The organism is Pseudarthrobacter sp. IC2-21 (genome assembly GCF_034048115.1).
In the GTDB taxonomy this organism is placed as follows: Bacteria; Actinomycetota; Actinomycetes; order Actinomycetales; family Micrococcaceae; genus Arthrobacter; species Arthrobacter naphthalenicus.
Genome location: NZ_CP139145.1, coordinates 3,592,920 through 3,705,079, shown reverse-complemented (window position 1 = coordinate 3,705,079; position 112,160 = coordinate 3,592,920). Strand labels below are relative to the sequence as shown.

The following is a 112,160-nucleotide window of genomic DNA, read 5'->3' as shown; positions in this document are numbered from 1 at the left end:
AAGTTTGGGATGAGATCCGTCGGAAATCCGACGAATACCTGTCATGGCGGGAGAGCGATTCCGTCGAGACGCATCAAAGAAGGATGGAACGCGTCGAATCCCTAGTGGTACGCGGACATGCCAAGCCAGTTCAGGATGCAGTCAGCTATCTGTTCGAACCGATGGGCGTTATGGGGGCGCTTGCCGGCCGACAAGGCCGGATGCAGAAGGCTCGATACTTCGACCGCTACTTTCAAGTGGGACTTGCCGACGATGACGTGAGTGAACGAAAAACGCAGAATGCGCTGAGAGAACTCTCCAACGGAATTGGTGGTACTCCGGAAATTGCAGCTCTGAAGGCCATTATCCTCGGACAGGATGTAGAGCGGTCGGCACTCGCGCTAGAGGTCGCTGGCAACCTGCGTAGCGCCAGTCTTACGACCTCGCTCGCCATTCTCGACTACGTGGAGGATATTTGCTCAAATCTTAAATTGAGCGGGAAGTTGCACCCCTTCCGCCTCTCAACGGCAGAACGCTGGCTAGCCAAGGAGATTTTTCTCGCGCTCGACACAAAGCTCATGTCGGCGGGGAAAGTGATCGCACGATTTGGCTACCAGTTTCTCACCGATAGCGCGTACGCCATTAAACGGTCTGGTGGTCACGACCATGCTCAGATTAAGAATCTGTACGCCGATGTCGCGCGACATTGGGTCGCCGAGGTGCGCTACGAGCCGTTAGCGTCAACTCTCGTCAGGCCCGAATTAATCTTGATGACGTCCTTCTGCGTTTGGATCCGTGATCTCGAGGACCACATAGGCTTCTTATCGGAACGCATAGTTGACGGAAGAAAGCTCATTGATGCCGCTACCGGATACGTATCTTTCGACGAATGGGTTGGGGCCGACGTTACGTATGATGTTGTCTTTCGAGAACAAGAGTTTCGGTTTGCCGTAGGTGAGGCCCTGAGAGAGTCAGTTCTGGCCGAGATTTCTCCCGTGGGTGGAGTTCCCGATTACGCCGTATCAGACCTGGCTAGCAGGGAGCAGACGGAGGCACAACGGCGAGATTTCGCCATCCGCAGTGTTCTCGCGCTGGATACTCGTGAGCCTCCTGGATAATCGACACAGACGTCAAGCCGGAGAATTTGCCGCGCCCGCCACCCCCGTCGTAGTACACGGACACACAGCGCAACCTTCCAGCCCCCAGACGTAACCTGTTTAGATGCCTCGGTTTGCGCTTGATATTGAGTCCGTGCCCCGCCCCGTCCGGGCCCAGAAACTCCTGGACTCGGTGAACCACCGGGTCGTCATTGCCGATGGGGCGATGGGCACCATGCTGCAGGGCCGCGAGCTTTCGCTCGAGGACGACTTCCTGGGGCTGGAAGGCTGCAACGAGATCCTCAACCACACGCGCCCGGATGTCCTCGCGGACATCCACGACGCGTACTTCGCCGTGGGCGTCGACGCGGTCGAGACGAACACTTTCGGCGCGAACTGGTCCAACCTCTCCGACTACGGCATCGACGACCGGATCGAAGAGCTCGCCCGCAAGGGCGCGGAGATCGCCCGCGAGCGTGCCGAAGCGGCAGCGAAAACGGATGGCCGCATGCGCTGGGTCCTGGGCTCCATGGGCCCGGGCACCAAGCTCCCCAGCCTCGGCCACACCACCTACGACTACCTCAAGCAGACCTTCGCCCTGCAGGCCGAGGGCCTCATCGACGGCGGCGCGGACGCCTTCCTCATCGAAACCAGCCAGGACCTCCTGCAGACCAAAGCTGCGGTCAACGGCTGCAAGCAGGCCATCGTCACCCGCGGCATCCGGCTCCCCATCTTCGTGGAAGTGACCGTCGAAACCACCGGAACCATGCTCATGGGATCCGAAATCGGCGCGGCACTCACCGCCCTCGAGCCGCTCGGCGTCGACGCCATCGGCCTGAACTGCGCCACCGGGCCGGACGAGATGAGCGAGCACCTCCGCCACCTCTCCAAGCAGTCCTCCGTGGCCATCGCCTGCATGCCCAACGCCGGCCTGCCCGTCCTCGGCCCCAACGGCGCGCACTACCCGCTCTCACCCACCGAACTCGCCACCGCGCACGAGCAGTTCGTGCGCGAATTCGGCCTGGGCCTGGTGGGCGGCTGCTGCGGTACGACGCCGGAACACATGGCCGCCGTCGTCGAACGTCTGTCACCCTTCCGCACCGAAGCCGCGGTCACCAGCGGCGGGCGCGGCGCCGACGGCAGCCGCGTCCCCACCGAGCGTGAAGCCGGCATCGCATCCCTCTACCACCACGTGAACTTCGACCAGGAACTGGCGTACCTCGCCATTGGCGAGCGCACCAACGCGAACGGTTCCAAGGCGTTCCGCCAGGCCATGCTGGAGGAGCGCTGGGACGACTGCGTGGACATCGCCCGCGAGCAGGTCCGCGTCGGCGCGCACCTGCTGGATGTCTGCATCGACTATGTAGGGCGCGACGGCGTGGCCGACATCAAGGAGATCGTCTCCCGTTTCGCGTCTGCCTCCACCCTCCCACTCGTCATCGACTCCACCGAACCGCCCGTGCTGCGGGCCGGGCTCGAACTCATCGGCGGCCGCCCCGTGGTCAACTCCGTCAACTACGAGGACGGTGACGGCCCGGACAGCCGCTTCGCCCGCATCATGCCGCTCGTGAAGGAACACGGCACCGCCGTGATCGCCCTGACCATCGACGAACAGGGCCAGGCCCGCACCACCGAAGGCAAGGTGGCCATCGCCTCCCGCCTCGTCGACGCCCTGGTGGGCGAATGGGGGATGCGCGTCGAGGACATCATCGTGGACGCCCTGACCTTCCCCATCGCCACCGGCCAGGAGGAAACCCGCCGGGACGGCATCGAAACCATCGAGGCCATCCGCCAGATCACCGCCAAGTACCCCGGCATCAACACCACCCTCGGCGTCTCCAACGTGTCCTTCGGCCTGAACCCGGCAGCGCGCATGGCCCTGAACTCGGTGTTCCTGCACGAGGCCGTGCAGGCTGGCCTGACCAGCGGCATCATCGACGCCGCCAAGATCGTCCCGCTCGCCTCACTGCCTGAGGAGCAGCGCAAGGTGGCCCTGGACCTCGTCTATGACCGCCGCGAATACGACGCCGACGGCAACGTCACGTACGACCCCCTGAACATCATGCTGGACATGTTCGCCGGCGTCGACACCGCAGCGCTCAAGGACCAGCGCGCTGCGGAACTCGCGGCGCTGCCCACCGGCGAACGCCTGCAGCGGCGCATCATCGACGGCGAAGGCAAGGGCCTCGAAGAGGACCTCGACCTCGCCCGCAGCGAGGGCATGTCACCGCTCGGCATCATCAACGACCAGCTGCTCGAAGGCATGAAGGTCGTCGGTGAGCGCTTCGGCGCCGGCGAGATGCAGCTGCCGTTCGTGCTGCAGTCCGCCGAGGTGATGAAGAACGCCGTGGCCCTGCTCGAGCCGCACATGGAGAAGTCGGATGCCTCGGGCAAGGGCACCATGGTGATCGCCACCGTCCGCGGCGACGTGCACGACATCGGCAAGAACCTGGTGGACATCATCCTCACCAACAACGGCTACAAGGTCATCAACATCGGCATCAAGCAGGGCATCGCCGAGATCATGGCCGCAGCCGAGGAACACAACGCCGACGTGATCGGCATGTCCGGGCTTCTGGTGAAGTCCACCGTGGTGATGAAGGAAAACCTCGCCGAACTCCAGTCCCGGGGCCTGGCGAAGAAGTGGCCCATCATCCTCGGCGGCGCAGCCCTGACCCGCGCCTACGTGGAGCAGGACCTGGCGGAGCAGTTCGACGGCGTGGTCCGGTACGCCAAGGACGCCTTCGAGGGCCTTTCCCTCATGGAGCCGCTGGTCCGCGTGGCCCGAGGCGAATCGCCGGACGACGTCGGCCTTCTGCCTTTGAAGAAGCGCATCCACAAGGGCGGCGCGAAGTTCACGGTGACCGAGCCGGAAGCGATGCCCGGCCGGTCCGACGTCGCCACTGACAACCCGGTGCCCGCCCCGCCGTTCTGGGGTACGCGCATCGTCCGCGGCGTTTCACTCCACGACTACTCGGCGTTCCTCGACGAGCGCGCCACGTTCATGGGCCAGTGGGGGCTCAAGCCCGGCCGTGGCGAGGACGGCGCCTCCTACGAGGAGCTGGTGGAACGCGAGGGCCGGCCGCGCCTGCGCTACTGGCTGGACCGCATCCTCGGCGAAGGCATGCTGGACGCGTCCGTCGCCTACGGCTACTTCCCGGTGGTTTCCGAAGGGGAGCAGGTGGTGGTGCTGCACCATGGGGAGGATCGCGACGGCGTCCTGGGCACTGCGGGGCTCCTCGCCCCGGACGGTGGTTCAGGCGGTCCGATCGGCACCGACCGGCTGAGCTTCAACTTCCCGCGCCAGCGCCGCGACCGGCACCTGTGCCTGGCCGACTTCGTGAAGTCCCGCGAATCCGGACAGGTGGACGTCCTGCCGGTGCAGCTGGTCACCGCCGGCTCGAAGATCGAGGAGTTCACGTCCAAGATGTTCGCCGCCAACCAGTACCGCGACTACTACGAGCTCAACGGCCTGGTCATGCAGCTTACCGAGGCGCTGGCGGAGTTCTGGCACGCGCGGATCCGCAAGGAACTGGGCTTCGCGGCCGAGGAGCCGAAGGACACGGCAGGGTATTTCAAGCTCGACTACCGCGGTGCCCGGTTCTCGCTCGGCTACCCCGCCTGCCCGGACATGGAGGACCGCCGCAAGGTGACCGAGCTGTTGAAGCCCGAGCGCATGGGCGTAATCCTCAGCGACGAACTGATGCTGCACCCCGAGCAGTCCACGGACGCGTTCGTGTTCCACCACCCGGAGGCCAAGTACTTCAAGGTGTGAGTGCAGTGCCGCTGTGAAAGGCTGCAGTCATGGACACCTCATCTCGGGAACATGACCTCGTTCTTTATGGAGCGACGGGTTTCGTTGGCAGGCTGATCGCCGCCTACCTCGCCGAGCATGCACCAGCCGGGATTCGGGTTGGGCTCGCGGGCCGGTCCACGTCCAGGCTCGAGGCGGTCCGGTCGGAGTTGCCGGCCGCGGCGCACGGGTGGGCCCTCATCGAAGCCGACTCGGGGGATGCGGACTCGATCGCCGCCCTGGCTGCGGACACACGCGTGCTCTTCACCACCGTGGGTCCCTACGCGAAACACGGACTGCCCGTCGTCGAGGCCTGCGCCCGGGCCGGTACCCACTACGCCGACCTCGCCGGTGAGGTGTCCTTCATCCGGGAGGCGATTGATCGCTGCGACGCTCTGGCCAGGACGACCGGGGCCAGGATCGTTCACTCCTGCGGCTACGACTCTGTGCCGTCCGATCTCGCCGTACTGCTGCTGCATCAGGCCGCAGAAGCCGATGGCGCTGGCGGTTTGGCCGAGGTGCAACTCGTTGCGAGGGCCAAGGCCGGCATCAGCGGAGGCACGCTCGAATCGATGCGCGGGCAGCTCGATGCGATGCGATCGAGCACCGCCCTGCGGTCATTAGTCGCTGACCCCTACGCTTTGAGCCCCGACCGCACACGGGAGCCGACGACACCACAGCCTCCTGACGCCGGTCCTGTGCGCCGTTCCGCTGACGGCACCTGGACCGCGCCGTTCATCATGGCCCCGTTCAACACCCGGATAGTGCGCCGCAGCAACGCACTGCAGGGCTGGGCCTACGGCCGCTCCCTTCAGTACGGCGAGGTGATGGGGGTGGCCCCCGGACCGGCGGGAGCGGTCCTCGCCAGGGCGTTGACCCTGGGGCTCCGGGCATTCACGGGCGCGATGGCATTTCCACTGACCCGGAAGGTGCTCGACCGCTTTCTTCCGGCACCGGGTGCGGGTCCGAGCATCAGCATGCAGCGCGGGGGCTGGTTCCACTCCCAGGTCACCGCCCGCACCGAGGACGGCCGGCGTTACCAGGCGATTGCTGCTGGCCCCGGTGATCCCGGCTATGCCGCCACCGCCGTGATGGCAGGGGAGACTGCACTCGCTCTTGCCCTCGACGGTGACCGGCTGCCGCCCGCGAAAGGGTCGCTGACACCGGCCACCGCACTCGGCAGCGTGCTCATAGAGCGACTCCGCGCGGCCGGCCACACGTACGCGGTAAGCAAACTCGCCTGAACCCGGATCTGCAGGTCACCTGTCAGGAGCGGGTCTCGAGGTAGTGCAGAATCGCCCGGGCTGTTTCATCCGGGGCACTGACGTGGGGGCAGTGCCCGGTGGCCTGGAGCTGCACCAGGGTGCTGTGTTCCAGATTCTTGTGCAGGTAGGCACCCACTTCCGGCGGGGCAAGCCGATCGTTGGAGCACTGCAGTATCAGGCAGCTGGTGCGCACCTTTTTCAGTTCAGGGCGGGTGTCGGAGAAGAAAGTTACCCCCGCGAAGTGCCGTGCGATGGTCGGATTTGTCCGGCAGAAGCTAACGCGCAGGTCCTCCGCTAATTCGGGCTCCTGCGGGTTGCCCATCACCACGGGGGCCAAGGCCGCGGCCCAGGCGAAGTAGTCGCTGTCCAGGGATGCCAGCAGGCCCTCGATGTCTTCCCGCGAAAAGCCGCCCACGTAGCCGTCGTACGGGTCATCCGTATGACGGGGCGAAGGAGCAAGCAGGACCAGGTGGGAGAAACGGTTGGGGTCCTGCACGGCGGCGATCACGGCGATCATGGTGCTGACACTGTGTCCCACCAGGATGACGTCCTCAAGGTCAAGGGCGGCGCAAATCTCCAGCAGGTCCGACGCGTACCCGTTCAGGGACCCGTACTTCTCCCAGTCATAGGCGCTGATGTCGGAGTGTCCCGCACCAACATGATCAAAGAGCACCAGCCGGTAATCGTCAGCGAAATAGGGCAGCAGCTTCCGCCACATAGCCTGGTCGCAGCCGAAGCCGTGGGCAAACATCATGACAGGCCCATCATCCCGGCCGGATATGGTGACGTTGTTCCGGCCGATTACGGCGGCAACTGCTTCCATCACGTTCTCACTGACCCTCCGTCGGGTGGCGTCCTGTCCCAGACTATCGACGGGAAATAGCGAATCCTAGCGATCCTCCCACTATGACCTTCAAGGCGACGTCCGTTCAGCCCCTTGCATGCGCCGCGGCTTACGCGGCTCCCCGACTCATCCAGCGCATGAGTACTTGGGACATAGCCTCGCTCGTTACTCGGCTACCAGGTCGGACGGCAACTGGGCTTCAGGTCCGGCCTCGCCACCCATTGCAGCGACCAGCCGTTCACGGGCGCGCCCCAAATGGACGTCGAGCAGGCCGGCGGCCTCGTCGCCCCGGCCTTCCTCAATCAGTTCCAGCAGCCTCTGGTGCTCCGCCTGGATCAGGGCGGTGTCGAGGAGGTGCAGCGACTGTACACGGGACATGCACAGGCGGACTTCCCCAACGAGCGACCGGTACATCTTGCTGATGCGCGTATTGCCCACAGCATCGATCAGGCTGGTGTGGAACCTCATGTCCGGTTCCACCACGTCCAGCGGCGCTCCGCTCTTCACTGCGGCAATGTCCTTGTTCGCCTGTACGGCTCCGGCCGGAACGGTCCGGCCGGAGGCAAGCCGGCGGAGCACTTCGCTTTCCAGGTAGGCCCTGGCCAGGTAGATGTCCCGGACCGACTCCGGTCCCAGATCCACCACGCGTGCCGTCTTGTGCGTTCCCCTGTCCAGCAGCCCTTCGGCCACGAGCTTTTCAATGGAGGCTTTGGCGGTGGGGCGGGCCACCTCGTAGGTGGAAGCGACGTCCGTCTCGGTGAGCGCCTCCCCGGAACCGAGCTCACCGGAGAAGACGCGGCTCCGCAGATCTGCGGCGATCGCCTCCACGATGGAGACTGCTGCAATGCGACCGGGCACGTGCGTTCCCTCCCAAGGTTCTTTCCGACGTACTTCATCTTGCCAGACAGAACAACATCGATACTTGACCAACATGTGTACTTGTTAGACAATCGAAGGGCGCCACGGTGTTGTGACGCCTAACACAATCTGGAGACACATGTTTCAGCAGATCCTCGACCCCCTCGCCGGGTCCCTCGTGATTTCAGCCCTTTGCGCGGCACTTCCCCTCGTCCTGCTTTTCGTCCTCCTTGGCGTCTTCAAGGTCAAAGCACCTTTCGCCGCCCTGGCCGGCCTGGCCCTGTCACTGGTGCTGGCCGTCGTCGGCTGGCAGATGCCGGTCAACCAGGCCCTGAGCGCCACGGCGGCCGGCATCTTCTACGGGCTGTTCCCCATCCTGTGGATCCTGGTGAACGCGCTCTGGATCTACCGGCTCACCGTGGCCACGCCGTGGTTCGAGGTCCTGGGACGCACCATCCGTTCCATCTCCAACGACCTCCGGATCCTGGCCATCCTCATCGCCTTCTGCTTCGGTGCGCTGCTTGAGTCGCTGGCCGGCTTCGGCGCACCCGTGGCAATTTCCGCCGCCATGCTGATGGCCGCCGGCATGAAACCCCTGAAGTCCGCAATTGTCTCGCTGCTGGCCAACACCGCTCCGGTGGCATTCGGCGCCATGGCCGCACCCATCATTGCCCTCAACGGCGTCACCGGCCTGCCCCTGAATGAGCTGTCCGCCATGGCCGGACGCCAGACGCCGTTCATCGCCCTGATCGTCCCGCTGCTGCTGGTGTTCATCGTGGACGGCCGCCGCGGCGTCAAGCAGACCTGGCCCGTGGCACTGGTGGCAGGCGCCGCCTTCGGCCTGGCCCAGTTCGTCACCTCCAACTACTTCGCCGTGGAACTCACGGACGTCGTCGCCGCCGTCGTCACCGTGGCCGCGGTCCTGCTCATGCTGAAGGTCTGGCAGCCGAAGGAAACCGTGGGCATGGGCGGCGCCGTGGAGGCTGCTGCGGTCCCCGCCGTCGTCAGCGCCGGCGGAACGGGCGGCTCCGCGGCACAGGAAGGTACGACGGCGGCACGCGGCAGCGCCCTGTCTGCAGACCCCGCCATCCCCACGGACAACTCCCGGCCCGGGCCGCGCCAGATCTGGATGGCAATCGCGCCCTACCTGATCATCATTGCGGTGTTTTCCGTGGCCCAGATCCCGATCATCAAGGCCTGGCTGACCCAGGTTGGCAGCGTTACGTTCGCCTGGCCCGGACTGGACATCACGGACTCGGCCGGCAAGCCGGTGGCGGCCACCAAGTTCAAGCTGGACCACCTCAAGGCCACCGGCACCCTGCTGCTGTTCTCCGGCCTGCTCACCATGCTGCTCTACAAAATCAGTGCATCCCAGGGCCTGCGCATCTACCGCGATACCGTGGTGCAGCTGCGCTGGACCATCGTCACCGTCACCGCCGTGCTGGGCCTCTCTTTCGTGATGAACCTGTCCGGCCAGACCACCACCCTGGGCTTCGCCCTGGCCTCCGCCGGCGGGTTCTTCGCCCTGCTCTCGCCGCTGATCGGATGGATCGGCGTGGCACTCACCGGCTCTGACACCTCCTCCAACTCGCTGTTCGGGCAGATGCAGGCCACCGCAGCGGAGCAGACCGGACTTTCACCCGTGCTGATGGCTGCGTCCAACTCCTCCGCCGGCGTGATGGGCAAGATGTTGTCCCTGCAGAACCTGGCCGTGGCCTCGGCCGCGGTGGGTCTCGACGGTGCCGAGGGAACCTTGTTCCGCAAGCTCATCGGCTGGAGCCTGGGCCTCCTCGCCCTCATCACGGTCCTGATCTTCCTGCAGTCCACCCCCGTCCTCGGCTGGATGGTCCCCTGATATGGCACCGCTGGACCTCGCAGCCCTCCGCTCCGCCGTCGCCGATCCCGCCCACGTCAAAAACCGGGCCATCGACCTGCACGCAAACGCCCACGATGCCTCCCACTTCCTGCTGATCCCGCAGGCCGTGGTCACCGCCGGAAGCGCAGCCGACGTGGGCGGGCTGCTCCGCGCGAGTGCCGCCCAGGGCGTGCCGCTCACGTTCCGCTCCGGCGGGACCAGCCTCAGCGGACAGGCCGTCACCGACGGCGTGCTGGTGGATGTGCGGCGCAATTTCCGGGACGTTGAAGTGCTCGACGGCGGTGCGCGCGTCCGGGTGCAGCCCGGCGTCACGGTGCGGGCGCTGAATGCCCGGCTGGCACCCTACGGCCGGAAGTTTGGGCCCGATCCGGCCAGCGAGGCCGCGTGCACCATCGGCGGTGTGGTGGCGAACAACTCGTCCGGCATGAACTGCGGAACCGTGGACAACGCCTACCGTACGCTCGAGTCCCTCACCGTAGTGCTCCCGTCCGGGACAGTCATTGACACCGGCGCCCCGGACGCGGACACCAAGCTGCGCGCGCTGGAGCCGGAGCTTTACCAGGGTTTGGTCCAGCTGGCGGAGCGGGTGCGCGGAAACAGTGAGTCCGTGCGCAGGATCCGGCAGCAGTTCGCCATGAAGAACACCATGGGCTACGGCCTCAACACGCTGCTGGACTTCAGCAGCCCGGTGGACATCATGGCCCACCTGATCGTCGGCAGCGAGGGAACCCTGGGCTTCGTGGCCGAGGCCGTCTTCCGCACCATCCCGCGGCTGCAGCACGCCGCCACCGGACTGCTCGTCTTCCCGGACCTGCGGGCGGCCAACGCCGCCCTGCCCGCGCTGGTGGAAACCGGCGCAGCCACGGTGGAGCTCATGGACGCGCTGTCCCTGAAGGTGGGCCAGACGCTGAAGGGGACTCCCGCCGTCGTGCGTGACCTGGTGGTGCGGGACCACGCTGCCCTGCTGGTTGAATACTCGGCCGAAGGGCAGGACCGGCTCGCGGAACTGCAGCAGGGCGGTGAAAGCATCCTCAAGGAGCTGAGCCTCTCCGCCGAAGCCCACTTCACGGGTGACGCCAAAGCACGTGCGGGGCTTTGGCATCTGCGCAAGGGCCTGTACGCCTCGGTGGCGGGAGCCCGGCCGCAGGGGACCACCGCTCTGCTGGAGGACATCGTGGTCCCGGTTCCCGTGCTCGGCCGCACCTGCCAGGACCTCATCGGGCTGTTCGACAAGTACAGCTACAGCAACAGCGTGATCTTCGGCCACGCCAAAGACGGGAACGTCCACTTCATGCTCACGGACGGGTTCAGCACCGCGGAGGAGCTGGACAGGTACAGCTCGTTCACCGAGGACATGGTGGACCTGGTGCTGGGGGAGGGCGGCTCACTCAAAGCCGAGCACGGCACCGGACGGGTGATGGCGCCCTATGTGCGGCGGCAGTACGGGAATGAGCTGTATGGCGTGATGCTCAGGGTCAAGGAGCTGTTCGATCCGCGCGGGATCCTCAACCCCGGCGTCATCCTGGACGACGATCCCGAGGCGCACCTCCGGCACATCAAAACGGCGCCACCCGTGGCCGAAGAGGTGGACCGCTGTGTCTCCTGCGGCTACTGCGAGCCGGTGTGCCCCAGCAAGGACCTCACCCTTACGCCGCGGCAGCGCATCGTCACCCTGCGTGCCATCGAGGCCGCGCGTCTGGCCGGGGACACGGCACTCGTGGAGCAGCTGGAGAAGGATTACGACTACGAGTCCGTGCAGACCTGCGCGGTGGATGGCATGTGCCAGACGGCCTGTCCGGTGGACATCAACACGGGGCTCCTGGTCAAGCGGATCAGGCGTTCCGACGCCGGGTCCGTGGCCAACGGCGCCTGGAACGCGGCTGCCAAGCACTGGGAAGGGGTGACCCGCGGCGCTTCGCTCGCGCTCACCGTGGTCAACAAGCTGCCGGCCGCCGCGCTGGTCCCGCCAAACAAGGCAGCCAGGGCGGTCCTGGGCACCGACACCGTCCCTCTGTACTCGGCCGAGCTGCCGGGCGGCGGTTCCGTGCGGAAACGTCCGACGCCGGACCGGGCACCGGACGCCGTCTACTTCCCCGCGTGCGTGGGGACCATGTTCGGGCCGGCCGGTGCGGATCAGTCCGGCACGCCCGGGCCGGGCGTCCAGTACAGCTTCGAGCAGCTGTGCGAACGGGCCGGGATCACCCTGCTGGTGCCGCAGGGCATCGATGGCCTGTGCTGCGGCACCCCCTGGTCCTCCAAGGGCATGGTGGCCGGCCAGGCGACCATGCAGGAGAGGACCCTGGCCGCGCTGCGGGAAGCCACCCGGGACGGCGAACTGGCCATCATCTGCGACGCGTCGTCCTGCACGGAAGGCCTTCGCCAGGCCGTGGAATCGGATGTTCCCCTGGTGGGGCAGCGTCCGCTGCGGATTGTGGATGCGGTGGACTTCGCGGCCGAACGCATCCTGCCCAAGCTCCCCGACCACAAGAAGCTGGATTCGCTGGCACTGCACCCCACCTGCTCGTCCACGCGTCTGGGGATCAACAGTTCCCTGGATGCTGTGGCCGGTGCTGTGGCCGAGAAGGTGGATGTCCCCGTGAACTGGGGCTGCTGTGCCTTCGCGGGGGACCGCGGCATGCTCCACCCCGAGCTCACCGAGTCCGCCACCCGGAAGCAGGGGGAGGAGGTCGCGGAGCTGGGCGCGTCAGCCCATGCGTCCTGCAACCGCACCTGTGAGCTGGGGATGACCAGGGCAACCGGTGCTGAGTACCGGCACGTGCTGGAGCTGCTGGAGGAAGTGACGCGGCCCGGGGAAGGCGTCGTAACGACCCCTGAGTTTCGCAGCTCGACGGGTGCATAGGATGGCTTTCCTGGGCAGGAGAAACCGCCCCGACCTTGAGGTCCGCGAGCAGCGCCCTGAGTTTCCCGCAGCGCGAGTGTGGGTCCCAGCGGTGTGCTCAGACCCTAAGGTGCAGCCGGTCCCCGGCCTGGTCGGATGATGCCTGCGGGGCGTGCCCGCCGGCGCCTCCGCCCGCGCTGGAGACCGGCTTCACCCGCCGGAGCGCGGCGAGGATGGCCCGTCCCACCACGGCGATGCCGATGATGGTGGTGACGGCGCGCAGGGTGTCCCAGCCCGCCGTCGACGTCACCAGCGAGTAGAGCAGGAAGCTGCTCAGGTTGGTGCCCAGCGGTGCGCCGGGCACATAGGAGATGCCGGTTCCGGCGCCCACGGCGAACGGCCAGAACCACAGGTTGGTCAGCAGGCCGAACAGGTAGGACGCCACAATGCCGTAGCCGCACAGCATCCACAGTTCCGCCTTGCCGCGGACCCGGCGGGGGAGCAGTCCGGCGCCCGCGCCCACCCACGCGCAGGCGAAGATCTGGAACGGGGTCCACGGCCCGATCCCGCCCCACAAAGCGCTCGAGAGGGCGATGGTGGCCGCGCCGAGCAGCATGCCGAATCGCGCACCGAAGGCCCGGCCCGCCAGAATCAGCAGGATAAAGACTGCCTCCACGCCCCCGACGCCGGTGCTCGCCACCCGCACCGCGGAACCGACAGCGGCGAGGACGCCGAGCAGCGCCACCGTGTGTGCGGAGCGCACCGAGCCGTCGAGGGACACCACGACGGCGACGACGGCGAGCGGCGTGATCGCCACCGCCGCGTAGGGGAGGGCCGCGGCGGAATCGCCCGGAAAGGCTGCGGCGAGCAGCGGCCAGCAGAAGGCCGCGAGGGCGAGGGCGTTTGCCGCCGCCAGTACCGCGAGCTCGACGCCGCGTGGCATCCGAATGCGGTGCTGCCGCGCCGTCGTCAGGGCTGATTCTTGGATGACCCGTCGCCTCGCTCCGGCGCCCGCTGGCCGGAGAGCTGCGAGGGGCGGTTCGGTCGCTTCTGTCACCGGGGATGAAGGCACGACGCCGTCACTCATCGGGAGGATCCGGGCGCCGAGGCCGAGGGCAAAGTCGTGGTCGTGCGTGGCGATGAGGACCGCCGCGCCGGAGTCCGCCGCCGCCCGCAGCGCTGCCGCGACTGCTGTGCGCGCCGCCGGATCGAGGCCGCGGGTGGGCTCATCGATCAGGAGAACCTGCGGATCGTCCATGGTCTGCAGCGCGAGGGCGAGGATCCTGCGCTCGCCCGCCGAAAGGTCCCGGGGATGCTCCTGTCCGATGGGAATCCGGAGGTCACCGCGCAAACGGGCAAGACGTGCCGCCGCGAAGCCGGGCGTGGGATGCCCTCCGTTCTTTCCGCGCACACCACTCCTCCCACGAGTCAGGCGCCGCTCGGCTGCGCGGAGCTCTGCCGCGGCGGTATCCCTGGTGAAGAGGTCGTCCGAGGCGTCCGGCACCAAGGCGACGCGGCCGCCGTCGACCGTTCCTTCACGCACCGTTCCTTCACGCACCGTTCCTTCACCCAGGGCGAGCGCCACCAGGAGCGACGACTTCCCGGCCCCGTTCGGGCCCACGAGGGCCACCACTTCGCCGCGGTTCAGGGTCAGGGATGCGTCACGCACCAGCATCGTGCCCTTGCGGTGCACCCCGAGGTTTGTCGCGGTCAGCACGGGCGTGGGATCTGCCAGCGCCGGCGTCGAATGCGCAACAGCCAGGGATGCCGGGGCGGAGGGCGCGGCGCCCGGTACCAGGGCGCCGTCGTCGATGGTCCACCACGAGTCGGCCACAGGCACGAGAGACTCCGCACGATGCTCTGCCACAATGACGCAGACGCCGGCGTCGCGGGCCAGAGCGTGGAGCACGGCGATGACGCGGGTACGGGCGGCGGTATCAAGGTCGGCCAGGGGCTCATCCACCAGGAGCAGGGCCGGATGGTCCGCCACCGCGGCGGCGATGGCTACGAGCGTCGCCTCGCCCGCAGAGAGAGTGCTGACATTCCGGTCCAGCAGCGCCGACACCCCGATCCGTTCCGCGACGTCGAGCACCCGTGCCTTGGTAGAAATGGATGGCATGCCGCGCAGTTCAAGGGCAAGGCAGATTTCGTCCCGGACCCGGGTGCTGGCGAACGCGGCGCGGGGATTCTGCAGGACGACGCCGACGTGGCGGGCGGTATCGCGCGGCGGCGTGGTGGCGCGCGCCACTCCGGCGACGCGGATGGTGCCGGATATTTCGCCGCCGTCAACGTGGGAGAGCAGGCCGGCGATGCCCCGCAGGACGGTGGACTTGCCGGAACCTGTCGGGCCGGTGATGACCGTGATGGACCCGCGTGCGGGCTCGAACTCCGGGACACGCACCTGCGCGTCGCCGATGCGGAACTGTGCGTCGCGCACCAGAAGCGGGCCGCCGTCATCGTTCCCGGGTTGGTGGGATGCCCGGCTCCCGAAGCCGCGCAGCTCCAGGGCCGCGGCAACCCGACTCGCGTGTTCCAGGGTGCGTTCGAGCACGGGCACCAGGGCGCGGGGGCCGAAGCGTTCGCCCCGCAACCGGAACGCCAGGCGGACGGAGGTTACGGCGTCGGACAGCGCCGGAAGCGCCGCCCACGCCACCACCAGGGTCCGGGCCACGCCCTGCATGGGACCCCGGCGGGCCAAAACCACAAAGCCGCGGGCCACATCCACCCAGGCGTTGAGCAGGCCGAAGGCGAGGAACATCCCGGCAATCGGCAGGGCGGACAGGACCGCCTGCCACAGGCCTTGCCCCGTGACCGGACCAAGAAATACCACATGCGCGTACGGGGCAGGCAGCCGCAGCGCCGGCAGGTCGAGCAGTACCGGCCCGCCAATGCCCGTCCCGTTGAAAAGGATGCGGTAAATGACCCGCGCCGCGACGAAGACGACGGCGAGAGCCGCCGCTGCACGTAACGGCGCGGGTCGGAAGGTCATGCTGCGGGGGCGGCCGGTTCGCCGTCGACCGTAAAGAGCAGTTCCAGGCTCTGGCCCGGGCTGACCTGCAGGGTGGTGAGGCCTTCCTGCGCGTAGGCCCAGTCACCGGAGACAGGTCTGACCCAGAGACCCCAGTAGGCGAAGGCTGCGGGCATCTTGCTGCAGTCCTCGCGGTAGGTGCCGTCCTTGTGCTTGATGTCGAAGTCCGCGGCAGGCACACCGTTCACACGGCAGACGACTTCCGTGGGGTATTGGGTGGTACCCTCGGTCTTCACCTTGGCTTGGTCGAGCACCTTCGACGCGGGAGTCGGCGCGTCCACGGGAACGCATACGGACCGGTCAGCAGCGGACTGCTTGATGGAGCCCGAATCGACGATGACCTTCACACCGGCGCAGGGCTCGGAGGCGCTGGCTGAAGCAGTTGCCGGAGAAGGCGCAGCCGTGGACGCCGGGGCAGAGGCACCTGGCTGGGTGGCCGGCGCGGAACAGCCGGCGAGGGCAAACAGGAGGCCGGCGGCGGCGAGGGAGCTCGCGGCGGTGCGGATCGTAGTCAAAGTCACCTGTCAAGGGTAGGGCGTGGGTGATCCGGATGCGGAGGAGGTCACGTTGTGTGACGTGAACGTTCCAGGCGATGACGACGCTGACATCCCTGGGGGATTTCCGAAGGTCTGGACACGGGCAGCCGCCGGACTTATCGTGCAGAGGTGGCGGCTGCCTGACTGGCAGGATGGCACACTCTGCCAGCCCGTTGTTGCGGCCGCCCGTCATGACAGGAGGAAGCAGATGGAACACGTTGAAGAGACCGTTGAGGTCGCAGTTCCGGTCCGGACCGCGTACAACCAGTGGACTCAGTTCGAATCATTTCCGCAGTTCATGTCCGGTGTGGAATCCGTAACCCAGCTGACTGACACCACCAATCACTGGGTGACCAAGGTGGGCGGCGTCCAGCGGGAATTCGACACCGAAATCGTTGACCAGGAGCCTGACGACCGGATCGCCTGGCGCAGCACCGACGGCAAATCCCACGCAGGCATCATCAGGTTCACCCCGTTGGACGCCAATCACACGAAGGTCAGGGTCCATTTCGAATGGGCGCCCGAAACCGCCACGGAAAAGGCGGGCGCGGCACTGAAGATTGACGAGATGCAGGTCAAGGCTGACATGCGGAAGTTCAAGGACTTCGTCGAATCGCGCGGCAGCGAAACCGGCGGCTGGCGGGGTGAAGTCAAGGACAGCGGCCCCACCGGGCAGTTCTAAAACTGCAACGGGCGAGGAACCGACCGAAGCCAAAGGCCGACGGCGGCACTCAAGGTGAGTGCCGCCGTCGGACTTTCCGCTGGGGGCCGCCGGCGAGGGTCAGGACGCCGACCGGGTGTCGAACCCGGCCGCTGCTTCCCGCAGGAGGCGCGCGACGGTGTCCACGGGCGTGCTGGCTGCCCGCCGCCGGTCGAACCGCCGCAGGACGATGCGCCGCGTGCCCAGTCCCGGGACGTCCAGGACATCCACCCCGTCGTGGCGGACGCCGCTCAACGCCAGAGTGGGCACGATCGCAACGCCCTCGCCCGCCGCAACGAGCGCCAGCGCGGTCAGCGTGTCATGGTACTGGTGCACCGTCTCCAGCCGGGCGCCCGTTGACTGACGGAGCCGGCCGAGCACGGATGCGTTGGCCGCTGAGGAGTCGACGCCGAGCCACGGAAGCGGCAGGTGGCCCAGATCAATGTTCTCCGTGGTGAGCAGGGCACCGGACGGCACCACCAGTTTCCACGGCTCGTCCAGCAGGGGCTCCTCGATCATTCCGGCGGACAGGGAGCCTTGGCCCGGCGTCGTCGAATCGAGCTCCACCACCACGGCGTCGAGCGCCCGCTGCCGGAGCAGCCGCAGCAGGGCCGGGAAATCACATTCAACCATCCGGATCTGCACTTGCGGGTACCGGAGGCGCCACTCGGGCAGGCGGGGGATCACCACGGTGCGGAGGAAACTGGTGAATCCACCCACCCGCACCACGCCGGCCACTTGGGCGCCGCCCTGTATCCGGGCGCGGGCCACACTCAGTGCGCGCTCGATCTCCTCGCCGGCTTCCGCAACGGCCAGGCCGGCTGGTGTCAGGACCGAACCTTTGGGCGTGCGCAGCACCAGCGCATGCCCGGTTTCGTCCTCCAGTTTGTTGAGCTGCTGGGACACCGCCGAGGGCGTGATCCCCAGTTCGTCAGCCGCGGCGAGCACGCCGCCGGTGCGGGCAACGGCAAGGAGAACGCGCAGCCGGCGCGGGTCAATATCCATGTTAAGTATTTCTAAACCACATCTTCAGAGGAATGCAATTGATCTACAGTCCCGGCGTCCCCATAATTGCTGTTGAAAGCCAAATCCAGGGTGCCTGACTCACTCCGCAGCAGCCCCAGACACAAGACTCTTAGCCCGCCGTTCTGCGCGCCCCGCCGGGCGACGGCAACCGGGCATCACCCCCCGAAAGGACACCATGGAACTGCTCTGGGAAATCGCCGGGTGGACCGGCGCGGCCCTGATTCTGAGTGCGTACCTGTCGGTGTCCATGGGGTGGCAGGCCGCCGGCAAGGGCTTCCAGGCGGCGAACCTCATCGGTGCCTGCGCCTTTATTATCAATGGTGCGGTTCACGAGGCGTGGCCGTCGGTGGTCACGAACATCGCCTGGTTCCTCATCTCCGCAGTGGCACTTCTTCGCATGCGGTCCACACAGGCTTCGCCCGCGGCCGCTGCCGAAGCTCCCCAGGTCCAGTTTCCGGGAGTCCCTGACACCACCGGCCAACTGGCCATCGTGGACGCGTCCCGGGCACCCGCCTTTAGTTAAGCTGACGATTAGTTAAGCCGACGACGGCGGGACGTCCCGCCGTCGCGCGCTATCCGAACCGCACGGCATTCCACTCCAGGATTCTTGGCTCGGCGAGTCCCTCGATGACGAACGGGTCGTCGGCGATGAAACGCTCGGCGTCCTCGCGCGAAGTGAAAATCACGCCCCCAATTGATGTGTCGGGATTTTCCGACATATACTGACTCCGTGCTTCCTGATGTCTTCGGTGCCCTCTCCAACCCGGCCCGGCGCGTCATCCTCGATGAGCTCTGCCACGGGCCGAGGACGGCGGGCCAGCTTACCGGGCTGCTGGACCTGAGCCGCTCGGCGGCGTCCGAACATCTGGGCATTCTTCGCGAGGCCGGCCTTGTCCGGGAGGAGCGGCACGGCCGCAACCGGCTGTACCATCTCCAGCCTGCAGGGCTCGCCGAGGTCAGCGGCTGGGTCAAGCACATTGAGCAGTACTGGAACCGGCGCCTGGACGCGCTGGGAGAACTTTTGGACGAGGAGAAACCTTCATGACCGAGAACGCCATCCTGCTCGAGCGGCGCTTCCCGCACCCCAGTGCAGCCGTCTGGAACGCGCTGACCACACCCGAACTGCTGGCCCGGTGGTGGGCCCCGGGCGACATCGCTCCGGTTGTCGGGCACCGCTTCACCATGGACATGGGATCCTGGGGCCAGCAGCAGTGCGAAGTGCTCACCGTGGACCCCGGCACATCGATCAGCTTCCTGTTCTCCGAGGGCATGCTGGACACCACCATCACCTGGCGGCTCGAATCCGACGGGGACGGCACCGTCCTTCAGCACGAACACGCCGGTTTCCGCCTCGACACCCCCATGGGCAGGCAGGCCCTGGAAGGCATGGGCAACGGCTGGCCGGGCCTGCTGACACGGATCGACGGCGTCCTCGCCGGGGTCTCGTGACACGTAGGTCAGCGGACGCGCAGATCAGCTCGGGGATCTAAATGGCGCACATGCCCCCAGCCACGGTGGACGTGAACGACGCCCTCGTGCGGCGGCTCCTCCGGAGCCAGCGGCCCGACCTTGCGGGCCATCCTTTGGTGCGGGTGGCGAACGGCTGGGACAACGCCACCTTCCGGCTCGGCAACGCCCTGGCCATCCGGCTGCCGCGCCGCGCGGAAGCCGTCCCGCTGATTATGCATGAGGAGGCGTACCTTCCCGCCATAGCCCGCCGGTCCCCGGTGGCGGTTCCCGTCCCCGTCCACGCCGGCCGGCCGACGCCGGAGTTTCCGTGGCCGTGGAGCGTCGTGCGGTGGGTCCCCGGAACTGCTGCGGCCGACGTCGACCCCGCCCGCCGCGGCCCTGCCGCTGAAGCGCTGGCCGGCTTCCTCCGCGCCCTTCACGTGCCAGCCGAATCCGGCGTCCCGGTGAATCCGTTCCGCGGGGTGCCGCTGGCGGACCGCGACGCGGCGGTAGTGGAACGCCTCGGGGACCGCGAACGCTACCCGCAGGCGGCAGCCCTGAGGGCACTATGGGCGCAGGCCCTCGCCGCCGAAGCCTGGGATGGTCCGCCGATAATGCTTCACGGTGACTTGCATCCCGGCAACATTCTGCTGGCCGACGACGGCGGGCTGGCCGGTGTGATCGATTTCGGCGATGTCGGGGCCGGGGACCCCGCCGTCGATCTTGCGCTGGGGTGGCTGATGTTCGACGCCGGGGCCCGCCGGCGCTTCAGGGGCGCCTTTGGCCGCGCGGTGGATGACGACACGTGGGCGAGGGCCCGCGGGTGGGCCCTCAACCTGTCCACCGCCATGCTGAGCAACTCCGATGACAACCCGCGGATGTTCGCCGTCGGCGAGCTTGGGGTCCGGCAGGTCCTGGACGGCTGACTGTTGGGCTGCCGGTTATGGCTCCACAAGCGTCAGGACTGTGTCCGGACGGACGCCGTCGGATTTCATCGCCTCGGCTGCCGTTTCGGACTCCATGAATCGCTGGAATGTTTCCATGTCGGGGACCTCGGCGATCAGGCCTACCCGCTGGCTCTTTGCCGGGTCCACGAACGTTCGGACCGTGATGCCCAGGGGCCCGAAGACTTCTTCTCGCTTTGGTGAGTTGAGCCAGTGCTCAACGTCGTCGACCTCGTGGAAAATCAATAGAGTTGGCATCGTTGCCTTCCCTTTCAGGGGTTTGCGCCAGGAGCCGGGCTGGATTGGGGGGCCGTATGGGACATCCTGATCAGGCTGAAAGTACCACGGCGTTGCAGGCAGCGGTAGCAGGACCGGGTGACTGTTCCGCCGTCGCGATTTTCCCGCTCATGGTGTCGCGACTATTGAAGTCTTGGGAACGATTCGCAAGCATGAGTTATGGGATGGGCGGCCTCGCCAAGCCGATGGGGAAGGGGCGCGTCCACCCGGCTGAGGGCGGGCGTGAAACGGCGGATAACGACCTGGATCAGTGCGCTGGCCGTGTTGGGCGCATGGCTCCCCGGAGCAATACCAGTGATCCAGGTGGCTCGCCCTTGGCTGCTCCGTGTCTCCGGTGTCCGTGCTCAACTCCGCAGCAGGTACCTGGCTACGCCGTCGGGGTTTGCCAGCGCGAGGAGGTGACCGCCCGGCAGTACGTCAGGCTCGATGCCGAGGCGTTCACGCGCAATCCGGCGCTGGAAGTCCAGGGGAAAGAACCGGTCTCCCTCGCCGGAGAGTACGCGCGTCGGGATCCTGGGCCACGCGGCGAAGTTGCACACCGATTCGAAGGCTGCGTTTGCTTCAGGCCGCTGATGCGGCTCGCCTTCGGCGGCGATTTCCGGGGGAACGTCGTGCAGGAAGTAGGTTTCTGTGTCGAACTCCGTGCTGTAGCCGTGCGCCTTCGCGGCAGTTTGCTGGGCCGCACTCCATCCCGTGTTGTCCCACCACGCGCCCGGGGTCTCGCCCGGCACGGGGATCATCGCGTTCACCAGCACCAGCTCGCCGACGGAAGCTTTTTCACACACCAACGGCGCCGTGAAGCCGCCCAGCGACTGGGCCACCAGCACCACGCCCTCATGCTCGCCGACGGCGTCCATCACGAGGTCCGCGTACTCGGCGAGCCCGGCGCTTTCGTCGTCTCCGGGCAGATCGACGGCGATGGCGTGGTGGCCGGCCTCCTGCAGCAGCGGAACGACGCGGCTCCAGTACCAGGCGGTGCCGCCTGCTCCCGGGATCAGGACGAACGTGCTCACCGCAGCACCCGCTGCGCGACCAGCCGCACGCCCGCGCCGCGGCTCCGGACTCGGAGGGGTGGGCTTCCGGAACGGTTTCGAGTCGACGCTGAGCTCATGCCACCATTGTCGCCCCGATTGCGCACCAATGATTCATGCGGCATCCCCCTTGTCAGTTTTCGAAGTCGGCTGCACGGAATGTCCAAAGCCGATTGCACAGCCCCCATTGAGGACGTGGGCTGCCTTGTATCGCTTGGGTTTCGAGTGGGGGCCTTAGTGTCACTCGTCGGAGGCAAAGCACGCGACGAGTCGGCAGAACCGTAAGGGCGCCCTGTCAGCGACGGGCGGACTCAGTTCGTGTTTAGTCCGTGGAGACTCGAAATGAGGATCCATAATGATGCGCGGTGAACGATTCCCTTGCGGGCGCAATCGACAGGCAATTCGGCCCTCAGCAACTTCGATAGCGGCCGGGCTTTCTGCGATTGGTCACTCCGGCTCGAGGCCCGGGTCGCTTCGAAACCTTGCATCTAGTGGTGTGTCTCCAAAATAGTTGATGCTTTGAGCGTTAAGCTTGTGTCATGGCGAACATTGCTCCTGCTTTGGTGGTTTCTGATTCCCAGCGTGCTTTGTTGGAGGTGCTCGCGAAGTCGCAGACGGCGTCCCATCGCGAGGTTCAGCGGGCGCAGGTGTTGTTGATGGCCGCGGAGGGGTTGGCCAATGATTCGATCGCGAAGGTTGCCGGGCTGAGTCCGGGGACGGTCAGGTCGTGGCGGGCCCGGTTCGAGGCAGAAGGCTTGGCCCACTTGGGCGAGGTGCGTGCCGGGCGTGGCCGCAAGCCGGTCATTCCACAGTCCAAGATCGATGAAATCGTTGATCTGACGCGCAATTCCAAGCCCGAAGGACACACGCACTGGTCGGTGCGGACGATGGCCGCGAAGGTGGGTGTGTCCCCGGCGCAGGTTCAGCGGATCTGGGCGGCCCGGGGCTTGAAACCACACCTCGTGGATACTTTCAAGCTCTCCAACGATCCGAAGTTTGAGGAAAAACTCATCGATGTCGTTGGTCTGTATCTGAACCCGCCGGAGAAGGCGATCGTGCTGTGCATGGACGAGAAATCCTCGATCCAGGCCCTGGACCGCACCCAGCCGTCCCTTCCGATGACGAAGGGCCGGGCCGAAACAATGACCCATGACTACAAACGCAACGGCACCACCACCTTGTTCGCCGCCCTGGACGTGGCCACCGGAAAAGTCATCGGCTCGTGCCTGCCCAAGCACCGGCACGAGGAATTCCTGGTGTTCCTCAAAACCATCAACAAGGAAGTCCCGCGCGGTTTGGACGTCCATCTGATCCTGGACAACTACGCCACCCACAAACACCCGGACGTGAAGGCCTGGCTGGTCAGAAATCCGAGGTTCCAGCTACATTTCACCCCCACCTCATCCTCGTGGCTGAACCTGGTCGAGCGCTGGTTCAGGGAACTGACCGACAAGGCATTACGCCGCGGTGCGTTCCATTCGGTACCGGATCTGATCACCAAAATCGAGGAGTACCTCGCCGCCCACAACACCGAACCCAAGCCCCTGGTATGGACCGCGACCGCAGACTCAATCCTTAAGAAAGTAGCCCGCGGCCGCGTCGCCCTCGAGACCATCAAACAAAACTGAGACAGACCACTAGTTGTTCGAACCTGGAAACGTGCCTGTAAATTCTTGCCGCATCCTGTTCGGAGTTGAGCCAAGGCTTCCGCTTCCCGATCAGGAGAACGTCGCGCGGTCTGCCACCCATGTCGAAGGGTGTCGTTAGTGGAAGTAGGCCGTTCAATGCTTTCGATTCCACCGTTTCAGGCAACCGTGCACGGAGCCAAGCGAGCTGCTCTATCGTGAACAGATTGAATGGTATCCGTAAGTTTTCGAGGTTGGTAAGCGTGCCAAGCGGCTGGATCCGGCCATCGTCGATGCGTTTCGGCAGCAGGCTTAGACTCAGTAGTCCCGGCAGCGAGGCAAGGGGCTCCAGCGTCTCGAAAGTGCTTTTGTCCCATACCGCGTCACCGAGGATGAGTTCCTTCAATGCGTGCCCGGACAACAGGTCATCCAGCCTGTGGAAGCGGGTGAAGTCCTCTACCCGCAGTGCATTCAGATGCGGAGTACGGGAAAGGTTCCAAAGTCGCGTGGACCGCTGATTCCAATAGAACGAGACCATCCGGAGCCCGGCCAGGTCCTCAATTGGGGTAAGGTCCTCAATTCTGGGGCACTTCCAGAACTCAATCGCAGTGAACTGTCTTCCGTAGCTGGAGACCAGTCGCTCAAACGCGGCCTGGTCCAGCCCGCTGAGACGAAGGGAGGTCGCACTAGAGTGGCTCTCGATTTCTGACAGGTATCCCGGATCAAATCTCCCGCCGCCGATCTGCGGCTGGACAAGGTCCAGGAACCACGAGGGCTGGAGTTCGGCCGCCCCTCTGAGCTCCAACAGGTTTTGGGGGCCCGGTTCCATAGTTGCTCCGTCCCTGGTCAAAAACCCATCAACAGGCTACTTGTGAACTTACCAGTCAGGCGCAGAAGGAAGCATGGCAGCTTGAGAAGCGTCATCTTGGGACGTGTCCGTATCGCTGCGCCTCAGACTGCCTCGAAATCCTAGAGTTTCGAGGCGCGGCGGTTTCGAGACACCGAAGTGGACGAGGAGAAGGGCGGTCGCCCTCAGATGGAACCTTGACCGGGCATTAGACGATGCGTAAAAAGGGCGCAACGGAGTAGGCATGACCTCACGGTCCCGAAAGTTGGGCGGCACCCTTTCGGGCGAGGTGAACACCACCAATGCCCACGTGATCCAACTGCATAACCCAGCGGTCGCATGTATTAGCATCAGGGTGAATATCGCATTTGGCTTCGTCAGAGCAGCCCATACCCCGGGGCCCTGAGGGCCTGGGGCACCTTTCCAAGCAACCACGGTAGGGATTATGGAAGCCGACAGCATCGAACTTGTCCCTGCTGACCCACAAGGATGGGTAGCAAGATTTGACGTCGTGCGCGGAAGGCTGGCTTCCCTGTTACCGGACGCGGAGATCGAGCACATCGGTTCGACCTCCATTCCGGATCTTCCTGCCAAGGACGTTGTCGACGTATTGGTCGGCGTGAACCTACACCAATGGTCTACCGCAACGGACCTGCTCAACTCGGATGGATTCGACTGCGAGGGCCACAGAGAAGGACACGCCTGGTTCAGCCTGCCCAACAGGAAGAACAGAGAGATCATCGTCCACCTCGTGGAGATCCAGGGGCGCCAATGGCTCCGGCGCATTGTGTTCCGGGACATCTTGAGGAGGGACATCAAAGCAAGGGAGCGCTACCTGAGCGTCAAGCGCGAAGCAGCGGCCCGAACCAAAGATTGGGGCGCGTACACAACACACAAAGCGGACGTGGTGGCGGCGATCCTCAAAAGCGCCGGAGGCCTCGACTAGTGCAGACCGGCGTCCCGGAGGACGAAGGCTGAACGGACGTTTCTAGACTTTGGACGGGCCGGCCTCTGGGCGGCAGGTGGCTAGAGTAGGCGGATGCTCAGCATTCGTCAGGCACGCTCAACTGATACGCCCAGTCTCATTCGACTGCGGGCCGCTTGGGTCGCGGAACTAATGGGGGAATCGACCGAGGATCCAGACTTCGATAACAATTATCGAACCTGGGAGGCGAACAACGCGCGCACGATGTTCGTCGCGGATCTGGACGGCACGCCTATCGGAATGCTGAATCTCATGGTGTTCGAGCGCATGCCGAAGCCCGGCAAGAAAACCATCGTGCTGGGTCTATCTCGGGAACGTATTCGTCGTGGAGGCTCACCGCAACGGCGGGGTCGGTAGCATGCTCCTTGACGCGGCGATTCATTTTTCGCAGAACATCAGAGCAGCCCGCATCGTGCTTTCTCCTTCGGATGAGTCACAGACCTTCTATGTCTTGTCAAGCGGTAGGAGTCAGGCTTGGCAGTCTCCCCACCAGCTTTTTCTCCCCGTTGTGTTGGTTGCTGGCGAAGCTTGCGGAGCTGTGTCCGACGGAGGCCTGTCTACCCTTCGGCAAGTGCCGGGAAGTTCCCGGAGTAAATCAGCGATGCAGGAGCGCCCGAACGCCGGCGGCCAGTAGATCCACTCGCTGCCGGTCGCGAGGCTCGCAACCCCAAAAAGCCTTCAGCCGGATAGCCGGCTAATTATTCGGAATCCGCACCTTGACTGCGTCGGAGATCTACATCGGCTTCGAAGTTGGATGTTGTGTCGGTTGGCCCGTTGGAGTGCTCAACTATTGAGCTTCCCGGGGTAAAGCCGAACATTCTTGATTGGACGGACACCGAACCGATAACCGGAGCGGCAATCCTCGAACGCCAAGATCGGATACCGGTTAGTACGCGAATCAGGATCAGCACCCCGAGGGCCGCTGCGAGCGGACGGATCCACCCGCCCAGGTCCATCTCAGTCGCTTGGTCCAGTATCAAGATCAATAGGAGTGCCCCCAGCAGAAAGACTGTGGCGGCAGTCAAAACACGCGAGAGTCGTGTTGTCATCAACCCACCCTACTCAGAAGCTGCTACTTTTTCACCCGCCAACTTCCATACGGTGAGGGTCCGTGGCGTGTCGCTCTTGCGGCCAGAGATAGCCACTCAGGGATTTGCTGCAAATGCCTGGTAACCGATGGAGGATGCAGTCTGCAACACTGAACTGATGAGTGAGACGTTCAGACTCCCTGCTAGCGTGAGCCTGCTAATCATGTAGGGGGAACGAGTGGGTGAAGGCGTATTTTTCGTGCTGGCGGCGGTCGTTTGGTTCTTCTTCCGTAAGCGGATAGCGGCATATCAGGTGTTCCTGATTACACAGAAGTTCAAAGTCCTTCCTGCCAGAGACAAAGCCGAGCAGGTGCGGGGCATGGAACTTCTAGGAACGTTTTTCTGTGTCCTGCTTTTCGTTGCAGGTCTGTTGTTGATGGCTCTCCACGCAAAGCTTGGGTAGACCTCTTGGGCCGCGCCCGTTCAGGTTTCCTGCAGAGGTTCCTCGGATAGACCGGCTTGCATCCAGATGCTTTCGACCCCGCAACAGCAATCCGCGACCAGCAGGATCGATTCAGGGCTGCGGTATCACGAAGTGCGCGACGACTGTCAGGACCAGGATTACAGGCACTGCGAGGACGACGCTTCGGTACATGCCTCCCAGCCAGGTGCTTGCCCGGGACGGCCGAAGCAATAGTCCGATGATGACCGTCGCGAGCAATGCCACGAGGATGCCTGCACTAATTAGCGAGGCACGAACAGGCAGCAAATGCGGTGGGCACATCGCCGAAAGGCTGACCGCGCATCCCCAACTGGGCAAAATAGGCTGCGCTATCCAAAGGACAAGCAAGCCTAGAAGGACGGCGCAAGCCGCGACTACAGGAGAGCGCGTGGCGCCGCGTGTCTGAATGGGCATGTTGCCAGACTATCGAGTGACACCCAGTTGCACGCCGAGGGCTACTGAATGTCCCGGCAGCCCCCAAAGGGTTCCTGAATGGATCCCAACAGTCCCGTAAGCCGGTCCATTCGGGAACCCGTAGCGTGAATTTCCGTCTCGGCCTTTTTCAGATCACGGAGTAAAAACGTTGACGCTAGGCTGCAGGTATGGGGCATTGGGGAAATGATGAACAGCGCTCGGCCACATGGGTAGGAGTAGCGGGATTGCTGCTCGTAGCGGGCTACGCAATTGCCGGTGCTTTACAGGTTCTAGTGTGGAATCCTCTGGCTGCTGTTCCAGGCGCCACGCTGGCTGAAATCCAAGCAGTCATGGATGGGGCGAATGAATCACTTGCCGCGCCGGCGGTTCTTATATGGGCAGCCACTGGAACTGCCTTGGCGGCAGTAGTTCTGATGGCCGGACTGAGGCGTTCCATCTCAGGAAAAGCCGTTGCAGCCCTCGACCTATTGCTGCTGGTGCTAGCAGCGCCGTCACATTGGATGGCTTCCTTTCCAGCTGGCATGGGACTCGCTGATGCCTTTGGAATATCCGGCGCGGATTACGCGCCCTGGGGCAAGGTTCTGTATACCTTCAGCGCCGTTTCATTGATAGTCCTGCTCGCGGTCGTCATCCGAAGAGACCGTACCCCACACGCGCCAGCCGTCTGACGTTGCCTCCTGCGCCTGTCAAAACGTCGCAGGGAGCGCCCACTCCTGGGCTATCTGCCAAGGATGCGGCGCTTGGCGGCGCTAAATTCCTCGTCAGAAAGCGCGCCACTTCTATGGAGTTCTGCAAGGAGGGCAAGTTCCGCCGCCAGGGACTTCTTACCCGTTATCTTGCCGAACATCACTTGGCGCTCCCTAATGCGTTTAGTCGACGCTGGCCTGCACTCATGTGCCCGTGATGAGCTGGTGACGGCGTAGGCGATTAGCAGGGTGATCGCGAGGACTCCAAGGGCAATTCCCAAAGGGACGCGAAACGGCTCCGTGGCGTTTATCAAGACAGCAAGGATTGCCCCGGCAACGACTGCACACAGCCCAGCTATCCGAAGTGTCGTTCGGCTAATGCCGAACGTAAATGTGTATCCCTCGGCCTCGGCCGAAACCAAGTGTTCGTTCATCTGCCGAGAATAGCTCTGCGAACGCTTCTTGAACATGCTGCGGACCTTGTACGGGGGCATGCGCCCGCAACTGCAACCCTCTGCGGCGCGGTCCGCTTGGGCATCCACCTGCGGCAACGCCCCACGGCTCGCCAGCGTCTTGTTTCGCTGATGCACACGGTAGGGTCCGAGTATGGCCGCAGCACCTCCGAGGGTTCAAGACCACGCCCGCCGCAAGCTCTCAAAGTTCCTCAGACGTTCGAGCCCCGGATTGGGTGAGCCAATCACTGCCCTGAGGGACGCGGGTGGTCACATTCCACTCCTCGAACTCACATGGCAGCGGCTTGACGAAGACACGTGGCGCATTACCGGGGTCGAAGACCAGCGGCTCGACAAGCGAATGGTGGACTCGACAATCGTTGAGTGCCGTGTGTTCTTCACTCCTGGCGAGGACTGCTATCTGCCAGGAATCGTCACTGCGCTTCAGAGCCTCCTCACACCTGAGCAGGCGAAGGCTAGGCGCTCCTTGAAGCAGCACGTGGCGCAGGTAGTCATCGGCCCGCGCATTGGGGCGTCAGGCCCGATCTTTCACTCGGGCCGCCTCGAAATGGACAACGGATTGGGCCCCGGCAAATTGCTTGGCAGCGATCTGGTCGCGATGGATTACATCTACGGGATTGCCCTGCACGAGGACGACGATCGTCTGGCCCGCCTAGAGAACGTGAGCCTCGAATCCGCGCTACAGGCAGTCGTCTACCACTTCAACGACCTTCTGCACGTGATCGCGAACGTTCGTACTCAGATCGAGCATGATCTTGAGATGGGCTACTTCGAGCTCAAACCCTAGTTCGATCGCGCCGAAGAGTATTCGATCCGTCGTGCTCGAACCTGCCCGGTGAGGGATCCTGAGCGGGCGCGACGCACTTGGCTAACTAATCCCTTTGGTTGACGCTTAATTCGTCCAGTTCGCGGATCGTGACTCGGGCAGGTTCTGGACCCAGCACCTGTTGCGCCCGACCGTAGCTACGCCAGCAGGAAACGCTGATGATGCTGAAAGCGATAGCACCGGCAACTCCCAGAGCGATGGACATATCGAGCAGGGAGTGCGCTTCGTCGTAGCCCGGATCGTCGAACCCGACTTCGCCAAGGGCGGACCAGGCTTCGTAGGCCTGCACCCCGGAGGCAACATTGGTCACCGTCGCGACCAACATCCACAGGAGTACTGCCCCCGCCGCGAGGTAGGTGACTTTAATGATTCGCCTCTGCCGGTTCCAGGCCTTGAAGGTCTTCGGACGCAGCTCCGCCGGCATTGGACCCAGGGCTGCCGTGGAGCGTTTCCACCAGCGGTGCAGCAGGACTGAGGAGAGAGCCAATGTCGCGGTCAGCACTCCCAAGGCTGCGACAAGCAGGTCTTTCGAGCTCTGCAGATACTCGTAGGCAGGATGGCCGAATGCGACGTCCCCTCGCATAAGCGGCCCGGCAACATTCAGGAGCCAAAAGCTGAGCAGGAAGAGACCCACAATCAAAGGCAGCTGGAAGACAAGAACTGCGACGCCGTAGATCAGCGTCATGCGCCGATAGCGCCGCGACCACGTCGTTGTGCTTTCAGATGTCTCGGCGTGCTGAAGATCTGTCATTGAGGTCCCCCCACCTAAATGGCTACGTGGCTCCAGCTTAGCCGGGGGAAGGACACCGGCGCCCCCGCCGGGGCGCTGTCCAGGCATATTCCGGCAAGAGACCTGGACCGATCGAAAGGCATGTCGTAGGCGAAGTGTCTCATAACCCAGATGCCTCGAATCGCTAGGGATTCGAGGCGCCAGGTTACGAGACACGTTGCGTCTGGTGCGCGCAGCTTCGGTACCCCCGTTAAACGGGATCCTGCCGCGGACGCCGCGGCCGTGTTCAGCAAACGGAGAGACGGACCGCGGCCGTGAAAGACTTACCTTCGTGAACAGCGATACCAAGGGGACCTTGCACCACATCGAGCTGTGGGTCCCTGACCTCGGTCGCGCCAAAGATGAATGGGGGTGGGTGTTGGGGGCGCTGGGGTACTCGATTTACCAGAGCTGGGCCACAGGCCTCAGCTGGAGGCTCGGAGGAACTTACATCGTTGCCGAGCAGTCTCCCACCATGAGCGGCCACGAACACGAGCGCACGTTGCCAGGGCTCAATCATCTTGCCTTCCATGCCGGCAGCAAAGAGGACCTGGACACGTTCGTGAAGGAGAGCCGCCTGCACGGATGGGTGCAGTTGTTTCAGGACAAGTACCCCCATGCCGGCGGCCCCGATCATTACGCCGCGTACCTCGCCAATTCCGATGGGTTCGAGCTGGAGCTCGTCGCAACCCCTGATTGATACAGGTCTGGCCAAGGATGCTGTTTAGTGTTCCCATTCACGCCCGGTGCTGCTTCGTCAAACGCCGCGCGATGCCCTGCAGCTCGAGTTGGAGACTCGGCCTAGTTTTTCTCGTCCGTGGGTTTTCGTGCTTCCAGACGGTCTATCCTGCGGTTATTGACGATAGTAAAAGCAATGGCGGCTAGGAGAACTATCGGCGGCCAATAGCCAAATCGGCTGTCATCTGAAACAGCTATGAATAATGAGATACACACGATCGCCGACAAAATCAGGGTCACAGACGGTGTCTTCTTGTTCCAAAAACTGGCCATTGTTTTCCTTGACTCCCACACGCCATCGAATGGGTACGCAGGTCCATCAGTTGACTCAGGCTCAAGTGTCCCTTACCTACATGATGAAGTCGATGGTGCCATGCTCCCGGGGCGCGAACCTCGCCATTGAACGTTCCCTATAAATGGAATGTTGCGCTCCGCTGAAGGTGGCAGATCGATCTCCGGGAAGTGACTTCTATCGTTGGATCATCCGCCTTAGATTGAGTCACGAGTGACTTATTTACCGAGAAGACGAGGTGCCCGATGATGATGCCTGAAAAGTCCGGGAGAGGCCATGGTCGCATACCACCCGGGACGCCTAGGTGGATTATCCCCGCCCTCACGATCGCATTTGCTGCGGCCGCGCCTATTTCATTGGTCATCGCAGCAACCTACACGGATGGTGCTGTCGTCAATGTCTTGTCATTAGTTTCCGGGCTGATATCGCTCGTGCTGACCGTTCAGATGGCGCTGCTGTGGCGGCGGCAAAGGAATAGGCCACGGGAACAGAGTAGGGAGTGACAAGAAGTTTTTAGGCACTCGCCCGCTCGACCGCCCTTGCTATTCCTAACCTCCTGGACGGCGGCTACCGTAAGGCCATGACGGGTAGCGGGCCACGCAACGCCTGGTTGCGGATGACGGACATGATGGGTCTGACCGAGCCCGGGAAGAAGGCTCCGAAGCCCAGCCGGCGCGCCCTGCTGTTTTGGACGGTGCTTTGGTCGTTAACTTCGTTCTTGTGGTTGACCCTGACGGTTATGGAATTCTCCCGAGGAACCCCTGACTATCTGCATCTCATTCTTACCGTCATCTCTCTCGTGCTGGCCGTTGCCTACTTGGTGATGTGGTGGCAGTCTAAGAAGGCTCAGTCCGGTTCCAACGCGGCCTAAAAGCTTGACCCGACGTTCGCCCAGGTCATGCCCGTTGAGGGTAGCTTTCCTCTCGCAGGCTCTTCCTCGCCACTCTTGTCACTCACGCGCCGTTGACCCAAAATTCTGCCCGGTCAGGGTTCCTGAATGGATCCCCTTGTGGGTCTCAGGTCGCCACAAGGTTCTCCGGGCGTGGTCAGGACTGAGGTGCCGAGCCCCACGTAGACTCAGCTTGAATGACATCGGTTTGGGGGACAAATGGTTTTCGGTAAGAAGCGGAATTGCGGGATGTGCGGGCAATCTCTGGCGGCGCATGAAAGGGATGTCCGGTTCCGCCTCCCGGACCCTGTACTTAACAGCCCTGAGCAGCATCGTACTGAAGGCAGCTGGCTGAGCGACCCGGATCCGACCACGGCCACGCTCATGCAGATCCCGAACATCGGCCCGTTCGTCCGCGCCCTGCTGCCGGTCAAACTTCAGGGCGGGCACGAGTTCCGGTTTGGGGTTTGGATCGCCATCCATCCGGATGACCTGCAGCATGCCTGTAGGGTTTGGAACGCCCCTGAATATGCCGACCTGAAACTCACAGGCTACCTGGCTAACAAGATCCAGCCTTGGGGTTTCTTGGCCGTTCCAGTGAACTTGGCCGTGCTGAACACGGAGCAAACACCTTACTGCGTGTCCAGCCCGAATGAGGAACTGAACGACGTGCTAACCAGGGAGTGGCCGCACGACATCCTGACTTCGCTGCCATCATGACCCGGCAGCCTACCGACAGGCACGTTCGCCTCGGTGTGCGTCATGATCCTCGCGGGAAATAGCGCTCCAGGCGCCGCCCGAAAGCCGGTCCATCAATAAGCCTCAAAAATTGGCAGAGCGCTCTACGCTGAGGCACCACGAGCGTCAGAGAAGTATTTGAATTGCGGGCATGGTGGCTGGCGGTAGCGGCAATACCTTTTGGCGTATCTTCGGCTGGATCGTAGTACTGGTAATTGTGGGTTTCATTGTGGCGGGGTTGTGGGCCATGACCATAGTTAGGCCAGCAAATTTGTGCCCCGACCGGACGAAAAAGGACGCCGTGTCATTCCCGAGTCCACTCCGGTGTCGCGAAACCTCTGCGCTTCGAAACCCTAGGGGTGCAAGACAGCCCACGGACTCATTGGGCGGGCTGCGCAGACGGCCTTCCCGTACAGACTCGAAGTGTGAGTCACTATTCCTATGGACTGGGAAAAAGCAGGCAGCATAGCGGATCGGAAATTGTGGAGAGCCATGTTCTGGGTCGGCGTGTTACTACTCGTCGGTGCGGTCGCACATGTTGCTTTCATCCTTTCTGACCCGCCGCGAAATTGGTGGCTCTATTTGTCCCCAGCTCTCAACGTCTTGGCAGGTGTAGTGATGATTACCTACTGCCGCCGCAGATATCGGTCCTGATCCCGAGCACCCTGCGACGAGCTGTCGGGATTGGTCCTCACCAGTCGAAGGGCGTTCTGCCCGGTAGAGGTTCGTCTCACGACCGGCTTTGCGGGCGCGTTCTTCCGTAAGCAACTTTGCTGCTATCTGGTTTCAAATCTTGGCCTGCCCGACCATTGACTATGAGAAGCTATCTTCCTATTCTTTAGCAATGGGCCGCAGAAAACAGGGAACGCTACTCCCACTCGAAGTGCGCATCCTGGAGATCGTTGAAGAATCGAAACTGGCAGGTCGCCCGGCATACGGCTTTTCTCTAGCCAGCACCCTGGCAGCAAAGGGCGGAACGATGCTGGCAGCACACGGGACGCTATACAAGGCCTTGGCGCGACTGAGCGGGGCAGGTTTCTTGGAAGCGGAGTGGGAGAGCCCGGAGATCGCAGAAGGCGAAGGCCGTCCCCGGCGACGCCTTTACAGCATCACGGCACCTGGGAAAGCTGCACTTCAGTTAGCGAAAGTAGTGCCAGCGCGGAATCCCGCTCCAACTCAAATGAAGCCGGCGCGAGCATGAATGAGCGGCGGCCGTACTTGGAATCCTGGACAGCGAAAGCGGTCCTGTGGTGGGTCACCGCTTATACGCGCTCAGTTCCAAAATTGATGGCTCAAGGCCGGCGGGAGGAGCTACTGTCGGACCTCTACGAGCAGTACGCGGCGGCCGACCGCAACGGTCTTTCTCGGAAAGCAGTCAGCCGATCCATTGCATGGCGGGCACTCCGAGGTGCAGTAGCAGATCTGCGTTGGGGCAGACTTCATAACCAGAGAAAGGCAAGAGTCATGCACACAGCAGCAGGAGATTTGGGAAAGAGTCGAGGCTTTTTTCGTGGCATGAACGCCGTTTGGGCCCTGTTCGCCGTTGCCTTCGTCATTAGCTTTGGCGCTTGGCTTCTGGAGTACTTTGTCTTCCATGGTGATCTGCTGGGCCGCGTCGAGCTCGACAACGGGTCGGGCTATGGGGTGTCTGGTCTTCTCATACTCGGAATAGCGATCGCTTTTGTCATCGCTCGATTTACCCAGGTCGCGGCTCAGCTGATAGCCCGCAAGCGGCATTCGCAGAAACCAAAACTTCCCTAGTTCTTCTTCAGAGGGGCCCTGGTGACAGCCCCGCAACTAATGCACCACGCAGCCTGGCTGGCTTGGCACGGGGCGGGTGCCCGCTAAGAGATGCAGCCGCGTGACGTCACCGACGCCTACTACGACGAGCGGGTCCCGGGCGTAACAATCACCGAGGGGCAAGCAAACCTGAACGGCCAGACCGGTGTCGCCATCGGACACACAGACAATTCAGGGTTCGGAAGTAAGGAGATCATCATCGATCCCAGGACTGGACAATTGATTGGTGAGCGAGAAGTGCTCAGTCAGGCCTGCCAGGTAATCCCGGCAGGGACGGCCGTAGCTTGGACGGCCATCGAAACATCCGTTTCGGATACAGCCCCCTAATGCCTCGCGTAAAGGGGGCTTTGTTGGCATCGTCCGTACCCTGCATGTCGTATTCGAGGAGTCCTGGTCTCCCTTGGGCTACATCATGTGGCCAATCGAACTGACGACTAGGTTCTGGTTTCCACCTAAAAGATAGGGGCACCATATGGACTTCCTTGAAACCATCATGTTTCCGTTCTAGTGGCTTGTGTCCATCATCATGGTGGGCTTCCACGAGGGCCTGAGCATCTTAGGCCTGCCCGAGGCCTCCGGCTGGACCTGGACTCTGTCCATCATTGGCCTGGTGCTGGTGATCCGTGCCGCCCTGATCCCGGTGTTCGTCAGGCCGATCAAAGCCCAGCGCGGCATGCAGCTGCTCCAGCCCGACATGAAGAAGCTCCAGGACAAGTACAAGGGCAAGACCGACCCGCTGTCCCGCCAAGCCATGGCGAAGGAACAGATGGCCATGTACAAGAAGCATGGGACCAACCCGTTCTCTGCGTGCCTGCCGATGCTGGTCCAGATGCCGTTCTTCTTTGCGCTGTTTACCCTGCTGTCGGGCATCAGCGGTGCTTCCGCCGCTGGGAACGGCATCGGGGCGATGAGTCACGCACAAGTGGTGCAGTTCGACCAGTCGAGCATTTTCGGCGCACCGCTGTCGGCGGCGCTGCTATATAGCGATGGACATATCGCGGTTACGGTCCTGACCATCGCGATGATTTTGACGATGACGGCCTCGCAGTTCATCACGCAGAAGCAGATTATGGCCAAGAACATGTCGGAAGAGGCCCTGGCCAGCCCGTTCATGCGCCAGCAGAAGATGATGCTCTACATCCTGCCGATCGTCTTCGGTGTGGGCGGCATCAACTTTCCGATCGGTGTCCTGATCTACTGGACCGTCACCAACCTGTGGACGATGGGTCAGCAGTTCTTCGTCATCCGTAGGATGCCGACGCCAGGGTCGCCGGCGGCGAAGGCCATGGCCGAACGCCGGGCTGCCAAGGGAATGCCGGCACTGCCCATTCTGGGTGGAAGCTGGGGTGAGGCTGCATCCATTCCCTCCGTTACTGAACCCGCGGGCCAGCGCATCCAGCCGCAACGCAAGAACAGGAAGAAGAAGTAGCAGCAAGTTGCCAATCTGGGTGTCTCGAAACCTATGCGCCTCGAAAACCTAGGGTTATTCAGCGGAGGCTTGCGGTCTTTCGGAACTGTGCGAGATTTGTGCCGTGGAGGGTTCCCCGGTTGGGGAGCGTGGATCGGATGCCAGCTGTTCCCCGGCACTGCGACGCATGGTCGGTTCCTCGGAGCTATTTGTCGGATTGGTGGCGCCCCAGGTGCGCCCGGTGGGCTGGGCGCCTGGGGTGGCGTGTGGTCAGATAGGTTGCGGCTGTCAGTAGCAACGGTATGAGCAGAAACGTGATGAATCCCTGGCCGCCGCTGCTAAAGCCGCCTACGTAGGTGTAGCCGGAGACTCCGATCCACCAACACACGAGTGCTACGAAGGCGTTGATGACGACAAGAGCGTCACGCAAGTCCTTGCGTTCAACACGGATGACTCTATCTTCCGGCTCAGCCATGGCAGCTCCCTTCTGTCTCGTATCAGCATCCTTAGATCAGGAAAGTACGGAGGGGGCAGCCGGTTTTACCGGGTGCGATGGGTTAATGTGCTCCAGGTGCCGCAATGGAAGAGTCACCGTGGCGCGGAGTCAACGATTCGGTAGTCGATGGCCGTGTGGCCAACAACTTCATTTGAGCCGAATCCGAAGGCTGCGTAGGTCATGATGGTTCGTTCGCCGATGACCAGCCCGGTACCGGGGTCGATGATCATTTCTGCCCTTTGGCCGGCGCGAAGGGGTTCCGTCCGTCCGATTGCCACGCCCACCTTTCCGTCGAAGTTGGCCTGCTCGCTGGCGGTGACACCGGGGATCAGAGCCAGCGCCTTGTAGAGTCCCGCGCGCAGGTCGGCAGGAATGAGTCCCATCCTCAGGATGTCGGTGATACGGACGAAGTTGTTCTCATCCCGTGATGCTGAACCTCCCTGATAACTGGAGTTGAAGTGGTCATACAAAGCCTGCCCGTCCCTCGGCAGGGCAGCCAACTCATCATCTGACATCAGGGTCCATGGGCCGCCATAGAACTGTCCGTCCTTCGCCCGAATGACCTCAATTTCCATGGGCACCGGCTGGCCATCGCCCCAGTCGCGCCTGAGGACCCAATCCTCGGCGGGGTTGCCTGGACGGTAAACGTCGATGGTCTGGGCGTTCATGCTGCTTTTCATATTTCCCGCCTGGTCGACGCTGGAGATGAGCCAGTTGGCGTGCGTGTGCACGAGCAGGTACTGGCCCGGCCCGGGCAGGGGATCGACGAAGGTCATCGACTGGTCCGCCACTGACCTCAGGACCCCTGCCGCGTGCGCGCTTTGCGCGGTTATGCTGATCTGCCCTACGGCCAGCGCCCCGACGGTCGCTGCCGCTGCCGCGAGCAGGACCCGCCGGGTTGGGCGGGGGCGGGCGCGGGCCGGGACGGCAGGTTCCAGCGAGACCAAGGAATCCTTGTTTCGGCGGCTCCTGGGGCCGTGACGGCGCGCATCCTTCCCAGGCCTATATCTGGTGGGGTCCTCTGCGCCGGCGAGAGTTGGCAGCGCCACGAGTTGGCTGCGCAGAGCTTCACGCCTGTCGGCCTGAAACTGGGGTGTGTTCATGATGTTCTCCGTCCAAGAATTGCCTGAGCAGCAGGCTCTTGTTCATGCACTACCTGGCCATAGAGCGTGCCTAGCCGGGATTTGGCCCGGTGCAACCGTGACTTCACTGTTCCGTCCGCGATGCCTAGGGCAGCACCTGCCTCTTTCGAGCTGAGGCCCTCAATGATGCAAAGAGTCAGCACATCGCGCTCCTGGGGCTTTAGTTGTGTAAAAGCCTTCCGCAGGGCAGAGGTTTTGAAAGTGAATTCATCAGCCTCTGCGATGTCATCAGCAATGTCCGCCGCATCCGTGGGCGGCGGGAGCCGGCTGAGGAAGTATCTATAGCGGCGTTGCTGGCGAACGTGGTTTCGAAGGATGTTGTTCGTGGTGACCAACAGCCAAGGCAATATCGAGTCATTGACCATTCGGACGTTGGCCCGTCGGCGCCACGCCTCGTAGAAGACGACGGCAGTAACCTCCTCAGCCAGATGGGGCAGACTCAGCACTTTTAGAGCGTGGCGCCAGACCCTGTCATGGTGGCGGTCGAAAAGCACACCGAACGCGTCACCGTCGCCGTTGACAACCTGGCTCCACAACACTTCGTCCAAGACACCTGATTCGTCGCCCATACTCCATAGTGTCCGGTCACCCCGATCGGTTCCATTATTCGAGGTGAAATCTAAAATTGCCCGGTAAGGGTTCCGTCTGAGGGCGGCCGCCCCTTCTCCTACTCCACCTTTCTGTCTCGAAACCTCTGCGCCTCAAAACTCTAGGGTTTCGAGGCGCAGAGGTTAGTAGACACCAGATCGGGGTTAGGAAGAGGAACCGGCTGACCCAAGGCCCATGGTCATGACTGCTGGGAGAGATAGAGGACAAACATCCCGCCGAACCCTAGGACGCCCGAGATGATTATCAGCATGACAACGAGATTTCTCCGCCGAAACATCGCACCGGTTCGTTCGCGCTCCACAAATCCATAAACAGCAGTTGCGGCCAAGATGACAAAGCCAATAGCGAATAGCGTGAGCCCAAGTGCCGTCACTGGTCGTTCTCCTTGAGGGGGACTTTGCGAATCCACAGGAGCATGATCACGCCCACCAGGACCGTCCCTGCTGTCCATGGCCACTCACTATTGCCCATGGCGACAAAGGTGACACATCTGATGAGCGCCAGCACGGTGAGAATTGACGTGCCGACCGTCAAAATCAACTTCTGTGAACGAAAAAACGGGCCTACTCCAAACATCCCCACCCCAATGTTCAGGACCGAAACCAGACTTAGCCGAACGGCAGTATCACATGAACGTGAGGATACGGGATAGAAAACCCGCTGGCCATCGTCCCCGTATCCCTAGGGTTTTTAGGCGCAGGGGTTTCGAGACACCGAGGGGCCGGAAACCGTGCCCAGATCCTCTTACGGCTCCGCGAGTCATATTCGCCTTCCAGGATGGATTATTTTTTCAGGCGCTCCTCTGCAGCCTTCCGCTGTTTTTCGCGCAGCTCTTGTATCCGGATCTCAAAACGGCCGGGAGGGGCAGGGGGTGACGGGGGGTGCACTCGGACAGGGAACCAGTCAAGGGTTTCAAGGTCGGGGTGGCGCCGTAGTTCTTCGATGAGTTCCTTGCTGCCGAAGACTTTTGACCCAAGCAGGTCCCAGTCTGTCCAAACAGCCCATGTCCGGTCCTCTGGCCACCAGAATTCCGGTGTCACGTCCGGGAGGCCTGGCCGCAGCATGGTGGGAATCAGGTCTCCGAGCGTGAAGGAGAAAACTCGTGGGTGTACTTCGCTGTTGACGTCCAAGACTCGGCCCAGGATTTCGTCTTCGAATGGGTCGGCGGCGGCGAACATTGCTTCCATCTGATCCGTTGTTGTCGCAGCGCTCAGCAGCGGCAGGAGTGCCTCCAGCTCCACTTGGCCGATGGTTGCATCCACAGGCTGGTACACGAAGTCAGCACCCGGCAAGACGAGTGATGCTTCGCGCCAGCTTAGGAAAGCGTCCCACCTGAAGCACGGAGGAACTTCAAGCCCATCCCAGAATGACCCGCGCAATGGAACACCTTTGATTTCAGCTACTTCCTTCCACCGCACCCGCACAAACTCGGGTGGTGGGGCGACCGGGTAGGGGTTTGGATTCTCATCATCGGCCAGCGCTCCGGGTTCGATGCCTGGTGGGCAGATGTACTGATTGTGAAGGATCCAGACACTGTCCTCGCAGCCCGGCGGATGGACATCCGTTTCGGCGTTGATAATGACGTCGTCGCCAAGCCAGCACAGGTCATCCGCGAAGCCCTTAACTGACCAACCGGCCGGCATCGAAGGACGGGGCCGGTCTGGCCAGGGCCAATCCATCACGTAACACCCTGCCGGCAACGCCGCGTCTTCATCAATCATGAGCCGAACCTACCACCGGGTCACACCGCGTACCGCTCTCCGTCCAACCAACATCAATGTCTTCTCTGCGGCCACGAAACTCTAGCGTTCTGAGGCACACAGGTTTCGAGGCACCGAATTGGATGAGGAGAAGGAGCCAGCCGCCCTCAGACGGAACCTGGTGCGGGGTCAACGTGCGTGCGGGTGATATCGGGCGCTCAGGGCGACGTTGCGGAGCCGATGAGGATATTGTCGTGGATTTTCCTCCAGCCCGCGGCTTCAAGGTCGCTCGTATCGAAGCCCGTTGTCACCAGCTTCGCTGTCGGCTGGCCGGTGTGGCTCACCGTGACAACTTCACGGTCACCCGTAATCCCTTCGCTGCATCCGATAGCCCACTGGTCTGGCTTGTCGACGGGATAGACCGCTATGCACGCACGGGTGAAATCTTTGCTCTCGGCAGCGAAGTACTTTACTCCGGCGTCCTCGGCCAGAAGCTTGAAGTCAGAAGGTAGGTCGGGGTTCGAGTTCCGAACGGTTGCAGGCAAATTGTCCCGCGCGTCCATTTCCCGATGCACAGCCGTGATTCCCTGGTAGCCGGAGCAGGCAGTCAAAGACAGTAGTAGTAGTGCGGCGATGGCCGCCGTTTTTGAATTTTTCATATGTCCCCCAAAATGACGATGTCTTTGAACCTATCAAGAATCCCTTGTTCCCGATGCAGCCACTGGGAACCCTTTGCGGTCACTTCCGAGTCTGCATGGCAGCCGTCGTGCAAAAAGGGGCCAGGCTGGCGGGCGCTCTCCTTGTTCTCCCATATCCTGTGCTTGTTCCGGCCGACTAAAAATTGGGGAAGAAAGTGAACGCAGACTGGAGTTTCAATATTGATGACAAGAATGCGCGCCTGAATTTGCCGCCCGATGAAGTGAGGCTTCCTGTGCAGGAAGCTGCGACCAGACTGCGCGAGGCAATGGACGCTTGCCGGCGGGCTGCACTCGATCTCGGTGCCGCTGTCCGCACCTCAGGAGAAGCTGGCTATGGCACGAACTGGATTCCGGACGCGGCCAGCCTAAGTCGCACAGATCTGGAAAGAGTCCTTCGCGGTGAAGAGCTCTTCTGACCGTTGACGAACCGAATTCCCAGTTTGGCAACCCTTTGCGGCCACTTCCGAGTCTGCATGGCAGACGTGGCGCAAAGGGACCAGTGCTGGGGTTAGGGCTACGGAATTTCTGGGTCGGCCTGCGCGCGGGTGAGTGCCAGGAAGCGGCCCGCCCGCCGAAAGTCACGGGCGAGAAATCCAAGCCCTATGACCAGTACTGCCGCGCCGATCGTCATCACCCACCCGAATAGGCTGTCGCCTCGTGTGGCAAAGTTCAGGGCTTGAGGAACGAATACAAGGGGGATCATCGGCTGGATGAGCAGAAGCGTTGCAAGGTTCTTCCGTAATTGCACCGCGGCGGCCCGGATCACCGGGAGATGTTCTTGGTCAAGGGGCGCTTTTCCTGCGATTTGCCGGCGAACGCGCTTTCGTTCGTCGGGCTCCAACGAGACCAGTACGTCAATCCTCCCGACCTGGGCGGCAGGTGCCACTTTTTTGGCGTTGTAGATCAGCCCGCTTATCAAGACAACGATTGCTCCGAGTACGATTCCAAACGCGAGAAAGGTCGGCCTCCCTTCCGGGGCATCGGGAAAAATTAGGGCTCCGATGACCGTTCCGGCAGCGGCCGAGAGGACCAACGCAACCGGAAAGTAGCGGGTGTAATAGGTTTTCATGGCCTCACCGAGACCGTTGTCCTGGATGCCCTGAGCTCGTCTAATGGCCTCAGTCCAACGCTCGTTGGACTCTGCCATGAGTCCGTCAATCCCGCTCATCGTTTTCTTCCCATGAACATTTCTAACGCAATTAGACAAATGCTGTAACCCCTGCTCGAAACGTCCTCTCGCTGGAAACAACTTTTGCGCGCCTTTGCGCCGGTGGCCCGGACACGTCTGTCGGCCTATGTTTTGTGGACTGTAGGATCCTTGGGCACCGCCCGTAAGCCGGTCCGTTCGGGAACCATCTGCGGGTTTGGGGGCCGTTCGTGCCGGTAACTGTGTGCACAAGGGTGAGGCCTATTTGAGTTGGATCTGGCAGTGCTTCCCGGTGGTCTCACCATCGAGGGTGAATTCAAAGTTGATGATTCGTGCGCTCATCGGCGGTTCCGGAGCATAACCCCAACAACCATCCCACTCCGTCCCGGTACCGGCCACTTTCCCACCCACGCAGCGGTACTCGGTGCCTAAATCGTCCGATATTCGCGCATTGACCCGTTCGAGAACCGGTGCTCCGGGCATGATTGGGAATCGCCCAGCCGCCTCAGTACCGTGAAGCTTCCGCCGCTCAGCCCATTGATCAATTTCCTTGAGATGAGATTGATCCCGGTTGCGAGTCTCCAGACTCGGCACGCCCTCAAAGTACATGACAATACCGCGACTGCCTGCTTCGCCTACTCCTGGTGGAAGTTGGAATGTTGGATCTATGCCCGCGAAGCGCACATCTATGCCATCGCTGGTCGCAATAATGAGATCACCCGGGGCCGAAATAATCGTCGTCATGGAACCCACCCTAACGCCGCGCCAGAAAGAGGACTTCTCCGGCCAAAATCACCACACGAGAGAGATCGCTGGGGGCCCTTAAGGGGTGTCCCGTATCGCCGATACCAAACAGTCCCGTAAGCCGGTCGCCTCCGTGCCACTAGCGGAGGGTGCTGGCCGCTCCAGGAAGCCGCCATCGAGTCCTAGATGATGCCCGGCCTGTCCCCGTCGGGTTGGGTTGGAACACTTCGCTCACGACGTTTCAGTTCCAACCAAGCAAGCGTCGCTTGGTAGAAGCAGACGAGGGCACAGGCAAAAGCTGCCACAGCTACCCATGTGTTCAGCGAGGTGTTCCACTCGAAGAGCAGGATGCTGCCGAGAACCAGGCTAGTACCAATGAGAAAGCGGCTCAATCTCAAGGAACTCAGTTGAGCAATTGACGATCGCCGAATCTTTTCTCGATTCATGCCTAAAGATAACAGGGCCGTTCCGGAACTTCGACAGCTTCTAGTGGCCACGGGTTAAGTGACCAGTAACCCAGCGGCGCCCACTGTCCGAAAAGTCGTCAGCCCGCAGGTCGTCCGAATGGAGGTCCCACTAGAGGGTCGCGAGACTAACCCGCAACGGGACGACCCTGACTCGGTCGTCGCTAGAAAGCTAGGATTCAGGACGTAGCGGGATACTGCCCGTTCGTATTGGGGGAAACATGAAAATGGTCATTCTGGCAATTGCCGCTTGGGTCTTGACGGCCCTCATTGCATTACTCGGAATCAGTGCCGGTGCAACCATTTGGTTCTACATGGAGCCGGTAGTTGATTCCGTACCGGACCCGGCGAGTTACCTTGTCGCTGTCGTTGCCGGATTCTTGGCACTGTTCCTAAGCTTGGTTGTCAGTGTCGGCGTTACTGTCCGTGTAGCCCGGTGCCGGATCGGCCGGCAGACCGCATCGGAGGACAGGCTCTAGCCCCTCGCGACATTATTCTGTCCATGTTCTGCCGACTAAAAAGTGGGAAAGAAAGTGAACTCAGACTGGAGTTTCAACATTGATGACAGCAATGCACGACTTACTGTCCCGCCCGATGATGTGAGGCTGCCGGTGCAGGAAGCTGCGAACACATTGCGCGAGGCAACGGACGCCTGCAGGAAGGCTGCGCTCGATCTTGGCGTTGCCATCCGCACTTCAAGCGGCGCTGGTTATGGGACGAATTGGATGGTGGATACCGCGGGTCTCAGCCGCGCCGATCTCGAAAGAGTTCTTCGTGGTGAAGAGCTCTTCTGACCGTTCACGCCGGAGGCATCCCTCAGGGGAACCGTCCGCGGGACCGTGCGCCTCCGCCGCTGGCACTACTTTGAGAACTGCTGGACCAAGCTCGGTATGTACCCCAGAGTGTTGATCAATGCCAGCGTGGCTATGCCATACCCAATGGCCAGGGCAGTAATAGCTAGCCCGCGGCCTCGTTCGCCTCTCAGCGGGATCTGGTTAAGGGCAACGTGTCCGGCCCCAACTGCAAAAACAGCAAGGACCGCAACGCCGAATACCCACAATCCCGATGCGGCGATCACGGCGAAAATGACGGCTACAACGGCCAGCTTGTTCAATCGACCAGTTGATGTGCGAGCTGGCACCATCGGCGTACTCGTTTCGGTTCCCCCAACCTCGTTAGTACGAGTGAGTCTAGCTGGCCCCGCCCGCACAGGACTGGCCTGAATAATTCCATTTCGGGAAGGCCGTCTGCAGCCGCCCAATGAGTCCGTGGGCTGTCTTGCACCCCTAGAGTTTCGAGGCGCAGAGGTTTCGAGACCGAAGTGGACGCGGAAAAGGCACCGGCCGACGTCGACGGAACCTCTAACGGGACTCCGCCCCAGGAACTTGCCTGAAGACGTCTGGGCAGTTGTCCACGACCTTTAGTCGGCCGAGGGGATTCAGTGGCTGGAGCCTTTCCCTCAACGTCAGCGAGATTGATGAAATCGCCGTTGGCGTCCTCCACAGGACCGCATACATGGACTTGAGAGTCGGTCTCAAGTCCACGCGTAACCGTTAATCCGAGACGGCGCTGAGCCGGAGCTCTGAACTGCCGGTTTCAACTTCCATTCGGAAATTAGGGTATCCGGATGGGCTGCCCTTTCTCATCGAAGATGATGGGAGCCCCTCTCTCGTCAACCAGGAAATCTTCGATGACTTTGCCGGAAGCGGTATCGATGATGACTATTGAACTTGCGGGCCAGTTCGGGTCGGGGACGACGTCGAAGTCGACGTCCGAGATCAATGTGACTTGGCCGGCGTCGTTTCTCGCCCTGTTGTTGGCGTCGACGATTTTGCCTGTAGTGGTGTTCACGGCCACCGTTTCCTGCGGCAGCCCTTCGGTATTTCCCGAGACGGGGGTTGAATTCCACCACCCCTCGTAGCCGGCGATCCCGCGATTTTCCATTGGCGCTTTAACCAAGGGCGTCTCCGCCTTCGCAGTCGTCTGGATCCCAACAGCTACCGCCGCGATAATCACTACGGCCGCGCCCATCGTGCACATTACAAGTTTCATGTTTTCCCCCTTGGCGAAACGCGACAGCAGGATGCCGCCGCGGTGTAGCGACTCGTGAAACCTGGCGGTCACTGATGAACAAACCGCACCAAGCAGCAGGGCAGATGTTGATATGCCCATCCCGGGACCATCCCGAAGATCCGCCCTCCACTGTTCTTCCCGGAGGGCCCGGAGCCGCCGCGGCGTCAATGCCACGCAAACGGCCAGAACGGCCTCATCCCGTCTCATGCCCCGCACCACTGGTTCACACGCATCGCAGGCGACGGCCGGGGTGTCGAAGGGAGCTTTGACTGCTGCTCTCTGACGTACTGTTGCGCCAACGGACGGGCTTCAGCCATCAGCCGGTAATAACGCCGACGAGGTCCTTTGCGGATCTCCGTTGTGTCCCATTCCCCCTGAACCCACCCCGCCGATTCGAGGCGATCCAGAATCGGATAAACCGTCCCAGGCTTCTTGCCCGTGTCCTTAACGATCTGGAGCCCCCAAACGCTTTCCGCGGACAGCAGCGCCTCCAACACCTGCGCGGTGGCTGGCGTTACGCGTCCCAAATTCTCCATGCAGTAAAGCTAACTATATAGATTTAGAAGTCAAGTCCTGCCTCCGAATTCCTAGTCATCGCTACGGACAGGGCCACGGCCTGTCGCTCGGAGCACGGCATCCGCGCATATAGGAACCTCTACAGGGACAAAGTTCTCGGTAAACCGTTCCAGCTGCGAGCGGCCGACGAATCCCGAGAGAAATTGCTCTTGTCCATGGTGTCCTGACTACAGTTCAATAGCTCAATGGGGGCAGGTATGCGATCAATTCTGAGAAAACAAACAGTGGTGCTGATCGCCGCAATGGCACTTACGAGCTGCACACCGGCCCCGCCGGTCCCGAAGGAAAGCACGTCGGATCTAGCGCCGCAGCTCGCTGCCAGCTTGAACTGCGCAGACGCCTGGGAAGGTACTGCACTTCCAGCCCCCGAGGCTCCTACAGCTGAGGGCGTTTCATCTCTTTCGTGGACCGGCAGCCCTTCGAGCTATTCCTGGCCCATCCGGGACCAGATGAATGGCTATCCCTACACAGGCAACGAAGGGAAGGAATACGGTGCCTGGAAGACGCCAATCTCCGTGGAAGCAGGATCTGGGGAGCAAGTCATTACTGTCGAATCGCCGCCTGACGCCGCCTTGATAGTTGCCTCTGCAGCAAAATGGGAATCCGGCGAAGCCCTTCGCGAAGGCCAGCTGGGCCTACCAGATTCCTACACCGTCAGGGCATGTGATGATCGCGCCGCTCAGTTTCCGGGTATGACCCTTGTCCAGGGGCCGACCTGCGTAGTTATCCGAGTGACAGATCGAACGACCGCGGAATCCTCCACCGTTTCAGTGCCGATGTATGGAGGCAAGTGCCCATAATTCAGAGAACATTCGACACCCACTTTAGCGACGTCGTTTCTGATGGGCAGCCCTCCACGGCCCAGATCTCGCAAAGTTCCGAAAGACCGCAAGCCTCCGCCGCATGAACCTAGCGATTCGAGGCACGGAGGTTTCGAGACACCGAAGTGGAGTAGGAGAAGGGGCGGCCGCCCTCAGACGGAACCTCGATGGAAACCTGCAGGAGGCCTATATGCTCCGATCAGCGTCCTCCTTAAAGGAGCACAGTGAAGCACAATCGGTTGTGGCTAATACTCGTTTCCTCAATGCTTCTCACAGTGCTACTGACTTCCTGCGGTGAGACAATGCCAGGCGGACAGGGAGCTGTGGAACCCGCGTCGAGTTCCCTTGGATCCGCTTCCTCAACGCCCACGTCGCAACCAGAGGAAACATGCGCGGCATTTTTGCCGGCGGCACCATGCGCGATGTACACCAGTGTTTCCGGGACGGCCGGTGACAAGGATTTGCCTTGGGTGGCATCGGGCAGTTTAAAAGCTTCCATGCATACCGTCAACGGACAACTGATGCTTGGGGTACGAACTGAGTGCGCACCGTTGAGTGGTCTGGCTACCATCACGGGGAGCACGCTCACCGCGAAGGACATCGTGACAGGCGCATCCGGCTGTACTGATGTCAACGCTGGCGAGCACCACTTGTGGGTAACAGACTTCCTGAAGCGGCCCATCGAAATGACACTCAGCCAAGGCACTCTTACCTGGAAGAGCGGAGCAGACTCGCTGAGCTTCCAGAGTGAGTGACCTGCCAGGCCCGAAACGACTTGAACAAAGTCCAATGTTGGCCTTCCCTACAGGAACCCTGACGGGGCTCGCCTTAAAGGTGTCGCAGGTATCTTTCGGGTGAGTCCAGGAATGATCGCCAGTTGGAAACCAGATCGAGGTCGGACCATTTCTCCTGCCGAAGTCCCCAGGGGCCGACTTCGAGAATCTGTGCGCCGGGAAGTGCTGCAAGGACCGGAGAGTGTGTGGACATGATGACTTGCGAGGAGCCTTCGGCGAGGAGGTCTTTCAAGACCGCGAGGAGGCTGAGGCATCCCGCGAAGGACAGCGCCGATTCCGGCTCATCGAGGACCCACAGTCCGCGTCCTCGGAATCGATCTATCGCCAGTTCCAGGAACGATTCGCCGTGGGACATGTCGTGGAACGAGATGTCCGGACCCGAGGTGCTCGGGTTCTTCTCGAGGTAGGTGAAGAAGCCGTGCATGGTTTCGGCGCGCAGGAAGTAGCCGCGTCTTGTGGCGCCGGCGTTGCGAACTAGCTGCAGGTGATCGGCAAGTATGGATTCAGTGGATCTGGTGCTGTGACGGGCCCCTGTGGATCCGCCTTCAGGAGACAGGCCGTAGGCCAGTGCAATGGCTTCCACGAGTGTGGATTTTCCCGATCCATTTTCGCCTACAAAGATAGTGGCCGGGGTCATATCGAGCCCTTGATCTAGAACTTGGGCGACAGGGGGCAGGATCGCTGGCCACCGCTGGCGGTCAAGAACGTGAGCCGGGTCTTCGGCTAACCGCCTGATCGGATAGTTATGCGGGGGCATGCCCCATTCTTACAGGCATCTCTCGCTGTCCCGCCCCAACGCAGTAGTCGAACCTTTAGCGGAGACCGCGCGGAGATTGCTGATGCAGGCTGGGGGTGCCTTACCGCGTCCAGTATTGAGTGCGGATTAACCGCCGTGCGGGGCAACACCCCCGAATTCCACTTTGACCGGGCACCCAGCTGCCTTCGAGTACTTGCGCTCCAGACTTGCAACGTCCGATGCGGCCCTGACTGATTCGTCCAGCGTGAGGGTCAGGTGTGAACCGTCAGGCGATACCGCAGTGATGTTCACAGCAGGGTCGGAGGCCAACAGCTCGCTGGCAAAATCGGCGAGTTGCCCGGGGGAACAGGCTGCTGTCTGGACTGAAATGTCGACGTTTGGAAACCGGGCCAGTAGGTCCTGTAGCTTCGCGCCCACCGGGCCGTGCCAATGAACGATAATCCGGTTCCCCTCGATCACTTCGACTGAGGCGAATTCAGCATCCCCTGCCAGCTCCCCACTCAGCGTGCTGGCCGCATGAGAGATCGTTCCGTCCGCAGGCGCAGATTCAGGACTGACCAGTGAGCCAGTAGGCGGTTGGATTGGCGTCGGCTCCTGCATGGGCGGCTGGGCAGCTTCGCCGGCCCGACCCGCAGGCCCAGTTCCGGCGCAAGACGTAGCGAAAAGAGAGAGACCGAGCAGGACTACCGTTAGGCGCCTGATCAACTTTGAACTCTCACTTGGCGTGGCCACACCTCATGCTATTGATCGGTGCGGAATAGGGCTACCCCGCCGCCGCGGCTGGAGCCTTTTGGGGATCCCCAGGCGAACAGTGATGGTGGACGGCACGAGAATGCTCGGAGTGTTCCCAAATATCGCGACGACTTGTAGCCTCGGCACATGGCAGAGCCGGAACCCCTTAGGCGATTGCAGCCCAAGATGACTCGCGGTGCCTTCCGCTTTCAGCTTGTCCTGTGGTCGATCTGGACCGCGCTGCAATTGGTAGTGATCGTCATAAACCTGGCCGCAGGAACTGTTTGGGATCTGGGGGATTACCTAGCTGTCACAGGGCTGGCACTAGGCGTGGTGTACCTGGGGCGCCTTTTGTACGTTCGACATCGGGACGGCCATTTCTGGGAAGAGGAAGAGGCCAAGAGAGCTGATTGGGACCGGCGAGGGCGGGCCCTGTAGCCAATCAGCAACCTCTACAGCAACTCCTCGATCGGGAGCGCGCACTCCTGGGCTATCTGCCGCCAAGGATGCGGCGTTTGGCGGCGCGAAATTCCTCGTCAGAAAGCGCGCCACTTCTATGGAGTTCTGCAAGGAGGGCAAGTTCCGCCGCCAGGGACCTCTTACCCGTTATCTTGCCGAACATCACTTGGCGCTCCCTGATGCGTTTAGTCGGCGCTGGCCTTCGCTCATGTGCCCGTGATGAGCTGTTGACGGCGAAGGCGATTAGCAGGGTGACCGCAAGGACTCCAAGGGCAATTCCCAGAGGGACGCGAAACGGCTCCGTGGCGTTGCTCAGGACGGCAAGGATTGCCCCGGCAACGACAGCACATAGCCCAGCTATCCGAAGCGTCGTTCGGCTAATGCCGAACGTAAATGTGTATCCCTCGGCCTCGGCCGAAACCAAGTGTTCGTTCATCTGCCGAGAATAGCCCTGCGAACGCTTCTTGAACATCCTGCGGACCTTGGTTAGGGGCAGGCGTTCGCAACTGCAACCTCTAACGGGACTCCGGCGCAGGAACGTGTCTGAAGACTTCTGGGTAGTTGTCCAGGACCTTTAGTCGGTCGAGGGGCCATGCAGTTACTGCAGCCTTTCCTTCAACGTCAGCGATGTCGATGAAACCGCCGTCGGCATCCAAGTGTGCGCGTGAATCGGCAGAATGATTTCGGTTGTCGCCCATGACCCAAATTTTCCCGTCAGGGACAATTACGTCGAAGTCTTGGGCACGGGCAGGCTCGACAGAGTTGATATACGTTTCGTTCAATGTGGCTCCGTTGACGGTGACCTGCCTGCTGGTACTGCAGCAAACAACGTGGTCACCCGGGAGACCAATGATCCGCTTCACTAAGTGCTGCTCCGAGGTGTCGGGGAGGAGCCCTAGAAAGGTCAGGCCTTCCGACACTGAGCCAACCGGGCCGGTACTACCCCCGGCAGGCTTTGCGGGCAACCACGCCTTGGTATCGCGGAATACCACCACATCTCCGCGGGTCAGGTCGAATGGTCCCGGCACCATGAGGTTCACGAAGATCCTGTCATCAACTTCCAGGGTGCTGGCCATGGAAGGCGACGGGATGAAAAACGCCCTGAAAAGGAATGTCTTAATGAGAAAGGAAAGTACGACCGCGATCACGACAACCGCTGCTATTTCCTTTGCCCACCCTAGGAACGGGCTTAGGCGGGACTCAGCACGTTGCATGCGCGACCTTGCTAATACAGGCAGCAAGTACTACCGCCGCCAGAATCAAAGGATGCAATGTGTCGGCAGCCATGTAGTCCTCCCCAAGAACCTCGGTGTCCAGGATCGGACACACAGAGCATATCGTCGTGGACAGCGACATGCGTTGGGGTGGCCAAACTGGGGGGACTCTCAGCGGACCGGAGCGCCGGGGAAGAAACCCTCGGTGGGCGTTCCACCTACTTGGCCGTTGCCAGGCGCGATAACGAACTCGCCAACCACTGTTTTGCCGGTCGTGTCGTAGACGGGGACGGAGATTGATTTGCCTTGGCGGGCCTCCTGCCAGGCCAGTGCATCCTGCGGGCTTTTGAAGGTTTTCATGGCTGTAGTGCCGTCGGCTTCCTCGAGCTCGGTTCTATAGACGTAGCCAGGGGTCCCATTGGTGGCCATGACTGCGATCATGTCGGGTGTCCCGTTTTCGTTTTGGGCGCCGTAGGATTTGCCGTTCTCGTTGGTGCCCCAATCGGTGATTTCGACGTTGACGTATTTGGCCGTCAGCTGCCATCGGTTTCCCGGCTCGGTTGTGAATGTCACGCTGTGTTGACCGGGACCAAGCTCGACCAGGTACCCGGACCAGCCCCCGGTCGTGCCTGCATCTGCCGCCGAGCATGTGCTGGCGGAGCCGTCCTGGTATTGGAACCGCCCTGCGGTCAGGCAGGTGAAGTCCATCTGGATCCCTGTTGTGCCTTCGGGAGGCTCGCCGAGTTCGACGGTGGCGGTCCCCTCGTAGGTAGAACTGACGGGGGTGGACAACGGTGAAACGCGCGGGGAGCCGGGCACGAAGAACAGCCCGGCAGCGGCGGCACCTACACCACCGAGGACTCCAGCGCCGGCGAGAATGCTCGCCCCTAACCAGACGCGAGTGCGTTTGGGTTTCCGAGTAGGGGAGGTCTTTTCGACCCTTGCGACTAGCTCGGCGCGCAGGGCCTGACTGAACGTGTCGTCCACGTGAAGCTGGTTCATGACCGGTCTCCTTCCAAAGCGGGTGAAGGCTGTAAGGCTGCGTTGATTGCCGTTTTCATTCTTTGCCGGGCCCGGTGCATGCGGGACTTCGCCGCAGCCGGCGTCAGGTTCAGGACAGCTGCAGCGGCTGCGATGGTGTATTCCTCGAACACCACCAGGCTCACCAGCTGCAGATCGGCCGTGCTGAGTGTGGCCAGAGCCCTGGCAGCGTCCTGGTCCATCTCTGCCTGCAGAAAGAAGTCATCGTTGGCATTGGAGATCCCATCTGCCCGTGGGAGGGAGTCTAGGAGCTTGCGGTAGCGAAACGCCGCCCGTTTACTGTTGCGGGCCACGTTCGTTGTCGTGACCAGCAGCCACGGCAGAACTGACCCGTCAACGATCCGGACCCTTAGCCGGCGGCGCCACAGTTCCAGGAACGCCGTAGACATGATGTCCTCGGCGTCGTGCCGCTCCCCGGCCAATCGGTATGCGTGACGGAAGACTCGATCTCGGTGCCGGTCAAACAGCAAACCGAAAGCTTCGCCCTCACCCTCAAGGCTTCTTGCCCACAGCCCGCCGTCGTCGGCTTCAACGTTCCCCATGCCCTGTATTGTCCGGGAACCGCCAAAAGGTTTCACAAAGCCGAAAGAATCTTTTGAAAGCCTTGAACTGCTGCGAACCCGCCCCCTTAGGCTGCGACTCGCCCTTGGTGGCATTCAGATGGAGGAACCCTCAACAGGACGGTTTCAGGTCAACCTGGTGTGGAACTACTCTTCAGACGGAAGGCCTTTCACCTGATCGGGCTGATTTCGGAATCGTGCGACTTGCTCGTCTCGCTTGACCTTCCGATTGATGAAGATTGTTGAGAGGCCTCCAATTGCTCCGGCCGCCACGAGGAAGAGAACGCCAAGCCATCCGAAGACCTGGTAAGCGATCCAACACATAATAAGGAACCAGACCACCCATATCGTGCGCTTCGTCGTCTTGCTCATGCCTCATCCTATTGATCACGGCGTCCCCCGGATAGCCGCACGGATCCTCACCGGCCACATCTCCAGAAATCCTTCGTCCGGTAAGCCGAACCCTTACCGGGCGGAATGGTTCGACCTGGACGCAGCCCGGCATCTTGCACAGTCTCTGGCGCCGACTCCCGCACAAGAAGGTGTTTAGCGGAACTAGTCCGACAGGGCCGTTTCCGCCTCGCGGCGGCGGATCTCTTTCCTAGCCAAAGCGGACTGATAAAACCAGCCGATAGTAACCACAACCCACGCGGCTGTCTGCCATCCTGGGAACCAGATAAGGGACAGCAACAAAGTGCCGATGCCAAAAATGACGTAAGCATTTTTTAGCCAGCGCAGATCTGACGTGGATTGTTTCGGAAATCTCGCTGCCTTTCCAAACCACGCATGTACTGCATTTGGCATGGCATCTCTTTCCTTCTGCGGATGGCCCTATCTTATTGGTCGCGTAGCCTGCGGCATAGGGGTGTCGGTACGGTGCGAACAATTCCTGATTCTTTACTGCGCACTCGGCGACGCTCACGGGATCGTCGGGCCCCTCTGCTGAATGCCTAGTGAGAGGGAGGGCGGAGTGCGATCCCCGAACGCTCGCGTGGTGCATTGTCTGACTACCATTCACTATGGGCAAGAGAAACTTCCTCATTGAAGGAAGCTCCGGAACCGGGAAAACCTCTGTGTGCGAGGAGTTGGCAAGGCGCGGTTACCACGTCGTTCACGGCGATCGCGAACTCGCGTACCAAGGTGATCCGGAGACCGGGGCACCGATGGAGGACGTCACTGGTCTTGCCATTCACGATCACCACCTTTGGTGCGTCGACAAAGTGAAGGCGCTCGTCGCAGATCAGCGCGAGGCGGTGACGTTCTTGTGTGGGGGATCGCGAAACTTCGCGAAGTTTATTGATCTGTTCAACCGCGTCTTCGTGCTCGAAATCGACACCGAAACCTTGGCTCGCCGGCTCGACGACCGGGGGGACGACGAGTGGGGCGGACAAGGCCGGCAAGCGGAACGGGACCTCATACTCCGGTTGCATCGCACAAAGGCGGACATTCCGCGAGGTGGCATCGCCATCAACGCCACCGCTCCGCTCGCGCACGTTGTCGACGAGATCCTGGCCTTGAGTGGAGCAGTAGGAGACTCCGCCCGTTAGCCGGTCCGCTAGCGTGTTTCTGCATGGGCTTTTCTGACGTCAAATGGCTGTGCAGGCGAGTAGCGAAATTTGTGCAGACGACTTCTGACTTGCTCTTGAGTTGTTGGAGCCGACATGCCCCGTATAGCCCGCCCGATTGGATGCCCGGCCAGGATGCCCCAAATGCAACATCTGCCGTCTCGTAACCCTTGAGATACGAGGCGTCCGGTCCCGAGAAAAGCAACGCGTCCCAGGGTTTCCTAGTTCCTGTGCCCATCACATGGCCTTCCCAACACCAGGGCATTCTCGCAACTACGTCTCGAAACCTTTTGGTGGAATCGGCATACTAACCCCGATTTTTCATGATGCGCCGTGACGGTCGCGGTTTTGCGCCTGCGGCTGATCCGAGTTTTGTTTTCTGTTTTCGGGCAGTCTGGTGTGGCCTGTTGGTTCGCTGGGTTGGCGCCGGTTCCACTTCCGGTGAGGGAGCTGCTCGTCGGGACAGGGTAAAGGCCCTGTTTCAGCCTGGGGAGAGCAACACTTTGAGCTGGCTGGTGTTGTCTAGGAGCAGTTTCACGAGGTCTTTCTCTGGCGCTGATTCCGGGAGTAGGAGCTGGGTGCGGCGGGCGCGGGTGATGATTTTCCCGGCAATCGCGAAGAGCCGGTAGCGCCAGCGTTTGATGTCCCAGCCCTTGGCCCGGTGGCCGTCCGGGAGGGCGGCGAGCTGGAGCCAGGACACCAGGTTGAACGCCAGCGCGGCGATGTTCGCCCAGGCCTGGTTCGCCGCGAAATCAAAGAACGGCAGCTTGCCCAGGCCGGTGTTTTTCAGGGTTTTGATCCTGTTCTCGCACCGGCCCCGGGCCCGGTGCCTGGCGTCCAGGAACGGCCCGTGCCAGCGCGGCGAGTTGGTCAGGAACGCGGTAATCCGGTGCCCGTCAACATCGACCAGGGTCGGCTGCGCGCCCGGATGCAGCGGCTCGGCGCGCAGGAAAAGTTTGGTGCCCGGAGGGTAATCGGTGAGCGGGATGACGTCCGTGGCGTTGATGACCCACGCATCGGTCCGGTCGTTTCCGGACTGGTCCAGGGCCGGCTGCCAGTACTCTTTGTCACTGATCCAGTCGACCATGTGGGCTTTGCCGAACGGCAGGGTGTAGCTGGTGGTGAACTGCACGCCCAGGCTGTGCAGGTGCCAGAGGAACTTCCTGGAGGCCCCGGCACTGTCGGTGCGGACCAGGACCTTCTCCCCGGCCAAGGCCCCGGTGTCGGTGAAGAACCCGTCGGGGAGTTGGGCGGCGGCGGTGTGGAAGACCCGGATGTGGTCCTCGGCGCTGTTCGCCCCGGCGTTCCCTGGCCGGAGCACGGCCGCGAGGATTTCCCCGGAACCATTACCGGCCCCGTAATCGGCGCTGGCGATGAAGGGGGCGAATCCGTAGCCGCCCTTGTAGGTACCGGCGACGTTTTCCTTGTCCGAGTGTGAGGTCACCAGGGTCGCGTCGATGTCGATGATGAGCGGATCCGCGGCTGTTGCGGTCAGGGCCGGGTTCCGGTTCCCGGCGGCGGTCCAGGCCCGGGTGCGCAGTTCCCGGGTGAGGGTCTCGAATCCGTAGCCGAACAGCTCCGGGTTCGCCACGGTGCGTTCGAAGAACCGGGACATGGTCGCGTTCGAGGGCAGCTGACCGAAGACCCCGGGTGAGGAGCGCAGGATATCCAGGTCCGAGGCGTGTTCACCTCCCGCGGCGAGCATCGCGGCAAGGGACCCGACCAGCCGGCCAGGCCGGTGCTTCGCTCCCGAGGGAACAAACTGGCCGAGCCGGTCCTCGCACAGCCTGCCGAAACCCAGCGCGTCCATGAAGCCGGCGAGCACCGAAACCCCCGCGTGGGAGATCAGCGACTGGCCGGTGAAACTGACCGGCAGGGACGGGAAAACAGCGGTAGACTTCTGCATCGAAAGGGTGCTCCCTCGCTCGGCAAATAACGGTCTCGACAACCACTATTTTCCCAGCTCAGAGCACCCTTTCCCTGATTAACACGCCAACCCAGCGGCACCCCCATGAAAACCCCGGGCTAATCATTAGTTACGGCACACACTCGGAGGCAGGCATGTCGAAGCTTATTGGCTATGCACGGGTTTCGACGCGGCAGCAGTCCACGGACCGGCAGCGGGTGGATCTACTCGCCGCCGGCGTTCGACGCGATGACCTCTATGTTGACCACGGCGTATCCGGAGCACGCGCTTCACGGCCAAAATTCGATGAAGCACTTGACGCGCTCATGGAGGGCGACACCCTCGTCATCACAACCTTGGACAGGCTCGGGCGGTCCACCCAAAACATGCTCGCTCTCGCTGACGAACTCCGCAGCCGCGGCGCGGGTCTGCGCGTCCTGAACCTGGGCGGAGGCGATGTCGACACATCAACACCGATGGGCTCTATGGTGTTCACGATCATGGCTGCCCTCGCCCAGATGGAACACGAGATCAAACGCGAACGCGTCACAGATTCCATCAACAAGCGAAGAGAAGCCGGCAAGGACCTTGGCGGCCGACCCCGCCGGGTCACTGATAGTCAGATCAGAAGCGCTGTTCGCCTGGTCAATGGCGGAGAGCCCGCGGCGCAGGTCGCCCGGGATTTCGGTATGTCCCGAGCAACCTTCTATAGGCGATCAAGAGCACTTGCTGACCAACAGGGTGCCGTTTAGCACCACAGGTCCGGCGCGATGGTGCTTTGTGCAGACGACGTCGGAAAAATGACATCCCTGAATCAGCGTGCGAAGGGACAGTGGAGAATTCCGGCCCGCGCTGGGAAGGTGGTACGAGCGAACGCAGCAGACGTCGAGAGGAACGGCCACCGTATGACCGGAACGGACATAAAGAACCAGGGCGGCCGTGCGACTGAGCGCTTCGAAATGGTCATGCCGCTCCGATGGTCTGATCAGGACATCAACGGCCATATCAACAACGCCCGCATCGTCACCCTGATGGAGGAGGCCCGCGTGCAGTGGCTCAACATAAAGGCAGCCGCTGACGGGCTGGACTCGTTTCGATGCCCCAAAGTGGTGGCGTCGTTGAACGTTGAGTACAAGATGCCTGTCAACTACGGGGATGAGCTCACGCTGGTGCTCGACATCTCCAGGGTGGGCAACGGGTCCTTCACCGTCCGGCATACAGGGAATCGGCAAGGCACCACCGTCTTCACCGGCACCACGGTGGTGGTCCCGCTGGACCCTGAATCGAACCACCCGCGGAAGCTCACCGCAGAGGAAAGGGCCTACCTCTCGCGGTTCGCAGGGTAGGCGTCAGCTGCTAAGGTTCCAGTGCACCCTGATTGCGTCGGCAATGGGACCGGTGGCGACGTCGACCCGGAAGGCGACGGGCGCGGTCCCGGTCTCTTCGATGACCGCGTCACGGTACACCCTTCCACACGCGGGGCACAGGGTGTAGAGGTCCTGGTCCGCAGGCCATTCCGCCAGCTCCGGCGGCACCGGGGTGTCCTCGTCACTGTGAACGGGGATGCCTTCTGAGTTGGCCTGGATCAGCCCGTCCTTGCTCACGGTGTTCCCGCACACGCAGGTGATGGTGGTGACATCGTGACCGATCACGTCGGCAGTTTCAGCGTCCATGATGACCTCCCCGGCGCTGGCAGAGATGTGCTGGTATCAGCTTAGGCCTGCTGCTCCACCACGTCCCACCCTTTGTTAAATCTGCCGATTTCCCCTCATCCCAGCAGGTCATCCTCGTAGCACCAGCGCCAGTCCTCACCCGGTTCGATGCTCCGCATGACAGGGTGCCCGGTGGCGACAAAGTGCTTGGAAGCATGGGTGCCGGGCGAGGAATCGCAGCACCCCACTTTGCCGCAGCGCAGGCACATCCTCAGGTGCACCGACGTCGTACCCTCCCGGAGGCAGTCCGCGCAGTACGCATCGAGGGGCACCTCGGGGGAGCGGGCGGATTCAAGGTGACTGCACACCCCGCCCGGCCTGGCGATTCCTTCTCCGCCGCCTTCGCCGGTGGTGTCCACCTCGTCCAACGAGACGTCCAGCATGGATTCCTCCACGTCCAAACGCTCCAGGACTTCGCTGAGAACCTCCTGCGCGTACTCCCCGCCGCGCCGCAACTCCAGCACCTTGGCGCGTTCCGCTTCCAGCATGGCAAGCCGCAGCCGGGCGTAGCGCTCGCTGGGCGTCGCCGTCTCCGCGGACGGCCGGCCCAACCGCTCCCAGGCGGCCAGCCCGCGCTCCTGGGTGCGCCGTTTCAGCATGGCCACCACCTCGGGCGGATCGTCATCCGCGCGCAGTTCCTGCAGCCGGGCCACGCCGGCTGCAGTGGCCTGCTGCATGAGCGCGGCCTGGTTCAGTGCGTCCTCGCGCTGGTCCGGGCCCGGGATGCGCAGGACCCTGACCAGGGCCGGAAGCGTGAATCCCTGGAGGGTGAGCGTGCCGCCCACCACCACCAGGGCAGCGAGAATCAGCACGGAACGGTGCTCCAGATCGGCGGGCAGGACCAGGACCGCGGCCAGGGTGACCACCCCTCGCATCCCGGCCCAGGAGACAATCGCCGGGAACTGCCACTGCGGGGCCGGATCGTTCCTCCGCACGGCCGGTATCAGCCGGGGCAGGTACGTCGCCGGGAACACCCACACCGGGCGGAGCACCAGCACCGCCAGCAGGATAATGGCGCAACCGGCCCAGATCCGGCCGGCACCGAGGGAATCGTCCTGGACGCCCTCGATGATGGACCGCACCTGCAGCCCGATCAGGAGAAACACGGAATTTTCCAGCAGGAACTGCACCGTGTTCCAGTTGCTGCGCTGGCTGAGCCGGGCAGCGCCGTTGGGCATGGACGGCGCCTTGGTGCCCATCACCAGCCCGGTAACGACGACGGCGAGGACTCCGGACGCGTGGATCGCCTCCGCGGGGAGGTACGCAACGAGCGGCGCTACCAGTGAGGTTGAGGTGTTGATGGCGACGTTCCGGATCCGCTTGCGGAGTTCGGTCAGGACATACGCGGCGGCCAGGCCCACCACCACCCCGCCCCCGGCAGCGAGCACGAAGTCCCCGGCGATCCCGGCGACGGAAACCGAGCCCGAGACGGCGGCGATGGCTGCGCGGAGGCAGATCAGGGCCGTGGCATCGTTCACCAGGGACTCGCCCTCCAGGATGGTGACGATCCGGCGCGGCATCCGCACCTTCCGGGCGATGGCCGTTGCCGCCACGGCGTCCGGCGGCGCCACCACCGCCCCGAGGGCGATCGCGGCGGCCAGTGGGATCTCCGGGAACAGCCACCACACCACCAGGCCCACCGTGATGGTCCCGAAAATGACGTAGCCCACCGAGAGCAGGGCTATGGCGCGGCGGTTGGAGCGGAAATCGAAGAGGGAAGTCCGCAGCGCAGCGGCGTACAGCAGCGGCGGCAACAGGCCCACCAGGACCACTTCCGGGTTCAGTTCAATGTGCGGGACGAAGGGGAGGAAAGAACCGGCAACGCCGGCCAGCACCAGCAGCAGCGGAACCGAAATGTTGAGTTTCCGGCCCAGGGCGCTGCCCGCGCAGACCACCGCGACGAGAACCAGAAGTCCCAGTGCGATTTCCATTGGGCCATTGTCTCAGGCCCGCGGCTTTTGGAAACCGGACGACGGCGGGACCTCCTTGCCGTCGTCCTCCGTCCATGCCGCGCCTGTCGACCTGTTCGCGGTGATCGGGCGGTTCGCGGCGCACTAGGAGGCGGCCTCCTGGGCCTCGAGCATGTTAATGTCGTCGGCCAGGACAGTCAGCTCGACGCTCTTCGGCCGTTCAACTGTGCTTTGGATCGGTACGGCACGGCCGCTATGGGCTGATTCAAGCACTGATTCCATGACTTCAAGGGCGTGGTAGGCCAGGGCGCCTCCGGCGCGGGGCTCTTCGCCCTGCGCGGTGGAGGCGAGGTCGGCAATGCCGAAGCCACGGCCCGAGTCGACGTACCCGGCGCTGACCGGCAGAGTCTCCCAGCCGTCCGCGCCGAGGGAAAACAGCTGGACCTCCCCATCAAAGTGGTTGGGGTCCGGCACCACCAGGGATCCCGTGGAGCCGTGAATCTCGATGTTCGGCGACTTCGACTTCACCGCGTCGAAGCTCATGAAAAGAGTGGACAGCGCGCCGGACGTGTGGACCAGGACGCCGGTCACGTGGGAGTCGATGTCCACAGGTACGGTTTCGCCCTGCCGGGGCCCGGAGCCGATGGTCCGGACGTTGCGCGTGTGGCTGGCGGCACCCATCACGGAAACGACGGGGCCCAGCAGCGTCACGAGGGCGGTCACGTAGTAGGGGCCCATGTCCAGGAGGGGACCGCCGCCGGGCTGGTAGTAGAAGTCCGGGTTCGGGTGCCAGCGTTCGTGCCCGGGCGTCACCATCGTGGCGGATGCGGAGATGGGTGCGCCGATCAGTCCGTCGTCGATCGCTTTGCGCGCGGTCTGGATGCCGGTGCCCAGAACGGTGTCCGGGGCGCAGCCGACGACGACGCCTGCCTCGTGGGCTGCGTCCAGGACCTGCCGGGCCTCCGCAGTTGTGGCAGCAAGCGGCTTCTCGCCGTAGACGCTTTTGCCTGCGGCGATCGCCTTCAGCGCCACGGCGGCGTGCGCGGCGGGGATGGTCAGGTTCAGGACCAGCTCGACGTCGTCCGCCGCCAGGAGCTCGTCGACGGAAGTGGCGCGCACGCCCTCGTAGTCGTCCGCGACCGCCTGGGCACGGGCCGGATCAAGGTCCGCTACGGCCACCAGTTCGATGTCCCTAAGCTTGCGGAAGTTGGTGAGGTACTGGGCGATGATGGCGCCGCAGCCGACGATTCCTACTCTTAACGGCTTGCCCACAGCAGGCCCCTTTCGATGATGGTGCGGACGTTGGCGTCCTGGAGGATTTCGACGCGGTGGCCGGGGGTGGAGACGAAGATCCTGCCTGTGCCCCATTGCCGGGTCCAGATGGCCGGGGACGTGACTTCGCGGTTCCACGGGTCCCACTCGCGGACTTTCTGGGTGGTGGTGGCGAGGACGTCGATGTAGTCGTCCGAGAGGACCCAGTACTGCTCGGTGACCAAGTCGAAGTCGTTGATGCCCTGGGTGATGGGGTGCTCCGCCGCCGCAGGGAGCATGTTGACGGTATAGGGCACGTAGTTATCCGACTGCTCGCCGATGCACTCGTCCGGGTGCTTGCCGGGGTGGCAGGCGAACTGGCCGCCGATCAGGTGTAGGTAGTCCGAGTTGTTCCGGTAGGAATCGGCGATCCCGCCGTGCCAGCCGGCCAGGCCCGTCCCGTTTTCGACGGCGGCGCGCAGCCCGGCGAACTCGTCCTTTTCGATGGTGGTCATGGTCATGCACTGCATGATCAGGTCCACGCCTGCCATGTATTCGGCGTCGGCGTAAACCTTGGGGGATTCCTCGACGCGCACGTCATAGCCGTTGTCTTTGAGGTAGGGGATAAAGAGCTCGGTGGCCTCATACGGCTGGTGTCCGTCCCAGCCGCCCCGGACTACCAGGGCATTCTTGCGTTCGGTCATTTGTGGGTTCCTTTGGTTGGCTATCGGCCCGGGCAGGGCCGGAAAAGTGGTTACCGGCTGGCGAAGGCCGCGTCGAAGGCGGCGGCGGGCGGGGCGATCCGGGCCAGCTCCTGCACCATGGCCAGCGCCTGCGGGGCGCCGATCAGGCGGTCCATGCCGGCGTCCTCCCATTCGATGCTGGTGGGGCCCTCATAGCCGATGGCGTTCAGGGTCCGGAAGATCCGGTTCCACTGCACGTCCCCGTGGCCTGCGGTGACGAAGTCCCAGCCGCGGCGGGGATCCGCCCAGGCCAGATGGGAACCGAGGCGGCCGTTGCGGCCGTCCAGCTGGCGCACGGATTCCTTGACGTGGACGTGGAGGATGTGTTCTGCGAAGTCCTGCAGGAACATCACCGGGTCCAGGTCCTGCCAGATGAAGTGGGAGGGGTCGAAGTTCAGCCCGAAGCTCTTGCGGTGCCCGATGGCTTCCAGGGTCCGCTTCGCCGTCCAGTAGTCGTAGGCGATTTCGGACGGGTGGACTTCAAGGGCGAAGCGGACGCCCACCTCGTCGAAAACGTCCAGGATCGGGTTCCAGCGGTCGGCGAAATCCTGATAACCGGCGTCGATCGTTGCCTCCGAGGCGGGCGGAAACATGGCAACGGCCTTCCAGATGGAGGAGCCGGTGAACCCTGTCACGGTCTTGACCCCCAGCCGGGCCGCTGCCCGTGCGGTGTCCTTCATGGACTCCGCGGCGCGCCGCCGCACACCTTCGGCTTCGCCGTCACCCCAGATCTCGGTAGACAGGATGCCCCGGTGACGTTCATCAATGGGGTCATCGCACACGGCCTGGCCTGTGAGGTGGTTGGCGATCGCGAACACCTGAAGGTTGTTCTTCGCCAGGATGTCCAGCCGGCCCTGAAGGTAGTCGTCGTCCTCCGCAGCGCGGCGGGGGTCCAGGTGGTCACCCCAGCAGGCAATTTCGAGCCCGTCGAAGCCCCAGTCGCCAGCTAGCCGGGCCACCTCCTCGAACGGCAGGTCAGCCCACTGGCCGGTAAAAAGCGTGATTGGTCGTGTCATCAGGTTTCCTTGGTTGTACTGGCTTTGGGCGGCGCTGCTCAGACCTTTTGCCACTGGCTGGAGTTGGCAGCGCTGGACTCCACCGCGGCGAGGACCCGCTGGACCTGCAGGGCCTCCGCAAAAGAGGGTTCCGGCTGGCGGCCTTCACCGATCGCGGTGACGAGGTCCACCACCTGGTGGGTGAAACCGTGCTCGTAGCCCAGGCCATGGCCGGTTGGCCACCAGTTGCCGACATACGGGTGCTCGGGCTCGGTGACGAAGATCCGCCGGAAGCCGGCGTTGGGGGATTCCGCGGCATCGTAGAAGGACAGGACGTTCATTTCCTCGAAGTCGAACGCCAGGGAACCCCTGGTCCCGTTGATTTCAAGACGCATGGCATTTTTCCTGCCCAGCGCGTAGCGGGTGGCTTCAAAGACTCCTACGGCACCCGTTGAACCGGCGCCGCCGTCGAACCTTGCACTGAAGATCGCCGCGTCGTCGACGGTGACGCTTCCGCGGGGTGCGTCACTGCTAAGGTCGCCGTGGCCGCCCAGGCCCACCAGGTCGCCGGCGAGCGGACGCTCCGGAACGAAAGTCTCCAGCAAAGCCGAAACGCCGGAGATGCTGAGGCCGGATACCCACTGGGCAGCATCGATGCTGTGCGCCCCGATGTCACCCAGGGAGCCTGACCCGGACTTGCTCTTGTCCAGTCGCCAGGTCATGGGGGCATTCTCATCCGAAAGCCAGTCCTGCAGATACTGGGCCCGGACATGCCGGATCTCGCCGAGCTTGCCCTGTTCCACCAGTCGTTTGGCCAGCGCAAGGGCGGGCGTGCGGCGGTAGCTGAAGCCGCACATGGAGAGGATTCCCTGCTTGGCTGCTGTCTCCGCCACGAGGGTCATCCGTTCCGCCTCCTCGACCGAATTTGCCAGCGGCTTTTCGCACAGCACGTGCTTGCCGGCTTCGAGGGCGGCAATCGCAATTTCCGCGTGGGTGTTGCCGGGGGTGCAGATGTCGATCAGGTCGATGTCGTCGCGCTCGATCAGGCGCCGCCAGTCTGTCTCGACCGATTCCCAGCCGAGCTTGTCCGCGGCGGCGCGCACGCCGTCGGCATTTCGTCCGGCGACCGCGGTGAGCCGGGGCTGGAGAGGCAGGTCAAAGAAGCGTGGGGCCGTGCGCCAGGCGTGGGAGTGGGCGGCTCCCATGAAGGCATAGCCCACCATGCCGACCCGCAGGGGCTGGGGTTTTGTCATGGTCAGTCCTTTCTTACTTGCTGAAACCGGCGGTCAGGCCGCTGAGTAATTGGCGGCGGGCCACGACGTAAACCACCAAGAGCGGCAGTGTCGCCAGGACCACGGACGCAAGGACCGCGGGGATGTTGACGCTGAATTCTCCCTGGAACGTCCAGAGCGAGAGCGGGAGGACCCTGGTTGAGGGACTTTGGGTCAGGATCAGCGGGAAGAGGAAGCCGTTCCAGACGTGCAGGGCGTTGTAGATGCCCACGGTGATGACTGCCGGCTTAGTCATGGGCAGGGCAAGACGCCACATCATGCTCCAGTCCGAGCAGCCGTCCAGCCGCATGGACTCGAACAGTTCATTGGGGACATCCCGCATGAAATTGGACAGGATGAGGACACTGACCGGGATGGCAAACGCCACCGACGGCAGGATCAGCGCCAGCAAGGTGTCATACATGTGCGCTTTGGTGATCATCCAGTAGATGGGAATGATGGTGGCGTGCAGCGGAATGGCGAGGCCAAGGAGGAACAGGTTGTTCGTCAGGCTGAGGAACCGGCTCCTGCCCCGGACGATCGCGTAGGCGGCCATGAAGGACACCAGAAGGGCGGGAAGGACCGTGCCGAGGGTGACGATGAGGCTGTTGGTGAAGTACCGGATGAAGTCGTTCTCCAGCACCAGCTTGTAGTTGTCCAGCGTTGGCTCCGCCGCCGGAAGCATCGGGTTGGACGTAAAGAACCCCGCCTGGTTCTTGAAGCTGGTAATCACCACGTAGTAGATCGGGATGATGATGACTGCGAGCCAGAGCCAGCCGCCCAGCCCGCCGAGAAAGTTGGGGCGCTGCCGTCCGGGACCCTTGGTGCGGGTTACCGGCTTGGTGGGGATGGTGCCCGCCGTCTCGGCGGGAGGGATAGGCAGTTGTGTCGTGGACGCCATCAGGCACCTTCCAATTGGCTCGCGTTGCGGTTCTTGCCGCCGAGACGCTGCAGCAGGAGCGCCATGCCCAGGCCGATGACGACGAGGATGACGCCAAGGGCGCTCGCGGCCCCCATGTCATTAGCTTTGAAACCCGTCAGGTACATGTGCAGCGGAAGCAGCCGGGTGCTGTATCCGGGTCCGCCGCCGGTGAGCACGAAGATGAGGTCGAAATAGGCCAGGCTGCCCACCACCATCAGGGTGGAGGACGTGATGACGGTGTACTTCAACTGCGGCAGCGTGATGTTCCAGAACTGACGGAGACGTCCCGCGCCGTCGATTTCGGCTGCCTCATAGAGCGAGGTGGGGATCTGGCGAACGCCGCCTTGGTAGATCAGGGTGTGGAACGGGACAAACTGCCACGCGATCACGAAGACCACCACGAACAGGACCAAGTCGGAATTCCCGAGCCAGTCCTGGGCCAGGATGGGCAGGTTGAACCCGGGGCCCAAGCCGAAGTTGGGGTCGAGCAGGGCCTTGAAGGCTATGGCGACTGCGGCAGATGAGAGCAGCAGCGGCAGGAAATACAGGACGGCGAGGGCCGCGCGGTATTTTTGTCCGCCCGCCGTGAAGACGCCCAGGAGCAGACTGATGGGTGCCTGGACAATGAACGAGAAGAACATGATCTTGGCTGTCACCACCAGCGCGTTGCCTGTTACCGGATCCGTCAGGACCGTCGTCCAGCTGGCCAAACCTTCCAGCTTGATCTCGCCCAGTCCGTTCCAACTCGTGAAACTGAGGAAGACGACGCCGATGAGCGGGACAACTGCAAATGCGAGGAAGAAGATCAATGCCGGGGCCGCGAGCCACCCCGAGGGGCCCGCATCGCGGACCCCTCGGTTAGAAGAACCAAGAGCCGTCATGGTCTCTTACTTTCCGATCGTGGCGTTCATGGTGCTGGCGAACTGCTCCGGGCTGATCTTCTTCAGGAAAATCTGGTCCAGGTTCGACAGCATGGCGTCTCCTTGAGCCGGGCTGAGGGCCTGGTCCCAGGAGAGCGTGAAGCTGGGAGCGTTCTTGGCCATTCCGTAGACGAAGTTCAGGAAGTCCTTATCTGGGGAGGCGTCGAGCTTGCTTTCGATGCCCTGAACCACTGGCACGGCACCCGAACTGATCAGAGCGTCGGTGTTGGCGTCGGTGAACATGCCGTCCTTGACGTAATCCAGGGCCGCCTTCTTCTGGGCGTCCGTGGCCTTGGCCGAGATGGACCAGAAGTTGGAGGGGTTGCCCACGACGTTAGCCGGGTCGCCCTTGCCGCCGGCAACAGTCGGGAAAGTGGTGAAGCCCAGCTTGCCGCTCTTGACGAAGTCCGCGGCATCCTTCTTCATTCCCTGATAGATCCAGCCGCCCTGCAGAATCATGGCTGCCTTGCCGGTGTACATCATGGCCTGGTCGGCGTTGCTGTCGGCAGCAATGGAGGAGAAACCGTTGACGAACCCGCCGGCGTCCACCAGCTCCTGGATCTTGGTCAGGGACTGAATCACGGCAGGATCGGACCATGCCCCCGGCTTGTTGGCGGCAATGTTTGCGAAGACCTCAGGGCCGCCAATGCGCTCAACGAGGTACTCGAGCCACATCAGGTCCGGCCACTTGGACTGTCCACCGAGCGAGAACGGGGCGATTCCGGCTTCCTTGAATTTCGGTACCAGGGCCATCAGCTCGTCCCAGGTCTTCGGGGCCTGAGCGCCCACCTTGTCGAATACTTCCTTGTTGAAGTAGAGGACCACCGGCTGGACGTTGTTGTTCGGCAGGGCGTAGGTCTTGCCGTCCACCTCGCCGTTCTTCAGCACTGCGGGCAGGTAACGGTCTTTGACCTTCGGATTGTCCTTCAGGAAGCTGGAAAGGTCGTCCACCTGGCCGGCATCGACATATGACTTGAGGACTCCGCCGCCCCAGCCATAGATGAACGTGGGGCCTTGACCGGCGCCGACTGCGGTCCGGACCTTGGTCTTGTATGCGTCGTTGGCGAAGAAGTCGAGCTTGATGGATTTGTCCGGATTCGCCTGGTTCCAGTCATCCACGGACTTCTGCAGGACCGGCTGGTTGCCGCCGGTGAGGCCCCACATGGCGGCCGAGTCACTGCTCACGTTTGAGCCGGCAGGACCTGCAGAACCGCAGGCTGCCAGGCTGATTGCCATTCCTGCGGCGGAAATTGCCAGGGCTGCCGAGCGCAACTTTCGAATTTTCATTTCGCTTCCGTTCATCATCCGGGCTCAACGCTGGGTCCCGGTAACGTGTGATGTGGACTTTGCATCTCGGCTTCGAGGCGGATTGTCCACGTCACTTTGGTCGGGGGTCGCACTGCCTTCCTTTCGAAATATTTCGAAAACTTGCGACCGGTGAGGCAAATCTAGCGGTGACCGACATCACAGTCAAGCACCGGATTGCCTTTGTGTGTTTTAGATTTTTTGAAGTCTGGTTGACCAGCGGTCCGATGAGCGGCAAGATATTGCCTACGAAATATTTCGAAAGAACGGAGCCATCCCTTGGCTACAAACGCCCGGCCCGAAAAGACCACCCTTGCTGCCGTCGCCCTCCAGGCAGGCGTTTCTGCGCCGACAGTCTCCAAGGTGGTCAACGGGCGGGAAGATGTGGCGCCGCAAACCCGGGCGCGCGTTCTGGCCGCCCTGGAACAGGCGGGGTATCAGTCGCCTTTGCAGCGACGCTCCGCGGCCAAGGCCAGCACGGTGGTGGAAGTGGTCATCGACGTGCTCGACTCCGCCTACACCGTCGAGGTCCTCAACGGGATACTGCAGCTGGCTGCCGCTGACGATGTCGAAACTTTGGTGAGCGTCACCGGACCGCCTGCCTCCAGGGGGCACAGCCCGGAGCGTCGGGCCCAGCGGATCATGGACGAGGGCAGGGCAGGAATGATTGTGGTGACCTCGGCTTTCAGCGAGGTGCAGCTGAATGCGTTCCGCCGCCGCCACATTCCCGTCGTCGTGATCGACCCGCTCAATCCGCCGCCGTCCGACGTGGTCAGCGTGGGAGCAACGAACTGGGCTGGCGGCAAAGCCGCCACAGAACACCTGCTGGGCTTGGGTCACCGGCGCATTGCCTACATCGGCGGCATAGAGAAGGCCGAATGCAACCAGGCACGGCTCCACGGCTACATGGCCGCTTTGACGGCACAAGGCCTGCAAGTGGATCCCCAATACATCATTTCCGGCGGCAGGTTCCGCCGGGAAAGCGGAGTCGCGGGCCTTAAGGCGCTGCTGAGGCTTGATCAGTGCCCCACTGCCATCTTTGCCGCAAGCGACAGCATCGCTCTGGGGGTGCTCGCTGAAGCAGGCCGTCACGGAGTGAGGATCCCCGATGACCTCAGCCTTATTGGGTTCGACGGAACTATCCAGGGGGAGCAGTCCATCCCGGCGATAACGTCCGTGGCCCAGCCGCTGGAAGAGATGGGGCGCGCAGCGTTGCGGTCGCTGCTCCGCCAGGCGCGCGGGGAGGTCCTTGACGCCTACCGCGTCGAGCTGGCCACGCACGTTGTCGTCCGTGACTCCACAGCAGCCCCTTCCGTAGCTCAATAACGCCGGCGAGAACCAGTGTCTTGAAAGGAGCGCCATGTCACCCATCGTTACGCCCAACGGAAAGCTGATCGCCCTCGAGTCGGGGGACTACAAAGCCACGGTCGCCACCGCCGGCGCAGGCCTGGTGAGCCTGTCCTTTCAGGGCAAGGACCTCGTCCTGCCCTTCCCCGCGGACGAACTGCCACCGGCCTACGCTGGAAAGGTCCTCATGCCCTGGCCGAACCGGGTGACCGGCGGCGGCTACACCTTCACCGGCCAACGCTTTGAACTCCCCGTCAACGAGGCATCCCCCGGAAGTGCGCTCCACGGGCTTGCCCTCTGGGTTGAATGGAATGTGGAACAGCGCTCGGACGCTGACCTGGTACTCACGCACCTGCTCCACGGAGAACCAGGCTATCCGTTTCAGCTGGCGCTCTCGGCGCGCTACTCGCTGGACGCGCGAACGGGCCTGCACGTCCAACTCGGTGCGACCAACTGCGGGACGGGACCCGCGCCCTACGGCTGCGGCTCCCACCCCTATCTCACCGTGAACGGCGAGGATGTTTCCAACTGCGAACTGAGCTTCAAGGCCGGCAAAGTGCTCCTGACGGATGAAAAGCTCCGGCCGGCTGGCCTCCTCGAAACCCCGGACACGGACTTCGATTTCTCCGAACCCCGGGTACTGGCTTCCCAGTCGCTCGACCACGCCTTCACCGCCCTCCCCGAGAGCAACTGGGCCGTCACCCTGCGCAACCCCGCCGTGAAGCTGGCGGCAGTGCTGGAAGCTGGCGGAACCGAGGCGCCCTGGGTGCAGCTCTACTCCGGAGAGCTGCGCGGGCGCAAGGGGCTGGCTGTTGAACCCATGACCTGCCCGCCTGACGCCTTCAACTCCGGCCAGGACTTGGTTGTCCTCGAACCTGGCCAGTCCCGACCCCTCGGCTTCCGGATCCACGCAGTGGAGGGTTAGCGCTGTGGAGGGTTAGCGCCGGCTTGGCGCGTGGGTGTGAGTAGCGGGAACAGGTAGGGCGCCGATGCTGAGGGGGTTGGCCAGAAACTGCGTAAAGGCCAACTCGGCTGCCCCGAGCATCATCAGGTCTGTGCCCAGTTCTGCCCGGTAGATACGTACTTGGCTGGCTGGCCCGTCCAGGGCCTGGGACAGCAGTTGGTTTTCCAGAGTTCCGGGGGAGAGGGAGTGCAGGACGCCTAGGAACCCATCGAGCACGATCGCTTCGGGATTGAAAATGTTGACGGCGTTGCGCAGGGCTATCCCGAGGTAGTTCAGCTGCCGCGCCACTTCCTCCGCCACTTCGGCGGTGCTGTTCTTTGTGAGTGCCTCTTCCAGTTGGGCTGCGTCTCCGCCGGACAGTCCTGCGAGGTCGAAGAGCCGGGACTGTGCGACTTCAGTTTCAAGGCATCCGGTGGCGCCGCAATGGCAGGTGCCACCGTCGGTCCGGACAAAGGAGTGGCCGAGCTCTCCCGCGAAACCTGAGGTGCCTCGCAGCAACAGGCCGTTGCAGATCACGCCGCCGCCGATGCCGCTGGCGCCCCCGTTGAGGTAGATAAGGTTCTCGCGGCCGGCCCGGTCTCCTGCGCCGAAGATCAGCTCCGCCTCCGCCGCCATGGAGGCGTCGTTGGCGGCCTGGCAGGCGTAGCCGGTTGCCTGGCTGAGCATGCTGGCGACAGGCTCATCGCGCCAGCCCAGGTGCGGGGCGTGCCGGACGACGCCGTCAGCACCGTTGACCAGCCCGGGCACGGCCATGCCAATCCCGGTGATCCGGTAGGACGTCTCGAGCTCGGTGCGCATGCCCTCGATCACGGCCGCGGCGATGTTAACGGCCTCTCTGGCTGTCGGAATCCGGTCCGTGGCGAAGCGGATCTTCTTTTGGACCTTCCCGCCCAGGCTCACCAGGCCGATGGTCACGGCGTCGATCTCGGGGTTAACGGCAAGGGCAGCTGTGGAGGGGCTCGGGTGCACGTCCGGGCTGGGCCTGCCCACGTGGGCGCCGCCGGAGGGCGGCGTCTCGTAGACGAGCCCTACGGCGCCCAGTTGGCCGATCAGTGTTCCCACTGTTGAGCGGTTGAGGCCTGTCATTCTCGTCAGCTGCGCCCGGCTGAGGAAGCCGTGGTGGTGGACGAAGGATGTGATCAAGGCCAGGTTGTTCCGCCTCGAAGGGTCCGGCTCGCCGTACGGCAGCGGCTGCGCAGAAGCGGTGGAAAGCGTGGATGCGGGGGAGGAGCGGCTTTTGGGTGTCATCATCGGTTAATCGTTTCCGAACACAGTGCGGTTGAGGAAGTCGTTGCGGAACTTGCCGGTGGGATCCATGCCGTCCGCCAAAGCGATGAAGTCAGCCATGCGCGGGTACAGCGGCCTGATGGCTTCGGCCTCGGTGCCAAAGAGCTTCCCCCAGTGGGGCCGGCCTGAGAAGGGGGCGAGTTCCGCTTCGAGCAGGGGCAGCACGGCCTGGACGGCGGGCTGGTCCTGTCGCCACGTGAAGTGCAGTCCGATTCCGTCCCGGCCGTAGTTCGGGCTCAGCCACAGCTCGTCTGCCGCGACCGTGCGGATCTCACCAACGAGCAGCAGCGGAGTTACCACGTTGGAGAGCTTCCTCATGGTTCGGATGGCGTCCGTGGCGTACTCGCGCGGGATCAGGTATTCACTTTGCAGTTCGTCCCCCCTGCTTGGGGTGAATTCCATCCGGAAGTGGGCCAGCCGGTCAGACCAGGGCCCCGGAACTCCGAGCTGCTGCGTGCAGTTGCTGCCGGATACGCCGGGAAGTGGATGCCGTGCCTGGGTCGCGGGGACTGCCCCAAAATATTCAGGTGAGTGTCCGGCAGGCTGCAGATCGCGGGTGCGGCTTTTGAGCCAGGCCTGCTCCACCGTGGTTCCGCTCCAGTCGGTAAACAGGCTCACGCTGTACGCGGAAGCCGTCACGGCATCAAAGTTCTCCAGGACCTGATCCCAGGGGAGGCGTTCGTGGACGGTTTGGCTGACCTCGAACGTGGGTTCAATCTTTAGGGTGAGGCGGGTGACGATGCCAAGCGCTCCCAGCCCCACCACCATGCCCTCGAAATGGTCGTCCCCTTCGCGCGCCGACAAGATGCTGCCGTCAGCGGTGACCATCTCCAGACCTGCGACGGCAGTGGCCAGGTTGCCGTTGGCATCGCCCGAGCCGTGCGTCGCCGTCGCAACCGCCCCGGCGACCGAGATATGGGGAAGGGAAGCCAGATTATGCAGCGCGAAACCGCGCCGGTGAAGTTCAGCTGCCAGGGTCCCGTACCGCGTCCCCGCATCGACGGTCACCGTCATGTTCAGTGGGTCCACGGTCATGCCTTGGGCCACCCGGTCGAGGACCACCAACGGTCCTGTGGTGTCCGCGATGTCGTTAAACGAATGGCGCGATCCCAGCGCCCGGACGCGTTTTTCACTCCGGACCAGCTCCTGCAGCTCCTGGAGGCTGGCCGGATGGGCAATCGCGGGGGCGCGGTAAGTGTGGTTGCCGGCCCAGTTACGTTCGGTCGCTAACTGCTGCATCGGGGCTCTCATCCATTGGTTTCTGCCGTGACGGGGTCATTTGGTGTGAAGCCAAACATAACAGCGCGGGCCTGGGAAGGCCACGCGCAGCTCTCACAGCAGCTAGAAATAAGTGCTTGACATCACAGAGAGAACGAATATGTTTGTTATCGAAACATATTCGTTTCGCCATACCCCGCCGCGCTAATCCCTCGGGGACCAGCCCCTAACCATCGGAGCATTTCCATGACGATTCAGCCCACGCGTGAAGACAAATTCTCCTTCGGTCTCTGGACCGTTGGCTGGGAGGCCCAGGACCAGTTCGGGTCAGCCACCCGGCCGCCGCTGGACACGGTCGAGGCCGTCAACCGGCTCAGCGACCTCGGCGCCTACGGCCTGACCTTCCACGACAACGACCTTTTCCCGTTCGGGTGCTCGGCCGGCGAGCGCCAGCGGGAGATCGACCGTCTGACCGGTGCCCTCAAAGCCACCGGAATGGTTGTTCCGATGGTCACCACCAACCTGTTCAGCCATCCCGTCTTCAAGGACGGAGGTTTTACCAGCAACGACCGCGGCGTGCGCCGCTTCGCACTGCGCAAGGTCCTGGAGAACGTTGACCTGGCGGCCGAGCTGGGTGCGGAGACGTTTGTGATGTGGGGCGGCCGTGAAGGCAGCGAGTACGACGCCGCCAAGGACATCCGCGGTGCGCTCGAGCGCTACCGCGAGGCCGTGAACCTGCTCGGCGACTATGTCACTGACAAGGGATACAACATCCGCTTCGCCATTGAGCCGAAGCCGAACGAACCCCGCGGCGACATCCTCCTTCCCACCCTGGGCCACGCCCTGGCGTTCATCGAGACGCTGGAACGTCCCGAACTGGTAGGCATCAACCCGGAAACCGGCCATGAGCAGATGGCGGGGTTGAACTTTACCCACGGCATTGCCCAGGCCCTGTATCAGGGCAAGCTGTTCCACATCGACCTCAACGGCCAGCGCAGCATCAAATTCGACCAGGACCTGGTCTTCGGCCACGGCGACCTGCAGAACGCCTTCTCGCTCGTGGACCTCCTGGAAAACGGCGGCCCCGACGGCGGCCGGGCTTACGACGGCCCGCGCCACTTCGACTACAAGCCCAGCCGCACCGAAGACATCAACGGCGTGTGGGACTCCGCCGCGGCAAACATGCAGACGTACCTGTTGCTGAAGGAGCGGGCCAAGGCCTTCCGGGCAGACCCGGACGTGCAGGCGGCCCTGGAGGCGTCCAGGGTTTCCGAGATCAACCAGCCCACCCTGAACCCGGGCGAAGGCTACGAGCAGCTGCTCGCGGACAAGTCCGCGTACGAAGAGTTCGACGCCGATGCGTACTTTGGCGGGAAAGGCTTCGGTTTTGTGAAGCTTCAGCAGCTCTTTATCGAGCACCTGCTCGGGGCCCGCTAATACCGTGATGGATGTTCCCGTGAACCTCGTTGCGGGGGTGGATTCCTCAACCCAAAGCTGCAAGGTCCTCATTGCCGATGCCGAAACGGGCGCCACCGTCCGCGAGGGGCGGGCCGGGCACCCTGACGGCACGGATGTCCATCCGGATCACTGGTGGCGGGCTTTGGCGGAGGCCATTGACGACGCCGGCGGGCTGGGCGACGTGAGTGCCGTCTCCATCGCGGGCCAGCAGCACGGAATGGTGCTGCTGGACCGGGACGGCGTTGTGCTGCGCCCGGCGCTTTTGTGGAACGACACCAGGTCTGCCGGGGCCGCGGCCCAGCTCATCGCCGAGGTAGGCGCGAAGGAATACGCCCTGCGGACAGGCCTGGTGCCTGTGGCTTCCTTTACCGCCACCAAGGTCAGGTGGGTCAGGGACCACGAGCCGGAGATCGCGGCGCAGGTTGCCGCCGTCGCGCTGCCGCATGATTGGCTGACGTGGCGTCTGCGCGGCTTTGGCCCTGCGGCGTCCAGTCCCTTGGGCCCCGATCTTGAGCAGCTGACCACAGACCGGTCCGATGCCAGCGGCACAGGCTATTGGAGCCCCGAATCCGGGGCCTATGACCTGGAACTGTTCAAGCTGGCTTTCGGCCGGGAAGCCCGTGAAGCCCGGGAAGCGCGTGGAGACGGGAGCCCTGAGGGGCCCGGCGGCATCGTTGTCCTGCCGCGTGTCCTTGGCCCCGGTGATACTGCGGGGCAGGTCCATCCTGCGTGCTTCACGGCACAAGGCGAGGAACCGTCCGGGGCGGGCCCGATCGCCGGCCCTGCCAGCGGCGGAATCGCCGTGGGACCCGGAGCCGGCGACAATGCGGGAGCTGCACTCGGCCTGGACATCCGGCCCGGGGATATTGTGGTCTCGGTGGGAACCAGCGGCACGGTCTTTGCGGTCACAGCCGAGCCCTGCGCGGACGCCACCGGCACCGTTGCGGGCTTCGCCGACGCGACCGGAGGTTACCTTCCCATTGCGGTGACGCTGAACGCGGCGAGGGTCCTCAGCTCCATGGCCGGCCTGCTGGCCGTCGATTTCGACGGTCTGGCCGAGCTGGCGTTGGAAGCGGAGCCAGGCGCCGGGGGAGTGGTGCTCGTGCCGTATTTCGAGGGTGAGCGTACGCCCAACCTGCCGGAGGCGAAGGCCGGCCTGCACGGCCTCAGCATCGCTTCCACCACCCGCCACAACGTCGCCCGGGCAGCTGTCGAAGGCATGCTGTGCGGACTGTCCGGGGGGATGAGCGCGCTGCGTGAACTGGGGGTGCCGGCACGCCGGCTGCTGCTGATCGGGGGTGCGGTGCAGAACCCTGCTGTGCAGAAAATTGCGGCGCAGGTCTTTGACCTTCCTGTGGTAATCCCGAGCCCCGGCGAGTACGTCGCGCGGGGGGCGGCCGTGCAGGCGGCCTGGACCCTCACCGGTAAGCGGCCCCAGTGGCCTATGGCGACGACAAGCACGCCACGGCCGGACTTCCGGCCAATCATCGGCGTGAACTACCAGCGCGTGAGCGGCCGAATTCAAGCCGGCGACGGAGGTTCAGGCTCGGGCGACGCCGGCAAGGTCCGCGCGCCGGGACTTTCGGTCATTGACGCCCCTGTGCGGACCCGCCACTATGGGGCTAAGGGAGCGAGGGAGTCACCATGACCGTTGCCGAAATCCAGGTGGACCAGCGCGTGATCGGGATCGATTCACGGCGCTTCGCCTCGGTGGAAAAAGCGCTGGTGGAGCTGATCACCAACAGCGACGACAGCTACTCCCGGCTGGAAAAGGCCGGTGCTCAAGTGACCGGCCGGATCCGCGTCGGCTACGAGCGCCACCTTGCCGGGGCAGTCCTGACGGTCAGCGACCAGGCGGAGGGCATGTCGTTCGAACAGGCCGGGCGCATCCTCAGCTACGGCGGCGCGCATAGCCCGCTCTCCCGCGGCGAGGGCGTCGGCCGCGGGTACTTCGGCCGCGGACTTAAGCAGGCCATCTTCGGCCTGGGGCACGGCTGGATCGAAACCATCCTCAACGGCCGGTTCACCCGCATCGACGTCTTCCGCGGCGAGAACGGCGGCTACCTTTACGACGACGATGGCGCGGACCGCCGCGCGTTCCCCGCGGACTACGCCCGGCTCGGGATCGCCGACGATAGTCAGGGCACCCGGGTGACGATCGTCGTAGACAATCCGCATGTCACCATCACCCAGCACGCCACTTTGCTGCAATCGCTCTCGGACAACATCTACCTTCGGGATGTGCAGGCCCGGCGCGACGTGGAGCTGGTGCACCGACGCCCCGGCGCCGAGGATTACGGCAGCGAAAGCATCCTCTTCCAGGAGCCGCCGGCCACCGTGCTGGTCGGCCCCGATCAGCCCGGCAGCTTCACCGTTGACGGCGAGGAGTATCCGTTCACGGTCACGCTCAAACGGGCGCAGGGCGTGGAGCTGACGCTCAGGGGTGATGAGCGCACCGCCGGCCTGGTGGTCGAATCCGGGATGGCCGTGCTCGACTGCCAGCTGTTCGAGTACGAGAACCAGGTCGGCACGGAATACCTCTTCGGCACTGTCCGCTGTGCGGCACTGACCGAAATGCTGGGCCGCGGCAAGGCGATCATCAGCGACGAGCGGGAGGGCCTGAATCTCAAGGACCCCTTCGTGGCAGCATTCTCCCGGGCCGTCGGCCGGATGATCGCCGGTCCCGTGCAGGCAGAGAAGGAGAAGCTGAAACACCTGGAACGCGCCAGCACGTCCGGGCGAACAGCCGAGATGATCGAACATCTGTTGCAGCACATGAGCGAGGCGGCCGTCGTCGACCTCGGGCTGGAAACGGCGCCGGCGCTCCTGAACAGGGACGGCACGACGGCGGCCGAGGACCTACCCGCGGCCCTGCGGTTCACCACGCCCTTCTACTACCGCCCGCCGGGGCACCCGTTCCACATTGCGCTGCTGCTGGACCCGGGTCAGTTGCCCGACGGCGGGACGCTCACCTTCGAAATGGGCCTACCTGGCTCGCTGCGGATTGAACCCGCGCCTGCCCCGGTCACGATCAATGCGCTGGCGGAGACGCGGCGGCTCGAGTGGACCGTGAGCGGGGGACAGCCGGGCGACAGGGGCGAGATCACCGTCCGGGCAGGCGACTACTGGGCGCTCTGCGAAATCGTCATCGCCGAGCACGCCTCCCGCCGCAGCGCCGACCAGCCGCCGCACCACGCCATCGCCACCGCTGAGGCAACCCCGGCTCCGGCGCACCGCGAGGTCCACCGCGCGAGCCGGGACCACGGCGTCGACCTCTTCACCGGCTATGACTTCCGTAATCTGCACAACAGCGCCGACCGTGCCGTTTACAGCGCGGGGGAGCGCAAGGTCATCATCAACACCGCCGCGCCCACAGTCCAGCTCTACGTCGACGGCCGCGGCCGATTCCGGGATTCCGCCCGGCTGCTGCTGGCCGAGCTGTTCCTGGACGTGATCTCCGACGAGCTGGCCAGGCGCCGCGTGGAACAGCGCGGCCATGCCGGGGACCTCGAGGCCTTCCAGGCAGCCAAGAGGGACCTCATCCGGCGCTACGGGAGCGACATCCACCGCACGTTCCTGGGGTAAGGGCCTTCAGGGTGCCAACCTCACGGCATCTGAAGCACGCCCACTGCCGCCACCAGATACGGCGCCGGATCGGGGTCCGTCCCCGCGGCCCACCGCATCCAGGCCTCGAACGTTGCACCCATAAAAGCGGCGCACAGGTACCCGGCAACGTCCTCGCCAACCCCTGCCGCAACCAAATAGGCCCGCGCCCGCTCGCGCTGCGGCGCCAGGGATTCGTAACTTCGGCTGGCCAGTTCGGGGTGCTCTGCAATCAGCCGCAGGCGCCCGCGCGTCACGGACAAATCCGGAATAGCGGCAGCCCCCGCAACAGCCGCCGCGCGCAGGCCGGCCAGCACGCCGGCGTCGGGCGTTCCGGCAGTGCGGGAGGCGTCCGGAGTGCGGGCGGAATCCAAAACCCGGCCGGAAGCCTGGACCGCCGGCTCCATGCCGCCCCAGATGAGCTCGGCTTTGCTGGAGAAGTACCGGTACAGGCTCTTTCGGCTGATTCCCGCCTCCCGCGCAATGTCCTCCATGGAGGTCTGCTCGTAGCCGTGCTCGGCAAACAGCCGCAGCCCGACGGCGGCCGCGGCGTCGGGATCGATTGTTGGTGGACGGCCGGGAGGGCGCGGAATCTCGCTACTCACAGCGTCAGACGTAGTCTCAACAGAACTCACCCTTACATAATGACACAGCGTGTCATAAGGTGTAGTCCACCACACTAAGCAACGTCTGGAAGGACATCATGGGCAACGAAGCTTCATGGCAGGAAGTCACCACCAGCGGCCGGTTTGCCGGCAAAACGGTCATTGTCACCGGCGCGGGCTCGGGCATCGGCCAGGCAACCGCGCTGCGCATTGCCAAGGAAGGCGGCCGGGTCATCGCCGCGGACATCAGCAAGGAACGCCTCGACGCCCTTGTGGAAGAAAACGCCGGCCTGGATCTCGTTCCGGTAGCCGGCGACATCTCCACCGAGGAGACGGTGGCCGCTGTTGTCACTGCCGCCGGCGGGCGCGTGGATGCCCTGGCGAATGTGGCGGGCATCATGGACAGGTTTGCCCCGGTTCACGACGTGGACGACGAGACCTGGGACCGGGTCTTCCGGATCAATGTCACGGCCCTCATGCGCCTCACCCGCGCCGTGGTGCCGCTGATGCTCGACGCCGGCAGGGGCTCCGTAGTCAACGTTGCCTCCGAGGCGGGCCTGCGCGGATCCGCCGCGGGCGCCGCCTACACCGCGTCCAAGCATGCCGTGATCGGCCTGACGAAGAACTCGGCCGTGATGTACGGGCCGAAGGGCCTGCGGTTCAATGCCGTGGCTCCGGGCGCCACCATCACGAACATTGTGGCCGACTGGGGATCGCAGCTGGCCGCCGAGCGCCTCGGCCCGCTGATGCAGGCCAACATCCCCGCACCCGCCACGGCCGCGCAGCTCGCCGCATCCATCACGTTCCTCCTCAGCGACGATGGCACCAACGTCAACGGCGCCATCCTGGCCTCCGACGGCGGCTGGTCCGCGCTGTAAATCTGCCGCCTGGGAGCCTCTACTGCCCTCGTCTGATCCCCTCTATGATGAGGCCACACGAGAGGGGGTGGCCGGCATGCGGATGCTTGTCGGATACGCCAGCGCACACGGATCGACGGCCGAGATCGCCCACCGGATCGCCGGTGCTTTGCAGCGGGCGGGCTGGGCGGTCGACGTCAAGGCAGTGCGGGAGATTGCCGATCCCGGTGCCTATGATGCGGTGGTGTTGGGCAGCGCGATCCATAACCAAGCGTGGTTGCCCGAAGCCACGGAGTTTGTCCGCCGCCACCAGGACGTTCTGCGCGAGCGGCCGGTGTGGTTCTTCAGCGTGGGAATGTCCGGCGGCCTGCCCCGGCCCCTGCGTAAACCGGCGCGCGCGGCGCAGGACCGCACGCTGGCTGAAGCGTTGCGGGACGTGGTCCGGCCGCGGGGCCACCGCGTGTTTTCCGGGGCTGCCTGGCAGGACCAGTTCCCGCGCTCGTCCCGGATGCTGGTCCGGGCGATGGGCATCCGCTTCGGTGACTACCGGGACTGGTCCGAAATCGACGCTTGGGCCGTGGACATCGCGGAGCAGTTGGCGCGGGGCACCAGCGAGGCCACCGGCCGCTCGTGACCCCGAAGCGCTGAGGCGGGAGCGAAGGCAGGGGAGCGGCACCAGCGGTGGGCGGACGACGGCGGGGAGTCCCGCCGTCGTCCGCTTGCTCGTTTCGCTGCCGTGACCGCGCGGTCAGCGCTGCGTCACGGCCACGGATATGCTGCGCGGGGGCAGCGTGAAGGTGGCGTTGTTATCGGCGTGGATGACTTTTGAGGACGGCGGCTGGCTGGGATCGGGATAGCCGCCGTTCTTTTGGCCCGGGGTCGGGTGCCAGACGTACTGCTCGGCCGAATACTGGTCGAGCTCGAGGTCTCCTTTAATCACCTCCTGGCCGCCGTTGGTCTTGTGCATCAGCCGAACCTTGAGGGTCCGGTTCGGGTCCTTATTGAACAGAAGCACGCTAAGGGTGCCGTCCGGCCGGCGCAGCGGGTAGGCGGTGACCAGCGGCTGACCCTTGGAGTTGTGGATGTCGCTGGTGGCGGTGTAAACGGTGTGGTTTCCTCCGCCCTTGAGTACCCAGTGTTCATTCACGAGCCTGGCGGCATAGAAGGCGGCCAGCGGCCGGAGGTTCCAGTTGTCATAGAACTGCAGCATCATCAGGTTGCCCCACGAGTTGCACTTCTGGCCTTCTTTTTCCTGGAAGACCCAGTTCGGTTCCAGCCCGTAGTAGTAACTGGTCTCCCCGCCGAGGGTCAGGAAAAGGGCTGCAGTTTCGGCGTTGATCATGGCTCCGGGCAGTTCCAGTTCCACCTGGCCCGCGAAGGAGGAGTACCCGTATTCGGTTATCACTTTGGGGATGTCAGGTGGAAGGCCGGCCTGTTCTTCGCGGGCGAGAAGCTCCTTCAGCAGCTTGGGGTGTTCGGCCAGCGGTGCGCTCGGATCCGCGCACACATCGTCGAAGGGATACCACTCGAAGGAGTAGAAGTCGAAGTCCTCCATCGCGTTGCGCGCCCGCAGATAGGACACAAAGCGGCCGGTCCAGGACCTCACGCCGTTGTCGTTGGGCCAGTGCACCCACGCGGGCAGGGTGGTCTGGTAGCCCGGACCGCCGAACTCCAGGGTGGGGTCGACCTTTTTCATGGCGCTGGCCATTTGCACGTAGAGTGCGCCGTAGTGTTCGGGCTGGGCGAGCTGGCCGTCCGGTTCCTCACCAATCTCCACGCGTTTCACCGGGTAGCCACGCTTCTTGAGGTAGCTCACCAGGGCCGCCGCATCCTCCGGCACACCGTACAGCGCAGGTGCGGGCACCATCATTGGCTGGCCGTTGGTGATGCCGCTGCCGAAAAGCCGCTCGAAGCTTGCGTGTTCGTAGTGTTTGTCGATGTCGGCCACGCTGTGCCAGGGGTCGGTGGAGGAGGTCCACATCTCCGTCTGCCCCTGTGATGCCTCGTGGACCACGTGATCAACGAACCCGTCGGCGGTGGTCTGGCCAATGGCCAGCTCGTTGAGGGCGAACCCCAGTTTGTCGCGGACATCGGTGGAGCCCGCCGGAGCCGTGTCCGAGTCCCGGGTGAGGACAATACGCACATACTGCACAGGCAGGGGTTCCGGTGCGATCCGCACGGTCTGGGAACCGCCGGCGCCCTCATGGGCGCTCTGCGGAAAATCCACCCATTTTCCGTCGTCCACCGGGAAATGCGCGTCCTTGCCGGACCAGTACTGCACCTTGAACGCGGCGGCGTAGGGGGTGCCCCAGTCGAACTGGACGGTGTCTATGGGAACTGCCTGACGGAACACCGCCATAATCCATTGCGGATTCCGGTCGTCAGCTTCCCCGGTGAAGTGCGAGTCCAAGTACGGGTTGCTCTTCCAAAAGGTGGCGGGGTTACCGTCGGAGAGCCGGGAATAGCCGTCGTTTTTGGCCTGATCAATGGTGTTTCCGCGGCGGGGAAGCCGGTAGCCCTGCGACGCCCGGTAATCGTCTAGTGGTTCATCTGATGACACCCAGTACCCCTGCTGGGCAGCTGCGTCACTCCATGTTCCGCGGGGATTCCAGTGCCAGGCCTTGACGCCGAGTTCCGTTCGGAGGCGGTAGCTGATCGGTCCGAAACCGGCCGTTTTCATCGCTTGAACGTTTTTGGGGGTCCAGACCCTGTCGATCTCGCCTTCCTCCAGGCCGTCCACGCCGGCGCCGAGGGCCAACGTTCCCGGGAACTGGTTGACCGCCGTGTCCAGGTCGATGCTGATGGTTGCGTCCACGGGCGGCAGGGGTTCGGGTTCGGCCACACCGGGTACCACAATGCCCAAAACCACTCCCGTGGTGATGACCCCCGCCAGGGCTACGAGGGCGATTTTCCCCCGGCGTTTCTTGGGTTGCGGGTCAGGCGCCGGGGCTGGGGGCGGATGTTCCGGAATCTGGTGATTCATTGGTTCTCCTCGCGATAGGCGGGAGGCGAGAACCAGCAGTCCCCGAAGCCCCCCTCGTCTCCTTTGACGCCCCAGACGCACTGTGATGCTACGGAAGGACGGTGGGCGGGCGCACGAGTAATCACTACCCAATTGATCTGCAGGGGGCTACTTGCGGGGGCGGCACCACGGAAAGCGGACGACGGCGGGCCTCCCGCCGTCGTCCGTTCAAGATTCCATTGTGGTCACCCACGAACAGGGCCACCATGATCCTATGAATGCTGAACCAGCTCAGACGACCGAACTCAACCTGCCCCAGGCCTTCCTCCTGCTTGCAACGAATGACACCACCGGCAAACCTGAAGTGCCGGTGTATGCCCTCAGAACCACTCTGGCCGGGGCCATCCTGGCCGAGCTGGACCTGATCGGTGCAGTCGAGCTGCAGGGGAAGCACGTCGTGGCGACCGACACCTCCCCGGCAACGTCCCTCCAGCGTGAGCTGGACATTATCCGGGGAAAGTCCCGGCCGCACAGTCCCAAGCGCTGGGTTTCCATGCTGGAGGGCCGTGCCGAGGTGCAGCGCGTCTATGAGGGTCTGGAATCACTGGGCATCGTGGAACAGGTAGGTGAAAAGCACCTCGGCGCGTTCCGGACCGTGCGGTACCCCGAGAAGGACCATGCGCCGGAGGCGGCGCTCCGGAAAAGGATCGAGGCCGCCCTCAGCGGCCCGCACTCCGATCTCGAGTTGCCGGACACCACGGTTCCGATCGACGCTTCCGTTACGGGGACGCCCCAGTCCGGTACCCCCGTTGCCGCGGCCGGTCCGGGCGCCCCCGATGCCAGGACCATCGTGCTCATCGCGTTGCTTCAGGCGGCCGGACTGCTCGGAAAGCTTTTCCCCGCAGCAGATCTCACCAAGGCAGACGAGCTGGCCAAGGATTATTGGCCAGCCCGCGCTGTGGAGGACGAACTTAGGATGATCAGGCTGGCAGAACAGGAAGCTGCAACGTTGTGACAGCGCCGTGATGACACGGGCTGCGGTGGTGGATTACAGGTAGCCCTTGACGCTCGCGCGCAGGGCTTCGGTGTGCTCGTATATTTCTTCCAGCGAGCTGATCGGCACGCGCGTTTCTTCCTTGTTGTCATCGAAAAGTCCGATGTACTTCTGGGTGCGGTTGAAATGCAGGCGAGCAATGGGTTTGCGGTTGTTATCGTCCAGGAGCACCGCGAAGTAGGACTTGGCATCCCGCTGCGAGACGCGGGCCGGCTTGACCTCACTGCAGACGATGGCCCGGACGATCTGGTAGCCCTCGATTTCCTCCAGCGTTGTTTCCAGGCCGTCCGCCTCAGCGAGGTCGGCTTCGGCAACAGGTGCACTGGTGACAAGGGCGGCCACTGCTGCATCGTCATTTTGCGGAAAGCCGGGGGCACCCAGGGCCTTCTTCAGCCGTTCGTTCACCTGGTCATTCAGGAACTGCTTTGACGCTTTGCCAACAAGGGCGGTGAACTGTTCCCTCACTTTCTGGGTATAGGGGCCCTGATAGACCCGTCCAGTCAGGAACTTGATCCATTCATCCTCCGGCTCCTTGAACTGCGCCGCCAGGCTCCTTTTGAGTTCCCCGATGTATTTCAGTTCACCGGCGGCACTGATGATGGAATCAAGGTCGAAGACGTCTTTGGATAGCTTCTGTAATTCCGGAATGAGTGACTCATCAATATCACTCAGATCAAGCACCAGGAACGGTTTGTCATCCATCCGATTCGGTGCATCGAGGTCAGTGAAAAACTGGTACACCTCACCGTTGGTGAGGATTGCGATCCTGGCGTTGGTGACGGCAAAGTACCGAAACAGCTGGGAAGCATGCTCGATCTTGACGGGCTCGGTGGATTTCTTGCACTCGATCAGGATCTGCACTTCGCTATCCTTGACGATTGCGTAGTCGATCTTCTCGCCCTTCTTCAGCCCCACGTCCGCGATGAACTCCGGAACGACTTCCAGCGGATTGAAGACGTCGTATCCGAGGATTGTGGAAATGGAGGGCATAACAAAGGCATTCTTTGTCGCTTCTTCGGTTTGGATCACATCCCGCTGTTGGCGCACCTTTGCTGCCAATGCCGAAAGTTTCTCTGAAAACTCCATTTGTCCCCCTTGAAAAATGTTGGTGCTGCCAACGGTAGCGCAGGGCAATGACATCTTGCCGTGCAGCGCGCATCGAATTTCTTGGTGATGCATGTTTTCCAACGCGCCGGCCGTCAGGATGGCCGCGCGAAGGGGTCAAAAGACTCGGCTCCCTGGGATCAGGAGCGAGCGGCAAGGGCTCCACCGGGCCACATCACGGCGTTGTGAGCCCGCGGACCCACGCCGGGCTGGGGCGGGCAGCAGCCGGTTCCCGCCGTCGGCCGTCCGGCCGGGCGCTGGGATTAGGGAGGCTTTTAGCTGCGACCTTGCGAATAGGAAAATTTTCACGTTCAAGGGGTCGGAAAAATAAAAGCGCATAGCCGCCCGAGACATCGAGCGAAAATTAGCCAAACCCCTGGTCGGGCTTCAGAAAATTCGCTTGGGACGACTTACGGGGCCTCCTGGCAGGTCCGCCCGGACGGTGCAGGAAAGACCTGACGGTCCGCGGCGGGCTTTTTCCCGAAACTGGCATAAAAAATATAAGTGTGTATGGTATCGGGTAGACACACAGGATAGAAAGGTGGAATTCCATTGTCAGGAAAATCGCCCAAGAGCGGCAGCGTCAAAAAAGCGGGAAAGTCAATTCTCGAAAAGCGCGCCGAAAAAAGAGCTAAAAGTGAAACCAGCGAAATTCAGTTCATAAAGCCGCGCAAAAACCAGCGCTGATCGACCGCGGGCAGCCGAATGTGAGACTCCTAGACCCACTCGGCTGCCCGCCACTCACTTCTCGCCGCCACTTGAGGCCGCAACTGAGATCCACGTTTCAGTCACAAGGACATGACCATGAAGACCACTTTTAACGCCCTGATCGTCCCTGCCCACCTGACGCAACCGGTGCGCATCGAAATTGTGGACACGGAAATGGAAGCACTGCAGAAGCTGGTCGAAGGAAACATTGAATCCCTCACCAGCAAGGACTGGCACGTTTACTTGAACGACGAGGGAAGCCGCCTGCCCCAGAACGTACGGGCCGAAGTCCTGGCCCGTGAAGCGGGCATCTCCCTGGACGACACCCTCAACGGGACCGCCGTGTTCCTCGGCCACGGGGGCCGCAGGAGCGAATCAGACGCCCCGGGTCACCTGATCCGGCTCGCCGAGCAGCTTTTCGACGCGCCGCTCGCGGCGTAGCTTCAGACTCCGCGGCGCCGGAAGCGTCAGAACGAACAGGCCGGCTGCGATCATCGCGGCGCCAAGCCAGCCCGGCGCCGGCAGGCGTTCGCCCACAATCACCACAGCGAGAACGGCCGCCACTACTGTCTCCGAAAGGGACAGGGTGGTGGCCGTGCTCGCGTGAACCCGGGCCAGGCCCCAGCCGAACAGAACATAGCCGGCGAACATGGGCACCAACGCCATGTAGGCACCCACCGCCAGGTTCTGCCAGGACGCAAGGAAGGGCATCCCGGTGATCGCCAGGACCGGCATCAGCAAGAGGCCCCCGGTCCCGAAGACGGCGCCCATCACCGCCCTTGATGGCACGCCTGTGTTAATGACGCGGTGCGCCGCCCATGAGTAGAGGGCATACGTCAGTCCAGCCAGCAGCCCCAGTGCAATCCCTGCCGGAGCCGACCAGGCCGGCACGGACTCCATTGCGGACCGGGGCATGCCCGCGCCGGCGATACAGAGGAGCCCCGCACCAACGACGCCGAGGATCGCACCCCCCACCCAGCGGCGCGTGAACGGCCTCCTGTCCGCCACCCGTTCAATCACAGCAGACGCCAGAGGCGCCGACCCGATGGACACCACCGTCCCCACGGCTACCCCGGCCAGGTGCATGGACGAGTAGAAGGCCAGGGGATAGGCGGCCACGGCCACCGCTCCCAGAGCCACGGTGCGCCACTGGCTCCTCAGGCTGAAGCCGAAAGCCTTCAGCAGACGCCCGGCGACCGCGGCCTGCAGCAAGCCGCCGAAACCCATGGCCGCCGCGCCGATCGCCAAGGGGCTCACATCCGGCGCGAAAGTGGCCGCGGTCCCGGTGGTTCCCCAGAGGACCGATGCGCCCAGAACGAACAGCGCGCCCCAGGCGGACCCGTGGAAACGAGCGGTCGTCACAGGCTGTCCAGCAGGCCGGCCGCGATGTCGCGGGCCTCCCGGACGCAGCGGTCATCACCTTCCAGGCCCGCGCGGACCATGGACCCTTCGAGGAGGAAGGCCAGATGCCGGGCGAGGTGGGCGGCCTGCCCGGCCGGGCCGGGAAGTTCCGCCAGGTGCTGGGCCAGCAACTCCTCCACCTCCTCCTTGTGCCGCCGCACCACAGCGCGTCCCGGGTCGCCGATGGGCAGCTCGGCGGCCGCGTTCAGCAGGCCGCAGCCGCGGAAGCCGTGCTCATACGCGAGGTCGGCGTGGTCGGCGTAGGCATCGAAGACCGCCAGCACGCGGCTCTTTGGGGTGGCCGCTTTTTCCAGCCTTGCCCGGTACAGGCCCAGCCATTCCTCATGCCGCGCGAACAGGTAAGCCGTCACCAGCTCCGCCTTCGACGCGAAGTTGTTGTACAGGCTCTTCTTGGCCACGCCCGCCTCGGCTGTGATGGAGTCGATGCCCGTCCCTGTGAGGCCGTGGGCGTAAAACCGTTTGGCCGCCGCCTCCAGCAGCGCCTCCCGGGCGGGCCGCCGGGAGGGGCGGGTTGTCGGCATCTCTTGTCTCGCTGTCACGGCCGGTCCTTGATCACTTGAGTGGTAGGTAGACCAGTCTACCTACCAAGGTGCCGAAAACGCACGACGGCGACCTCCCGCCGTCGTGCGTTTCAGGGAATATCTGCGGGCGCCTGCGGGACAATCGGGGGCCGGGCTCGGGGGACAAGGGAGGCTGCACCTTCCCGGCACCGGAATACAGTGGGACGATTTCTGTATGAGCGAAGATTACGGTGCCAGCATCCATGACAATGGCCCCCACCAGCACGCGCATGTGGCGCCGACGACGCAGCAAATGCGGACCGTGGGTCAACGCCGCCGCGACGCGGAAGAAAAGCTGGAGCACCATCTCCAGGAGGCCCGGCATAAGGAACACCACGACGAAACTTCCGAGCCCGGAGCGGGGCCGGAAGGCAGACCGGTGGACAGCCAGGACGTCGCGGCCGTTCAGGACGATGACACACTGACTGCCGCTGACCGGGTGGACCTGATCGCCAACCAGGCCATGGCTGATGATCAAGGCTCGCCGGGCAATAGTTAGCTCTGCAGACAACAGTTAAATGAGCCAGGGCCGCCCTTCCAACGGAAGGCCGGCCCTGGCTTGTCCTAGCTGAGCCTAGGTGTTTTGGACGGTGTCCTTGGCGTCGGCGGCGCGGTCTTTGACGTCGGCTGCGGCGAGTTGGCTTTCGGCTTTGACGTTCTGTGTGGCGTCGGTGGCGGTGGCCTTGACGTTTTCCATGGCTTCGCGGGCTGGTTCCTTGAGGCCTTGGGCCATGTCTTTGGCGGCCTCGGTCAGCTCGGTGGTCATGGGCTCGGCGGCGGTCTTCAGGGCGTCGGCAGCTTCGCGTTCCTTCTCGCTGGCGGGGATCAGGGAGGAGAGCAGCATCCCGGCGCCGAACGCGATCAGGCCGGCGGCCAGGGGGTTGCCCTGGGTTTTGGCTTTGACCTGGTGCGGGGCGTCGCCGATGGCGGTGCCGGCGTCGCTGAGCTTAGCCGAGACAGTGTCGGTGGCGTTGTGAACGGACCCTCCGGTGCTGTGCCCGGTCCCCTGGCCCACCGGCTGGCCGGTGTAGGCGTTGGTGTACGCGGGTGTGGCGTCGGTGGTTCCCATGACTTTCTCCTTCACTCCGAACACGGCTTCTTTTACTTTGTCGGTTTGGCGCTGGACGATGTTGGACGGGGTGACTTTGTCCGCGACGGCGTCCACGTTGGTGCCCAGGCGGGCGCGGGTTGCTTCAATGTCTGCACGGATTGCGTCCGGGTTCTCGCTCATCGTTTTACCTCACCGGGTTTCAGGGTTGGGGGGATTTCTGAGAGGGTCTGGCTGGTTTGGGGCAGGCCCTTGACCGCTTTGAGTTCCTTGCGGCCCACGGAGGCCAGGATCGCGGCGATGATGGCCCAGATCACGGCGACGACGACGGCGGACCAGCCCAGTCCCATCAGCTCGCCCAGGGCGTACCAGAGGGCGATCGAGAGGAAGAGCAGGACGAAGTGTCCGGCGACGCCGGCGCCGGCGAGCATGCCGCCGCCTTTGCCGGTTTTGGTGGCGGATTCTTTGAGTTCGGCCTTGGCGAGTTCGACTTCCTGGCGCATCAGGGTGGACAGGTCGCGGGTGACTTCTCCGAGCAGGTCACCGAGCGAGGTGTTGTCCGCCTTCACATGCGCCTCCGAGGGAGGCGGCTCCGGAATGTGGTTACTCACAGGTGGCGTCCTTCCCCTTCAGCGTCCGGGTCCGTGGACGTGGACGGACGGCGCGCAGGATCATCGAACGTGGGCTCGCCGAAGGCCGGTTCGCCGTACGGGGGCTGGGCCGCGCCCGGCTCACCGTACGTGGGCTCACCGAAGGCCGGTTCGCCGTACGCGGGCTGGGCGGCACCCGGCTCACCGTAGGCGGGCTCACCGAAGGCCGGTTCGCCGTACGCGGGCTGGGCGGCACCCGGCTCACCGTAGGCCGGTTCGCCGTAGGTGGGTTCGGCCAGACCCGGATGGCCCACGGCGGGCTCGTCATAGAACGGCGCACCAACTCCGGCCGCTACGCCCTGTCCGGTTAGGCCCTGTCCGGTGGTTGGGTATGCCGCGGGGTTGCCAGGCTGCTGGACTGATGGGGTGGGAGTCCCGGTCGAGGCGGGGGCGCCGGCCTGCAGGCTGCGGCCCAGGCGTCCCGCCAGCACACCTGCGCCTGCGGCAAGCAGAAGGAAGGTGCCGGGGCGGCGGCGGGCGAAGGTCTTGACTTCGTCCAGGAGTGATCCGGGATCGCGGCCGTCAAGCCACGACGCCACGGAATGCGACCGGTCGGCGGCCTGGCGCACCAGGTCCGACGCCACGCCCGGCTCATGGGAGGCGTCCGCCATGGCGCGCAGTTCGGTGGAGATGGAACGCATCCCCTCCGCTACTTTCTGCTGCTGCGTGCCGGCCTGGCTGGTGAGGTCCGATTTGGCCTGGTCCAGGAGGTCCCGGGCGTTCGTCTTCACTTCGGCGGCTACGTTGGCAGCCTCCGTCTTGGCTGTTTGAGCCACGTCCTGTGCCGCACCAGCTGCCTGATTGGCCACGCCTGAAGCCTCTGTTTTGGCGGCGTCCGTTTTTGATGCGGTGCCACCGGGTGCTCCGGCCGGCATGGCCGGGGCCGGGTCCCCGTACTGGTCGAGGGTCGACGGCGATGTCTGGGGCCATTGGTTCTCAGTCATTTGTCGCTCTCTTTCGATGGATCACGTTCTCATTGGATCGCTCTGGCGAGATTGCCGGCGGTGCCGGCTCGGAACGAATAGTAAGCAAGATTACTATTCGATACTAAGCACACTTGCCATCCGCTTTGCAAGGGTTGGTTTTTCCCTCGCCGCGGATCCGGTCAGGGGAGTGGGGTCATCCGGGAGGGAATGCGGCCACTGCCTGACGCGAATCGCGGGCCAGCTTGCCAAGGGGATGATAAGCATGCTTATTGTAGGGGCGTGAACCATGCGTAATCCGCCGACGACGTGCACCGCCGTCGAAGGCACAGACAGCATCGACGTCACTGCGTCGTGTGAACGTCAGAGGCAAGGACGGTTCAGATGAAGAGCAATTCAGAGAGTGATATCCGGGATGGCTACCGCCTCCTCGTCTTGGCAGCACGGTTATTGCAGCGCCGCCAGGATGAGGTGTTGGCGCCCTTGGGGCTGACCCGGGCCGCGGCCATTGCCATGGGCGGCCTCGCTAACGGGCCCCTCAACCAGGAGCAGCTGGCTACATCCATCCATGTCAAAAGCCAGACCATAGGCAGGGTTTTGGAGCGACTCCAGGCTGCGGGTCTGGTCACCAGGACACGCCACCCGCGGGACCGCCGCCAATTCACCATTGGGCTCACGGACGAGGGCCGCGCCCTGTTGCAGTCCGCCCGAGATGCGCAGGCCAACGCCTTCCCCGCCGACGCGCAGGGGTGGCTAAAGCTCCGCACGGAACTTAACAGATTCGTGGACAGCCTTCAGAACCCCGTCTCCACCCCGCCCCGTTCAGCCTCAGGGATGCCCAGTCAATGGGCCAACAAATGACAGGTCCGGCAGGACGGGCAGGCGGCCACTAGCCGGCTCCGGGCATTCCTTAAGGCAGGCGTCATTCCACCTGGCGGCCTCACGCCTTCCCTAAGGAAGCCGTGACGCCTTCAACCTGGCGACCTCGCCTGCCAGGCGGGGCTCCAGGGGCACCGGACTAAGCAGCACTGCCGGACCGCGGTGCAGGAACCCGCCCGTGAGCGGCTGGCAACGTACGCCACCGCGGCCGCGCATCGCTTTGTGGGCGCCGGGAGCGAGTATCTGGTCCATCCACGCGCACGGGTTGGCGGCCCGGCCGGCCCTAAAGCGCACCTCTTGTCCCTGGGATTCCAGCACGAACTCCCCACCAATCAGCGGTGCCAGCTGCGCGCCCCGAAGGACAATATTGCGCCTGGTCAGCAGCGGGTCGAACGGCGCAGCACCCAGTTCCGCTGCCAGCGCTTCGAGCGCCTCGATGGAAATCAGTGTGACTGCCGCGTCCATGTGCGCTGCCTTGCCGAAAAAGCGGTCACCCACGATTCCTTTGCCCGCCACCAGCTCGACAGTTTCGGCGTCCCTGGTGGGGACATCGGCCGCCCCCTCCCGCGCGCGGCCGAAGTAGGCGTGCGCAGGGGACACCAGAAGATGCAGGATGTCGACGTCGTACCGGTGCGTTGCAGTCATGTCCTAAAACTAACCCTCGTTCCCTGGACCTCGCATAGGATCGGAAGCGTGGAACTAACCGAGAGGGAGCTACATGGTCCTTCTGAGGCGGGCAAGCAAGCCGCACACTACTTGAGAGTATGAATCATGGCTTCGAAAAATGACCGCGAATCCGACGTTGACGCGGATGCGGGCCAGCACGGCGGCGTGCAGTCGGTGGACCGGGCCATTGCAGTCCTTGAAATCCTGGCCCGCGACGGCCACGCCGGCGTAAGCGACATCGCCGAGGAGATGGGGATCCATAAATCCACGGTCTCCCGGCTTTTGGGATCGCTGGTGAGCCGGGAGATGGTTCACCAGAACAGTGACCGCGGAAAGTACCAGCTCGGCTTCGGCATCCTGCGGCTGGCCAGCTCCATCCCGGGCCGGCTGAGCCTGGTCCAGGAAGCGCGGCCGGTGATGGAGAGCCTGGCTGACCAGTTCAAGGAAACCGTGAACCTCGCCGTGCTGCGCTCCAACTACGCCGTCAACGTGGACCAGGCAATGGGGCCTTCCACGCTGGCAACGTACGACTGGGTGGGCAGCCTGACCCCGCTGCACGCAACCTCAAGCGGAAAGGTCCTGCTGGCGGCGCTGTCCGCGGACGAACGGGACCGGATCCTGAAAGAGACAGGGCTGCCGGCAAGGACCCCGCGGACCATCACCAACCGGGCCAAGCTTGAGAACGAACTGATCAGCATCGCCCGCAACGGCTACGGCGTCACGCTGGAGGAATTCGAGATCGGCATCAACTCCCTGTCCGTACCGGTGTACAACCACCAGGGAACGGTCATTGGCGCCATCAGCATCTCCGGCCCCGCCTTCCGCTTCGACCCCGAGAAGGAGCCGGGACTCGTCGAAGGAATGAAGGAGGCCGGCATCCAGGTCAGCGCGAGGATGGGCTACACCCGGCGCTAACTGCATGCCGCGCCCGGAACGCAGATAAGCACCCCGGACAGAAGTCCGGGGTGCTTATCTGCGCAAGGCACCGCCGTCGGCGAAGCCAGCTCGACGAACCCTGGCTGCCAACGGTTGGCTTGGCGAACCCTAGGAGGCGCGGCTTGCCGGTGACTCGTACCGTTTGAGGGTTTCAGCCCGTTCCTCCAGCGGCGCGGTCTCGGCGGTGAGGCCTATCCGCACTTCACCGGTCGGGGCGATGTCACCCACCTTTTCCTGAACCCAATCGTGGAAAGCGGCAATGTGGTGCTCGCTCGGGACCAGTACGCCGCCCTTGGCGTAGGTCTTCGAAGCCATGCCGGGCTGGCAGCGTTCGCAGGCGTCGAAGTCCTGCATGTTGACCCGGTGGAACAGTTCCACCGAGGCCGTGACATCCTTGCCGCTCTCAACCACCGAGGGCAGGTACAGCCAGTCGCATTCAACAATGGTGTGGTCTGCGGACATCGGGAACATGCGGTGGATGATCACGTGGTCCGGCACCAGATTCACAAACACGGTGGGCTTGATGGTGATGGCGTAGTAGCGCCGGTCCTGGTCCTCGCCCACGCCGGGAATGATGTCCAGGCCTTCGGAACCGTCGATGGTGAAGCCCTTGATCTCGTCCCCGAACTCCGCGCCGTGGCCCACGAAGTACTGGGCGGCCAGGCCGTCGGCGAACTCCGGCAGGACCTCGGTCAGTTCCGGGTGGATGGTGGCACAGTGGTAGCACTCCATGAAGTTCTCGATGATGAGCTTCCAGTTCGCCTTCACGTCGTAGCGGATGCGGCGGCCCAGGCTGAGGTTGGCCACGTCGTAGCCTTCGATTGCCTTCAGATCGCCGAGCCGCTCCTCAATGGCGCCCATGACTTCCTCTTCGAACGACGGCGGCTCATCGGCCAGGCACACCCACACGTAGCCGAGGTACTCGCGGATGTGCACTTTCGCCAGGCCGTACTCGTCCCGATCAATATCGGGCATCTTGGTCAGGTTGGGCGCGGCGATGAGCTTGCCCTCAAAATCGTAGGTCCAGGCGTGGTAGGGGCACTGGAACGAGCGGGAGGCTTCACCCTGCTCCTCCATGCACAGCTTCACGCCGCGGTGCCTGCAGACGTTGTAGAACGCCCGGATGGCGCCCTTGCGGGTCCGGCTGATCAGCACACTTTCCCGCCCGATCTGCACGGTTTTCCAGGCACCGGCCTTGTCCAGGTCCGCGGACCGAATGGCGCAGAACCACATCTGTTCGAAGATCCGCTCCTGCTCGGCCCGGAATACGGCCTCATCCACGTAGGTGTAGCCGGGCAGGGTGGGGATCAGACTCGGGGCACTAACCTCAACAGACAATTTGTCCTCCTTACGAACAAAAGATCAACAGCAAAACTTGGTGGGTAGGTATTGGTACGGGGGTGGAATTGGCAGTTAATGCACGACGGCGGCTCCCACGAGTGCGGGGGCAGGCGCCGCAAGGCTGCGGCGCCACTTGGTAAAGAGCCGGGGCTGGTTCATGCCGAGGACGGCAATTGGAACATCGGCCCGGTAGTAGACGGCGAGGCAACTGTGAGTTTGCGGGTCGCCGGCCTCGATCTCGAGCCGGTCGTACCCCGCTGAGTGGCCGGCGAACTGCAGCTTGACGCCGTGCTGGTCGGACCAGAAATAGTGTGGTTTCGCCGGTTTTGACGTGGCGCCGGCGTCCAGCAGGGCTTCAACGGCAACGGCCGGCCGTTCCAGGGCGCAGGTCCAGTGCTCCATCCGGCGGTGCAGCCCCACCTCGGCGTCGAACCAGGCGGCGCAGTCACCCACGGCAACGATCCCCGGCGCGCTGGTACGGCCCATGGCATCGCACACCACCCCGCCGCACAGCTCCAGGCCGGAGCCTTCAAGCCACTCGGTATTGGGTTCGGCGCCAATGCCTACCACCACAACATCGGTGCCCACATAGCGCCCTCCCTGCAGCCGGAGGCCTGTCACGTTGCCTTCGCCGCTGTAGAAGTCCTCAATAACGGCGGAGGAAATGAGTTCCACCCCGTTTGCGGCGTGAAGCCCGCCCACCAGCCCGCCCATCTCAGTTCCGAGTTGGGCTGCGAACGGTACCGGCTTGGTGTCGATGATCGTGACGTCCATGCCCCGCGATGCGGCCGCGGCGGCAACCTCCGCGCCGATGAAGCCGGCGCCGATGACTGCCATTCTGCTGCCAGGCACCAGTTCGGGAGCAAGGTCCTGGGCGTCAGCGAGCGTGCGAAGGGTAAAGACGTTGCTGAGCCCGGCCAGAGTGGGGAGCTGCCGCGCCCTTGCCCCGGTGCTGATGACGATGCCATCGGCTTGGACGGTGCTGCCGTCTTTCAGGCGGATGCTCCGGGACCCGGCATCGAGGGAGGCTGCTCCGCTGCCCAGAAGCCATTCAGCTTCCAGCCCGTCGTCGTCGCACTCTAAAGAAAGGTCCTCTGCCGTCACCCGGCCAAGCAGGAACTCCTTGGAGAGCGGGGGTCGATCGTACGGCCGGTGGGGTTCATCGCCAATGATGACCAACCTGCCGGTGAAACCTTGGGCCCGGGCGGCCCGGGCGGCTGAGAGGCCTGACAGGGAAGCCCCCACAATAGCTAGCGTCTTCATTTCGACGTCCTCTTTCAATTGCTTCTTACGCAACAACAATCGCCATGTGCAACAGACTGAGCTACGCCACCGCCGCTGTCAAGGGTCCGCGCAATAAGCGCCGGGCCCTGCGCAACAGAAGGGAAAAGCCTTGACAAGCAGTGTGAGCTACCCCACTCTGTTGCTTATAGCGATTGCTGTTGTCCAATGCGGAACACCCGCGGACGGCAATTGCGTATCGAGATCCCCCAACAAAGAAGAGGTCCCTCATGCACAAGGCATGCCCGCTCAGCGAACTGGCGCCCGGGGAAGCGCTCCGCCTGAACACGTCACCGCCCATCGCCGTCTTCCACACTGAAGAAGGCGAACTCTTCGCCATTGACGACACATGTACCCACCAGGATGCGTCCCTGGCCGACGGCTGGGTGGAGGACTGCTGGGTTGAATGCCCGCTCCATGCGTCACGGTTCAACCTCCGCACCGGGAGCGTCGACGCGCCGCCCGCCAAGCTGCCGGTCCGTTCCCACGAAGTATCAGTGATCGATGGCGACATCATGATCACCGAATCCACGGAGGCCCCCAACCTTCCCCCCGGACTGACAGTGGACGGCCACGTCTAGCAGCCCATGAATCCGAACAAAGGACTTGCTCATGGCTTTGAACAGTGAAACCCGGCCGGACAATGACGTCTTGGACGAATCAGACCTCCTCCCCACATACGGCCCAGGGTCGGAGGCAGAGGACACCGAACTGATCATGCAGGAACTCCGCCGGACCCGCGCCGAACAGGCTGTGGCCAAGCGGCGGAACAGTAAACTCACCCTCGACAAGGCAACCTTCGGCATCACCGGTGCCGTTGCCCTGGCCTTCGTGGCCTGGGGCTTCCTCGGCCGGGACAGCCTGGCCGCCACCTCTACACTCGCCCTCGACTGGGTCATGGAATACACCGGCTGGCTCTTTATGGTCCTGGCCTCGTTGTTTGTTGTCTTCGTCCTCTGGCTGGCCCTGGGTAAATGGGGCAACATCCCGCTGGGCAAGGACGGCGAAAAGCCCGAGTTCAAGACGGTCTCCTGGATCTCGATGATGTTCGCGGCCGGCATGGGCATCGGCCTGATGTTCTACGGCGTCGCGGAGCCGCTCTACCACTACATCTCGCCGCCGCCCGGAACCGTGGACGGGCGCACTCCCGCAGCCATCCAGACGGCCATGGCCACGTCAATCTTCCACTGGACCCTCCATCCCTGGGCCATGTACGCGGTGGTTGGCATCGCCATGGCCTATGGCACCTACCGCCTGGGCCGCCGGCAGCTGATTTCCGCGGCCTTTACATCCCTGTTCGGACTCCGGGCAGTGGAAGGGCCGGTGGGTAAGTTCATCAACATCCTGGCGATCTTTGCCACGCTTTTCGGTACGGCAGCCTCCCTGGGCCTTGGCGCACTGCAGATCGGCAGCGGCCTGACATCGAACGGCTGGATCGGCGAAATCGGCACCCCCGTCCTGGTGGCCATCGTCGCCATCCTGACGGCCTGTTTCGTTGCCTCGGCCGTGTCCGGGATCAGCCGCGGCATCCAGTGGCTCTCCAACATCAACATGGTCCTGGCCGTGGTCTTGGCAGTCATCGTCTTCATCGCCGGGCCCACCCTGTTCATCCTCAACCTCATCCCCGCCGCCGTGGGCGACTACGCAAGGGACCTTGCCGAAATGTCCTCCCGCACCGAAGCAGTCGGTGACGAGGCGCTGCGCAAGTGGATGTCCGGCTGGACCATCTTCTACTGGGCCTGGTGGGTGTCATGGACTCCCTTTGTCGGCATGTTCATTGCCCGGATCAGCCGGGGCCGGACCATCCGCCAGTTCGTTACCGGCGTCCTGCTGGTCCCCAGCATTGTCAGCGTCATCTGGTTCGCCATCTTTGGCGGCACGGCCTTCCATGTCCAGCAGGAAGCGGACAAAGCCGGCACCCCCGGACTGGTTTCCATGGCCAACGGGACGCCGTCCATCGACTTTGACGGAGCACTGTTCGACCTTGTGAAGAACATGTCCATGCCTGCCTGGCTGACCGCCGCGGTCATCATCCTGGCCATGGTCCTGGTGGCCATCTTCTTCATCACCGGTGCCGACTCGGCGTCGATCATCATGGCGTCACTGAGCTCCAACGGTTCCGCCGACCCGAAGCGTGGCCTGGTCATCTTCTGGGGACTCCTCACGGGAGCGGTGGCGGCAGTCATGCTGCTGGCCGGCGGCGACGAGCCCTCCGAGGCGCTGTCCGGACTGCAGCGGATCACCATTGTGGCGGCCCTGCCGTTCGTGCTGGTCATGCTGCTGCTGTGCTTCGCCATCGTCAAGGATTTGCGCCGGGATCCGCTCTCACTCCGACGGCGGCTGGCTGACTCAGTGGTGGAGCGCGCCATCCGCACGGGCGTAGACCAGCACGGCGGAGCCCAGTTCGATCTCGTGACCAAACACGAATGCGGCGAACGCTGCCCGGACGGCAGCCGCTGCCCCGGCGATGCCCCCAACGCCGAGTCCGCCACGCCCACCCCCACCTTTTAGGAGCAAACCGTGACCATCCTTCTTGAGAGCCGGGCCCCGGGCAACGCCACCGCCGCGGCCGGCACCGCAACGGCGGCAGCCTCCACCCGCCCCGCCCAACTCGTTCTCACCTTGTCCTGCCCCGAGCAGCCCGGAATCGTCCGGGCAGTGACGGCCTTCCTGGCGGACCGCGGCTTCGACATCGTGGAGCACCAGCAGTTCGACGATCACGTCAGCGGAAAGCTGTACCTGCGCACCGCCTTCACCGGCGGCGGTTTCGAAGAGCCAAGCCACGGGGCGGAGGGGGACAGCCACCAGAACGTGGACACCCTCACCGCGGCCTTCGCACCCATCGCCGGCGAGTTCGGCATGGACTTCACCATCCACGACGGCCGGCCGCAGCGCCTGCTGGTGATGGTCTCGAAGTTCGGGCACTGCCTCAATGACCTCATCTTCAGGTGGCAGGCAGGCAGCCTCGGTGCGGAGATCGCCGTCGTGGTTTCCAACCATGAGGACCTGCGCCCCATGGCGGAGGCCGCCGGACTGACCTTCATCCACGTCCCGGTGACGGCAGCCACCAAACCCGAAGCCGAGGCCCGGCTCCTGGAACTCGTGGCCGAGTACGACGCTGACCTGGTGGTCCTGGCCCGCTACATGCAGGTGCTCTCCAACGACCTCTGCAGCAGCCTCCGCGGCCGCGCCATCAACATCCACCACTCGTTCCTGCCCGGCTTCAAAGGTGCCAAGCCCTACCACCAGGCGTACGACCGCGGCGTGAAGCTCGTCGGAGCCACCGCGCACTACGTCACCGCGGACCTGGATGAGGGCCCCATCATCGAGCAGGAAGTCTTCCGGGTGGATCACAGCCTGGACGCCGACGCCCTGGTGACCGTGGGCCGCGACGCCGAAACACAGGCGCTGTCCCGGGCGGTCAAGTGGCACTGCCAGCACCGCGTCCTGCTCAACAACACCCGCACCGTCGTCTTCCGCTAACGCGGGCGTCCGCCAAAGCCAAACAGGAGAACTACTTATGAGCGCATCACCACGCGTTGTCATCATGGGCGCCGGCATCGTCGGCACCAACCTCGCGGACGAACTGTCCACCCGCGGCTGGACCAACATCACGGTGGTCGAACAGGGGCCCCTGGAACTCGCGGGCGGGTCCACCTCGCACGCGCCGGGCCTGGTGTTCCAGACCAACCCGTCCAAGACCATGACCGAATTTGCCAGTTACACCGTGGACAAGCTGCTCTCCCTCACCGCTGACGGAGTGTCCTGCTTCAACCAGGTGGGCGGGCTTGAACTGGCCACCACGGAGGCGCGGCTGGAGGATTTGAAGCGCAAGCTGGGCTACGCCACCTCCTGGGGCATCGAAGGCCGGATCATCGACGCCGACGAATGCGAGAAGTACTACCCGCTGCTGAACCCGGGCGCACTTGCCGACGGCAGGCGGGTTCTGGGCGGACTCCTGGTGCCCTCGGACGGCCTGGCTTCCGCGGCCCGCGCCGTGCAGCTGCTGATCAGCAAGACCCGTGCCGCAGGCGTCACGTACCAGGGTTCCACCGCCGTGACCGGCATCGAGCAGGCAGGTGGCAAGGTCACCGGCGTGCAAACGGCCGACGGCGTGATCCCCGCGGACATTGTCGTGTCCTGTGCTGGGTTCTGGGGCCGCGAAGTCGGCAAGATGGTGGGCCTGAAGGTGCCGCTGCTGCCGCTCGCCCACCAGTACGTCAAAACCACTCCGCTGGACGCGCTGCGCGGCGTGAACGAGCTGCCCAACGGGGCCGGCAAGCCCATCCTGCGCTACCAGGACCGCGACCTGTATTTCCGCGAACACGGCGACCGGATTGGCATCGGCAGCTACGCCCACAAGCCCATGCCCGTGGACATGAACACGCTGCCGAAGGTCGGCGCGGAGGACATGTCCGATCACAACATGCCGTCCCGGCTCGACTTCACCTTGGAAGACTTCGCCCCATCCTGGGAGGACTGCCAGGACCTGCTGCCGGCGCTGCACGGAACCCGGATCGAGGATGGCTTCAACGGCATCTTCTCCTTCACTCCCGACGGCGGGCCGTTGATGGGGGAGGCGCCGGACCTCGACGGCTTCTTTGTGGCCGAGGCAGTCTGGGTCACCCACTCCGCCGGCGTCGCGAAGGCGATGGCCGAGCTTCTCATCGAGGGCCAGTCCCGCACCGACCTGCACGGCTGCGAGCTGACCCGCTTCGAGGAGGTGCAGACCTCTGATGCGTATGTCAGCGAAACGTCGCAGCAGAACTTTGTGGAAATTTACGACGTCCTGCACCCGCTCCAGCCCAGGGAATCCCCGCGGGACCTGCGCGTCAGCCCGTTCAACGTCCGGCAGAAAGAGCTCGGGGCGTTCTTCCTGGAGTCCGCAGGCTGGGAGCGCCCGCACTGGTTCGAGGCCAACCGCAGCCTGCTTTCGGAACTGCCCGTCGAGTGGCAGGCGCCGGAACGGGACGAGTGGTCCGCGATGTTCTCTTCCCCGATCTCCGCGGCCGAAGCGTGGAAGACGCGCACCGCCGTCGGACTTTATGACATGACGCCGCTGAAGCGGTTGTCCGTGGTGGGGCCAGGGGCCGAGGCGCTGCTGCAGCGGCTCAGCACCGGAAACATCGCCAAGAAGCCTGGGGCCGTGACGTACTGCCTGCTGCTGGCGGACGACGGCGGCATCCGCAGTGACGTGACCGTGGCGCGCCTGGCGGAGGAAGAGTTCCAGCTCGGCGTGAACAGCAACGTGGACTTTGACTACCTGCGCGTGGAGGCACGTCAGCAGTCTTTGGCGGACTCTTCGCAGTGGGTGCACGTTTCCGACATCACCGGCAGCACCTGCTGCATCGGCCTCTGGGGCCCGCTTGCCCGCGAGGTGATGGGCAAGGTCAGCACGGACGACCTGACCAACGACGGCCTGAAGTACTTCCGGACCAAGGAGATTTCGGTGGGCGGCATCCCGGTCACCGCCATGCGGCTCTCCTACGTCGGCGAGCTCGGCTGGGAGCTGTACACCACTGCCGAGTACGGGCTGAAGCTGTGGGATCTGCTGTTCGAGGCAGGGCGCGAGCACGGCATTATCGCGGCCGGACGCGGCGCGTTCAACAGCATGCGGCTGGAGAAGGGCTACCGGCTGTGGGGCACGGACATGACCTCACAGCACCAGCCGTACGAGTCGGGCCTGGGCTTCTCCGTGGCCAAGGACAAGACGGGTTTTGTGGGTGCCGAAGCTTTGGTTGCCCGCAAGGAGCAGCCGGCCGCCCGGGCGCTGCGGTGCCTGACGGTCGACGACGGCACATCCCTTGTGTTGGGCAAGGAGCCTGTGTTTGTGGGCGGCTCCGCTGCCGGCTATGTCACGAGCGCCGCCTACGGCTACACGGTCCGCAAACCGATCGCGTACGCCTGGCTGCCGGCCTCCGTATCGGTCGGTGATCCGGTGGAGATTGAGTATTTCGGGCGCCGCGTGGCCGCCACCGTCACGGCCGAGCCGCTGTTTGATCCCGGTATGGAGCGGCTGCGCGGCTGAGCTTTCTACCCCTCGAGAGGGCACTTGGCGGCAGTCCCGTCGTGGGACATTGCCGTCAAGTGCCCTCTCGCGGGGCAACTTCGTGGGCCGCACTTCCTGTTCGTCACTCGTGGTTGAAGACGATCCTAAAATGTCGGACCCCCTTGTCATGATGGGTTTATGGGGAAGACGGCGGTGGCACAAGCATTTGCGGACATCGAGTTCGCTGTTGCTGTGCTCAATGCCGAGGCGGAGGGGCGCGGTTCGGAGCCGTTCTCGGCTGCTGATCCGCTGGCCGGCCTGGCTGATGGGTGCCTGGACATTCTGGCGGGCGCGGCGAGCGTCCAGGCCAGAGTGTCGGGATTGATGGCCAACGCCGCCGTGACCTACGCGGACACCGTCCAGGCGGGCGCGGCTCCGGATACTTCGGTGCCGGCCCAGGAGATGGCGGTGACCGCGGAGGTCGCGTGTGCCCTGAGCATCGGTGAGCGGGCCGCGGGGTCGTTCCTGGCCGTTTCCCACGCCCTGGCCACCAGGTTGCCGCTGACGTTGGCCGGTCTGCAAGCCGGCAGCATCTCGTGGCAGCATGCCCGGGTCATGGCGGACGAAGCCGCCACCCTGGACCCCGAAGGTGCAGCTGCGTTGGAGGCCCACTTCCTGGACCCGGACGGACCGGACGCCGCCCGGGGCTGTCCCGCCGGGGAAATGCCGGCGTCCCGGTTCCGTCACCGGGCCCGTACCTGGCGCGAACGCCACCACGCCGAGAGTATTGAGACGCGCCACGCCAAGGGTGTCCTGGACCGGCGGGTTGAGTACTGCCCGGACCAGGACGGGATGGCCTGGATCACCGCCTACCTTCCCGGGGACCAGGCGGCAGCCATCTGGAACCGGACCACCGCCATCTCCCGGGGCCTGCAGGGCCCGGCGGAGCAGCGGACCCTCACCCAACTCCGCGCCGATGTCTTCGCCGCCGCCCTCCTGACCACCGCGGACCTGACCACCACGGACCTGTACTCCACGGACCTGCGCAGCAGCGGGGACCCGGCCAGGAATGGGAGCTCTGAAGAACACGACCCGGGGCAGGTCCCGTCGCCGCGGGCCCAGGTGCTGGTGACCGTGCCGGTGTTCTCGCTGCTCGGGGCCACCGAGGAGCCGGCCATGCTGGACGGGTACGGTCCCATTCCGGCGTCGATGGCCAGGGACCTGGTGGCGAACGGGGCCGAGTCGTTCCACCGGGTCCTGATTGACCCGCGCGACGGTGCGCCACTGGAAATCGGCCGCACCAGCTACCGGCTGACCAAGGCCATGCGGCAATGGCTGCGGCTGCGGGACGGTAAATGCCCCTTTCCGGGCTGTTCGAACAGCTCACTGGACAACGAAGCCGATCATCTCCTCGCCTGGGCCAACGGCGGCACCACCGGAGTTTCCAACCTGGGACAAACCTGCCCCAAACACCACCGGCTCAGGCACACCAGCACCTGGCAGCCCACCCCCGCCACCCGCGACCAACCCCCGGGCTGGATCTCCCCGTCCGGCCGGCACTACAAAAGCGAACACCAGGACTGGGAACCACCCCACTGGCCCGACCATCCGGACCGTGTCCACCTTGGAGTATCCCTGGGAGAAGAGGACCTGGAGCGGTTCCTCCACGCCCGGGCCTGACACCCATTCAACGGGGACATCTCCTTGCCCAGCTCCGCCGTGTTTGGCCAGCGCTTCCTGCGGGAAGGAGCGAGCAATCCACCGCGCGCCTCATGGCAGCCCGGCGTCTCACAGCCGCGGAACGCAGGACCCGGTTCCCAGGAGGGCGAGTCCGGCCCGGTCTCCCGCGGCGAAGTCGAACTGCCCGGTGTTCTCCTCGTACATCAGCTGCGTGGGATCGTCCACGTGGTCCAGCCCCAGGACGTGCGCGAGTTCGTGCATGATGATGGCGCGGACCAGCAGGGAACCGTCGGAACGGCTGAGGATCTCCTGCAATCCCGGGGCGTCAAGTGTCACTTGGCCAGCCACCAGGACGTAGGGTTCTCCCGGGATGTGGGCATAGGAGCTACCCCCGGTTCCTGCCACCTTGCCGATCAGGTCCGGTGATTCTTCGGGCGTGGACCAGGCGATGAGTACCGGAGCCCATTGCTTGCCGTACCGGTCCGGCTGGAAAGTTTCGCGCGTTTTCGACGGCGCCTCAGCCGTGGCGCCGTCGTACACGAACTGCAGCCCGGAGGCCGCGGAGACCACGGACACGGCCTGTTCGATCAACCGCTCGGTCCCCGGCGGGGCGTTGTCAGGGCGGACCACGTAGTGCACGGGGCGGCAGGGGTCGTAGGCAGCAAACGGCTGGCCGGGGTCCGGCGACTTCTGCAGAACGTAGGCGCTCGATCCGTTGGACGCCGGCGGGATGCCCAGCGGAGCGGACGCCGCCTCGAAGCCGGGCGGCGGAACCTTGGCTCCCGGCAGGTACGGCAGGGCTGCGGGCAGTACATATCGTTCAAAAAGTGCCGGTGTGAAGTAGAGGCCCACAACCAGGGCGATGCCCAGGACGGTTGCGGTTCGCTTCCTCCACCTTCGCCCGCGGATCTTCTTCCGGTTGGCGGTCCGCCTTGCTGAAATCTGCGATACGGGGGGAGCCCGCCATGGATCGGCGCCCTCGGATTTTCCCAGTGCTTCATCAATCGCCCACTGCGGAACACGGCCGCTGGGCGAACGTCGGATCCTCGGAAGACCGTCGTCGCCGGAATCCGCTCCCAATATGTCCCCCTTGTGCCGCCACGCCCATCTCCGTTGATGGTCAGATCAGCATAATGCAGCCATTGAAGCGGACGACGCCGGCCCTCCCGACGACCTCCGCCTGCCCGAAGTGCAGCGCTATGCCGGAGCGCTATTCCTCGATAGTGACGCCCCGCCAGAAGGCGACGCGGCCCTCGATGGGCTTTGCCCGTTTTGTTGTCTGCGGGTAGTACCAGGCGGCATCAACGTTCAGCTTCCCGTCGACTTCCAGTGTGTGGTAACTGGCTTCGCCCTTCCACGGGCAGACGGAATGCAGTCTGCTGTCACGAAGGTACCGGTCCTTCACGGCGTCGCGGGGAAAGTAGTGATTGCCTTCAACCACCACCGTGTCATCAGAGTCCGCAATGACTCTTCCGTTCCAGACAGCCTTGACCATGTGGTTCCTCCCTGCTGTGCGTCCCGGTAGGTACGAGCCCAGCGGATGCTGGCCCGGTCCCTGTGTTTATCCGGGATGTGGACTGTTCGTTAGGTATTCCAACCGCATGTTCCGTGCGCTTGTTCCCGCTGCCACGTGGCTTCCGCAAGACGCAGCCCACCCGGGACAGCTTCTGTTCATGGCCCCGAAACCGGGCGGTCCCGGGACGTTTGCCCGCAGGGTGAAGTCTGTTAAGGCCCACGCTCAGCGCAACGCCAGGGGTTCCCCGGTCACCTGAGCAGCCATTGACCGGAACGAGGAGTACCCCTGTGTTCGTAAGAAGCACCATCACCGCTTTGGTGGTCCTGATGTCCGTGACCGGACTCGCCGCCGCGCCCGCTGGACCATTCGCCGCCGGCAATTCCGCCGCCGCAAATTCCAACGCCGCCGGCAATTCCGCCGGCAACATGTCCGCTGTCAGTGCCACCTCGATTAGTGCCACCTCGAATGTCGTACCAGCCTCCAAGACCCAGGCACCCGCAGATAACCAGGCGTTCAGCTTTGGTGTCATCGGCGACATTCCGTACGGCGCCGCCGAAATCGCCAAGTTCCCCGCCCGCATCAAGGACATCAACGCCGATACCGACCTGAAGTTCGTCACGCACGTGGGAGACATCAAGAACGGGTCCACAGTCTGTTCTGACGAGTACTTCCAGTACATCCGCACCGAGTTCGATACGTTCGAGCACCCGTTGGTCTACACCCCGGGCGATAACGAATGGGTGGACTGCCACCGCACCAACAACGGGGCCTACAATCCGCTGGAACGTCTGGACAAGCTGCGCGAGACATTCTTCAACGCACCCGGCAAAACGCTCGGCCAGTCCATGCCGGTCAAGTCCCAGGAAGCCCTCGGCCTGCCCGAGAACGTCCGCTTCACCCGGAACCGTGTGGCTTTCTCCGTGCTGAACGTTCAGGGCAGCAACAACTCCCTTCAGCCGTGGACGGGCCTGGGCGAGACCGCTGCGACGCCTGAGCAGCTGGCGGAAGTGGAACATCGTACGGCGGCCGTGCTGGAGCAGATCCGCGCCACTTTCGCTGACGCCACACGCCGAAACGACCGCGCTGTGGTCCTCATGACCCAAGCCGACATGTTCGACCCCGCCCTGCTCGACGAAGCGCTTGCCAGCCCGGAAACAGTCTCCGGATTCCGCGACATTGTCCGGACTATGATCGCCGAGACCAACCACTTCGATGGCCCCGTCTACCTCATCAATGGTGACAGCCACGTCTATGCAGAAAACCAGCCGCTCGCCGCCGGCTCCCCATGGCTGGCCGTCTACGGCCAGGACACCGGCGCGGACCAGCTGCAACGTATCACCGTGGACGGATCGGCCAACGCCACCAACTACGTCAAGTTCCACGTCGCCGCGAACAGCTCACCGGGCGCCGAAATCCTGACCTGGGAAAAGGTCCCCTTCAGCGGGTAATCCGCTGCGGTGGAGCGGACGACGGCGGCGCCCCGCCGTCGTCCGCTTCCGTTTTCCCCTCCGAAGCACTGCCCCGGGAATGAATCCCCTGACTTGAATGTTCAAGCAAATATGGACTTTGGCATCTTTACCTTCGGCGAACTAACCCGCAGCGATACCGGCAGCGCCCTCTCACCGCATCAGCGGCTCAAGGAAATCATCGAGCTCGCGAAACTGGCGGATCAGGCAGGCCTCGGCTTTATGGGCCTGGGCGAGCACCACCGGCACGACTTCGCCCTCTCGGCTCCGGAAATCGTGCTGGCAGCCATCGCCCGCGAAACCACCAACCTCCGGCTCAGCACCGCCGTTACCGTGCTGTCCACGCAGGACCCGGTGCGGCTCTTTGAACAGTTTGCCACCCTGGACCTGATCTCCGACGGACGTGCCGAGATCATTGCCGGACGCGGTGCCTTCATCGAGTCCTATCCGCTTTTCGGCCACGACACCGCCGACTACGACGGCCTGTTCGACGAAAAACTGCGCATGCTCCTCGAACTCCGCAATAACGCGGTCCTGGACTGGAAGGGGAGCCTGACCCAAAGCATTCCCGGCATGGACATCGCGCCCCGGCCCCTGCAGGACAAGCTTCCCGTCTGGGTGGGCGCCGGCGGCACACCTGCCAGCTTCGCCCGCGCGGGACGGCTTGGGCTCCCGCTGTCCATCGCCCTGCTCTCCGGCCCCGAGCGCTTCCGCCGCCTCGCTGAGCTGTACCGCCAAAGTGCCGAGGAAGCCGGTCATGATGCCGCAGCCCTGCCGGTGGGCGTGGGCGGTCACTTCTACGCCGCGGCCACGTCCCAGCAGGCGCGCGATACCTTCTACCCCCACTACCGCGCTTACTTCGAGCAGAACATGCCGCGCAATGTGGACCATTTTCCCCGCTCCACGTTCGATGACTGGAGCGAGCCCGGCGGCGGCCTGCTGGTGGGAAGCCCGCAGCAGATCATCGAGAAACTCCTGGTCATCCAGCAGACACTCGGCAACACCCGCTACATGGCGCAGATCGGGCTCGGCGGCCTGCCGTTCGCCGAAACCGCGCGCTCCATCGAACTGCTCGCCACCGAAATCATGCCTGCCGTCAACCGCGAACTGGGCCTCCTGGTCCCGTAGCACTAGCCCTGGACGCGACCCTGCGTTGTCAGCCGCGCGTCCGCTGCCGGTACTGGCGGGGCGTTTCACCGGCGTCATTGAGGAAGTGCCTATTGAAGTTGGACAGGTTGGAAAACCCCACTTCGTAGCAAACGTCCGAGACTGCCTTGTCGCTGTGCTCCAGCAGGCGGCGGGCGTGGGCGAGCCGAAGCTTGCGGACCAGGTCGCTGAAGTTCTGCCCCGTGGCGCGTTTGAAGTATTTGGAAAATGTCGGTTCAGGCATGCCCACCAATGCCGCCGCCTCGGCCATCTTCACGTTGCCGGCATGGTTACTGAAGACATACTCGAGGACGATATCCACCACGGCAGCAGCCTGGCCATCCAGCTGTGGCCTGAACCAGTCTTCCGCCAGGTAGCGGCGCTCTTCCTCCGGCGCGCGCGAAAGCACCGCAAACAGTTCCATAAGATGGTGCAGCCGGGCCAGCCCGCTGGAAACCCCCATGGCTTCAATAGCAGCCGCCGCGGCCTCAGCGGTGCGGCCCAGGAACTCAATCCCGCGCGCCGACTGCTCCAGCAGGGGCTTGACCTCGGCCAGTTCCGGAACAAGCTCAGCGGTCTGCTCCACCCACTTGCCATCGAACTGGATCAGCGCGTCCCTGCCCTCAATGACCTCACCGGGTTCAAGATCGCTCACCCAGTCGTGGGGCAACCCCGATCCCACCAGGGAAACATGCCCGGCCTCGAAGGTGCCGATGTGGTCCCCCACGATGAACTTGCCGGTGCCCTTCCGGATCAAATGAATCTCAAATTCCGGGTGGTAGTTCCAGCGGGCCGCCGCGGTGGGGTAGTCGTGCTCATGCCACCGGACCGAATGGTTGGGGTCGGGCGGGATGACCTCCCTGCTGGCACGCATCCCCAGCAACCTTTCGGCCAGCCTGGCTGTGGCTCCGTCGGTGGGAACTGCCGTGCTCATGCGTGTACTCCAGGCATCCGAGGTTATGAAAAATGGACAGCACCGCGGGGTGCCTTCCCACAGTAGCGCCAGCGGCGCACCGTCCGGTAGGGAAAATTTGTATCAGAAACGGGCATCCACGGCGCTAGTTGTGCCCTATCCCACACCCCTACAGTTGAGGAAGACCAGCAGCGGCCCATCGGAATTCCGGATAGCCGGCCCCGCAGCCCATATGCCGATAAACGTCGTATGTCGCTAAAGCCGGTACGTCGATAAAGCAGTCGACGAACCGGAAGGCTGTACAACCCTCAAGAACAAAGGAGTCCTCAATGCGCCCAAAAATGCGCGCTGCGACCCTCGCCGCCGGTGCTTTGTGCATCGCCCTGAGCGCCACGGCCTGTGCCGGCGCCGGCGGAGGCAACGCCGCCGGAGACCCGAACAGCATCAATGTGCTGATGGTGAACAACCCCCAGATGGAGGACCTGCAGCGGCTCACCGCTGAGAACTTCACCAAGGAAACCGGCGTCCGGGTCAACTACACCATCCTGCCGGAGAACGATGTCCGCGCGAAGATCAGCCAGGAGTTTTCCAGCCAGGCCGGCCAGTACGACGTCGCCTCGCTATCCAACTATGAGATCCCGTTCTACTCCGCCAACGGTTGGCTCGCACCGCTGGACCATGTGGCCGCGGACGCGGGGTTTGACCAGGGCGACATCCTGCCGGCCTACACGGCATCCCTTACCGGCACGGACGGCAAGCTGTACGGCGAACCCTTCTACGGCGAATCGTCCTTCCTCATGTACCGGAAGGACATTCTGGAAGCTAAAGGCCTCACCATGCCGGAAAAACCCACGTGGGATCAGGTGGCGGACATCGCCGCGAAGGTGGACGGCGCGGCCCCGGGTATGAAGGGCATCTGCCTGCGCGGCCAGCCGGGCTGGGGCCAGGTCTTCGCCCCGTTGACCACCGTGGTGAACACCTTCGGAGGCACGTGGTTCGACAAGGACTGGAACGCAAAGGTCAATAGCCCCGAATTTACGGCCGCCGTGGAGTTCTACACCAAGCTGGTCCGCGAGCATGGTGAAGCGGGCGCCGCGCAGGCAGGCTTCACCGAATGCCTCAACAACATGAGCCAGAGCAAAGTGGCCATGTGGTACGACGCCACCTCTGCCGCCGGCGCCCTGGAAGCCGATACATCCCCTGTGAAGGGGAAGATGGGCTACGCCCAGGCGCCGGTCAAGGAGACCAAGTCCTCCGGCTGGCTGTGGACCTGGTCCTGGGCCGTCCAGGCCGCCTCCAGGAAACAGGATGCTGCCGGCAAATTCATCACCTGGGCGAGCTCAAAGAAGTACGAGGAACTCGTGGCCGCCAAGCTCGGTTGGGCGAAAGTTCCTTCCGGCAAGCGCATCTCCACCTACGAGAATGCCGAATTCCAGAAGGCGGCGCCGTTCTTCAAGGCCGAACGCTTCGCCATTGAAAATGCTGACCCGAAAAACCCCGGCACCCAGCAGCGTCCCGCCGTCGGAATCCAATTCTTCGGCATCCCGGAGTTCGCGGCCCTCGGCACAAATGTGTCCCAGGGCGTCAGCTCCGCCATCGCAGGCCAAGGCACCGTGGCCGATGCGTTGGCCAAGGGCCAGGAAGCCGCCCAAAAAATCGGCAATAAGTACAAGTAGCAGTAACCGAACCGCAGGAGAACCTCATGACTACCGCAACGGCGCGCATCTCCCGCCCGGGACACACCGCAGCCAAACCCGTACGAACTGCCAAATCGCGCGAACGCGCCCTGGCCTGGGCCCGGCGTGCACCGCTGCTCCCGGCCCTGATCTTCCTCATCGTTGTCACCCAGCTTCCGTTCGTGGTGACGCTGATCATCTCGTTCCTGAACTGGAACAGCCTGAGCCCTGGCAAGACCGCCTTTGCCGGACTGGAGAACTACGCCACGGTCCTCACCGACCCGGACATGCGCCAGGCGATCTTCACCACCATCCTCCTCACCGTGGCAGTGGTACTGGCCAGCCTGCTCATCGGCCTGGGCCTTGCCCTGCTGCTGGACAAAAAGTTCCTTGGCAGGGGCCTGGCGCGGACCCTGCTGATCGCACCGTTCCTGGTGGTCCCCGTTGCGGCGGCCCTCATCTGGAAGCACGCCCTGCTCAACCCCACCTACGGCCTGATCAACGGCATCCTGACCTGGATCTGGTCACTCTTCGGCAGCGTGACACCGCCCCAGCTGGACCTGCTCTCGCAGGCACCCCTGATGGCCGTGATCATCTCGCTGGTGTGGCAGTGGACCCCGTTCATGATGCTCATCCTGCTCGCGGGCCTGCAGTCACGTCCCATGGACACCGTGGAAGCAGCGCAGATGGACGGCGCCACACCCTGGGCGATCTTCCGGCACCTGACGCTGCCCCACCTGCGCCAGTACCTCGAGCTGGGCGGCCTGCTCGGAGCCATCTACATCGTGCAGAACTTCGACGCCGTCTTCACCCTCACCGCCGGCGGACTGGGCACTGCCAACCTGCCCTACGCCATCTACCAGACGTTCTACTTTGCCAACGAGTACGGCCTGGCCTCCGCGGCCGGCGTCGTGGTGGTCATCGGCACCATCATCGTGGCGACTTTCGCCCTCCGCACCGTATTCTCGCTCTTCAAGAAGGAGGCAGCACGATGAGCACGCTCAGTCCTGCCGCACCCCGCAACACAGGCTCAGCCCGGTCCGCATCAGGCATCCCGCTGAACCCCGGCACCCGCAAGCGCAGCAAGTCACGCATGGACCCCACCCGCAACAACACCGCCGCCGGCCTCGCGGCCTGGCTGCTCGCCCTGCTGTTCGCCTCTCCGGTGGTCTGGATGATCCTGACCTCCTTCCACTCCGAAACGGACGCAGCCACGAACCCGCCGTCCATCGCCGCGAACCTCACCCTCGACGCGTACCGGGAGTTCTTCGGGGAAACCTCCGGCGTCAGCCCGTGGCCCTCGCTGATCAACTCCGCCACCGCCTCGATCCTGTCCACGGTCCTCGTCCTGGTCCTGGCCATCCCGGCGGCCTACGCTCTGTCCATCCGGCCGGTGAAGAAGTGGACGGATGTGATGTTCTTCTTCCTCTCCACCAAAATGATGCCGGTGGTGGCTGCGATCCTGCCGCTCTACCTCTTCGCCAGGACGGTGGGAGCGCTGGACAATATCTGGTTCCTGATCCTGATGTACACCTCCATGAACCTGCCCATCGCGGTCTGGATGATGCGGTCCTTCCTCGCCGAAGTCCCGGCGGAAATGCTCGAGGCCGCTCAGATCGACGGTGCCGGACTGCTCCTGACACTCCGCAAAGTGGTGGCCCCCGTGGCAATGCCCGGGATCGCGGCCACCGCCCTGATCTGCTTCATCTTCAGCTGGAACGAACTCCTCCTGGCCCGGGTCCTCACCGGAGTAGTGGCCGGCACAGCCCCGGTCTTCCTTACCGGCTTTGTCTCCGGCCAGGGCCTCTTCCTCGCGAAGGTCTGCGCCGCCGCCGTCGTCATCTCGCTGCCGGTGCTGTTCGCCGGGTTCGCCGCCCAGGACAAGCTGGTCCAGGGGCTGTCCCTCGGCGCCGTGAAGTAACGCCGTCCACTCTCGAATATCTAAAGGATTACTCCCATGAACACCTCAGCCACCCACGCCCCGTCGGCGGCCCACGCACACCCCGCGCTGCCAACAACCATGCGCGCCGCCATCCTGAAACGCCAGGGCGACATGGCAATGGAAACCCTGCCCGTCCCGCACCTCGACGCCGACCAGGTCCTGGTGCAGGTCGCCGCCGTCGGCGTCTGCGGCAGCGACGTCCACTACTACGAGCACGGCCGGATAGGCCCCTACGTGGTGGACCACCCGCTGATCCTCGGCCACGAACTCTCCGGCCGGATCGCCGCCGTCGGAAGCGCCGTTGATTCGGGCCGCATCGGCAGGCGTGTGGCCGTCGAGCCCCAGCGGCCCTGCCGGACCTGCAAACATTGCAAGGCCGGCCGCTACAACCTCTGCCCGGACATCGAGTTCTACGCCACCCCGCCGATCGACGGCGCGTTCGCCGAGTACGTGACCATCCAGTCCGACTTCGCCTTCGACATCCCGGACAACGTCAGCGACGAGGCAGCAGCTCTCATCGAACCGCTCTCGGTGGGGCTCTGGGCCTGCGAACGCGCCGAAATCAAGCCCGGCAGCCGCGTCCTGATCGCCGGCGCCGGCCCCATCGGCATCATCGCCGCCCAGGCCGCCCGGGCCTTCGGGGCAACGGAAATCTACATCAGCGACGTTGCCGAGGACCGGCTCGAGTTCGCCCTGCGGCACGGCGCAACACACGCCCTGAACGCCAAGACGGACAGCGTGGAGGGACTCGACGTCGACGCGTTCATCGACGCGTCCGGCGCCCCGCAGGCCGTCCGGTCCGGGATCAAGGCCGTAGGCCCTGCGGGCAGGGTGATCCTGGTTGGGTTGGGGGCGGACGACGTCGAGCTGCCCGTCTCGTATATCCAGAACCGGGAGATCTGGCTTTCCGGTGTCTTCCGCTACACCAACACCTGGCCGCTGGCGATCCAACTGATCGCCGACGGAAAAGTGGACCTGGACATCCTGGTGACCGGCAAATTCACCCTCGCCGAGTCTGAGGAAGCCCTGAAAGCGGGCAAGCAGGCGGGCCAGCTCAAGGCCGTCGTTTACCCGGGCCGGTGACATGATCACGGTCATCGGCGAATCCCTGATGGACATCATCGTCGACCCGCACCGGCGGGCGCCGGGCGGGGAGACTTCCACGCACGAGACTTCCACGCACGAGGCTTCCACGCAGGCGTACCCTGGCGGGAGCCCGCTGAATGTGGCGGTGGGCGCTGCCCGCCTTGGCCTGGAGACCACGCTCGTGACGCACTACGCCGGGGACCCCTTCGGTGAGCTGATCGAAGGGCACCTGAACGCCAACGGCGTCACCGCGATCAGGGGCGGCAGCGCACCTACGTCGACGGCCACCGCCACGCTGGGTCCCGACGGCGGTGCCTCCTATGCGTTCAACATCAGCTGGGACATCAACGGGGCAGCCCTTCCTGCCTTGGAGGCGGTGCAGCGTTCCCGCCATGTCCATACGGGGTCGATTGCCGCCACGGTTGCACCCGGAGACCAGGCCGCGCTCGCACTCCTGTCCGCGGCAGCGGAGCACGCCAGCATCAGTTACGACCCGAATTGCCGGCCGGCGATTAGCCCTGATGCGGTGGCGGCGCGCGCGCAGGCGGAACGCTTCGTGGCCGCCAGCCACATCGTCAAAGCCAGCGACGAAGACCTGGCCTGGCTCTATCCTGACCGGCCGCCGGCGGCAACCCTGGCTGCGTGGCTGGAACTCGGCCCCGCAATTGTGGCCATGACCCGGGGTGCCGCCGGTCCGGTCCTCCTATCACGCAACGTAAAGGTGGAGCTGGCAGCCGAACCCGTCGCCGTGGCTGACACCGTCGGAGCGGGGGGACTCCTTTATGGCGGCGCTCATCTCCGGCCTGGATCAGCTCGCAGCACTTGGCGCTGCCGGCCGGGCACGGCTGCGTGCCCTGACCGGGGAGGACCTGCAGGCGCTCGCCGCCTACGCCAACCGTGCCGCGGCGATCACGTGCTCCCGGCCGGGGGCCAATCCGCCGTATTCAGCCGAACTCGGTCCGCTATCCGTGCCGCTGCAGGCCACCTAACGGATCACGACGCCGAGCAGCGGCTACCCCCGCTCCTGTACCGCCCGCGGGCATTGTGGGTATCGTGTGGTGATGGTGCGCAACGTGGCTGACATCGGAGCGGAGGGCGTTCTGCTCGCGGGGGCCGGCCGCGCCATTTTGCTCCAGATCGCCAATCCGGCGGTTGGCCACGGAGTGGCCGAACACAGCGACTTTGCCACCCGGCCGTTCGACCGCTTCCGGGCCACCATCACCTACGTTTACGCGGTGCGGTACGGCACCGACGCGCAGGTGGCCGCGGTGCGCCGCAGCGTGAACAAAGCGCATGGCCCCGTGCGCGGGACCTCCGCCGCAGGCTCCCGCGGCTACAGCGCCTTCGACGCCCAGGCCCAGCTGTGGGTGGTGGCGACCCTCTACGACACCGCGGTCATCATCTACGACAAGATCTATGGCCCCCTGGATGAAGAGTCCGCCGAGCTGATGTACCAGGAGTACGCCAAGCTCGGCACGGTCCTGCAGCTGCCGGCGGGTCTGTGGCCGCCGGACCGGGCAGCGTTCAGGACATACTGGTACCCGCGGCTGCGGTCCCTTGAGCTGGACGGCGTGGCCATCCGGGTAGGCCGCGACCTGCTCTACCCGCCAACCGGTCCGCTCTGGCTCCGGATGAGCATGCCGCTCATCCGGTTCATCACCGCAGGCCTCCTGCCCGATCACCTGCGGCGCGGTTACGGGCTGCCCTGGAGTGAGCGTCACCGCCGCCTGTTCGACCTCACCA

At 63.7% G+C, this 112,160-nt stretch carries 109 protein-coding genes and 1 pseudogene (2 of these 110 cut by a window edge); 56 read left to right on the top strand and 54 right to left on the bottom strand.

Going from position 1 to position 112,160, the window contains the following annotated elements; translation table 11 throughout:
* From SBP01_RS17155 to SBP01_RS17145, 3 genes are all read left to right on the top strand, one after another.
* On the top strand, window positions 1-1,097 hold the 3' portion of the coding sequence (locus tag SBP01_RS17155) for a P-loop NTPase fold protein (protein WP_320536651.1). 961 nt of this gene lie to the left of the window's left edge; 1,097 of the gene's 2,058 nt are visible here — the last part of the coding sequence; the start codon falls outside the window, past its left edge; the stop codon is at window positions 1,095-1,097.
* A 103-nt stretch (window positions 1,098-1,200) separates the two neighbouring features.
* Entirely contained in the window at window positions 1,201-4,851 is a 3,651-nt protein-coding gene (gene metH, locus SBP01_RS17150) for a methionine synthase (protein ID WP_320536650.1), read from the top strand.
* Window positions 4,852-4,880: 29 nt separating this feature from the next.
* Window positions 4,881-6,113 (top strand): saccharopine dehydrogenase family protein, encoded by a 1,233-nt coding sequence (locus SBP01_RS17145; RefSeq protein ID WP_320536649.1) that lies wholly within the window; start codon window positions 4,881-4,883, stop codon window positions 6,111-6,113.
* 22 nt (window positions 6,114-6,135) lie between these two features.
* On the opposite strand, the gene SBP01_RS17140 is transcribed toward SBP01_RS17145, so the two are convergent.
* Both SBP01_RS17140 and SBP01_RS17135 read right to left on the bottom strand, forming a co-directional pair.
* A complete protein-coding gene (locus SBP01_RS17140) occupies window positions 6,136-6,960 on the bottom strand; it encodes an alpha/beta hydrolase (protein WP_320536648.1) in 825 nt (274 codons plus the stop codon).
* Between the two features lie 183 nt (window positions 6,961-7,143).
* A complete protein-coding gene (locus SBP01_RS17135) occupies window positions 7,144-7,836 on the bottom strand; it encodes a GntR family transcriptional regulator (RefSeq protein WP_120692522.1) in 693 nt (230 codons plus the stop codon).
* Window positions 7,837-7,975: 139 nt separating this feature from the next.
* Here SBP01_RS17135 and SBP01_RS17130 point away from each other — a divergent pair, with 139 nt between their 5' ends.
* Entirely contained in the window at window positions 7,976-9,691 is a 1,716-nt protein-coding gene (locus SBP01_RS17130) for an L-lactate permease (protein ID WP_320536647.1), read from the top strand.
* A gap of 1 nt (window position 9,692) precedes the next feature.
* Complete coding sequence (locus tag SBP01_RS17125) at window positions 9,693-12,572, top strand: FAD-binding and (Fe-S)-binding domain-containing protein (protein ID WP_320536646.1); 2,880 nt, start codon at window positions 9,693-9,695, stop codon at window positions 12,570-12,572.
* Window positions 12,573-12,669: 97 nt separating this feature from the next.
* Here the strand turns inward: SBP01_RS17125 and SBP01_RS17120 are convergent, their stop codons facing one another.
* Both SBP01_RS17120 and SBP01_RS17115 read right to left on the bottom strand, forming a co-directional pair.
* Complete coding sequence (locus SBP01_RS17120) at window positions 12,670-15,540, bottom strand: ATP-binding cassette domain-containing protein (protein WP_320536645.1); 2,871 nt, start codon at window positions 15,538-15,540, stop codon at window positions 12,670-12,672.
* Entirely contained in the window at window positions 15,537-16,100 is a 564-nt protein-coding gene (locus tag SBP01_RS17115; protein ID WP_320536644.1) for a hypothetical protein, read from the bottom strand. Before SBP01_RS17115 ends, SBP01_RS17120 begins: the two co-directional genes overlap by 4 nt.
* Window positions 16,101-16,323: 223 nt before the next feature.
* Here SBP01_RS17115 and SBP01_RS17110 point away from each other — a divergent pair, with 223 nt between their 5' ends.
* Complete coding sequence (locus SBP01_RS17110; protein WP_320536642.1) at window positions 16,324-16,797, top strand: SRPBCC family protein; 474 nt, start codon at window positions 16,324-16,326, stop codon at window positions 16,795-16,797.
* 99 nt (window positions 16,798-16,896) lie between these two features.
* On the opposite strand, the gene SBP01_RS17105 is transcribed toward SBP01_RS17110, so the two are convergent.
* Entirely contained in the window at window positions 16,897-17,820 is a 924-nt protein-coding gene (locus SBP01_RS17105) for a LysR family transcriptional regulator (RefSeq protein ID WP_320536641.1), read from the bottom strand.
* A 196-nt stretch (window positions 17,821-18,016) separates the two neighbouring features.
* Between SBP01_RS17105 and SBP01_RS17100 the strand changes: the two genes are divergently transcribed.
* From SBP01_RS17100 to SBP01_RS17085, 4 genes are all read left to right on the top strand, one after another.
* Complete coding sequence (locus SBP01_RS17100) at window positions 18,017-18,364, top strand: CBU_0592 family membrane protein (protein WP_275214914.1); 348 nt, start codon at window positions 18,017-18,019, stop codon at window positions 18,362-18,364.
* Between the two features lie 207 nt (window positions 18,365-18,571).
* Window positions 18,572-18,886, top strand: a complete 315-nt coding sequence (locus SBP01_RS17095) for a metalloregulator ArsR/SmtB family transcription factor (protein WP_320536640.1) — start codon at window positions 18,572-18,574, stop codon at window positions 18,884-18,886.
* Window positions 18,883-19,290, top strand: coding sequence for an SRPBCC domain-containing protein (locus SBP01_RS17090; RefSeq protein WP_320536639.1), 408 nt, complete (start codon window positions 18,883-18,885; stop codon window positions 19,288-19,290). Before SBP01_RS17095 ends, SBP01_RS17090 begins: the two co-directional genes overlap by 4 nt.
* A gap of 50 nt (window positions 19,291-19,340) precedes the next feature.
* Window positions 19,341-20,216 (top strand): aminoglycoside phosphotransferase family protein, encoded by an 876-nt coding sequence (locus SBP01_RS17085; RefSeq protein WP_414004241.1) that lies wholly within the window; start codon window positions 19,341-19,343, stop codon window positions 20,214-20,216.
* A gap of 15 nt (window positions 20,217-20,231) precedes the next feature.
* Here the strand turns inward: SBP01_RS17085 and SBP01_RS17080 are convergent, their stop codons facing one another.
* A complete protein-coding gene (locus SBP01_RS17080) occupies window positions 20,232-20,492 on the bottom strand; it encodes a hypothetical protein (protein WP_275214920.1) in 261 nt (86 codons plus the stop codon).
* A gap of 383 nt (window positions 20,493-20,875) precedes the next feature.
* A complete protein-coding gene (locus SBP01_RS17075; protein WP_320536637.1) occupies window positions 20,876-21,544 on the bottom strand; it encodes an alpha/beta hydrolase in 669 nt (222 codons plus the stop codon).
* Between the two features lie 557 nt (window positions 21,545-22,101).
* On the opposite strand from SBP01_RS17075, the gene SBP01_RS17070 reads away from it, so the two are divergent.
* Window positions 22,102-23,190 carry an IS630 family transposase gene (locus SBP01_RS17070; RefSeq protein ID WP_275216658.1) on the top strand — a complete coding sequence of 363 codons (1,089 nt, stop codon included), beginning with the start codon at window positions 22,102-22,104 and terminating at the stop codon, window positions 23,188-23,190.
* Here SBP01_RS17070 and SBP01_RS17065 read toward each other — a convergent pair.
* A complete protein-coding gene (locus SBP01_RS17065; protein WP_320536636.1) occupies window positions 23,177-24,016 on the bottom strand; it encodes a hypothetical protein in 840 nt (279 codons plus the stop codon). The genes SBP01_RS17070 and SBP01_RS17065 overlap by 14 nt on opposite strands.
* 463 nt (window positions 24,017-24,479) lie before the next feature.
* Here SBP01_RS17065 and SBP01_RS17060 point away from each other — a divergent pair, with 463 nt between their 5' ends.
* The 4 genes from SBP01_RS17060 (at window position 24,480) to SBP01_RS17050 (ending at window position 26,510) form a co-directional block, all read left to right on the top strand.
* Window positions 24,480-24,980, top strand: a complete 501-nt coding sequence (locus SBP01_RS17060; protein WP_320536635.1) for a GrpB family protein — start codon at window positions 24,480-24,482, stop codon at window positions 24,978-24,980.
* A gap of 93 nt (window positions 24,981-25,073) precedes the next feature.
* On the top strand, window positions 25,074-25,376 hold the full coding sequence (locus SBP01_RS17055; RefSeq protein ID WP_320536634.1) for a hypothetical protein: 303 nt from the start codon (window positions 25,074-25,076) through the stop codon (window positions 25,374-25,376).
* Between the two features lies 1 nt (window position 25,377).
* On the top strand, window positions 25,378-25,653 hold the full coding sequence (locus SBP01_RS19830; RefSeq protein WP_414004240.1) for a hypothetical protein: 276 nt from the start codon (window positions 25,378-25,380) through the stop codon (window positions 25,651-25,653).
* Between the two features lie 632 nt (window positions 25,654-26,285).
* Window positions 26,286-26,510 (top strand): hypothetical protein, encoded by a 225-nt coding sequence (locus tag SBP01_RS17050; RefSeq protein WP_320536633.1) that lies wholly within the window; start codon window positions 26,286-26,288, stop codon window positions 26,508-26,510.
* A 111-nt stretch (window positions 26,511-26,621) separates the two neighbouring features.
* Here SBP01_RS17050 and SBP01_RS17045 read toward each other — a convergent pair whose 3' ends face one another.
* Entirely contained in the window at window positions 26,622-26,774 is a 153-nt protein-coding gene (locus tag SBP01_RS17045; protein WP_317781962.1) for a hypothetical protein, read from the bottom strand.
* Window positions 26,775-27,151: 377 nt separating this feature from the next.
* On the opposite strand from SBP01_RS17045, the gene SBP01_RS17040 reads away from it, so the two are divergent.
* Window positions 27,152-27,652: a hypothetical protein gene (locus tag SBP01_RS17040; RefSeq protein WP_320536632.1), complete on the top strand. Its 501-nt coding sequence runs from the start codon at window positions 27,152-27,154 to the stop codon at window positions 27,650-27,652.
* A 50-nt stretch (window positions 27,653-27,702) separates the two neighbouring features.
* On the opposite strand, the gene SBP01_RS17035 is transcribed toward SBP01_RS17040, so the two are convergent.
* Window positions 27,703-28,104 carry an SHOCT domain-containing protein gene (locus tag SBP01_RS17035; RefSeq protein WP_320536631.1) on the bottom strand — a complete coding sequence of 134 codons (402 nt, stop codon included), beginning with the start codon at window positions 28,102-28,104 and terminating at the stop codon, window positions 27,703-27,705.
* A gap of 172 nt (window positions 28,105-28,276) precedes the next feature.
* Here SBP01_RS17035 and SBP01_RS17030 point away from each other — a divergent pair, with 172 nt between their 5' ends.
* Window positions 28,277-28,930, top strand: a complete 654-nt coding sequence (locus SBP01_RS17030) for a hypothetical protein (protein WP_320536630.1) — start codon at window positions 28,277-28,279, stop codon at window positions 28,928-28,930.
* Between the two features lie 85 nt (window positions 28,931-29,015).
* Here the strand turns inward: SBP01_RS17030 and SBP01_RS17025 are convergent, their stop codons facing one another.
* Window positions 29,016-29,720 carry a hypothetical protein gene (locus SBP01_RS17025; RefSeq protein ID WP_320536629.1) on the bottom strand — a complete coding sequence of 235 codons (705 nt, stop codon included), beginning with the start codon at window positions 29,718-29,720 and terminating at the stop codon, window positions 29,016-29,018.
* A 310-nt stretch (window positions 29,721-30,030) separates the two neighbouring features.
* On the opposite strand from SBP01_RS17025, the gene SBP01_RS17020 reads away from it, so the two are divergent.
* The 6 genes from SBP01_RS17020 to yidC all read left to right on the top strand — a co-directional run bounded on the left by SBP01_RS17020 (window position 30,031) and on the right by yidC (window position 35,624).
* Window positions 30,031-30,438: a VOC family protein gene (locus tag SBP01_RS17020; RefSeq protein ID WP_320536628.1), complete on the top strand. Its 408-nt coding sequence runs from the start codon at window positions 30,031-30,033 to the stop codon at window positions 30,436-30,438.
* Window positions 30,439-31,348: 910 nt separating this feature from the next.
* Window positions 31,349-31,639 (top strand): hypothetical protein, encoded by a 291-nt coding sequence (locus tag SBP01_RS17015; RefSeq protein ID WP_320536627.1) that lies wholly within the window; start codon window positions 31,349-31,351, stop codon window positions 31,637-31,639.
* Between the two features lie 237 nt (window positions 31,640-31,876).
* On the top strand, window positions 31,877-32,377 hold the full coding sequence (locus SBP01_RS17010) for a DUF2199 domain-containing protein (protein ID WP_320536626.1): 501 nt from the start codon (window positions 31,877-31,879) through the stop codon (window positions 32,375-32,377).
* 862 nt (window positions 32,378-33,239) lie between these two features.
* Entirely contained in the window at window positions 33,240-33,596 is a 357-nt protein-coding gene (locus tag SBP01_RS19825; protein ID WP_414004239.1) for a PadR family transcriptional regulator, read from the top strand.
* Window positions 33,597-33,859: 263 nt separating this feature from the next.
* On the top strand, window positions 33,860-34,156 hold the full coding sequence (locus SBP01_RS17005; RefSeq protein ID WP_320536625.1) for a hypothetical protein: 297 nt from the start codon (window positions 33,860-33,862) through the stop codon (window positions 34,154-34,156).
* A 565-nt stretch (window positions 34,157-34,721) separates the two neighbouring features.
* On the top strand, window positions 34,722-35,624 hold the full coding sequence (gene yidC / locus SBP01_RS17000) for a membrane protein insertase YidC (RefSeq protein ID WP_320538376.1): 903 nt from the start codon (window positions 34,722-34,724) through the stop codon (window positions 35,622-35,624).
* 567 nt (window positions 35,625-36,191) lie between these two features.
* Here yidC and SBP01_RS16995 read toward each other — a convergent pair.
* The 5 genes from SBP01_RS16995 to SBP01_RS16975 all read right to left on the bottom strand — a co-directional run bounded on the left by SBP01_RS16995 (window position 36,192) and on the right by SBP01_RS16975 (window position 40,209).
* Window positions 36,192-37,202, bottom strand: coding sequence for a CU044_5270 family protein (locus SBP01_RS16995; RefSeq protein ID WP_320536624.1), 1,011 nt, complete (start codon window positions 37,200-37,202; stop codon window positions 36,192-36,194).
* Window positions 37,199-37,810, bottom strand: a complete 612-nt coding sequence (locus SBP01_RS16990) for a sigma-70 family RNA polymerase sigma factor (RefSeq protein WP_320536623.1) — start codon at window positions 37,808-37,810, stop codon at window positions 37,199-37,201. The genes SBP01_RS16995 and SBP01_RS16990 overlap by 4 nt, the downstream gene beginning before the upstream one ends.
* A gap of 218 nt (window positions 37,811-38,028) precedes the next feature.
* A complete protein-coding gene (locus tag SBP01_RS16985) occupies window positions 38,029-38,223 on the bottom strand; it encodes a hypothetical protein (protein WP_320536622.1) in 195 nt (64 codons plus the stop codon).
* 409 nt (window positions 38,224-38,632) lie between these two features.
* Complete coding sequence (locus SBP01_RS16980; RefSeq protein WP_320536621.1) at window positions 38,633-39,571, bottom strand: hypothetical protein; 939 nt, start codon at window positions 39,569-39,571, stop codon at window positions 38,633-38,635.
* A gap of 197 nt (window positions 39,572-39,768) precedes the next feature.
* On the bottom strand, window positions 39,769-40,209 hold the full coding sequence (locus SBP01_RS16975) for a hypothetical protein (RefSeq protein WP_320536620.1): 441 nt from the start codon (window positions 40,207-40,209) through the stop codon (window positions 39,769-39,771).
* A gap of 194 nt (window positions 40,210-40,403) precedes the next feature.
* On the opposite strand from SBP01_RS16975, the gene SBP01_RS16970 reads away from it, so the two are divergent.
* Entirely contained in the window at window positions 40,404-40,664 is a 261-nt protein-coding gene (locus SBP01_RS16970; protein ID WP_320536619.1) for a hypothetical protein, read from the top strand.
* Between the two features lie 98 nt (window positions 40,665-40,762).
* On the opposite strand, the gene SBP01_RS16965 is transcribed toward SBP01_RS16970, so the two are convergent.
* Window positions 40,763-41,416 (bottom strand): hypothetical protein, encoded by a 654-nt coding sequence (locus SBP01_RS16965; RefSeq protein ID WP_320536618.1) that lies wholly within the window; start codon window positions 41,414-41,416, stop codon window positions 40,763-40,765.
* 240 nt (window positions 41,417-41,656) lie between these two features.
* On the bottom strand, window positions 41,657-42,139 hold the full coding sequence (locus SBP01_RS16960; protein WP_320536617.1) for a hypothetical protein: 483 nt from the start codon (window positions 42,137-42,139) through the stop codon (window positions 41,657-41,659).
* Window positions 42,140-43,136: 997 nt separating this feature from the next.
* On the opposite strand from SBP01_RS16960, the gene SBP01_RS16955 reads away from it, so the two are divergent.
* Complete coding sequence (locus SBP01_RS16955; RefSeq protein WP_320536616.1) at window positions 43,137-43,397, top strand: hypothetical protein; 261 nt, start codon at window positions 43,137-43,139, stop codon at window positions 43,395-43,397.
* Between the two features lie 65 nt (window positions 43,398-43,462).
* On the opposite strand, the gene SBP01_RS16950 is transcribed toward SBP01_RS16955, so the two are convergent.
* From SBP01_RS16950 to SBP01_RS16940, 3 genes are all read right to left on the bottom strand, one after another.
* Window positions 43,463-43,717, bottom strand: coding sequence for a DUF4190 domain-containing protein (locus tag SBP01_RS16950; RefSeq protein WP_320536615.1), 255 nt, complete (start codon window positions 43,715-43,717; stop codon window positions 43,463-43,465).
* Window positions 43,718-44,217: 500 nt separating this feature from the next.
* Window positions 44,218-44,775, bottom strand: coding sequence for a hypothetical protein (locus tag SBP01_RS16945; RefSeq protein WP_320536614.1), 558 nt, complete (start codon window positions 44,773-44,775; stop codon window positions 44,218-44,220).
* A 104-nt stretch (window positions 44,776-44,879) separates the two neighbouring features.
* Window positions 44,880-45,212, bottom strand: coding sequence for a PadR family transcriptional regulator (locus tag SBP01_RS16940; protein WP_320536613.1), 333 nt, complete (start codon window positions 45,210-45,212; stop codon window positions 44,880-44,882).
* A gap of 1,283 nt (window positions 45,213-46,495) precedes the next feature.
* Between SBP01_RS16940 and SBP01_RS16935 the strand changes: the two genes are divergently transcribed.
* The gene (locus SBP01_RS16935) at window positions 46,496-46,828 is read left to right on the top strand and encodes a hypothetical protein (protein ID WP_320536612.1); all 333 of its coding nucleotides are present in this window, start codon (window positions 46,496-46,498) and stop codon (window positions 46,826-46,828) included.
* Between the two features lie 73 nt (window positions 46,829-46,901).
* Here the strand turns inward: SBP01_RS16935 and SBP01_RS16930 are convergent, their stop codons facing one another.
* Window positions 46,902-47,624, bottom strand: a complete 723-nt coding sequence (locus SBP01_RS16930; RefSeq protein WP_320536611.1) for an AAA family ATPase — start codon at window positions 47,622-47,624, stop codon at window positions 46,902-46,904.
* Window positions 47,625-48,503: 879 nt separating this feature from the next.
* Here SBP01_RS16930 and SBP01_RS16925 point away from each other — a divergent pair.
* Entirely contained in the window at window positions 48,504-48,794 is a 291-nt protein-coding gene (locus SBP01_RS16925) for a hypothetical protein (protein ID WP_320536610.1), read from the top strand.
* A 52-nt stretch (window positions 48,795-48,846) separates the two neighbouring features.
* Here the strand turns inward: SBP01_RS16925 and SBP01_RS16920 are convergent, their stop codons facing one another.
* The 6 genes from SBP01_RS16920 to SBP01_RS16895 form a co-directional block, all read right to left on the bottom strand.
* Entirely contained in the window at window positions 48,847-49,251 is a 405-nt protein-coding gene (locus SBP01_RS16920) for an SHOCT domain-containing protein (RefSeq protein ID WP_320536609.1), read from the bottom strand.
* Window positions 49,252-49,330: 79 nt separating this feature from the next.
* Window positions 49,331-50,029: a signal peptidase I gene (lepB, locus tag SBP01_RS16915; protein WP_320536608.1), complete on the bottom strand. Its 699-nt coding sequence runs from the start codon at window positions 50,027-50,029 to the stop codon at window positions 49,331-49,333.
* Between the two features lie 171 nt (window positions 50,030-50,200).
* The gene (locus tag SBP01_RS16910; RefSeq protein WP_320536607.1) at window positions 50,201-51,031 is read right to left on the bottom strand and encodes a peptidase M56 family protein; all 831 of its coding nucleotides are present in this window, start codon (window positions 51,029-51,031) and stop codon (window positions 50,201-50,203) included.
* Window positions 51,028-51,612 (bottom strand): sigma-70 family RNA polymerase sigma factor, encoded by a 585-nt coding sequence (locus SBP01_RS16905; RefSeq protein ID WP_320536606.1) that lies wholly within the window; start codon window positions 51,610-51,612, stop codon window positions 51,028-51,030. The genes SBP01_RS16910 and SBP01_RS16905 overlap by 4 nt, the downstream gene beginning before the upstream one ends.
* Window positions 51,613-51,777: 165 nt before the next feature.
* Complete coding sequence (locus SBP01_RS16900; protein WP_320536605.1) at window positions 51,778-52,002, bottom strand: hypothetical protein; 225 nt, start codon at window positions 52,000-52,002, stop codon at window positions 51,778-51,780.
* A gap of 183 nt (window positions 52,003-52,185) precedes the next feature.
* Window positions 52,186-52,434: a hypothetical protein gene (locus SBP01_RS16895; protein ID WP_320536604.1), complete on the bottom strand. Its 249-nt coding sequence runs from the start codon at window positions 52,432-52,434 to the stop codon at window positions 52,186-52,188.
* Between the two features lie 215 nt (window positions 52,435-52,649).
* Here SBP01_RS16895 and SBP01_RS16890 point away from each other — a divergent pair, with 215 nt between their 5' ends.
* Window positions 52,650-53,177, top strand: a complete 528-nt coding sequence (locus SBP01_RS16890) for an AAA family ATPase (protein WP_320536603.1) — start codon at window positions 52,650-52,652, stop codon at window positions 53,175-53,177.
* Between the two features lie 499 nt (window positions 53,178-53,676).
* Here the strand turns inward: SBP01_RS16890 and SBP01_RS16885 are convergent, their stop codons facing one another.
* Window positions 53,677-55,101 carry an IS1380 family transposase gene (locus tag SBP01_RS16885; RefSeq protein ID WP_275216645.1) on the bottom strand — a complete coding sequence of 475 codons (1,425 nt, stop codon included), beginning with the start codon at window positions 55,099-55,101 and terminating at the stop codon, window positions 53,677-53,679.
* A gap of 155 nt (window positions 55,102-55,256) precedes the next feature.
* Here SBP01_RS16885 and SBP01_RS16880 point away from each other — a divergent pair, with 155 nt between their 5' ends.
* Complete coding sequence (locus SBP01_RS16880) at window positions 55,257-55,853, top strand: recombinase family protein (RefSeq protein ID WP_320536602.1); 597 nt, start codon at window positions 55,257-55,259, stop codon at window positions 55,851-55,853.
* Window positions 55,854-56,006: 153 nt separating this feature from the next.
* Window positions 56,007-56,447, top strand: coding sequence for an acyl-CoA thioesterase (locus tag SBP01_RS16875; RefSeq protein ID WP_320536601.1), 441 nt, complete (start codon window positions 56,007-56,009; stop codon window positions 56,445-56,447).
* 3 nt (window positions 56,448-56,450) lie between these two features.
* On the opposite strand, the gene SBP01_RS16870 is transcribed toward SBP01_RS16875, so the two are convergent.
* The 9 genes from SBP01_RS16870 to SBP01_RS16830 all read right to left on the bottom strand — a co-directional run bounded on the left by SBP01_RS16870 (window position 56,451) and on the right by SBP01_RS16830 (window position 66,112).
* Entirely contained in the window at window positions 56,451-56,774 is a 324-nt protein-coding gene (locus SBP01_RS16870) for a hypothetical protein (protein ID WP_320536600.1), read from the bottom strand.
* Between the two features lie 95 nt (window positions 56,775-56,869).
* Window positions 56,870-58,744, bottom strand: a complete 1,875-nt coding sequence (locus SBP01_RS16865) for a Na+/H+ antiporter (RefSeq protein ID WP_320536599.1) — start codon at window positions 58,742-58,744, stop codon at window positions 56,870-56,872.
* 123 nt (window positions 58,745-58,867) lie between these two features.
* Window positions 58,868-59,995, bottom strand: coding sequence for a Gfo/Idh/MocA family oxidoreductase (locus SBP01_RS16860; RefSeq protein WP_320536598.1), 1,128 nt, complete (start codon window positions 59,993-59,995; stop codon window positions 58,868-58,870).
* Complete coding sequence (locus SBP01_RS16855; RefSeq protein WP_320536597.1) at window positions 59,980-60,678, bottom strand: ThuA domain-containing protein; 699 nt, start codon at window positions 60,676-60,678, stop codon at window positions 59,980-59,982. Before SBP01_RS16855 ends, SBP01_RS16860 begins: the two co-directional genes overlap by 16 nt.
* A 50-nt stretch (window positions 60,679-60,728) precedes the next feature.
* On the bottom strand, window positions 60,729-61,733 hold the full coding sequence (locus SBP01_RS16850; protein ID WP_320536596.1) for a sugar phosphate isomerase/epimerase family protein: 1,005 nt from the start codon (window positions 61,731-61,733) through the stop codon (window positions 60,729-60,731).
* Window positions 61,734-61,771: 38 nt separating this feature from the next.
* Window positions 61,772-62,965, bottom strand: a complete 1,194-nt coding sequence (locus tag SBP01_RS16845; RefSeq protein ID WP_320536595.1) for a Gfo/Idh/MocA family oxidoreductase — start codon at window positions 62,963-62,965, stop codon at window positions 61,772-61,774.
* Window positions 62,966-62,978: 13 nt separating this feature from the next.
* Window positions 62,979-63,884 carry a carbohydrate ABC transporter permease gene (locus SBP01_RS16840; protein WP_320536594.1) on the bottom strand — a complete coding sequence of 302 codons (906 nt, stop codon included), beginning with the start codon at window positions 63,882-63,884 and terminating at the stop codon, window positions 62,979-62,981.
* Window positions 63,884-64,786, bottom strand: coding sequence for a sugar ABC transporter permease (locus tag SBP01_RS16835; RefSeq protein WP_320536593.1), 903 nt, complete (start codon window positions 64,784-64,786; stop codon window positions 63,884-63,886). Before SBP01_RS16835 ends, SBP01_RS16840 begins: the two co-directional genes overlap by 1 nt.
* A 6-nt stretch (window positions 64,787-64,792) precedes the next feature.
* Entirely contained in the window at window positions 64,793-66,112 is a 1,320-nt protein-coding gene (locus SBP01_RS16830; RefSeq protein ID WP_320536592.1) for an extracellular solute-binding protein, read from the bottom strand.
* 297 nt (window positions 66,113-66,409) lie between these two features.
* On the opposite strand from SBP01_RS16830, the gene SBP01_RS16825 reads away from it, so the two are divergent.
* Entirely contained in the window at window positions 66,410-67,456 is a 1,047-nt protein-coding gene (locus tag SBP01_RS16825; protein WP_320536591.1) for a LacI family DNA-binding transcriptional regulator, read from the top strand.
* A gap of 34 nt (window positions 67,457-67,490) precedes the next feature.
* Window positions 67,491-68,402: an aldose-1-epimerase gene (locus tag SBP01_RS16820; RefSeq protein ID WP_320536590.1), complete on the top strand. Its 912-nt coding sequence runs from the start codon at window positions 67,491-67,493 to the stop codon at window positions 68,400-68,402.
* A gap of 12 nt (window positions 68,403-68,414) precedes the next feature.
* On the opposite strand, the gene SBP01_RS16815 is transcribed toward SBP01_RS16820, so the two are convergent.
* Together SBP01_RS16815 and SBP01_RS16810 are read right to left on the bottom strand one after the other, a co-directional pair.
* Window positions 68,415-69,692, bottom strand: a complete 1,278-nt coding sequence (locus SBP01_RS16815) for an ROK family protein (RefSeq protein ID WP_320536589.1) — start codon at window positions 69,690-69,692, stop codon at window positions 68,415-68,417.
* 3 nt (window positions 69,693-69,695) lie between these two features.
* A complete protein-coding gene (locus SBP01_RS16810; RefSeq protein ID WP_320536588.1) occupies window positions 69,696-70,967 on the bottom strand; it encodes a D-arabinono-1,4-lactone oxidase in 1,272 nt (423 codons plus the stop codon).
* 225 nt (window positions 70,968-71,192) lie between these two features.
* Between SBP01_RS16810 and xylA the strand changes: the two genes are divergently transcribed.
* From xylA to SBP01_RS16795, 3 genes are read left to right on the top strand one after another with little or no spacing between them, the layout of a single operon-like run.
* The gene (xylA, locus tag SBP01_RS16805) at window positions 71,193-72,383 is read left to right on the top strand and encodes a xylose isomerase (protein WP_320536587.1); all 1,191 of its coding nucleotides are present in this window, start codon (window positions 71,193-71,195) and stop codon (window positions 72,381-72,383) included.
* Window positions 72,384-72,390: 7 nt separating this feature from the next.
* Complete coding sequence (locus SBP01_RS16800; RefSeq protein ID WP_320536586.1) at window positions 72,391-74,052, top strand: xylulokinase; 1,662 nt, start codon at window positions 72,391-72,393, stop codon at window positions 74,050-74,052.
* Window positions 74,049-75,989, top strand: a complete 1,941-nt coding sequence (locus SBP01_RS16795; RefSeq protein WP_320536585.1) for an ATP-binding protein — start codon at window positions 74,049-74,051, stop codon at window positions 75,987-75,989. Before SBP01_RS16800 ends, SBP01_RS16795 begins: the two co-directional genes overlap by 4 nt.
* Before the next feature lie 20 nt (window positions 75,990-76,009).
* On the opposite strand, the gene SBP01_RS16790 is transcribed toward SBP01_RS16795, so the two are convergent.
* Complete coding sequence (locus SBP01_RS16790) at window positions 76,010-76,612, bottom strand: helix-turn-helix domain-containing protein (protein ID WP_320536584.1); 603 nt, start codon at window positions 76,610-76,612, stop codon at window positions 76,010-76,012.
* Window positions 76,613-76,710: 98 nt separating this feature from the next.
* On the opposite strand from SBP01_RS16790, the gene SBP01_RS16785 reads away from it, so the two are divergent.
* Together SBP01_RS16785 and SBP01_RS16780 are read left to right on the top strand one after the other, a co-directional pair.
* Window positions 76,711-77,490, top strand: coding sequence for an SDR family NAD(P)-dependent oxidoreductase (locus SBP01_RS16785; RefSeq protein ID WP_320536583.1), 780 nt, complete (start codon window positions 76,711-76,713; stop codon window positions 77,488-77,490).
* A gap of 76 nt (window positions 77,491-77,566) precedes the next feature.
* A complete protein-coding gene (locus SBP01_RS16780) occupies window positions 77,567-78,103 on the top strand; it encodes a flavodoxin domain-containing protein (RefSeq protein WP_320536582.1) in 537 nt (178 codons plus the stop codon).
* A 114-nt stretch (window positions 78,104-78,217) separates the two neighbouring features.
* On the opposite strand, the gene SBP01_RS16775 is transcribed toward SBP01_RS16780, so the two are convergent.
* Complete coding sequence (locus SBP01_RS16775; RefSeq protein ID WP_320536581.1) at window positions 78,218-80,452, bottom strand: discoidin domain-containing protein; 2,235 nt, start codon at window positions 80,450-80,452, stop codon at window positions 78,218-78,220.
* Between the two features lie 253 nt (window positions 80,453-80,705).
* Here SBP01_RS16775 and SBP01_RS16770 point away from each other — a divergent pair, with 253 nt between their 5' ends.
* A complete protein-coding gene (locus SBP01_RS16770; protein ID WP_320536580.1) occupies window positions 80,706-81,446 on the top strand; it encodes a GOLPH3/VPS74 family protein in 741 nt (246 codons plus the stop codon).
* Window positions 81,447-81,479: 33 nt separating this feature from the next.
* Here the strand turns inward: SBP01_RS16770 and SBP01_RS16765 are convergent, their stop codons facing one another.
* The gene (locus tag SBP01_RS16765; protein ID WP_320536579.1) at window positions 81,480-82,571 is read right to left on the bottom strand and encodes a type I restriction endonuclease; all 1,092 of its coding nucleotides are present in this window, start codon (window positions 82,569-82,571) and stop codon (window positions 81,480-81,482) included.
* An 822-nt stretch (window positions 82,572-83,393) separates the two neighbouring features.
* On the opposite strand from SBP01_RS16765, the gene SBP01_RS16760 reads away from it, so the two are divergent.
* A complete protein-coding gene (locus SBP01_RS16760; RefSeq protein WP_275214936.1) occupies window positions 83,394-83,738 on the top strand; it encodes a DUF3846 domain-containing protein in 345 nt (114 codons plus the stop codon).
* On the opposite strand, the gene SBP01_RS16755 is transcribed toward SBP01_RS16760, so the two are convergent.
* Complete coding sequence (locus SBP01_RS16755; protein ID WP_275214937.1) at window positions 83,673-84,659, bottom strand: DMT family transporter; 987 nt, start codon at window positions 84,657-84,659, stop codon at window positions 83,673-83,675. The genes SBP01_RS16760 and SBP01_RS16755 overlap by 66 nt on opposite strands.
* Window positions 84,656-85,240 carry a TetR/AcrR family transcriptional regulator gene (locus SBP01_RS16750; protein WP_320538375.1) on the bottom strand — a complete coding sequence of 195 codons (585 nt, stop codon included), beginning with the start codon at window positions 85,238-85,240 and terminating at the stop codon, window positions 84,656-84,658. Before SBP01_RS16750 ends, SBP01_RS16755 begins: the two co-directional genes overlap by 4 nt.
* A 214-nt stretch (window positions 85,241-85,454) precedes the next feature.
* Between SBP01_RS16750 and SBP01_RS16745 the strand changes: the two genes are divergently transcribed.
* A complete protein-coding gene (locus SBP01_RS16745; RefSeq protein WP_320536578.1) occupies window positions 85,455-85,778 on the top strand; it encodes a hypothetical protein in 324 nt (107 codons plus the stop codon).
* Between the two features lie 75 nt (window positions 85,779-85,853).
* Here the strand turns inward: SBP01_RS16745 and SBP01_RS16740 are convergent, their stop codons facing one another.
* Genes SBP01_RS16740 through SBP01_RS16730 form a run of 3 tightly spaced genes read right to left on the bottom strand, consistent with a single transcriptional unit; the run spans window position 85,854 to window position 87,921 of the window.
* Complete coding sequence (locus SBP01_RS16740) at window positions 85,854-86,510, bottom strand: DUF3618 domain-containing protein (RefSeq protein ID WP_320536577.1); 657 nt, start codon at window positions 86,508-86,510, stop codon at window positions 85,854-85,856.
* On the bottom strand, window positions 86,507-86,938 hold the full coding sequence (locus SBP01_RS16735; protein WP_320536576.1) for a phage holin family protein: 432 nt from the start codon (window positions 86,936-86,938) through the stop codon (window positions 86,507-86,509). The genes SBP01_RS16740 and SBP01_RS16735 overlap by 4 nt, the downstream gene beginning before the upstream one ends.
* Entirely contained in the window at window positions 86,935-87,921 is a 987-nt protein-coding gene (locus SBP01_RS16730) for a hypothetical protein (protein ID WP_320536575.1), read from the bottom strand. Before SBP01_RS16730 ends, SBP01_RS16735 begins: the two co-directional genes overlap by 4 nt.
* A gap of 363 nt (window positions 87,922-88,284) precedes the next feature.
* Between SBP01_RS16730 and SBP01_RS16725 the strand changes: the two genes are divergently transcribed.
* Window positions 88,285-88,761 (top strand): MarR family transcriptional regulator, encoded by a 477-nt coding sequence (locus SBP01_RS16725; protein ID WP_275215572.1) that lies wholly within the window; start codon window positions 88,285-88,287, stop codon window positions 88,759-88,761.
* A 90-nt stretch (window positions 88,762-88,851) separates the two neighbouring features.
* Here SBP01_RS16725 and SBP01_RS16720 read toward each other — a convergent pair whose 3' ends face one another.
* Window positions 88,852-89,424 carry an MOSC domain-containing protein gene (locus SBP01_RS16720; protein ID WP_320536574.1) on the bottom strand — a complete coding sequence of 191 codons (573 nt, stop codon included), beginning with the start codon at window positions 89,422-89,424 and terminating at the stop codon, window positions 88,852-88,854.
* Between the two features lie 126 nt (window positions 89,425-89,550).
* Between SBP01_RS16720 and SBP01_RS16715 the strand changes: the two genes are divergently transcribed.
* The gene (locus SBP01_RS16715) at window positions 89,551-90,360 is read left to right on the top strand and encodes an IclR family transcriptional regulator (RefSeq protein ID WP_275215570.1); all 810 of its coding nucleotides are present in this window, start codon (window positions 89,551-89,553) and stop codon (window positions 90,358-90,360) included.
* A gap of 129 nt (window positions 90,361-90,489) precedes the next feature.
* On the opposite strand, the gene SBP01_RS16710 is transcribed toward SBP01_RS16715, so the two are convergent.
* Window positions 90,490-91,719 (bottom strand): aromatic ring-hydroxylating dioxygenase subunit alpha, encoded by a 1,230-nt coding sequence (locus SBP01_RS16710; RefSeq protein ID WP_320536573.1) that lies wholly within the window; start codon window positions 91,717-91,719, stop codon window positions 90,490-90,492.
* A 75-nt stretch (window positions 91,720-91,794) separates the two neighbouring features.
* Window positions 91,795-92,985 carry an NAD(P)/FAD-dependent oxidoreductase gene (locus tag SBP01_RS16705; RefSeq protein WP_320536572.1) on the bottom strand — a complete coding sequence of 397 codons (1,191 nt, stop codon included), beginning with the start codon at window positions 92,983-92,985 and terminating at the stop codon, window positions 91,795-91,797.
* 248 nt (window positions 92,986-93,233) lie between these two features.
* On the opposite strand from SBP01_RS16705, the gene SBP01_RS16700 reads away from it, so the two are divergent.
* The 5 genes from SBP01_RS16700 to SBP01_RS16680 all read left to right on the top strand — a co-directional run bounded on the left by SBP01_RS16700 (window position 93,234) and on the right by SBP01_RS16680 (window position 100,672).
* Window positions 93,234-93,584, top strand: coding sequence for a bifunctional 3-phenylpropionate/cinnamic acid dioxygenase ferredoxin subunit (locus SBP01_RS16700; RefSeq protein WP_275215567.1), 351 nt, complete (start codon window positions 93,234-93,236; stop codon window positions 93,582-93,584).
* A 31-nt stretch (window positions 93,585-93,615) separates the two neighbouring features.
* A complete protein-coding gene (locus SBP01_RS16695; RefSeq protein WP_320536571.1) occupies window positions 93,616-95,514 on the top strand; it encodes a BCCT family transporter in 1,899 nt (632 codons plus the stop codon).
* A 9-nt stretch (window positions 95,515-95,523) separates the two neighbouring features.
* Window positions 95,524-96,486: a formyltetrahydrofolate deformylase gene (purU, locus tag SBP01_RS16690; protein ID WP_320536570.1), complete on the top strand. Its 963-nt coding sequence runs from the start codon at window positions 95,524-95,526 to the stop codon at window positions 96,484-96,486.
* Between the two features lie 37 nt (window positions 96,487-96,523).
* Window positions 96,524-99,031, top strand: coding sequence for a GcvT family protein (locus tag SBP01_RS16685; RefSeq protein ID WP_320536569.1), 2,508 nt, complete (start codon window positions 96,524-96,526; stop codon window positions 99,029-99,031).
* Between the two features lie 159 nt (window positions 99,032-99,190).
* Window positions 99,191-100,672, top strand: a complete 1,482-nt coding sequence (locus SBP01_RS16680) for an HNH endonuclease signature motif containing protein (RefSeq protein WP_320536568.1) — start codon at window positions 99,191-99,193, stop codon at window positions 100,670-100,672.
* 108 nt (window positions 100,673-100,780) lie between these two features.
* Here the strand turns inward: SBP01_RS16680 and SBP01_RS16675 are convergent, their stop codons facing one another.
* Both SBP01_RS16675 and SBP01_RS16670 read right to left on the bottom strand, forming a co-directional pair.
* Entirely contained in the window at window positions 100,781-101,752 is a 972-nt protein-coding gene (locus SBP01_RS16675) for a matrixin family metalloprotease (protein WP_320536567.1), read from the bottom strand.
* A gap of 130 nt (window positions 101,753-101,882) precedes the next feature.
* Window positions 101,883-102,167: a DUF427 domain-containing protein gene (locus SBP01_RS16670; protein WP_275215561.1), complete on the bottom strand. Its 285-nt coding sequence runs from the start codon at window positions 102,165-102,167 to the stop codon at window positions 101,883-101,885.
* Between the two features lie 308 nt (window positions 102,168-102,475).
* Between SBP01_RS16670 and SBP01_RS16665 the strand changes: the two genes are divergently transcribed.
* Together SBP01_RS16665 and SBP01_RS16660 are read left to right on the top strand one after the other, a co-directional pair.
* Window positions 102,476-103,636 carry a hypothetical protein gene (locus tag SBP01_RS16665; protein ID WP_320536566.1) on the top strand — a complete coding sequence of 387 codons (1,161 nt, stop codon included), beginning with the start codon at window positions 102,476-102,478 and terminating at the stop codon, window positions 103,634-103,636.
* Window positions 103,637-103,747: 111 nt separating this feature from the next.
* Complete coding sequence (locus SBP01_RS16660; RefSeq protein ID WP_320536565.1) at window positions 103,748-104,782, top strand: LLM class flavin-dependent oxidoreductase; 1,035 nt, start codon at window positions 103,748-103,750, stop codon at window positions 104,780-104,782.
* A 28-nt stretch (window positions 104,783-104,810) separates the two neighbouring features.
* Here the strand turns inward: SBP01_RS16660 and SBP01_RS16655 are convergent, their stop codons facing one another.
* Window positions 104,811-105,734 carry an AraC family transcriptional regulator gene (locus SBP01_RS16655; RefSeq protein WP_320536564.1) on the bottom strand — a complete coding sequence of 308 codons (924 nt, stop codon included), beginning with the start codon at window positions 105,732-105,734 and terminating at the stop codon, window positions 104,811-104,813.
* Window positions 105,735-106,042: 308 nt separating this feature from the next.
* On the opposite strand from SBP01_RS16655, the gene SBP01_RS16650 reads away from it, so the two are divergent.
* The 7 genes and pseudogenes from SBP01_RS16650 to SBP01_RS16620 all read left to right on the top strand — a co-directional run.
* Window positions 106,043-107,389 (top strand): sugar ABC transporter substrate-binding protein, encoded by a 1,347-nt coding sequence (locus SBP01_RS16650; RefSeq protein ID WP_320536563.1) that lies wholly within the window; start codon window positions 106,043-106,045, stop codon window positions 107,387-107,389.
* A 26-nt stretch (window positions 107,390-107,415) separates the two neighbouring features.
* Window positions 107,416-108,384 carry a sugar ABC transporter permease gene (locus SBP01_RS16645; RefSeq protein ID WP_320536561.1) on the top strand — a complete coding sequence of 323 codons (969 nt, stop codon included), beginning with the start codon at window positions 107,416-107,418 and terminating at the stop codon, window positions 108,382-108,384.
* Complete coding sequence (locus tag SBP01_RS16640; RefSeq protein WP_320536560.1) at window positions 108,381-109,310, top strand: carbohydrate ABC transporter permease; 930 nt, start codon at window positions 108,381-108,383, stop codon at window positions 109,308-109,310. Before SBP01_RS16645 ends, SBP01_RS16640 begins: the two co-directional genes overlap by 4 nt.
* 36 nt (window positions 109,311-109,346) lie before the next feature.
* Window positions 109,347-110,414 carry an NAD(P)-dependent alcohol dehydrogenase gene (locus SBP01_RS16635; RefSeq protein ID WP_320536559.1) on the top strand — a complete coding sequence of 356 codons (1,068 nt, stop codon included), beginning with the start codon at window positions 109,347-109,349 and terminating at the stop codon, window positions 110,412-110,414.
* A 1-nt stretch (window position 110,415) separates the two neighbouring features.
* Window positions 110,416-111,129: pseudogene (locus SBP01_RS16630) on the top strand (PfkB family carbohydrate kinase); the annotation flags it as partial.
* A 70-nt stretch (window positions 111,130-111,199) separates the two neighbouring features.
* A complete protein-coding gene (locus tag SBP01_RS16625) occupies window positions 111,200-111,406 on the top strand; it encodes a hypothetical protein (protein WP_320538374.1) in 207 nt (68 codons plus the stop codon).
* A gap of 72 nt (window positions 111,407-111,478) precedes the next feature.
* Window positions 111,479-112,160, top strand: partial view of an oxygenase MpaB family protein gene (locus SBP01_RS16620; RefSeq protein WP_320536558.1) — the 5' portion only. 92 nt of this gene lie beyond the right edge of the window; only the first 682 of its 774 coding nucleotides appear in the window; the start codon lies at window positions 111,479-111,481; the stop codon falls past the right edge of the window.

What these genes read in the sequence shown, in the direction of transcription:
- SBP01_RS16725 (WP_275215572.1), top strand. Translation starts at nt 88,285, where the DNA reads ATGAAGAGCAATTCAGAGAGTGATATCCGGGATGGCTACCGCCTCCTC.
- SBP01_RS17030 (WP_320536630.1), top strand. Translation starts at nt 28,277, where the DNA reads ATGGCCGCAGCACCTCCGAGGGTTCAAGACCACGCCCGCCGCAAGCTC.
- SBP01_RS17060 (WP_320536635.1), top strand. Translation starts at nt 24,480, where the DNA reads ATGGAAGCCGACAGCATCGAACTTGTCCCTGCTGACCCACAAGGATGG.
- SBP01_RS16940 (WP_320536613.1), bottom strand. Translation starts at nt 45,212, where the DNA reads ATGGAGAATTTGGGACGCGTAACGCCAGCCACCGCGCAGGTGTTGGAG.
- SBP01_RS16845 (WP_320536595.1), bottom strand. Translation starts at nt 62,965, where the DNA reads ATGACAAAACCCCAGCCCCTGCGGGTCGGCATGGTGGGCTATGCCTTC.
- xylA (WP_320536587.1), top strand. Translation starts at nt 71,193, where the DNA reads ATGACGATTCAGCCCACGCGTGAAGACAAATTCTCCTTCGGTCTCTGG.
- SBP01_RS16965 (WP_320536618.1), bottom strand. Translation starts at nt 41,416, where the DNA reads ATGAGCGGGATTGACGGACTCATGGCAGAGTCCAACGAGCGTTGGACT.
- SBP01_RS16785 (WP_320536583.1), top strand. Translation starts at nt 76,711, where the DNA reads ATGGGCAACGAAGCTTCATGGCAGGAAGTCACCACCAGCGGCCGGTTT.
- SBP01_RS16885 (WP_275216645.1), bottom strand. Translation starts at nt 55,101, where the DNA reads ATGCAGAAGTCTACCGCTGTTTTCCCGTCCCTGCCGGTCAGTTTCACC.
- SBP01_RS16870 (WP_320536600.1), bottom strand. Translation starts at nt 56,774, where the DNA reads ATGGACGCTGAAACTGCCGACGTGATCGGTCACGATGTCACCACCATC.
- SBP01_RS16670 (WP_275215561.1), bottom strand. Translation starts at nt 102,167, where the DNA reads ATGGTCAAGGCTGTCTGGAACGGAAGAGTCATTGCGGACTCTGATGAC.
- SBP01_RS16720 (WP_320536574.1), bottom strand. Translation starts at nt 89,424, where the DNA reads ATGACTGCAACGCACCGGTACGACGTCGACATCCTGCATCTTCTGGTG.
- SBP01_RS16910 (WP_320536607.1), bottom strand. Translation starts at nt 51,031, where the DNA reads ATGAACCAGCTTCACGTGGACGACACGTTCAGTCAGGCCCTGCGCGCC.
- SBP01_RS16655 (WP_320536564.1), bottom strand. Translation starts at nt 105,734, where the DNA reads ATGAGCACGGCAGTTCCCACCGACGGAGCCACAGCCAGGCTGGCCGAA.
- SBP01_RS16935 (WP_320536612.1), top strand. Translation starts at nt 46,496, where the DNA reads ATGTACACCAGTGTTTCCGGGACGGCCGGTGACAAGGATTTGCCTTGG.
- SBP01_RS16765 (WP_320536579.1), bottom strand. Translation starts at nt 82,571, where the DNA reads ATGGAGTTTTCAGAGAAACTTTCGGCATTGGCAGCAAAGGTGCGCCAA.
- SBP01_RS16680 (WP_320536568.1), top strand. Translation starts at nt 99,191, where the DNA reads ATGGGGAAGACGGCGGTGGCACAAGCATTTGCGGACATCGAGTTCGCT.
- lepB (WP_320536608.1), bottom strand. Translation starts at nt 50,029, where the DNA reads ATGCAACGTGCTGAGTCCCGCCTAAGCCCGTTCCTAGGGTGGGCAAAG.
- SBP01_RS16905 (WP_320536606.1), bottom strand. Translation starts at nt 51,612, where the DNA reads ATGGGGAACGTTGAAGCCGACGACGGCGGGCTGTGGGCAAGAAGCCTT.
- SBP01_RS16700 (WP_275215567.1), top strand. Translation starts at nt 93,234, where the DNA reads ATGCACAAGGCATGCCCGCTCAGCGAACTGGCGCCCGGGGAAGCGCTC.
- SBP01_RS16840 (WP_320536594.1), bottom strand. Translation starts at nt 63,884, where the DNA reads ATGGCGTCCACGACACAACTGCCTATCCCTCCCGCCGAGACGGCGGGC.
- SBP01_RS16750 (WP_320538375.1), bottom strand. Translation starts at nt 85,240, where the DNA reads ATGCCGACAACCCGCCCCTCCCGGCGGCCCGCCCGGGAGGCGCTGCTG.
- SBP01_RS16645 (WP_320536561.1), top strand. Translation starts at nt 107,416, where the DNA reads ATGACTACCGCAACGGCGCGCATCTCCCGCCCGGGACACACCGCAGCC.
- SBP01_RS17025 (WP_320536629.1), bottom strand. Translation starts at nt 29,720, where the DNA reads ATGACAGATCTTCAGCACGCCGAGACATCTGAAAGCACAACGACGTGG.
- SBP01_RS16740 (WP_320536577.1), bottom strand. Translation starts at nt 86,510, where the DNA reads ATGAGCGAGAACCCGGACGCAATCCGTGCAGACATTGAAGCAACCCGC.
- SBP01_RS19825 (WP_414004239.1), top strand. Translation starts at nt 33,240, where the DNA reads ATGGGCCGCAGAAAACAGGGAACGCTACTCCCACTCGAAGTGCGCATC.
- SBP01_RS17065 (WP_320536636.1), bottom strand. Translation starts at nt 24,016, where the DNA reads ATGGAACCGGGCCCCCAAAACCTGTTGGAGCTCAGAGGGGCGGCCGAA.
- SBP01_RS17090 (WP_320536639.1), top strand. Translation starts at nt 18,883, where the DNA reads ATGACCGAGAACGCCATCCTGCTCGAGCGGCGCTTCCCGCACCCCAGT.
- SBP01_RS16990 (WP_320536623.1), bottom strand. Translation starts at nt 37,810, where the DNA reads ATGGGCGACGAATCAGGTGTCTTGGACGAAGTGTTGTGGAGCCAGGTT.
- SBP01_RS17035 (WP_320536631.1), bottom strand. Translation starts at nt 28,104, where the DNA reads ATGAACGAACACTTGGTTTCGGCCGAGGCCGAGGGATACACATTTACG.
- SBP01_RS16705 (WP_320536572.1), bottom strand. Translation starts at nt 92,985, where the DNA reads ATGAAGACGCTAGCTATTGTGGGGGCTTCCCTGTCAGGCCTCTCAGCC.
- SBP01_RS16640 (WP_320536560.1), top strand. Translation starts at nt 108,381, where the DNA reads ATGAGCACGCTCAGTCCTGCCGCACCCCGCAACACAGGCTCAGCCCGG.
- SBP01_RS16810 (WP_320536588.1), bottom strand. Translation starts at nt 70,967, where the DNA reads ATGCAGCAGTTAGCGACCGAACGTAACTGGGCCGGCAACCACACTTAC.
- SBP01_RS16820 (WP_320536590.1), top strand. Translation starts at nt 67,491, where the DNA reads ATGTCACCCATCGTTACGCCCAACGGAAAGCTGATCGCCCTCGAGTCG.
- SBP01_RS16775 (WP_320536581.1), bottom strand. Translation starts at nt 80,452, where the DNA reads ATGAATCACCAGATTCCGGAACATCCGCCCCCAGCCCCGGCGCCTGAC.
- SBP01_RS17015 (WP_320536627.1), top strand. Translation starts at nt 31,349, where the DNA reads ATGACGGGTAGCGGGCCACGCAACGCCTGGTTGCGGATGACGGACATG.
- SBP01_RS16770 (WP_320536580.1), top strand. Translation starts at nt 80,706, where the DNA reads ATGAATGCTGAACCAGCTCAGACGACCGAACTCAACCTGCCCCAGGCC.
- SBP01_RS16960 (WP_320536617.1), bottom strand. Translation starts at nt 42,139, where the DNA reads ATGACGACGATTATTTCGGCCCCGGGTGATCTCATTATTGCGACCAGC.
- SBP01_RS16715 (WP_275215570.1), top strand. Translation starts at nt 89,551, where the DNA reads ATGGCTTCGAAAAATGACCGCGAATCCGACGTTGACGCGGATGCGGGC.
- SBP01_RS16635 (WP_320536559.1), top strand. Translation starts at nt 109,347, where the DNA reads ATGAACACCTCAGCCACCCACGCCCCGTCGGCGGCCCACGCACACCCC.
- SBP01_RS16625 (WP_320538374.1), top strand. Translation starts at nt 111,200, where the DNA reads ATGGCGGCGCTCATCTCCGGCCTGGATCAGCTCGCAGCACTTGGCGCT.
- SBP01_RS16995 (WP_320536624.1), bottom strand. Translation starts at nt 37,202, where the DNA reads ATGAACACACCCCAGTTTCAGGCCGACAGGCGTGAAGCTCTGCGCAGC.
- SBP01_RS17005 (WP_320536625.1), top strand. Translation starts at nt 33,860, where the DNA reads ATGCACACAGCAGCAGGAGATTTGGGAAAGAGTCGAGGCTTTTTTCGT.
- SBP01_RS19830 (WP_414004240.1), top strand. Translation starts at nt 25,378, where the DNA reads ATGCTCCTTGACGCGGCGATTCATTTTTCGCAGAACATCAGAGCAGCC.
- SBP01_RS16890 (WP_320536603.1), top strand. Translation starts at nt 52,650, where the DNA reads ATGGGCAAGAGAAACTTCCTCATTGAAGGAAGCTCCGGAACCGGGAAA.
- SBP01_RS17010 (WP_320536626.1), top strand. Translation starts at nt 31,877, where the DNA reads ATGGTTTTCGGTAAGAAGCGGAATTGCGGGATGTGCGGGCAATCTCTG.
- SBP01_RS16650 (WP_320536563.1), top strand. Translation starts at nt 106,043, where the DNA reads ATGCGCCCAAAAATGCGCGCTGCGACCCTCGCCGCCGGTGCTTTGTGC.
- SBP01_RS16875 (WP_320536601.1), top strand. Translation starts at nt 56,007, where the DNA reads ATGACCGGAACGGACATAAAGAACCAGGGCGGCCGTGCGACTGAGCGC.
- SBP01_RS16660 (WP_320536565.1), top strand. Translation starts at nt 103,748, where the DNA reads ATGGACTTTGGCATCTTTACCTTCGGCGAACTAACCCGCAGCGATACC.
- SBP01_RS16730 (WP_320536575.1), bottom strand. Translation starts at nt 87,921, where the DNA reads ATGACTGAGAACCAATGGCCCCAGACATCGCCGTCGACCCTCGACCAG.
- SBP01_RS17120 (WP_320536645.1), bottom strand. Translation starts at nt 15,540, where the DNA reads ATGACCTTCCGACCCGCGCCGTTACGTGCAGCGGCGGCTCTCGCCGTC.
- SBP01_RS17080 (WP_275214920.1), bottom strand. Translation starts at nt 20,492, where the DNA reads ATGCCAACTCTATTGATTTTCCACGAGGTCGACGACGTTGAGCACTGG.
- SBP01_RS17105 (WP_320536641.1), bottom strand. Translation starts at nt 17,820, where the DNA reads ATGGATATTGACCCGCGCCGGCTGCGCGTTCTCCTTGCCGTTGCCCGC.
- SBP01_RS16780 (WP_320536582.1), top strand. Translation starts at nt 77,567, where the DNA reads ATGCGGATGCTTGTCGGATACGCCAGCGCACACGGATCGACGGCCGAG.
- SBP01_RS17055 (WP_320536634.1), top strand. Translation starts at nt 25,074, where the DNA reads ATGCTCAGCATTCGTCAGGCACGCTCAACTGATACGCCCAGTCTCATT.
- SBP01_RS16745 (WP_320536578.1), top strand. Translation starts at nt 85,455, where the DNA reads ATGAGCGAAGATTACGGTGCCAGCATCCATGACAATGGCCCCCACCAG.
- SBP01_RS16835 (WP_320536593.1), bottom strand. Translation starts at nt 64,786, where the DNA reads ATGACGGCTCTTGGTTCTTCTAACCGAGGGGTCCGCGATGCGGGCCCC.
- SBP01_RS16895 (WP_320536604.1), bottom strand. Translation starts at nt 52,434, where the DNA reads ATGCCAAATGCAGTACATGCGTGGTTTGGAAAGGCAGCGAGATTTCCG.
- SBP01_RS17130 (WP_320536647.1), top strand. Translation starts at nt 7,976, where the DNA reads ATGTTTCAGCAGATCCTCGACCCCCTCGCCGGGTCCCTCGTGATTTCA.
- SBP01_RS16760 (WP_275214936.1), top strand. Translation starts at nt 83,394, where the DNA reads ATGAAGACCACTTTTAACGCCCTGATCGTCCCTGCCCACCTGACGCAA.
- metH (WP_320536650.1), top strand. Translation starts at nt 1,201, where the DNA reads ATGCCTCGGTTTGCGCTTGATATTGAGTCCGTGCCCCGCCCCGTCCGG.
- SBP01_RS16930 (WP_320536611.1), bottom strand. Translation starts at nt 47,624, where the DNA reads ATGCCCCCGCATAACTATCCGATCAGGCGGTTAGCCGAAGACCCGGCT.
- SBP01_RS16795 (WP_320536585.1), top strand. Translation starts at nt 74,049, where the DNA reads ATGACCGTTGCCGAAATCCAGGTGGACCAGCGCGTGATCGGGATCGAT.
- SBP01_RS16815 (WP_320536589.1), bottom strand. Translation starts at nt 69,692, where the DNA reads ATGATGACACCCAAAAGCCGCTCCTCCCCCGCATCCACGCTTTCCACC.
- SBP01_RS16830 (WP_320536592.1), bottom strand. Translation starts at nt 66,112, where the DNA reads ATGAAAATTCGAAAGTTGCGCTCGGCAGCCCTGGCAATTTCCGCCGCA.
- SBP01_RS16920 (WP_320536609.1), bottom strand. Translation starts at nt 49,251, where the DNA reads ATGAACGAACACTTGGTTTCGGCCGAGGCCGAGGGATACACATTTACG.
- SBP01_RS17085 (WP_414004241.1), top strand. Translation starts at nt 19,341, where the DNA reads ATGCCCCCAGCCACGGTGGACGTGAACGACGCCCTCGTGCGGCGGCTC.
- SBP01_RS17040 (WP_320536632.1), top strand. Translation starts at nt 27,152, where the DNA reads ATGGGGCATTGGGGAAATGATGAACAGCGCTCGGCCACATGGGTAGGA.
- SBP01_RS16925 (WP_320536610.1), top strand. Translation starts at nt 48,504, where the DNA reads ATGGCAGAGCCGGAACCCCTTAGGCGATTGCAGCCCAAGATGACTCGC.
- SBP01_RS16850 (WP_320536596.1), bottom strand. Translation starts at nt 61,733, where the DNA reads ATGACACGACCAATCACGCTTTTTACCGGCCAGTGGGCTGACCTGCCG.
- SBP01_RS17125 (WP_320536646.1), top strand. Translation starts at nt 9,693, where the DNA reads ATGGCACCGCTGGACCTCGCAGCCCTCCGCTCCGCCGTCGCCGATCCC.
- SBP01_RS17145 (WP_320536649.1), top strand. Translation starts at nt 4,881, where the DNA reads ATGGACACCTCATCTCGGGAACATGACCTCGTTCTTTATGGAGCGACG.
- SBP01_RS17110 (WP_320536642.1), top strand. Translation starts at nt 16,324, where the DNA reads ATGGAACACGTTGAAGAGACCGTTGAGGTCGCAGTTCCGGTCCGGACC.
- yidC (WP_320538376.1), top strand. Translation starts at nt 34,722, where the DNA reads ATGGTGGGCTTCCACGAGGGCCTGAGCATCTTAGGCCTGCCCGAGGCC.
- SBP01_RS16695 (WP_320536571.1), top strand. Translation starts at nt 93,616, where the DNA reads ATGGCTTTGAACAGTGAAACCCGGCCGGACAATGACGTCTTGGACGAA.
- SBP01_RS16900 (WP_320536605.1), bottom strand. Translation starts at nt 52,002, where the DNA reads ATGAGCAAGACGACGAAGCGCACGATATGGGTGGTCTGGTTCCTTATT.
- SBP01_RS16855 (WP_320536597.1), bottom strand. Translation starts at nt 60,678, where the DNA reads ATGACCGAACGCAAGAATGCCCTGGTAGTCCGGGGCGGCTGGGACGGA.
- SBP01_RS16880 (WP_320536602.1), top strand. Translation starts at nt 55,257, where the DNA reads ATGTCGAAGCTTATTGGCTATGCACGGGTTTCGACGCGGCAGCAGTCC.
- SBP01_RS16975 (WP_320536620.1), bottom strand. Translation starts at nt 40,209, where the DNA reads ATGAAAAATTCAAAAACGGCGGCCATCGCCGCACTACTACTACTGTCT.
- SBP01_RS16945 (WP_320536614.1), bottom strand. Translation starts at nt 44,775, where the DNA reads ATGGGCATATCAACATCTGCCCTGCTGCTTGGTGCGGTTTGTTCATCA.
- SBP01_RS16980 (WP_320536621.1), bottom strand. Translation starts at nt 39,571, where the DNA reads ATGATTGATGAAGACGCGGCGTTGCCGGCAGGGTGTTACGTGATGGAT.
- SBP01_RS16865 (WP_320536599.1), bottom strand. Translation starts at nt 58,744, where the DNA reads ATGGAAATCGCACTGGGACTTCTGGTTCTCGTCGCGGTGGTCTGCGCG.
- SBP01_RS17100 (WP_275214914.1), top strand. Translation starts at nt 18,017, where the DNA reads ATGGAACTGCTCTGGGAAATCGCCGGGTGGACCGGCGCGGCCCTGATT.
- SBP01_RS16685 (WP_320536569.1), top strand. Translation starts at nt 96,524, where the DNA reads ATGAGCGCATCACCACGCGTTGTCATCATGGGCGCCGGCATCGTCGGC.
- SBP01_RS16800 (WP_320536586.1), top strand. Translation starts at nt 72,391, where the DNA reads ATGGATGTTCCCGTGAACCTCGTTGCGGGGGTGGATTCCTCAACCCAA.
- SBP01_RS17070 (WP_275216658.1), top strand. Translation starts at nt 22,102, where the DNA reads ATGGCGAACATTGCTCCTGCTTTGGTGGTTTCTGATTCCCAGCGTGCT.